Source organism: Alphaproteobacteria bacterium (genome assembly GCA_015231795.1).
GTDB lineage: Bacteria > Pseudomonadota > Alphaproteobacteria > Rhodospirillales > WMHbin7 > WMHbin7.
Genome location: JADGAX010000003.1, coordinates 112,223 through 222,675 on the forward strand (window position 1 = coordinate 112,223; position 110,453 = coordinate 222,675).

The 110,453-nt window shown below is 60.4% G+C and carries 113 protein-coding genes and 1 tRNA gene (2 of these 114 running past the window's edge); 71 read left to right on the forward strand and 43 right to left on the reverse strand.

The genetic code is table 11. The features are described 5' to 3' along the window. Nucleotides 1–1,458, reverse strand: the 5' portion of a protein-coding gene (locus HQL44_08175) for a PAS domain-containing protein (GenBank protein ID MBF0268554.1). It extends 552 nt beyond the left edge of the window; only the first 1,458 of its 2,010 coding nucleotides appear in the window; it begins with the start codon at nt 1,456–1,458; its stop codon lies off the left edge, out of view. A 65-nt stretch (nt 1,459–1,523) separates the two neighbouring features. Beyond that, the gene (locus HQL44_08180) at nt 1,524–1,889 is read right to left on the reverse strand and encodes a response regulator (GenBank protein ID MBF0268555.1); all 366 of its coding nucleotides are present in this window, start codon (nt 1,887–1,889) and stop codon (nt 1,524–1,526) included. An 89-nt stretch (nt 1,890–1,978) separates the two neighbouring features. Here HQL44_08180 and HQL44_08185 point away from each other — a divergent pair, with 89 nt between their 5' ends. Then, the gene (locus tag HQL44_08185) at nt 1,979–2,764 is read left to right on the forward strand and encodes a hypothetical protein (GenBank protein MBF0268556.1); all 786 of its coding nucleotides are present in this window, start codon (nt 1,979–1,981) and stop codon (nt 2,762–2,764) included. On the opposite strand, the gene HQL44_08190 is transcribed toward HQL44_08185, so the two are convergent. Together HQL44_08190 and HQL44_08195 are read right to left on the reverse strand one after the other, a co-directional pair. Continuing rightward, a complete protein-coding gene (locus HQL44_08190) occupies nt 2,715–2,975 on the reverse strand; it encodes a hypothetical protein (protein ID MBF0268557.1) in 261 nt (86 codons plus the stop codon). The two genes, HQL44_08185 and HQL44_08190, sit on opposite strands and share 50 nt — an antisense overlap. A gap of 2 nt (nt 2,976–2,977) precedes the next feature. Next, entirely contained in the window at nt 2,978–3,853 is an 876-nt protein-coding gene (locus HQL44_08195; protein ID MBF0268558.1) for a TauD/TfdA family dioxygenase, read from the reverse strand. Nucleotides 3,854–4,232: 379 nt separating this feature from the next. On the opposite strand from HQL44_08195, the gene dsrA reads away from it, so the two are divergent. From dsrA to HQL44_08265, 14 genes are all read left to right on the forward strand, one after another. Then, nucleotides 4,233–5,480 (forward strand): dissimilatory-type sulfite reductase subunit alpha, encoded by a 1,248-nt coding sequence (gene dsrA, locus HQL44_08200; protein ID MBF0268559.1) that lies wholly within the window; start codon nt 4,233–4,235, stop codon nt 5,478–5,480. 38 nt (nt 5,481–5,518) lie between these two features. Continuing rightward, nucleotides 5,519–6,589, forward strand: coding sequence for a dissimilatory-type sulfite reductase subunit beta (dsrB, locus tag HQL44_08205; GenBank protein MBF0268560.1), 1,071 nt, complete (start codon nt 5,519–5,521; stop codon nt 6,587–6,589). 12 nt (nt 6,590–6,601) lie between these two features. Next, a complete protein-coding gene (gene tusD, locus HQL44_08210) occupies nt 6,602–6,961 on the forward strand; it encodes a sulfurtransferase complex subunit TusD (GenBank protein ID MBF0268561.1) in 360 nt (119 codons plus the stop codon). Between the two features lie 11 nt (nt 6,962–6,972). Further along, nucleotides 6,973–7,356: a sulfurtransferase complex subunit TusC gene (gene tusC, locus HQL44_08215; protein MBF0268562.1), complete on the forward strand. Its 384-nt coding sequence runs from the start codon at nt 6,973–6,975 to the stop codon at nt 7,354–7,356. Nucleotides 7,357–7,373: 17 nt separating this feature from the next. After that, a complete protein-coding gene (dsrH, locus tag HQL44_08220) occupies nt 7,374–7,682 on the forward strand; it encodes a sulfurtransferase complex subunit TusB (GenBank protein ID MBF0268563.1) in 309 nt (102 codons plus the stop codon). A gap of 39 nt (nt 7,683–7,721) precedes the next feature. Then, complete coding sequence (locus tag HQL44_08225) at nt 7,722–8,054, forward strand: TusE/DsrC/DsvC family sulfur relay protein (GenBank protein ID MBF0268564.1); 333 nt, start codon at nt 7,722–7,724, stop codon at nt 8,052–8,054. Nucleotides 8,055–8,144: 90 nt separating this feature from the next. Next, entirely contained in the window at nt 8,145–8,873 is a 729-nt protein-coding gene (locus HQL44_08230; protein MBF0268565.1) for a respiratory nitrate reductase subunit gamma, read from the forward strand. 3 nt (nt 8,874–8,876) lie between these two features. Beyond that, complete coding sequence (locus HQL44_08235) at nt 8,877–10,373, forward strand: (Fe-S)-binding protein (protein MBF0268566.1); 1,497 nt, start codon at nt 8,877–8,879, stop codon at nt 10,371–10,373. Between the two features lie 15 nt (nt 10,374–10,388). Further along, the gene (locus tag HQL44_08240; GenBank protein ID MBF0268567.1) at nt 10,389–12,335 is read left to right on the forward strand and encodes an NAD(P)-binding protein; all 1,947 of its coding nucleotides are present in this window, start codon (nt 10,389–10,391) and stop codon (nt 12,333–12,335) included. A 1-nt stretch (nt 12,336) separates the two neighbouring features. Further along, nucleotides 12,337–12,780 (forward strand): Hdr-like menaquinol oxidoreductase cytochrome c subunit, encoded by a 444-nt coding sequence (locus HQL44_08245; GenBank protein MBF0268568.1) that lies wholly within the window; start codon nt 12,337–12,339, stop codon nt 12,778–12,780. Next, entirely contained in the window at nt 12,777–13,523 is a 747-nt protein-coding gene (locus HQL44_08250) for a 4Fe-4S dicluster domain-containing protein (GenBank protein ID MBF0268569.1), read from the forward strand. Before HQL44_08245 ends, HQL44_08250 begins: the two co-directional genes overlap by 4 nt. Before the next feature lie 23 nt (nt 13,524–13,546). Continuing rightward, on the forward strand, nt 13,547–14,788 hold the full coding sequence (gene nrfD, locus HQL44_08255) for a polysulfide reductase NrfD (protein ID MBF0268570.1): 1,242 nt from the start codon (nt 13,547–13,549) through the stop codon (nt 14,786–14,788). Nucleotides 14,789–14,793: 5 nt separating this feature from the next. After that, nucleotides 14,794–15,792 carry a glycosyl transferase family protein gene (locus HQL44_08260; GenBank protein ID MBF0268571.1) on the forward strand — a complete coding sequence of 333 codons (999 nt, stop codon included), beginning with the start codon at nt 14,794–14,796 and terminating at the stop codon, nt 15,790–15,792. 1 nt (nt 15,793) lies between these two features. Continuing rightward, nucleotides 15,794–17,170 carry a cobyrinate a,c-diamide synthase gene (locus tag HQL44_08265; protein MBF0268572.1) on the forward strand — a complete coding sequence of 459 codons (1,377 nt, stop codon included), beginning with the start codon at nt 15,794–15,796 and terminating at the stop codon, nt 17,168–17,170. Here the strand turns inward: HQL44_08265 and HQL44_08270 are convergent. Genes HQL44_08270 through HQL44_08280 form a run of 3 tightly spaced genes read right to left on the reverse strand, consistent with a single transcriptional unit; the run spans nt 17,132 to nt 19,826 of the window. Further along, nucleotides 17,132–18,115 carry a hypothetical protein gene (locus HQL44_08270; GenBank protein MBF0268573.1) on the reverse strand — a complete coding sequence of 328 codons (984 nt, stop codon included), beginning with the start codon at nt 18,113–18,115 and terminating at the stop codon, nt 17,132–17,134. The two genes, HQL44_08265 and HQL44_08270, sit on opposite strands and share 39 nt — an antisense overlap. Beyond that, nucleotides 18,115–18,783 (reverse strand): phosphoribosylglycinamide formyltransferase, encoded by a 669-nt coding sequence (locus HQL44_08275; GenBank protein MBF0268574.1) that lies wholly within the window; start codon nt 18,781–18,783, stop codon nt 18,115–18,117. Before HQL44_08275 ends, HQL44_08270 begins: the two co-directional genes overlap by 1 nt. Next, entirely contained in the window at nt 18,780–19,826 is a 1,047-nt protein-coding gene (locus tag HQL44_08280) for a phosphoribosylformylglycinamidine cyclo-ligase (GenBank protein ID MBF0268575.1), read from the reverse strand. Before HQL44_08280 ends, HQL44_08275 begins: the two co-directional genes overlap by 4 nt. A 126-nt stretch (nt 19,827–19,952) precedes the next feature. Between HQL44_08280 and HQL44_08285 the strand changes: the two genes are divergently transcribed. From HQL44_08285 to HQL44_08305, 5 genes are read left to right on the forward strand one after another with little or no spacing between them, the layout of a single operon-like run. After that, nucleotides 19,953–20,981 (forward strand): DUF2066 domain-containing protein, encoded by a 1,029-nt coding sequence (locus HQL44_08285; protein ID MBF0268576.1) that lies wholly within the window; start codon nt 19,953–19,955, stop codon nt 20,979–20,981. Further along, nucleotides 20,981–21,538, forward strand: coding sequence for a CDP-alcohol phosphatidyltransferase family protein (locus tag HQL44_08290; protein ID MBF0268577.1), 558 nt, complete (start codon nt 20,981–20,983; stop codon nt 21,536–21,538). Before HQL44_08285 ends, HQL44_08290 begins: the two co-directional genes overlap by 1 nt. After that, on the forward strand, nt 21,535–22,608 hold the full coding sequence (locus HQL44_08295) for an AI-2E family transporter (protein MBF0268578.1): 1,074 nt from the start codon (nt 21,535–21,537) through the stop codon (nt 22,606–22,608). Before HQL44_08290 ends, HQL44_08295 begins: the two co-directional genes overlap by 4 nt. Continuing rightward, a complete protein-coding gene (locus tag HQL44_08300) occupies nt 22,605–23,261 on the forward strand; it encodes a hypothetical protein (protein ID MBF0268579.1) in 657 nt (218 codons plus the stop codon). The genes HQL44_08295 and HQL44_08300 overlap by 4 nt, the downstream gene beginning before the upstream one ends. Further along, nucleotides 23,258–24,040, forward strand: coding sequence for an enoyl-CoA hydratase/isomerase family protein (locus tag HQL44_08305; GenBank protein ID MBF0268580.1), 783 nt, complete (start codon nt 23,258–23,260; stop codon nt 24,038–24,040). The genes HQL44_08300 and HQL44_08305 overlap by 4 nt, the downstream gene beginning before the upstream one ends. A gap of 11 nt (nt 24,041–24,051) precedes the next feature. Here HQL44_08305 and HQL44_08310 read toward each other — a convergent pair whose 3' ends face one another. Both HQL44_08310 and HQL44_08315 read right to left on the reverse strand, forming a co-directional pair. Next, complete coding sequence (locus HQL44_08310; protein ID MBF0268581.1) at nt 24,052–24,711, reverse strand: hypothetical protein; 660 nt, start codon at nt 24,709–24,711, stop codon at nt 24,052–24,054. Continuing rightward, entirely contained in the window at nt 24,708–26,054 is a 1,347-nt protein-coding gene (locus tag HQL44_08315) for a M48 family metallopeptidase (GenBank protein ID MBF0268582.1), read from the reverse strand. Before HQL44_08315 ends, HQL44_08310 begins: the two co-directional genes overlap by 4 nt. Here HQL44_08315 and HQL44_08320 point away from each other — a divergent pair. From HQL44_08320 to HQL44_08355, 8 genes are all read left to right on the forward strand, one after another. Next, on the forward strand, nt 26,050–27,399 hold the full coding sequence (locus HQL44_08320; protein MBF0268583.1) for a gamma-glutamyltransferase: 1,350 nt from the start codon (nt 26,050–26,052) through the stop codon (nt 27,397–27,399). The two genes, HQL44_08315 and HQL44_08320, sit on opposite strands and share 5 nt — an antisense overlap. After that, nucleotides 27,390–28,559: an aminotransferase class I/II-fold pyridoxal phosphate-dependent enzyme gene (locus HQL44_08325; GenBank protein MBF0268584.1), complete on the forward strand. Its 1,170-nt coding sequence runs from the start codon at nt 27,390–27,392 to the stop codon at nt 28,557–28,559. The genes HQL44_08320 and HQL44_08325 overlap by 10 nt, the downstream gene beginning before the upstream one ends. Nucleotides 28,560–28,562: 3 nt before the next feature. Continuing rightward, complete coding sequence (locus HQL44_08330) at nt 28,563–28,874, forward strand: accessory factor UbiK family protein (GenBank protein MBF0268585.1); 312 nt, start codon at nt 28,563–28,565, stop codon at nt 28,872–28,874. Between the two features lie 208 nt (nt 28,875–29,082). Beyond that, a complete protein-coding gene (locus HQL44_08335) occupies nt 29,083–29,586 on the forward strand; it encodes a YbjN domain-containing protein (GenBank protein ID MBF0268586.1) in 504 nt (167 codons plus the stop codon). Nucleotides 29,587–29,653: 67 nt separating this feature from the next. Further along, nucleotides 29,654–30,448, forward strand: a complete 795-nt coding sequence (locus tag HQL44_08340) for a pyrroline-5-carboxylate reductase (GenBank protein ID MBF0268587.1) — start codon at nt 29,654–29,656, stop codon at nt 30,446–30,448. 45 nt (nt 30,449–30,493) lie between these two features. Then, a complete protein-coding gene (locus tag HQL44_08345; protein MBF0268588.1) occupies nt 30,494–31,123 on the forward strand; it encodes a TetR/AcrR family transcriptional regulator in 630 nt (209 codons plus the stop codon). Nucleotides 31,124–31,271: 148 nt separating this feature from the next. Beyond that, a complete protein-coding gene (locus HQL44_08350) occupies nt 31,272–31,700 on the forward strand; it encodes a phasin family protein (GenBank protein MBF0268589.1) in 429 nt (142 codons plus the stop codon). 338 nt (nt 31,701–32,038) lie between these two features. Next, nucleotides 32,039–32,374, forward strand: coding sequence for an alkylphosphonate utilization protein (locus HQL44_08355; protein ID MBF0268590.1), 336 nt, complete (start codon nt 32,039–32,041; stop codon nt 32,372–32,374). Nucleotides 32,375–32,445: 71 nt separating this feature from the next. Here the strand turns inward: HQL44_08355 and HQL44_08360 are convergent, their stop codons facing one another. The 5 genes from HQL44_08360 to ftsE all read right to left on the reverse strand — a co-directional run bounded on the left by HQL44_08360 (nt 32,446) and on the right by ftsE (nt 38,014). Then, nucleotides 32,446–34,785, reverse strand: coding sequence for an adenosylcobalamin-dependent ribonucleoside-diphosphate reductase (locus HQL44_08360; GenBank protein ID MBF0268591.1), 2,340 nt, complete (start codon nt 34,783–34,785; stop codon nt 32,446–32,448). A gap of 246 nt (nt 34,786–35,031) precedes the next feature. Continuing rightward, the gene (locus HQL44_08365; protein MBF0268592.1) at nt 35,032–35,742 is read right to left on the reverse strand and encodes a 1-acyl-sn-glycerol-3-phosphate acyltransferase; all 711 of its coding nucleotides are present in this window, start codon (nt 35,740–35,742) and stop codon (nt 35,032–35,034) included. 2 nt (nt 35,743–35,744) lie between these two features. Next, entirely contained in the window at nt 35,745–36,338 is a 594-nt protein-coding gene (locus HQL44_08370; protein ID MBF0268593.1) for a YdcF family protein, read from the reverse strand. Beyond that, nucleotides 36,335–37,234 (reverse strand): cell division protein, encoded by a 900-nt coding sequence (locus HQL44_08375; GenBank protein MBF0268594.1) that lies wholly within the window; start codon nt 37,232–37,234, stop codon nt 36,335–36,337. Before HQL44_08375 ends, HQL44_08370 begins: the two co-directional genes overlap by 4 nt. A gap of 3 nt (nt 37,235–37,237) precedes the next feature. Then, a complete protein-coding gene (ftsE, locus tag HQL44_08380; protein ID MBF0268595.1) occupies nt 37,238–38,014 on the reverse strand; it encodes a cell division ATP-binding protein FtsE in 777 nt (258 codons plus the stop codon). A gap of 122 nt (nt 38,015–38,136) precedes the next feature. Here ftsE and HQL44_08385 point away from each other — a divergent pair, with 122 nt between their 5' ends. The 3 genes from HQL44_08385 (at nt 38,137) to HQL44_08395 (ending at nt 42,213) form a co-directional block, all read left to right on the forward strand. Next, nucleotides 38,137–39,081, forward strand: coding sequence for a DUF3426 domain-containing protein (locus tag HQL44_08385; GenBank protein MBF0268596.1), 945 nt, complete (start codon nt 38,137–38,139; stop codon nt 39,079–39,081). Nucleotides 39,082–39,143: 62 nt separating this feature from the next. Then, nucleotides 39,144–40,706, forward strand: a complete 1,563-nt coding sequence (locus HQL44_08390; GenBank protein ID MBF0268597.1) for an AMP-binding protein — start codon at nt 39,144–39,146, stop codon at nt 40,704–40,706. Then, nucleotides 40,696–42,213 carry a DUF853 family protein gene (locus tag HQL44_08395; GenBank protein ID MBF0268598.1) on the forward strand — a complete coding sequence of 506 codons (1,518 nt, stop codon included), beginning with the start codon at nt 40,696–40,698 and terminating at the stop codon, nt 42,211–42,213. Before HQL44_08390 ends, HQL44_08395 begins: the two co-directional genes overlap by 11 nt. 38 nt (nt 42,214–42,251) lie before the next feature. On the opposite strand, the gene HQL44_08400 is transcribed toward HQL44_08395, so the two are convergent. The 4 genes from HQL44_08400 to HQL44_08415 are packed head-to-tail and all read right to left on the reverse strand — an operon-like array spanning nt 42,252 to nt 46,947. After that, a complete protein-coding gene (locus HQL44_08400) occupies nt 42,252–43,043 on the reverse strand; it encodes an alpha/beta hydrolase (protein MBF0268599.1) in 792 nt (263 codons plus the stop codon). A gap of 9 nt (nt 43,044–43,052) precedes the next feature. Further along, nucleotides 43,053–45,569, reverse strand: coding sequence for an FtsX-like permease family protein (locus HQL44_08405; protein ID MBF0268600.1), 2,517 nt, complete (start codon nt 45,567–45,569; stop codon nt 43,053–43,055). Then, the gene (locus HQL44_08410) at nt 45,566–46,270 is read right to left on the reverse strand and encodes a class I SAM-dependent methyltransferase (GenBank protein MBF0268601.1); all 705 of its coding nucleotides are present in this window, start codon (nt 46,268–46,270) and stop codon (nt 45,566–45,568) included. Before HQL44_08410 ends, HQL44_08405 begins: the two co-directional genes overlap by 4 nt. Next, nucleotides 46,267–46,947, reverse strand: a complete 681-nt coding sequence (locus HQL44_08415) for an ABC transporter ATP-binding protein (GenBank protein ID MBF0268602.1) — start codon at nt 46,945–46,947, stop codon at nt 46,267–46,269. The genes HQL44_08410 and HQL44_08415 overlap by 4 nt, the downstream gene beginning before the upstream one ends. On the opposite strand from HQL44_08415, the gene HQL44_08420 reads away from it, so the two are divergent. Genes HQL44_08420 through thpR form a run of 3 tightly spaced genes read left to right on the forward strand, consistent with a single transcriptional unit; the run spans nt 46,916 to nt 49,273 of the window. Then, the gene (locus HQL44_08420; GenBank protein MBF0268603.1) at nt 46,916–47,593 is read left to right on the forward strand and encodes an arylesterase; all 678 of its coding nucleotides are present in this window, start codon (nt 46,916–46,918) and stop codon (nt 47,591–47,593) included. The two genes, HQL44_08415 and HQL44_08420, sit on opposite strands and share 32 nt — an antisense overlap. Continuing rightward, nucleotides 47,590–48,729: an FIST C-terminal domain-containing protein gene (locus HQL44_08425; protein ID MBF0268604.1), complete on the forward strand. Its 1,140-nt coding sequence runs from the start codon at nt 47,590–47,592 to the stop codon at nt 48,727–48,729. The genes HQL44_08420 and HQL44_08425 overlap by 4 nt, the downstream gene beginning before the upstream one ends. A gap of 7 nt (nt 48,730–48,736) precedes the next feature. Continuing rightward, nucleotides 48,737–49,273 carry an RNA 2',3'-cyclic phosphodiesterase gene (gene thpR / locus HQL44_08430; GenBank protein ID MBF0268605.1) on the forward strand — a complete coding sequence of 179 codons (537 nt, stop codon included), beginning with the start codon at nt 48,737–48,739 and terminating at the stop codon, nt 49,271–49,273. On the opposite strand, the gene HQL44_08435 is transcribed toward thpR, so the two are convergent. Beyond that, nucleotides 49,270–51,678, reverse strand: a complete 2,409-nt coding sequence (locus HQL44_08435) for a PAS domain-containing protein (GenBank protein ID MBF0268606.1) — start codon at nt 51,676–51,678, stop codon at nt 49,270–49,272. The two genes, thpR and HQL44_08435, sit on opposite strands and share 4 nt — an antisense overlap. Before the next feature lie 113 nt (nt 51,679–51,791). Between HQL44_08435 and HQL44_08440 the strand changes: the two genes are divergently transcribed. From HQL44_08440 to HQL44_08490, 11 genes are all read left to right on the forward strand, one after another. Next, nucleotides 51,792–52,475: a hypothetical protein gene (locus tag HQL44_08440; GenBank protein ID MBF0268607.1), complete on the forward strand. Its 684-nt coding sequence runs from the start codon at nt 51,792–51,794 to the stop codon at nt 52,473–52,475. A gap of 199 nt (nt 52,476–52,674) precedes the next feature. Next, nucleotides 52,675–53,229, forward strand: a complete 555-nt coding sequence (locus HQL44_08445; GenBank protein ID MBF0268608.1) for a phasin family protein — start codon at nt 52,675–52,677, stop codon at nt 53,227–53,229. 211 nt (nt 53,230–53,440) lie between these two features. Beyond that, nucleotides 53,441–54,139, forward strand: a complete 699-nt coding sequence (locus tag HQL44_08450) for an alanyl-tRNA editing protein (protein ID MBF0268609.1) — start codon at nt 53,441–53,443, stop codon at nt 54,137–54,139. 157 nt (nt 54,140–54,296) lie between these two features. Continuing rightward, a complete protein-coding gene (locus HQL44_08455; protein MBF0268610.1) occupies nt 54,297–55,268 on the forward strand; it encodes a phosphate ABC transporter substrate-binding protein in 972 nt (323 codons plus the stop codon). 101 nt (nt 55,269–55,369) lie between these two features. Then, entirely contained in the window at nt 55,370–57,994 is a 2,625-nt protein-coding gene (locus HQL44_08460) for an ABC transporter permease subunit (protein MBF0268611.1), read from the forward strand. A gap of 11 nt (nt 57,995–58,005) precedes the next feature. Continuing rightward, nucleotides 58,006–59,736 (forward strand): phosphate ABC transporter permease PstA, encoded by a 1,731-nt coding sequence (gene pstA / locus HQL44_08465; protein ID MBF0268612.1) that lies wholly within the window; start codon nt 58,006–58,008, stop codon nt 59,734–59,736. A gap of 20 nt (nt 59,737–59,756) precedes the next feature. After that, nucleotides 59,757–60,584, forward strand: coding sequence for a phosphate ABC transporter ATP-binding protein (gene pstB / locus HQL44_08470; protein MBF0268613.1), 828 nt, complete (start codon nt 59,757–59,759; stop codon nt 60,582–60,584). A gap of 13 nt (nt 60,585–60,597) precedes the next feature. Beyond that, the gene (gene phoU / locus HQL44_08475; protein ID MBF0268614.1) at nt 60,598–61,314 is read left to right on the forward strand and encodes a phosphate signaling complex protein PhoU; all 717 of its coding nucleotides are present in this window, start codon (nt 60,598–60,600) and stop codon (nt 61,312–61,314) included. After that, complete coding sequence (gene phoB, locus HQL44_08480; GenBank protein MBF0268615.1) at nt 61,311–62,003, forward strand: phosphate regulon transcriptional regulator PhoB; 693 nt, start codon at nt 61,311–61,313, stop codon at nt 62,001–62,003. Before phoU ends, phoB begins: the two co-directional genes overlap by 4 nt. Then, nucleotides 62,003–62,560: a phosphonate metabolism protein/1,5-bisphosphokinase (PRPP-forming) PhnN gene (gene phnN / locus HQL44_08485; GenBank protein MBF0268616.1), complete on the forward strand. Its 558-nt coding sequence runs from the start codon at nt 62,003–62,005 to the stop codon at nt 62,558–62,560. Before phoB ends, phnN begins: the two co-directional genes overlap by 1 nt. An 82-nt stretch (nt 62,561–62,642) precedes the next feature. Continuing rightward, nucleotides 62,643–62,828, forward strand: coding sequence for a hypothetical protein (locus HQL44_08490; protein ID MBF0268617.1), 186 nt, complete (start codon nt 62,643–62,645; stop codon nt 62,826–62,828). A 10-nt stretch (nt 62,829–62,838) separates the two neighbouring features. Here the strand turns inward: HQL44_08490 and HQL44_08495 are convergent, their stop codons facing one another. Continuing rightward, entirely contained in the window at nt 62,839–63,354 is a 516-nt protein-coding gene (locus HQL44_08495) for an adenine phosphoribosyltransferase (protein ID MBF0268618.1), read from the reverse strand. A 198-nt stretch (nt 63,355–63,552) separates the two neighbouring features. Here HQL44_08495 and HQL44_08500 point away from each other — a divergent pair, with 198 nt between their 5' ends. After that, nucleotides 63,553–64,557, forward strand: coding sequence for a TAXI family TRAP transporter solute-binding subunit (locus HQL44_08500; protein MBF0268619.1), 1,005 nt, complete (start codon nt 63,553–63,555; stop codon nt 64,555–64,557). A 67-nt stretch (nt 64,558–64,624) separates the two neighbouring features. Here HQL44_08500 and HQL44_08505 read toward each other — a convergent pair whose 3' ends face one another. Beyond that, on the reverse strand, nt 64,625–65,065 hold the full coding sequence (locus HQL44_08505; GenBank protein MBF0268620.1) for a cytochrome C: 441 nt from the start codon (nt 65,063–65,065) through the stop codon (nt 64,625–64,627). 305 nt (nt 65,066–65,370) lie between these two features. Here HQL44_08505 and glmU point away from each other — a divergent pair, with 305 nt between their 5' ends. Continuing rightward, complete coding sequence (gene glmU / locus HQL44_08510; protein ID MBF0268621.1) at nt 65,371–66,705, forward strand: bifunctional UDP-N-acetylglucosamine diphosphorylase/glucosamine-1-phosphate N-acetyltransferase GlmU; 1,335 nt, start codon at nt 65,371–65,373, stop codon at nt 66,703–66,705. 3 nt (nt 66,706–66,708) lie between these two features. Beyond that, entirely contained in the window at nt 66,709–68,532 is a 1,824-nt protein-coding gene (gene glmS, locus HQL44_08515; protein ID MBF0268622.1) for a glutamine--fructose-6-phosphate transaminase (isomerizing), read from the forward strand. Here the strand turns inward: glmS and mutY are convergent. After that, nucleotides 68,519–69,553: an A/G-specific adenine glycosylase gene (gene mutY / locus HQL44_08520; GenBank protein ID MBF0268623.1), complete on the reverse strand. Its 1,035-nt coding sequence runs from the start codon at nt 69,551–69,553 to the stop codon at nt 68,519–68,521. The genes glmS and mutY overlap by 14 nt on opposite strands. Nucleotides 69,554–69,575: 22 nt before the next feature. Between mutY and HQL44_08525 the strand changes: the two genes are divergently transcribed. Then, entirely contained in the window at nt 69,576–70,106 is a 531-nt protein-coding gene (locus HQL44_08525) for a DUF721 domain-containing protein (GenBank protein ID MBF0268624.1), read from the forward strand. On the opposite strand, the gene HQL44_08530 is transcribed toward HQL44_08525, so the two are convergent. Both HQL44_08530 and HQL44_08535 read right to left on the reverse strand, forming a co-directional pair. Then, nucleotides 70,103–70,435 carry a HigA family addiction module antidote protein gene (locus tag HQL44_08530; GenBank protein MBF0268625.1) on the reverse strand — a complete coding sequence of 111 codons (333 nt, stop codon included), beginning with the start codon at nt 70,433–70,435 and terminating at the stop codon, nt 70,103–70,105. The genes HQL44_08525 and HQL44_08530 overlap by 4 nt on opposite strands. A 5-nt stretch (nt 70,436–70,440) precedes the next feature. Then, nucleotides 70,441–72,252: a GAF domain-containing protein gene (locus HQL44_08535; protein ID MBF0268626.1), complete on the reverse strand. Its 1,812-nt coding sequence runs from the start codon at nt 72,250–72,252 to the stop codon at nt 70,441–70,443. Between the two features lie 121 nt (nt 72,253–72,373). Here HQL44_08535 and HQL44_08540 point away from each other — a divergent pair, with 121 nt between their 5' ends. Together HQL44_08540 and HQL44_08545 are read left to right on the forward strand one after the other, a co-directional pair. After that, complete coding sequence (locus HQL44_08540) at nt 72,374–73,891, forward strand: UbiD family decarboxylase (GenBank protein MBF0268627.1); 1,518 nt, start codon at nt 72,374–72,376, stop codon at nt 73,889–73,891. 70 nt (nt 73,892–73,961) lie between these two features. Continuing rightward, complete coding sequence (locus HQL44_08545; GenBank protein ID MBF0268628.1) at nt 73,962–74,654, forward strand: orotate phosphoribosyltransferase; 693 nt, start codon at nt 73,962–73,964, stop codon at nt 74,652–74,654. On the opposite strand, the gene HQL44_08550 is transcribed toward HQL44_08545, so the two are convergent. The 4 genes from HQL44_08550 to HQL44_08565 form a co-directional block, all read right to left on the reverse strand. After that, a complete protein-coding gene (locus HQL44_08550) occupies nt 74,651–75,214 on the reverse strand; it encodes a hypothetical protein (protein ID MBF0268629.1) in 564 nt (187 codons plus the stop codon). The genes HQL44_08545 and HQL44_08550 overlap by 4 nt on opposite strands. 165 nt (nt 75,215–75,379) lie before the next feature. Then, the gene (locus tag HQL44_08555) at nt 75,380–75,580 is read right to left on the reverse strand and encodes a hypothetical protein (protein ID MBF0268630.1); all 201 of its coding nucleotides are present in this window, start codon (nt 75,578–75,580) and stop codon (nt 75,380–75,382) included. A 13-nt stretch (nt 75,581–75,593) separates the two neighbouring features. After that, nucleotides 75,594–75,911, reverse strand: a complete 318-nt coding sequence (locus HQL44_08560) for a helix-turn-helix transcriptional regulator (protein MBF0268631.1) — start codon at nt 75,909–75,911, stop codon at nt 75,594–75,596. 2 nt (nt 75,912–75,913) lie between these two features. Further along, complete coding sequence (locus tag HQL44_08565) at nt 75,914–76,273, reverse strand: type II toxin-antitoxin system RelE/ParE family toxin (GenBank protein MBF0268632.1); 360 nt, start codon at nt 76,271–76,273, stop codon at nt 75,914–75,916. A gap of 305 nt (nt 76,274–76,578) precedes the next feature. Here HQL44_08565 and HQL44_08570 point away from each other — a divergent pair, with 305 nt between their 5' ends. Continuing rightward, nucleotides 76,579–77,403, forward strand: a complete 825-nt coding sequence (locus HQL44_08570; protein ID MBF0268633.1) for a hypothetical protein — start codon at nt 76,579–76,581, stop codon at nt 77,401–77,403. Between the two features lie 265 nt (nt 77,404–77,668). Here HQL44_08570 and HQL44_08575 read toward each other — a convergent pair whose 3' ends face one another. The 4 genes from HQL44_08575 to HQL44_08590 are packed head-to-tail and all read right to left on the reverse strand — an operon-like array spanning nt 77,669 to nt 81,809. Then, entirely contained in the window at nt 77,669–78,409 is a 741-nt protein-coding gene (locus HQL44_08575; GenBank protein ID MBF0268634.1) for an amino acid ABC transporter ATP-binding protein, read from the reverse strand. A 5-nt stretch (nt 78,410–78,414) separates the two neighbouring features. Continuing rightward, a complete protein-coding gene (locus HQL44_08580) occupies nt 78,415–79,563 on the reverse strand; it encodes an amino acid ABC transporter permease (GenBank protein ID MBF0268635.1) in 1,149 nt (382 codons plus the stop codon). Continuing rightward, nucleotides 79,560–80,729, reverse strand: a complete 1,170-nt coding sequence (locus tag HQL44_08585; GenBank protein ID MBF0268636.1) for an amino acid ABC transporter permease — start codon at nt 80,727–80,729, stop codon at nt 79,560–79,562. The genes HQL44_08580 and HQL44_08585 overlap by 4 nt, the downstream gene beginning before the upstream one ends. Before the next feature lie 54 nt (nt 80,730–80,783). Next, nucleotides 80,784–81,809 carry an amino acid ABC transporter substrate-binding protein gene (locus tag HQL44_08590; GenBank protein ID MBF0268637.1) on the reverse strand — a complete coding sequence of 342 codons (1,026 nt, stop codon included), beginning with the start codon at nt 81,807–81,809 and terminating at the stop codon, nt 80,784–80,786. A gap of 297 nt (nt 81,810–82,106) precedes the next feature. Here HQL44_08590 and HQL44_08595 point away from each other — a divergent pair, with 297 nt between their 5' ends. The 5 genes from HQL44_08595 to HQL44_08615 all read left to right on the forward strand — a co-directional run bounded on the left by HQL44_08595 (nt 82,107) and on the right by HQL44_08615 (nt 88,597). Continuing rightward, nucleotides 82,107–84,122 carry a HAMP domain-containing protein gene (locus HQL44_08595; GenBank protein ID MBF0268638.1) on the forward strand — a complete coding sequence of 672 codons (2,016 nt, stop codon included), beginning with the start codon at nt 82,107–82,109 and terminating at the stop codon, nt 84,120–84,122. A 30-nt stretch (nt 84,123–84,152) separates the two neighbouring features. Further along, nucleotides 84,153–84,452 (forward strand): STAS domain-containing protein, encoded by a 300-nt coding sequence (locus HQL44_08600; GenBank protein ID MBF0268639.1) that lies wholly within the window; start codon nt 84,153–84,155, stop codon nt 84,450–84,452. A gap of 9 nt (nt 84,453–84,461) precedes the next feature. Then, nucleotides 84,462–86,027 (forward strand): HAMP domain-containing protein, encoded by a 1,566-nt coding sequence (locus HQL44_08605; protein MBF0268640.1) that lies wholly within the window; start codon nt 84,462–84,464, stop codon nt 86,025–86,027. Nucleotides 86,028–86,099: 72 nt separating this feature from the next. After that, nucleotides 86,100–87,041 carry a response regulator gene (locus HQL44_08610; GenBank protein MBF0268641.1) on the forward strand — a complete coding sequence of 314 codons (942 nt, stop codon included), beginning with the start codon at nt 86,100–86,102 and terminating at the stop codon, nt 87,039–87,041. After that, nucleotides 87,038–88,597, forward strand: a complete 1,560-nt coding sequence (locus HQL44_08615; protein MBF0268642.1) for a SpoIIE family protein phosphatase — start codon at nt 87,038–87,040, stop codon at nt 88,595–88,597. Before HQL44_08610 ends, HQL44_08615 begins: the two co-directional genes overlap by 4 nt. Here HQL44_08615 and HQL44_08620 read toward each other — a convergent pair. Both HQL44_08620 and HQL44_08625 read right to left on the reverse strand, forming a co-directional pair. Then, the gene (locus tag HQL44_08620; GenBank protein ID MBF0268643.1) at nt 88,578–91,181 is read right to left on the reverse strand and encodes an HAD-IC family P-type ATPase; all 2,604 of its coding nucleotides are present in this window, start codon (nt 91,179–91,181) and stop codon (nt 88,578–88,580) included. The genes HQL44_08615 and HQL44_08620 overlap by 20 nt on opposite strands. Before the next feature lie 12 nt (nt 91,182–91,193). Then, entirely contained in the window at nt 91,194–91,598 is a 405-nt protein-coding gene (locus HQL44_08625; GenBank protein ID MBF0268644.1) for a DUF1465 family protein, read from the reverse strand. Between the two features lie 179 nt (nt 91,599–91,777). Between HQL44_08625 and HQL44_08630 the strand changes: the two genes are divergently transcribed. Then, nucleotides 91,778–92,275 carry an Hsp20 family protein gene (locus tag HQL44_08630; GenBank protein ID MBF0268645.1) on the forward strand — a complete coding sequence of 166 codons (498 nt, stop codon included), beginning with the start codon at nt 91,778–91,780 and terminating at the stop codon, nt 92,273–92,275. Nucleotides 92,276–92,329: 54 nt separating this feature from the next. Here the strand turns inward: HQL44_08630 and HQL44_08635 are convergent, their stop codons facing one another. Further along, entirely contained in the window at nt 92,330–92,746 is a 417-nt protein-coding gene (locus tag HQL44_08635) for a hypothetical protein (GenBank protein ID MBF0268646.1), read from the reverse strand. 138 nt (nt 92,747–92,884) lie between these two features. Between HQL44_08635 and HQL44_08640 the strand changes: the two genes are divergently transcribed. Next, nucleotides 92,885–93,820: an exopolyphosphatase gene (locus HQL44_08640; GenBank protein MBF0268647.1), complete on the forward strand. Its 936-nt coding sequence runs from the start codon at nt 92,885–92,887 to the stop codon at nt 93,818–93,820. 27 nt (nt 93,821–93,847) lie between these two features. After that, the gene (locus HQL44_08645; protein MBF0268648.1) at nt 93,848–94,966 is read left to right on the forward strand and encodes an AFG1 family ATPase; all 1,119 of its coding nucleotides are present in this window, start codon (nt 93,848–93,850) and stop codon (nt 94,964–94,966) included. 8 nt (nt 94,967–94,974) lie between these two features. Here HQL44_08645 and HQL44_08650 read toward each other — a convergent pair whose 3' ends face one another. Continuing rightward, nucleotides 94,975–95,763 carry a hypothetical protein gene (locus HQL44_08650; protein ID MBF0268649.1) on the reverse strand — a complete coding sequence of 263 codons (789 nt, stop codon included), beginning with the start codon at nt 95,761–95,763 and terminating at the stop codon, nt 94,975–94,977. A gap of 2 nt (nt 95,764–95,765) precedes the next feature. Then, nucleotides 95,766–96,977, reverse strand: coding sequence for a hypothetical protein (locus HQL44_08655; protein MBF0268650.1), 1,212 nt, complete (start codon nt 96,975–96,977; stop codon nt 95,766–95,768). A 263-nt stretch (nt 96,978–97,240) separates the two neighbouring features. Between HQL44_08655 and HQL44_08660 the strand changes: the two genes are divergently transcribed. After that, a complete protein-coding gene (locus HQL44_08660; GenBank protein ID MBF0268651.1) occupies nt 97,241–97,927 on the forward strand; it encodes a hypothetical protein in 687 nt (228 codons plus the stop codon). Nucleotides 97,928–97,938: 11 nt separating this feature from the next. Here the strand turns inward: HQL44_08660 and HQL44_08665 are convergent, their stop codons facing one another. Continuing rightward, nucleotides 97,939–98,484 carry a hypothetical protein gene (locus HQL44_08665; protein MBF0268652.1) on the reverse strand — a complete coding sequence of 182 codons (546 nt, stop codon included), beginning with the start codon at nt 98,482–98,484 and terminating at the stop codon, nt 97,939–97,941. A 93-nt stretch (nt 98,485–98,577) separates the two neighbouring features. Continuing rightward, nucleotides 98,578–99,804 carry a 5-aminolevulinate synthase gene (hemA, locus tag HQL44_08670; GenBank protein MBF0268653.1) on the reverse strand — a complete coding sequence of 409 codons (1,227 nt, stop codon included), beginning with the start codon at nt 99,802–99,804 and terminating at the stop codon, nt 98,578–98,580. A gap of 204 nt (nt 99,805–100,008) precedes the next feature. Between hemA and HQL44_08675 the strand changes: the two genes are divergently transcribed. Further along, nucleotides 100,009–102,096, forward strand: a complete 2,088-nt coding sequence (locus HQL44_08675) for an EAL domain-containing protein (protein MBF0268654.1) — start codon at nt 100,009–100,011, stop codon at nt 102,094–102,096. A gap of 31 nt (nt 102,097–102,127) precedes the next feature. On the opposite strand, the gene HQL44_08680 is transcribed toward HQL44_08675, so the two are convergent. Beyond that, on the reverse strand, nt 102,128–102,727 hold the full coding sequence (locus HQL44_08680; protein MBF0268655.1) for a TetR family transcriptional regulator: 600 nt from the start codon (nt 102,725–102,727) through the stop codon (nt 102,128–102,130). Between the two features lie 114 nt (nt 102,728–102,841). On the opposite strand from HQL44_08680, the gene HQL44_08685 reads away from it, so the two are divergent. The 7 genes from HQL44_08685 to HQL44_08715 all read left to right on the forward strand — a co-directional run bounded on the left by HQL44_08685 (nt 102,842) and on the right by HQL44_08715 (nt 106,249). Next, the gene (locus HQL44_08685; protein ID MBF0268656.1) at nt 102,842–103,069 is read left to right on the forward strand and encodes a hypothetical protein; all 228 of its coding nucleotides are present in this window, start codon (nt 102,842–102,844) and stop codon (nt 103,067–103,069) included. Further along, nucleotides 103,066–103,536: a MaoC family dehydratase gene (locus HQL44_08690; GenBank protein ID MBF0268657.1), complete on the forward strand. Its 471-nt coding sequence runs from the start codon at nt 103,066–103,068 to the stop codon at nt 103,534–103,536. The genes HQL44_08685 and HQL44_08690 overlap by 4 nt, the downstream gene beginning before the upstream one ends. Beyond that, nucleotides 103,533–103,916, forward strand: a complete 384-nt coding sequence (hisI, locus tag HQL44_08695; protein ID MBF0268658.1) for a phosphoribosyl-AMP cyclohydrolase — start codon at nt 103,533–103,535, stop codon at nt 103,914–103,916. Before HQL44_08690 ends, hisI begins: the two co-directional genes overlap by 4 nt. 45 nt (nt 103,917–103,961) lie before the next feature. After that, nucleotides 103,962–104,049: transfer RNA gene (locus HQL44_08700), tRNA-Leu, on the forward strand. Between the two features lie 199 nt (nt 104,050–104,248). Further along, nucleotides 104,249–104,464: an AlpA family phage regulatory protein gene (locus HQL44_08705; GenBank protein MBF0268659.1), complete on the forward strand. Its 216-nt coding sequence runs from the start codon at nt 104,249–104,251 to the stop codon at nt 104,462–104,464. Between the two features lie 105 nt (nt 104,465–104,569). Then, nucleotides 104,570–105,421, forward strand: coding sequence for a hypothetical protein (locus HQL44_08710; GenBank protein ID MBF0268660.1), 852 nt, complete (start codon nt 104,570–104,572; stop codon nt 105,419–105,421). Between the two features lie 66 nt (nt 105,422–105,487). Further along, nucleotides 105,488–106,249 carry a hypothetical protein gene (locus tag HQL44_08715; GenBank protein MBF0268661.1) on the forward strand — a complete coding sequence of 254 codons (762 nt, stop codon included), beginning with the start codon at nt 105,488–105,490 and terminating at the stop codon, nt 106,247–106,249. Between the two features lie 46 nt (nt 106,250–106,295). On the opposite strand, the gene HQL44_08720 is transcribed toward HQL44_08715, so the two are convergent. The 3 genes from HQL44_08720 to HQL44_08730 form a co-directional block, all read right to left on the reverse strand. Next, complete coding sequence (locus HQL44_08720) at nt 106,296–107,150, reverse strand: replication-relaxation family protein (protein MBF0268662.1); 855 nt, start codon at nt 107,148–107,150, stop codon at nt 106,296–106,298. Continuing rightward, a complete protein-coding gene (locus tag HQL44_08725) occupies nt 107,147–108,955 on the reverse strand; it encodes a DUF87 domain-containing protein (GenBank protein ID MBF0268663.1) in 1,809 nt (602 codons plus the stop codon). The genes HQL44_08720 and HQL44_08725 overlap by 4 nt, the downstream gene beginning before the upstream one ends. A 302-nt stretch (nt 108,956–109,257) precedes the next feature. Continuing rightward, the gene (locus tag HQL44_08730) at nt 109,258–109,776 is read right to left on the reverse strand and encodes a hypothetical protein (GenBank protein ID MBF0268664.1); all 519 of its coding nucleotides are present in this window, start codon (nt 109,774–109,776) and stop codon (nt 109,258–109,260) included. A 211-nt stretch (nt 109,777–109,987) separates the two neighbouring features. On the opposite strand from HQL44_08730, the gene HQL44_08735 reads away from it, so the two are divergent. Both HQL44_08735 and HQL44_08740 read left to right on the forward strand, forming a co-directional pair. Continuing rightward, complete coding sequence (locus HQL44_08735; GenBank protein MBF0268665.1) at nt 109,988–110,194, forward strand: hypothetical protein; 207 nt, start codon at nt 109,988–109,990, stop codon at nt 110,192–110,194. 1 nt (nt 110,195) lies between these two features. Further along, nucleotides 110,196–110,453: the 5' portion of a hypothetical protein gene (locus HQL44_08740; GenBank protein MBF0268666.1), read on the forward strand. The gene runs 153 nt beyond the window's last position; only the first 258 of its 411 coding nucleotides appear in the window; its start codon is at nt 110,196–110,198; its stop codon lies beyond the right edge, outside the window.

Sequence of the window (110,453 nt, forward strand, 5' to 3'; positions counted from 1 at the left end):
CAACCCGGTGGTTTCCGTATCGAACACCACGAATGTCAGGGATTTCAGGCTGCGTCCGGCCAGATCGCCGACATCGGCATGCTGGGCCAGCAGGCTGAAATCGTAGAATTCAGGTCTGGGCGGCGGTCGGTCGGCCTCTTGCTTCAGGACCGGAGCCGACAAGGGGGTCAACAGGGGCAGGCGCAAAAGCGCATGGCCGCTTCCGGCGGGCTGGCTCCAGATTTCCGCGCCGTGGCGCTCCAAGGCGTCATAGACCGTTTCCGGTCCCTCGGCGCCTTCCAAAGGTTCGAACAGCCATTGCTTGATGTCCTGGTCTGAGAGCGTTTCCCCTTTCCAGATCAGGTCAAGATAGACCCGTCGGTCGCCCAGCTTGGTTTCGGCGTCGATTTCATTGACGGCGAAGCGCTGCGCCAGCCTTCTGGCCAATTGCGACAGCAGCAACAGCAGCAGATGGTGATCGGCCTGCAGCCATAGCGGCATGCCGACCAAAGTGACGCGCGGCCCGCCGCTTGGCGACAAACGTCTGTCCAGGCATGAAATCAAGTCCGAGCCGTGCAATTCGCCCATCGGCCAACGACCCAAGGCATGGCCGCGATAGGCCTTGGCCAGTTCGTCCAGCCGGTCGCTCAGACGCCTGGATTCGTCCAGGATCACGCGGTCGAAGGATTGTCGGACATCCGGCCTCATGTCGGGATAGCCGTTCAATGTTTCGGACGCGGCGCGCAGATTGGCGACCGGTTGGCGCAAATCGCGGGTCAGCGCCTTGCGTACCATGCTGGCGCGTTCCAGATCGTCGATGCGCCCGCTCATGTCGGTGAAGGTCAGGACATAGGCGGTTGTCTTGCCCGCGGGATCGAGAATAAGTCCCATGCGGCCTTCCAGCAGGCGCTTGGCGTCGGCGGTGGCGCACAGAAAGGGAAGCGTGTCCTCGGCCCCCGGCAGACCCGAACGGCGCTTGTGTTCCAGAAGCTCCAGCGTATGCAGAATGGCGGCCCTGGAGACCAGGGCGAAAAGCGGGCGGCCCAGCCCCACCGCTTCCGGGGTTCCGAACAGGCGCGTGGCGGTCTGGTTGTAAAGCAATAACTGGTGATTGAGGTTGCAGACCAGCACACCTTCGGCCAGATCGACCAGGATCACTTCCAGCCAGCGCTTTTGCTCTTCCGACTGGCGGGTGGCCTTTTCAAGTTCGGCGTTGAAGGCGCTTTGGCTGGTCGTAATGGATTCGGCCAGCTTAATCTGCGAGGGAACCAACTCGCCCAGCCAATGCCGGTCGGGAAAGATGGGCGCCCTGGCGTTTCCCCTGGTCTGGGCCAGATAGGCCGCCTCGCGGGCCATCAGCGCGGCAGGCGCCAGGATCAAGCGGTCGACCAGCAGCCAAGCCAGCAAAAGGGTTGCTGCCAAGATGCCCGACGCCGCCAACAGGAGCTTGCCTGCGGGCAGAATGGCAAGAATCCCCATCCCGATAACCGCCAGCAGCGCGAAAGAGATGGCTGCTCGGTTGCGATGTGTCACGGGCGGGCCTTTCAGTCGAGATATTGGCGAACCCGATCGACCACTTCCCGGGTCGAAAAGGGCTTGGTGATGTAATCGTCGGCGCCCATGGCCAGGCCCTTCTCGCGTTCGACGTCCCGGCCCTTGGCGGTCAGCATGATGATGCGCACATCCTTCCACAAAGGGTTGGCGCGCACGGTCTGGCAAACGTCATAGCCGTCGCGTTTGGGCATCATGACGTCAAGCAAGATCAGGTCGGGGGGCTGTTTGGCTACTTCATCGAGCGCTTGTTCGCCATCCCTTGCCACGCGCACCTCGAACCCCGCCTGGCGCATCAGAAATTCAAGCGACAAAACGATATTCGACTCGTCGTCGACCACCAATACCGAGCGGCCCATCCGCTTTCCTCCACCACTTGTTTTCGGCGTTTTTCGCCTCTTTGACTGAAGAGTATCAGAGGGATACGAAGCGCGCTACACTGGATGCCATGAAAAAGACGGGAATCGGTCTTCTGTTGATCGGCCACGGCGCAAGCCGGGGAGGCGGCGGTCCCGTGTGCCGTCTGGCCGAGCGCTTGTCGGACATGGGACGTTTCGACGAAGTGGCAGCCTGTTTTTGGAAGGAACGGCCCTTCGTTTCCGAAGGGCTAGGCTTGATCTCGTCGCCCACCGTGTTGGCCGTGCCGGTTTTCGCCACCGAAGGGCGCATCGCCAAGGAGATGATCCCCCGCGAAATGGGCTTGTCCGGACGCTTGACCCATCTGCCCGGCGGCAGACTTGTCCATTATCTACATCCAATTGGCGTTCATCCTGGGTTGGCGGCGCTGGCCGACGCCAGGGCGGCCAGAGCGGCTGAATCCGCCGGGTTCAACCCCAGCAAAGCAGCCTTGCTGCTGATTGCGCATGGCAACAAGCAAGGCGGCGGCGCTCGCGAGAGCGCCGAGCAACTGGCCGGGAGGCTTCGTGCGGCGGGTCGCTGGTCTTGCGTCAGGGTTATGTTTTTGGAAGAAGAGCCTCGGGCTGCGGATTGGCTGGAGCTGACCGGCGAGGATGAGGTGGTGGTTCTGCCCTTGCTGCTGGCGGAAGGTCAACATGCGGCGCACGACGTCGCACCGCTGTTCGGGCTTGAGCAACTGGGCGGCGGCGATCTTGTGCAGACCCGTTTCGGCGGGCGGCGGATTGCGATCTTGCAGGGGCTGGCCGACGATCAGGCCATGGCCTGGCTCATCCTTCGGATGGCTGAGGAGGCACTGCTTGGGCCCAACCCGCCATAAGTCCCGCCAGCTTGGCGGCGGTTGTGGCATCCAGGTCCAGGGTGGTGAAGCGTTTTCCTTCCTTGATCGAAACGCGCAGCATCTCGAAGCCGGAATCGTAGGTCAGGCGGATCAGGCGCACTTCGCGGCCCCAGGGTGCGGGGAAACGGGCCATTTCTTCCTGGCGCAATTCGTTCGGCTGATTGCCAGGCGGCGTCATCTCTTCGCTCATGGTCATTGGCTTTCCTGAATTCTGTCGTAATAGCGGGCGCGCCACAGCAGGCGCGGGGCGGATGCATCGTCCTTGAAAGACTGGCGCGTGTGAAGCACGTTATTTGACAACAATCCCTGGCCCGCTTCCAGGCGATGTTCGAACAGGCCGAAGGGCGGGTCGCGCAAAATCTCCTCCAAGGCCTTCTTGGCGGCCTGGACATTCGGCGCGGGGTTCCATTCGATCGAGCGGGTCCTGGCCGTGTAGCGCATATGCAGCTTGCCGTCCGGCCAGACCGAGAAGACCGGCCCCGCGCGCATTTGCCGATTGGTCATGTCGGCATCTTCATTGGGCGGAATGGCGAAGGCGTCGGGGCGCATCAAGGCTTCGATGAATGCGGGGTCGCGGTCTCGAAGGGCGATATAGGCCAGCTCGTGGTCCAAAAGCGCATTGACCCCACCTTCCCTGGCGGGCTGCTGGCACCACAAGACCAAGCCGCGCACTTGGTTTTCCATGCTGTTGTAATAACCGTCCGTGTGCCAGGCGATGGGCTTGTCGGTATAGGGAATATAGCGCTGGCGGGTGCCTTCGGGCGCCACCGACAGCGGGCTGATGCCGTCGTCGTCGGCCAGTTGGTTGGCATCCAGACGGGTCAGGCCGAAGCAGGCGCAGAACCGGCGCATGGTTTCCTTGGAGCAACTGGCCGAAGAGGCAGCGAAAACCGCCATATTGGCCCGGCTCACGAGACCGAGCAGGGCTTGGCGCTCGGCTGGCGTTGGGTTCCTTGGGTCGTTGATTTCGACCACCAAGTCGCCAACCCGGTCGGGCAGGGCCTGCAATTTGGCGTCACGCCAAGCCAGATAGGCTGCGATTTCCGTCAGATCGAAGGGAGATTTCATTATATAGGCCTCCTGCGTTGCTGCATGCTGCGCAGAAAATGCCGGTTAGACAAGGGGTTGTCTTTGAGAACGCTTCTTAAAATTAATTACCAAAGAATCTTTGCCTTTGTAAGAAAATGTGCTGGATTCCTCTTTCAACGATATATTATGATGTTTTCATGTAAGCCCCACGCCGAGAGATCCGGAAGGCTTTTGGCGAGAGAAGAGGGTTTGCGCATATTCGCAAGGACTGATAAAAGCCTGTGAGTTAGCGCAATGTGGAGGAGCACCGGCGAGGGCGGGGACGCTGTATTTCCCTGCATCCGCTCGGAACGATGCCTATCAAGGCTCTCAAGGTGGCCGCCTTGGGAAGCGTGTCATGTCGATGGTGGAGGAAAAGATGGCCAAACAGATGCCCAAGACGCCCCTTCTTGACCAATTGGAAAGCGGCCCCTGGCCCAGCTTCGTGACTGGTCTGAAGAGACTGGCGAAGTCGGACACCCGCTATGCCGACATGATGAAGGATTTGCTGGGTCAGCTCGAACATTCCTACGAAACCCGCAAGGGCTATTGGAAGGGCGGCACGGTCGGCGTGTTCGGTTACGGCGCGGGCGTCATTCCCCGCTTCTCCGAAGTCGCCGAGAAATATCCCGAATCCAAGGAATTCCACACCATCCGCATCATGCCGCCCGCCGGCATGCACTACACCACCGACCTGTTGCGCAAGCTGTGCGACGTTTGGGAGCGTCATGGCTCGGGCCTGATCGCCTTCCACGGCCAGTCGGGCGACATCATGTTCCAGGGTTCGACCACCGAGAACATTCAGCCCGCCTTCGACGAGCTGAACGAAATGGGCTTCGATCTGGGCGGCGCTGGCGCCGGCGTGCGCACTTCGGTCTCTTGCGTGGGCGCTGCCCGCTGCGAGCAAAGCTGCTTTGACGAGGCCAAGGCGCTGCGCATGACCATCAATTCGATGGTCGACGACATGCATCGCCCCTCGCTGCCCTACAAGTTCAAGGTCAAGTTCGCTGGCTGCGCCAACGACTGCGCCAACGCCATTCACCGCGCCGACATGGCCGTGATCGGCACCTGGAAGGACGACATTCAGGTCGACCAGAAGGCCTTCCAGCAGATCGTGAAGGAGCGCGGCCGCAAGGAGATCATCGATCAGGTGGTCCGCATGTGCCCGACGCAGGCGCTGTCGCTGAACGACGACGACACTTTGGACGTCGACAACAAAAGCTGCGTCCGCTGCATGCACTGCATCAACGTCTGCACCAAGGCGCTGAAGCCCGGCAAGGAACGCGGCGCCGCCATTCTGGTGGGCGGAAAGCGCACCTTGAAGGTTGGCGATCTGATGGGCACGGTGATCGTTCCCTTCATGCCGCTGAACACCGAGGAAGACTTCGAGGGTTTTGTCGAGCTGGCTCGCAACGCGCTGGAATTCTTCGCCGAAAACGCTCTCGAACACGAGCGCACCGGCGAAATGATCGAGCGCATCGGCCTGTCCAACTATTTGGAAGGCTTGGGGTTGGACCTCGATCTGAACATGATCGCCGCTCCTCGCTCCAACTCCTACGTCCGCATGGACGGCTGGGACGAGGAAGTGAAGAAGTGGAACGCCCGACACAAGTCGGCCGCCGAGTAAGTTAGACAACGAGATAGATAGAGAGACCGGAGGAATCCATGGCTGAGCCCCGTCGTCCAATTGAAAGCGGCGTTCCCGACCCGATGCCGTTCATGCATCCCTTGATGCGCAAAAACTATGGCCACTGGTCGTGGCACGATCGTCCGCGTCCGGGCGTTCTGCATCACGTCGCCGAATCGGGCGACGAGATCTGGACCGTCAAGGCTGGCACCCAGCGCCAGATGGACGTGTTCACCGTGCGCACCCTGTGCGACATCGCCGACAAGTTCGCCGAAGGCCACGTCCGCTTCACCGTGCGCTCGAACATCGAGTTCATGGTTTCCAAGAAGGACATGGTCGATCCCCTGATCAAGGCGCTGAACGACGCGGGCTTCCCGGTCGGCGGCACCGGCAATTCGGTGTCGATGATTTCGCACACCCAGGGCTGGCTGCATTGCGACATTCCGGGCACCGACGCCTCGGGCGTCGTCAAGTCGCTGATGGACGAACTGTACGAAGAGTTCACCAACGAGCGCATGCCCAACCGCGTGAAGATCACGACCTCTTGCTGCCAGATCAATTGCGGCGGCCAGGGCGACATCGCGATCAACATCCAGCACACCAAGCCGCCCAAGATCAATCACGATCTGGTCAGCTTGCAGTGCGAGCGCCCCGCCGTGGTGGCGCGTTGCCCGGTGGCGGCCATTCGCCCCGCCATGGTCAACGGCAAGCCTTCGCTGGAAGTCGACGAGAAGAAGTGCGTTTGCTGCGGCGCCTGCTTCCCGCCTTGCCCGCCCATGCAGATCAACGATCCCGAACATTCGAAGATCGCCGTTTGGGTTGGCGGCAAGCATTCCTCCACCCGCTCGCGTCCCACCTTCCACAAGCTGGTGGCGGCGGGCCTTCCCAACAACGCGCCGCGTTGGCCGGAAGTCGCCGAGACGGTGAAGAACATCCTGCGCGCCTATCAAAAGGATGCAAGGGCTTGGGAGCGCGTTGGCGAGTGGATCGACCGCATCGGCTGGCCGCGCTTCTTCGAACTGACCGGCCTGCCCTTCACCAAGTACCATCTGGAAACCTGGCGTGGCGGGCGTGCAAGCCTGAACGCTTCGGCCCATTTGCACTTCTAGTCGGGGGCGGGAATGAAGTTCGCCATTCTTGTCAACGAAGGCCCGTTCAACCATCAGGCCTCGGACTCGGCCTACCAGTTCGCCAAGGCGGCGCTCGCCAAGGGACACCAGATTTTCCGGGTGTTCTTCTATTACGACGGCGTCTACAACGCGAGCAAGCTGTCCGAGCCGCCCACCGACGACCGCAATGTCGTCGCCAATTGGGGCAAACTGGCCGAAGAGCATAAGCTGGATCTCGTCGTCTGCGTTGCCGCGGCGCTTCGCCGCGGCATCAAGGACGAGAACCTGGCACCGGGATTTCGCATCTCGGGCCTGGGCCAGTTGATCGAGGCCGGCATCCAGGCCGACCGTTTGGTCACCTTCGGCGACTAAGGGAGGGCAAGATGGAAGAAGAAATGGAAGCCGGCGTCGTCAAGAAGTTCATGTATGTGAACCGCAAGCAGCCCTATGGCACGGTCTATGCGCTTGAAGTGCTGGAAATGGTGCTGATCTCGGCCGCCTTCGATCAAGACGTGCATCTGGTCTTCACCGACGACGGCGTGCTTCAGCTGAAGAAGGGCATGGATACCGCCGCCATCGGCATGAAGAACTTTTCGAAGACCTATCGCGCGCTTGAGGGTTACGACATCGAGAAGCTCTATGTCGATCAGGAATCCTTGGACGAGCGCGGCTTGTCCGAAGACGACCTGTTGGTCGATGTCCAGGTCGTCAGCCGCGCCGAAATGGCCAAGCTGATGGACGACATGGACGTCATCCTGACGGCTTAATGAGAAGGAATGAGAGCATGAGCCTTCTGCACACCGTATCCAAGTCGCCCTTCGAGCGGACGAATTTGCAAAGCTGCCTGCAGCTGGCCGCGCCCGGATCGGCCATTCTTTTGTATGAAGACGCCGTGATCGGCGCGATGCAGGGCACGGCGTTGGCCGACCTTGTCGCAGGCGCCGCCAAAAGCTGCAAGCTGCACGTGCTGGGACCCGATCTGGCCGCGCGCGGTCTGGACGCCGCCAAGGTGCTTCCCGGCATTGCGGTCGTTGATTACGCAGGTTTCGTCGATCTGGCCGAACAGGCCTCGGCGGTTCAGGCGTGGTGCTGATTTAGAACTAAGAACCAGGACTTAGAGGAGAAAGATAAGATGGCTTACACTGCGGACGGCAAGACGGTCGAAGCTGACGAAGAAGGCTACCTCGTCAACATCAACGAGTGGAGCGAGGGACTGGCGGGTGAAATCGCCAAGGCCGAGCAGATCAACATGACGCCCGAGCATTGGGAAGTCGTGAACTTCCTGCGCGAGTACTACAACGAATACCAGATCGCTCCGGCGATCCGCGTGCTGACCAAGGCGATCACCAAGAAGCTGGGCGCCGACAAGGCCAGCAACAAGTACCTGTACGAACTGTTCCCGTACGGTCCCGCCAAGCAGGCGTGCAAAATCGCCGGTCTGCCGAAGCCCACGGGCTGCGTCTGATCCTGGCTTTGGCGCAATGAAATGCCGGAGGGGGCGGGCGATGAATCCTCCCCCCCGGTTCTGGGATGGAATGGGTAAGGGAAGGCCGGCATGACGGGCTTGAGCGTATTCTATGCTGCTCTGTTGTACGTGTCCGCCGCCGTTTTGGTGGCGGGGCTGGCGTTCAAGATTCGCCAGTACTGGACGACGCCTGCGCCGTTGAAGATCGCGGTGACGCCGGCGCCGACGACACAAGCTGGCGCCTATGTGCGCGTGGCGCGCGAAGCCGCCCTGTTCGAAAGTCTGTTCTATTCCAATCGCTGGCTGTGGATTTTCGCCATGGCCTTCCATGCGGGGCTGGCCCTGGTCCTGGTCCGTCATCTGCGCTATTTCATCAATCCGGTGCCCGACCTGCTGGCCTTGATCCAGCCGCTTGGCGTCTATGGCGGCATGGCGATGGTTGGGGGATTGCTGGTGCTGCTGCTTCGCCGCTTCGTCATCGACCGCGTGCGCTACATCACGCGTCCTTCTGACGTCCTGATGCTGTTGCTGCTGATCGGCATCGGCGTTTCCGGCTTCGGCATGAAATTCCTGCATCACACCGATGTTGTGGCGGTCAAGGCCTTCATCATGGGGCTTTACGTGTTCGACATCCGCGAACTGCCCGCCGAGCCGCCGCTGCTGGCCCATCTGTTCATGGTTGCGCTTCTGATGATCGTGTTTCCCTTCTCGAAGCTGCTGCATGTGCCGGGCGTTTTCTTCAGCCCCACCCGCAATCAGGCCGATGACCCGCGCGAGAAGCGCCATCTGGCGGCCTGGGCCGCCAAGTTGGAGGGCTAGGTCATGGCGAAGGTTCCGTACACAGTTCCCGCCCTTGATGATCTGCCCACCGTTCCGCGCATCAAGCCGGGGGCGATGAGCGAGCTGAAGTCCTATGTCGCTGTGGCGGCGCATCAGGAGCCTTTGGGCTTCCCGGGCGAATTGGTCGAGAATTGGGAACAGGCCGCCGTCGCCAAGATGGGCGAGTTGCTGGGCAAGTATAAAAGCCTGCGCGTCTATCTGGACATGTGCGTCAAATGCGGCGCCTGCACCGACAAATGCCACTATTTCCTGGGTTCGGGCGACCCGAAAAACATGCCGGTGGCGCGCCAGGATCTGATGCGCGACATCTATCGCTATTATTTCACGCCCACGGGCAAGGTTTTGGGTTCGCTGGTCGGCGCCAAGCCTTGGACCAAGGAACGCCTGGACGACTGGTACAATTACTTCCACCAGTGTTCGCAGTGCCGCCGCTGTTCGCTGTTCTGCCCCTATGGCATCGACACCGCCGAAATCTCGATGGCGGCCCGCGAGATCATGGACTCGATCGGCCTTGGCCAGAAATACTGCAATGAGATCATCGGCAAGGTTCACAAGATCGGCAACAATCTGGGCCTGCCCGAACCGGCGCTGGTGAATACGCTGGAAGGCCTCGAGGAAGACGTGCTGGACGCCACGGGCCATGCCGTCAAGTTCCCGCTGGACGTCGAAGGCGCCGAGGTTTTGTTCGTGACGCCATCGGCCGATTTCTTCGCCGAGCCGCATGTCGACGGGTTGATCGGCTACGCCAAGGTCTTCCATCAGATGGGACTTAGCTGGACGATGTCCAGCTACGCCTCGGAAGCCGGCAATTTCGGCATGTTCATCGGCAATTACGAGCAGATGCGCAAAATCGCCATGCGCATCCGCGAGGCGGCCATCCAGCTCAAGGTCAAGCGCATCGTGTTCGGAGAATGCGGCCATGCTTGGCGCGTGGCTTACGCCTTCCTGAATTCGCTGGCCGGTCCGTTCGACTTCCTTGATCCGCGCTATCCCGTGCCGCAGCACATCATGGAATTGACGCGCGGCGCCATCTTGAGCGGCGCCATCAAGCTCGATTCCTCGGCCAACGCCGACAAGGTGGTTACCGTGCATGACTCGTGCAACATCGCGCGCGCCACCCGCATGGGACCTGAACCCGGCTCTCAGTTCGAATATCCGCGTTTCGTGCTGCAGGCGGCCTGCCCGAAATTCGTCGACATGCATCCCGACGCCACCCGCGAACGCACCTTCTGTTGCGGCGGCGGCGGCGGCCTGTTGACCGACGAGTTGATCGACATCCGCATCAAGGGTGCCAAGCCCCGCGTGGAAGCCCTGCGCGACGTCGTCGAACAGCATGGCGTGACGCATATGGCCTCGATGTGCGCCATCTGCAAAAGCCAGTTCACCAAGGTCCTGCCCTATTACGGTTACGAAATGGGCATGGTCCAAAGCGTACATCAGTTGGTAAGCAACGCCATCCTACTGGGCGGTAATTCTTAAGGTAAGGAAGCGACCATGAACCATGTGAATGTGGAAAAAGAGCAACTCACTTTCCGCCGCTTCAAGGAAGGCGAAGACCGTTGGTCCGATCTGCAGGAGGCCATTTTCCAGGCTGGCTGGTCGCACAAATGTCCGACCTATGTTCATCGCGCGCCGCCTTGCCAGGCGAGCTGCCCCTCGGGCCACGACATTCGCGGCTGGCTGGATATTGTGCGTGGCGTCGACAAGCCCCCGGCGGGCATGTCCATGCAGGAATACGCCTTCCACAAGATGACGATGTCCAACCCGTTCCCCGCCGTGATGGGTCGCGTTTGCCCGGCTCCTTGCGAAGACGGCTGCAATAGGAACGAGGTCGAGGATCACGTCGGCATCAATTCCGTCGAACATTACATCGGCAATTGGGCGCTCGAGAACAAGCTGGCCTTCCCGAAGCCCGAGAAGGAAACCGGTAAGAAGATCGCCGTCATCGGCGGCGGCCCGGCTGGCCTGTCGGCGGCCTATCAGCTGCGCAAGATGGGCCATACGGTCACCATCTATGACGATCGCGCCGAATTGGGCGGCATGATGCGCTATGGCATTCCCGGCTACCGCACGCCGCGCGATGTGCTGGATGGCGAGATCAAGCGCATTCTGGATCTGGGCGTGGCCACCAAGATGAATTGCCGCGTCGGCCGCGACGTGCAGTTGGCCGACCTGGAAAAGAACAACGACGCCATCTTCTGGGCCATCGGCACGCATGCCGGTCGCGGCCTGCCGGTTCCCGGCGCCGACGCTCCCAACTGCATTTCGGGCGTCGCCTTCCTGCGCGCCTTCAACGAAGGCCGCCTTAAGTTCGTGACTGGCCGCATCGTCGTGGTCGGCGGCGGCGACACGTCGATCGACGTCGCTTCGGTGGCGCGCCGCTTGGGCCACATCACCCAGGTTCACGACAAGGACCGCGTCGAGCACGTCGTGCTGGGCCAGACCGCGCATGACGTGGCGACGGCGGCGACCCGCGAGGGCGCCAACGTCACCCTGACGTCGCTGTTCCCGGTGGAAAAGATGTTCGCCGCCGAGCGCGAAGTGGAAGACGCCAAGCGCGAAGGCGTGGAAATCAAGGGCGGCATCATGCCGCTCGAGGTTCTGAAAGACGCCAACGGGCGCGCCCGCGCGCTCAAGATGTGCAAATGCACCATGGACGGCATGACGCCGGTTCCGCAAGGCGGCACCGAATTCGAGATCGAGTGCGATCTGATCGTGTCCGCCATCGGCCAGAAGGGCGACATGGAAGGCCTGGAAGCCATGGACAATGGCAAGGGCTTCATCAACGCCGACAAGCATTTCAAGGTGCCCGGCAAGGACAAGCATTTCGTGGGCGGCGACATCGTGCGCCCGCATCTCTTGACCACCGCCATCGGCCACGGCTGGATCGCTTCGGAAAGCATCAACACCTTCTTGAAGGGCGAAGAGTTCGGCAAGCGTCCCAAGGTCGACGTCCATCATTTCAACCTGATCGACGTGTTGCGCAACATGGGCCGCGAGCCTGAGAAATTCGTCACCAAGGAAGGCGAGCGCGGCACCAGCGAGGCCAATTTTGCCATTCACAACTACGAAGACCGCTCGACCAAGGAAGTGGTGCCTTCGGACGAGTTGTTCCTGGGCCATTTCCCCTACACGCAGCGCAACAAGCGTTCGGAAGTTCATATCTCGGCCGATCAGGTGATCGGCAATTTCGACGAGCGTCTGAAAACGCTGACCGATGCCGAAGTGGTGGCCGAGGCCAAGCGCTGCATGAGCTGCGGCCTGTGCTTCGAATGCGACAACTGCTTGGTCTTCTGTCCGCAGACGGCCGTGCAGCGTACGCCCAAGGCCGAGCGTGGCTTGGGCCGCTACGTCTACACCGAATATTCCAAGTGCATCGGCTGCCATATCTGCATGGATGTTTGCCCGACCGGCTACATCCAGATGGGTCTGGGAGAGTAAGATGCGGCTTCTGGCGGCGTTTCTTCTGGTTCTGACGCTGGGCGTGGCGGCTGCGCCTTCGCTGGCAGGGCCGCCCGAAGTGCCGAAGGCCAAGGGCGAGAAATGCTTGGCCGAGCCTGCCGACATGCGCCGCAACCACATGTCGATGCTGCTGCATCGGCGCGACGCCACCATGCATCAGGGAATTCGGGCCAGCAACAACGGCCTGAAGGCCTGTCTGGATTGCCATGCGGTCAGCAATGCCGAAGGCCAGCCGGTGGGCATCGACAACGACAAGCATTTCTGCCGCGTCTGCCACGATTACGCTGCCGTGCAGGTCGATTGCTTCGACTGTCACAATTCGCGCCCGGAAGCCAAAAAGGCGGCGGTCGAGCCGGTTGCCGACGTCATGCCGCCCGAAGCCGCGGAATCGCAGCCGGCGGCGCAGCCTGAGGGGGCGAAATGAGCGAGAACTGTCTGTCTCCAACAAGGCGCGGCCTTTTGAAGGCGGCGGCAGGTTCGGCGGCCCTTTTGGCGCCCGGCGTTTTCCTGCTGGCTGCTCCTTCGCCCAGCAAGGCGCGTCCCGACGACACGGCCACCGATTCCTCGGTGCGCTGGGGATTGCTGGTCGATACCAATCGCTGCGATCAGGAATGCACGGCCTGCGTCGACGCCTGCAAGGAAGAAATGGGATTGATCGGCAAGGGCCGTCCGGCCACCGACGCCCAGTATATCCGCAAGGTGGAACTGGCCGAGCCGAAGACCGGCTTTACCCGTTCGTTGCCCATGATGTGCCAGCACTGCTCAAACCCGCCTTGCGCCGATGTGTGCCCCACCGGCGCCTCGTTCAAGCGGGCCGACGGCATTGTCTTGGTCGACCGCCATATCTGCATCGGCTGCCGCTATTGCATGATGGCTTGTCCCTACAAGGCGCGCTCCTTTGCGCATGAGAAGCTGGAAGACCAAGCGGCCAACAATCCGCGCGGCAAGGGCTGCGTCGAGGCTTGCACCTTGTGCGCGCATCGCGTCGATGCGGGCATCGTTCCCGCCTGCGTCGAGGCCTGCCACGCCAAGGGGCGCGGCGCCATGCTGTTTGGCGATCTGCAAAATCCCGAACATGCCATCACCCAGGTGGTGGCCCAGTATCCCACCAGCCAGATCCGGGCCGATCTTAAGACCGACCCCGGCGTGCGCTATCACGGCATTTAGGGGAGCGCGCAAACATGGCTCATATGCCCGATCTCGTCTTCAAGGAGCTGAATGCCAAGGGTACGGCCTTCCGCGCCTTGTTCGTCATATTGGCAGGACTGTTCCTGATCGGCCTGGGGGCCGCCTACTATATGGAACATAGCGGCCATTGGGTGACCGGCATGACCAATCAGGTCGTGTGGGGCATGCCGCACGTTTTCGCCGTGTTCCTGATCGTCGCCGCTTCGGGGGCGCTTAACGTCGCTTCGATCTCGTCGGTCTTTGGAAAGTCGATCTACAAGCCGATAGCGCCGCTGTCGGCGCTGCTGGCCCTGGCCCTTCTGGCGGGCGGCTTGGCGGTTCTGGTTCTCGATCTGGGCCGTCCCGACCGCCTGATCGTGGCCATGTCGCACTTCAATTTCAAATCGATCTTCGCCGCCAACATCATTTTGTACACCGGCTTCTTCGGCATCGTTCTGGTGTATCTGTGGTTCATGATGGATCGCAGGCTGAAGTACAAAAGCAGCGGCCCCGGCACCTTCGCCTTCATCTGGCGCTTGGTGCTGACCACCGGTACCGGTTCGATCTTCGGCTTCCTGGCCGCCCGCGAGGCCTATTCGTCGGCAGTCATGGCGCCTTTGTTCATCGCCATGTCGCTGGCCTTCGGCACTGCCATTTTCATTCTGGTTCTGCTGACCGTCTGCGCCATCGACAAGCGTCCCTTGGGCACGGTGCTCACCGAGCGTTTGCGCGTTCTGCTGGCCGTGTTCGTCGCCGCCACCGCCTATCTGGCGCTGTTGCAGCATGTCACAGCCGCCTATTGGGCGGGACGCGTCGAGGTGGTGGCTTTCGTTCTGTTGAATGGCGGCATCTACACATTCCTGTTCTGGGGCGTGCAGATGGGACTGGGCACCGTTTTCCCCCTGGCCCTGACCCTGGTTCCGCGTCTGCGCTCGCATGCCACATTGGCCTTCGCCTCGGTTCTGGTGGTGTTGGGCGGCTTGGCGCAGACCTATGTCATCATCATCGGCGGTCAGGCCTGGCCGCTGACGCTGTTCCCCGGCTACGAGGTGGAAAGCAGCTTTTATGACGGCATCGTTCAGTCCTACGCCCCATCGCTTCCCGAAATTCTGCTGGGAATCGGCGGGTTTGCGCTGGCCCTCTTGATTGTCGCCTTCGGAATGGCCATCCTTCGCTTCCTGCCTGTCACCTTGGCCGATGCGCAAATCGATCCGCACGCCAAGAAAAGGCTGATGGAATCGGAGGAAGCGGTCGAAACCGCTTAAAGAGAATGGCCCAGGAACATCCTTTCGCGCCCTATGTCCGCATTCTGGGCAAAGGGCCGACGCTGTCGCGTCCCCTTAGTTTCGAGGAAACCAAAGCCGCCGCCGCCATGATTCTGGCGGGTCAGGTCGAACCCGTGCAATTGGGCGCCTTCCTTTGCTTGTTGCGCGTGAAGACCGAGACGCCGGACGAGGTGGCGGGTTTCGTCGCTGCGGCCCGCGAGGCCGTCGCCGCGACAGGCGTTCCTCCCAAGGCGGATCTCGATTGGTCGAGCTATGCGGGCAAATCGCGCCAATTGCCCTGGTTCTTGTTGTCCGCCCTGCTGCTGGCCAGCCATGGCGTGCGCGTCTTCATGCAGGGCCCCGAGGACCATACCGCCGGTCGCCTTTATTCCCGCGCCGCATTGGAGTCGCTGGGGATTAAGTCGGCGGCCAGTCTGGCCGAAGCGGGCCAACAGTTGGATCGTCGCTGTTTTGCCTTCATGGCGCTTGAGCATCTCAGCCCCGGCTTGAACGCCATGCTGGGGCTGAAGCCGCTTTTGGGCCTGCGTACGCCCTTGCACACGATTGGGCGCATGCTCAATCCGTTGCGCGCCCCGTCGGCCATGGTCAGCGTATTCCATCCCGCCTATCGCGGCGTTCATCAACAGGCGGCCAATATGCTGGGCGATCAGCGTCTAGCCGTCTTCAAGGGCGAGGGCGGAGAGGCCGAGCGCAGGCCGGAGAAGCCGTGTCTGGTTCAGATGTCGGTCGAAGGCGTTATGAGCGAAGAGGAATGGCCAGCCATCCTGGCCGAAAGCGCCCAACCGCACGAGACCGATATGAACCCGGCCCGCTTGAGCGCCTTGTGGAAGGGCGATCTTGACGATGTCTATGCCCAGGCGACGGTGACCGGCACGGCGGCGGTCGCGCTGCGCGTCATGGGGCGCGCTGCCAGCGTTGCCGCAGCCCAGAAACTGGCCGACGAGATGTGGGCCAAGCGCGATAAGGGCTGGTTGGGACATTAAGATGTCTCCGCGCCTCGTGATATCCGCGGCACATAAATCATCGGGCAAAACCACGATCACCCTGGGTTTGTTGGCGGCCCTATCCAAACGGGGCTTGCGCGTGCAGCCCTTCAAGAAGGGACCCGATTACATCGACCCGCTTTGGCACAAGGCGGCTTCGGGACGCGCTTCTTGGAATCTCGATTTCTATTCGATGTCGCATGGCGAAATGCTGGCGTTGGCGGCCAGACAATCGCAGGATGCCGATCTGTCGCTGGTCGAGGGCAATAAGGGCCTGTTCGACGGCATGGATACCGAAGGGGCCGACGACACGGCGGCGCTGGCCAAACTGCTGAAGGCGCCGGTGGTGCTGGTGATAGACGCCAGGGGAACCACGCGTGGCATCGCCCCGCTTCTGAAAGGGTATCTGGATTTCGAACCCGGCCTTGATATCGCGGGCGTGATCTTGAATCAGGTGGCGGGGCCGCGCCACGAAGGCAAACTGCGCGCCGCCATCAAGCGCTATCTGCCCGAACTGCCCGTCCTGGGCGCCATCCCGCGCGAAACAGAACTTGAAGTGGCCGAGCGTCATCTGGGTTTGGTGCCCGCCAATGAACAGGCGGGAGCCAGCGAACTGATCGCCATGTTGGCGTCCAGCATTGCGGCGCATGTCGATCTGGATCGTTTGCTTGACATCGCTAGGCGGGCCGAAGACCTGCCCATGCCAGCTACGCTGCCCGCTAGGCCAGAAAGCGATTTGCGCATCGCCATCGCCCAGGATTCCGCCTTCGGCTTCTATTATCCCGACGATCTGGAAGCCTTTGCGCAATGCGGCGCTCAGTTGGTTCCCTTCGATACGATGACCAACTACCACCTGCCGCCCGACATCGACGGCTTGTTCATCGGTGGCGGCTTTCCTGAAACCCATATGCGATCCCTGTCGGCCAGCCATGTGCTGCGTTCGGAAATCAACGCGGCGCTAAGGTCGGGGCTGCCCTGTCACGCCGAATGCGGTGGCCTGATGTATCTGGCCCAATCGATCCGCTGGGGCGCCAATCAGGCCGACATGGTGGGTTTCATCAAGGCGCGCGTGGTGATGCAGGAACGTCCGGTCGGACGCGGCTATGTGCGTTTGAAGGATAGCGGAAAGGGTTTGTGGCCGCCGATCGGACAAAAGGGAGTCAGCTTTGCCGCCCACGAATTCCACCATTCGCGCTTGGAAGATTTGGCGCCCGGCCAGACCTTCGCCTTCAAGGTCGAGCGCGGGGTCGGAATTCAAGACGGGCAGGACGGCTTGGTTGTCGGCAATATGATGGCCAGCTATGCGCATCTGCGTTCGGTCGAGGGGACGCCTTGGGTCTCACGTTTCGTCGATTTTGTCCGCAGCCGCCGCCGGTAGGGTGAAACGGAAAACCGTGCCCTGGCCGAAGACGGACTCGACCGTGATCCGCCCGCCCGATTGTTCGACGATCTTCTTGCAAATCGCCAATCCAACGCCGGTGCCGCTGTGCTGGGCCACCGTGTGCAGCCTTTGAAAAATGACGAAGATGCGTTCGAAATATTTTGGTTCGATGCCGATCCCGTTGTCGGCGAATGAAATCTCATGCAGCCCGCCGCCGACATCCTTGGATGAAATCGATATCTTCAAGGGGCGCAACGCGTCCTTGTACTCCAAGGCGTTGGACAGAAGATGCTCGAAAATCAGGATCATGCGCTTCTTGGTCGCCAGCACGATGGGAAGCGGGCCAAGTTCGATCTCGGCGCCGGCCGCCTTGATCTCGTCGGCCAGATAATTTTGGATGTCTTGGATGATTTCTTGAAGCGCCACTGGTTCCGGCTTCAAAGTGTGCTGCTCTATCATCGTGTAATCGAGCAGGTCCATCAGCCGCGCCTTCATGCTGGCGGCACCCGCCACCAGATAGCCGATGAATTCGTCGGCATCCGCGTCCAAACGGTTGCCGTAGCGCAGTTTCAAAAGCTGCGTATAGCTGATGATGGCGCGAAGCGGCTCTTGCAGGTCGTGCGCGATGATGCGCGCGAAGTTCTTAAGTTCGTCGTTCGAGCGCTCCAGGCTTTCGCGGGCGGCAATCAGCTCGGCTTCGCGCGACAATAATCGATGCTCCACCCCACGCTGACGGCGGATTTGCCATAAAAGCAAACCAGTGCCGCCCAGTGTCAACCCGCTGCCCACCAGACCCGAGGCGATCAGAAGCCTTGCCGCCATGCCGTCTTGCGGGGCGATGGCCGACAGGCCCATGTAAACGCCGCTCCAAATCAAGCCCAGCAGGATCAGGCCGAAAGCCAGAAACAGATAGACAAGATCGAAACGTTTCTCGCTGCTCATCAGGCAAGACTGGCGATTGGATTGATCAGGGCCTGCGTCTGCGCCGTCGTGCCTGAAAGGCGCACGGTTCCATGTTCGATGCGGGTTTTTCCCTCGCACACCAGGGCCAGGGCCAGGGGATAGATGACATGTTCTTGTTCCAGCACGCGCGCCGCCAGCAGATCGGGCGTGTCGTCTTGCATCACCGGCACCACGGCCTGGGCGATGATGGGGCCGCTATCCATTTCGGGCACCACGAAATGAACCGTGCAGCCAGCGAAGCGAACGCCTTCCTGGATGGCGCGCTCATGGGTATGCAGGCCCTTGAACAGGGGCAGAAGCGACGGATGGATGTTGAGCAGGCCGCCCGACCAATGCGAGACGAAATAGGCCGTCAGCACGCGCATGAAACCGGCCAGACAGACGATTTCGACGCCATCGGCTTCCAGTTGCGCATTGATGGCGCGCTCGAAACTTTCGCGATCCGAGAAATCCTTGTGCGAGATGACAGCGGTCGGTATGCCTGCCGCCTTTGCCCGCTCAAGACCGAACACATCCGGCACGTTGGAAATCACGCGCACGATTTGTGCCGGATAGCCGGGCTGGGCGTGAGCGTCGATCAGGGCCTGCAAGTTGCTGCCTCGGCCAGAAATCAGCACGCCTACCCGTTTGCGATCCGCCATGCTCATTTATCCCAGGCGGACAGGTTTTCCACCCGCGCATGGATGTCGTCGCCCGCCACCACGCGCCCGATGCGGACGACCGTTTCGCCATGTTGGGTCAGCAATTCGGCCAGCGCGTCGGCATCGTCCGATCGGCAAATCGCCATCATGCCGATGCCGCAATTGAAGGTGCGCGCCATTTCGCTAGCCGCGATGCCGCCAGCGCTTTTCAGCCAAGCGAAGACGGGAGGAAGCGCCCAGGCGCTGGCGTCGATTTCAGCCGCCAGACCCTTGGGCAGCACGCGAGGAACGTTTTCGTACAGCCCGCCGCCGGTGATGTGGGCCAACGCCTTCACATGTCCGGCGCGCACGCCCGCCAGACAGCTTTTGACGTAAATGCGGGTGGGAGCCAGCAAGGCGTCGCCAGCGGTCATTCCCGGTGCGAAAGGGGCCGGATCGGCAGGTTTTAGCCCAGCCTTGTCCAGAACGCGGCGCACCAGCGAGAACCCGTTGGAATGAACGCCGTTCGAGGCCAGTCCCAGAATGACGTTGCCCGCTTGGACTCCGGAACCGTCGATCAGCGTTCCGCGCTCGGCGGCACCCACGGCGAAACCAGCCAGATCATAATCGCCCTTGGCGTACATGCCGGGCATTTCCGCCGTTTCGCCGCCGATCAGCGCGCATCCGGCCTGTTTGCAGCCTTCGGCGATGCCCGCCACCAGAATGCGGCCCTGTTCGACCTGAAGCCGCCCTGTCGCGAAATAATCAAGGAAAAACAATGGCTCGGCACCCTGGACCACAAGGTCGTTGACGCTCATGGCCACTAGGTCGATGCCGACGTAATCGTGGCGGTTGGCGTCAATGGCCAGCTTCAGCTTGGTGCCCACGCCATCGGTGGCGGCCACCAGGATCGGGTCCTTGTAGCCAGCCGCCTTCAGGTCGAAAAGGGCGCCGAAGCCGCCCAATCCGGCCTCGGTGCCGGTGCGGCGCGTGGCACCCGCCAAAGGCTTGATGGCCTCGACCAGGGCCGTTCCGGCGTCGATATCGACCCCGGCATCCTTGTATGTCAGTGAGGAGGTGGACAAGCGAGGCTTCCTAGAATGTGAGAACGTGATAAAGTCTGACCGGTCGCCTTCGGGCTGCCGACAAGTCCCTGATTTTGACCCCTGCACGGCTGGTTTGCAATGTTTTCGCTCTTGCGCGCTCTCTTCCTTGCCGGACTAACCTTCACCCTGACGGCTCCGGCCTTTTCGGCGGACATTCTGCAAGCCAGCGTGACCGTCGACGCCACGGCTCAAAACACGTCGGCGGCCAGGGAAAAGGCGCTTGGGGAGGGCCAGCAGCAGGCCTTCCGCCGCTTGTTGGAAAGCATGACCGTCGAAGCCGACCGGGGCAGGCTTCCCCATCCCGCCAATTGGCAGGAATGGGTGATCGACTTTTCTGTCGATCAGGAAAAAACCACGCCGGTGCGCTATCTTGCCACCCTGTCCGTGCGGTTCAAGGCGCAGCCGGTGCGCAATCTGCTGCGCCAAGCGGGCATTTCCTTTGCGGAAACGGTCAGCAAGCCGGTGCTGGTGGTGCCGGTCCTGGCGCAATCCGGGCGCGGGCTGTTGTGGGACGAAGACAATGGTTGGTTGAAGGCATGGCAGGAGCGCCCCAAGCTGTCGAGCTTGGCGCCGGTCTTGGTGCCTATGGGCGACAGTTGGGACCGTCAGGCCTATGACGTCGGCATGGACCGAGAAAGGCTGGAAACGCTGGGCCGACGCTATGGCGCGGCGCAGACCCTGTTGGCCGAGGCCAGGGTCTCGCCCACCGGCATCGACATTCGCCTGATCCATCCCAATGGGCAGGCGGCTTTGCTGACGGTCGCCAACGCCAAGGATCAAGCCCAGCCCCCCTATCGTCGCGCCGCCGATGCCGTGGCCTTGCAGATCGAGGAATCTTGGAAGCGGGCCAATCTGGTTTCGCACGATTCCCTGGGCGCTCTGGTGGTGACTGTGACCTTCAACGGCATGGCCGAATGGCTGAAAATTCGCGAAAAGTTGGAACGCGTCTCGCTGATCCGCCGCCAGGACATGCTGGAACTGGCGCGCAATCGGGCCAGCCTTGCCTTGCATCATTCGGGCGATTTCGCCCAGTTGCGCACCGCCCTGTCGCAAGCCGATCTGAATCTGTCGGCGGATGGGCAAGGCGGGCATTCCTTGGCCCTGATGCCCGCCAGATGATGCGCCAACTGCCCAATCTGATCACCCTGCTGCGCTTGTTGGCCGTTCCCCTGACCGTCTGGTCGATCAATTCCGAAAACTATCATCTGGCCTTCTGGCTGTTCGCATCGGCGGCGGTCTCCGATGCGCTCGATGGCGCGTTGGCCCGCTGGCTGAAGGCCAGAACCACCATCGGCGCTTACCTCGATCCCCTGGCCGACAAGGCGTTGCTGATGGCGGTGTACATCACGCTGGGCTATCACGGCCAGATCCAGGACTGGTTGGTCATCATGATCGTGTCGCGTGACCTGCTGATCATCGGGGGAGCCTTGCTGGTCGATTTGGTGACCGGGCGTTTGCGCATGGAGCCTTTGTTCGTCAGCAAGGTGAACACACTGGCCCAGATCCTGCTGGCCGGGTTGGTTCTGGGGGGGCTTGGCCACGATCTTGAAGAAGGCTTGTTGGCCTTGCAGCCGGTGTTGACTATGATCGTCGCCCTAACGACCCTGGCTTCCGGGGCGGTCTATCTCCTGGTTTGGGGTCGGCGGGTTGTTTCCGAGGAAGGTACGAAAACATGATGACGCGCCTGCAGATTCGTTTCTGGCTGATCGGCTTGGCCGTTTTCATAGGCCTGGTGTATTTGCTGCGCCCTGTTTTGCTGCCCTTCGTGGCGGGCATGGCGGCAGCCTATTTCCTCGACCCCATCGTTGACCGGCTCGAGCGCTACAGGCTTGGCCGTTCCCTGGCCACGGGCTTGGTCACCATCGGCTTTTTCGTGATCTTCGGCGGGGTCATCGCCCTGATGGTTCCCATGGTGCAAACCCAGGTGATGGATTTCGCCCACAAGGTGCCGGAATATGCCGAGGGGTTGCGCGACCGGTTGCGCCCCCTGGCTGAAACCTTGCTGGCCAACTTGAATCCCGAGGATGTCGCCAAGCTGAAGGCGACGGCGGAAAGCTATGCGGGCACGATGGTGTCATGGATCATCACCGCCATCGGCAATGTGTTGACGGGCGGCATGGCCTTGCTGTCGATCCTGTCGCTGCTGCTGATTACGCCGGTGGTTACCTTCTATCTGCTGCGCGATTGGGACAAGATGACCGCCAGGGTCGATAGCTGGCTGCCGCGCGATCACGCCGAGACCATCCGCGGACAATTACACGAAATCGATTCCACCCTGGCCGGTTTCGTGCGCGGCCAGGCTTTGGTCTGCACCGTTCTGGCCCTGTTTTACGGCGTCGGCTTTTCGCTGGCCGGTCTCGATCTGGGGCTGGTGGTCGGCATCGCGACGGGCATCGCCACCGTTGTTCCCTATCTGGGCGGCATTCTGGGCATGGTGCTCAGCGTCGGGTTGGCGCTGGCCCAGTTCTCGGACTGGATGCCGGTCGTCATCGTGGCGGCGGTTTCGCTGACCGGCCAAGTGATCGAAGGCTATGTCCTGACGCCCAATCTGGTCGGCGACCGCATCCGTCTGCATCCGGTGTGGATTCCCTTCGCCCTGCTGGCGGGCGGGGCCTTGTTCGGATTCCTGGGCGTGCTGCTGGCCGTGCCGGTGGCGGCGGTGATAGGCGTTCTCGTCCGCTTCTCGCTGGAGCGCTATCTGGCCAGCCCGGTTTATCGCGGCAATTCCTCTACATCCGAAAAATGACCCAGCTTGCCTTCCACCTGCCGCCCCAGCCGCAGATGGGGCGGGAAGATTTTCTGGAAGCGCCCTGCAATGGCTTGGCGCTGTCTTGGATCGAGCGCTGGCCGGATTGGCCCGCCCAGGCGCTGGTTTTATGCGGCCCGGAAGGGTCGGGCAAGACGCATCTGGCCAATATCTTTGCCGCCAGGGCAGGGGCCGCGATCGTGCCCGCCGCCCGCTTCACGCAAAGCGATGTCCCGGCGCTGGAAGGCAAGTCGGTGGTGATCGAGGATTGCAAAGCCGATCTGCCCGAGCGTGCCCTGTTTCATCTGCTTAATCTGGCCAAGGAAAGCCAAGGCTTCGTGCTGCTGACGGCGCGCCAGCCGCAGGCGCGCTGGACGGTCGTCCTTCCCGATCTAAGATCGCGGCTGCTAGCGCTTCCCTTGGCGGAACTGAAAGCGCCCGACGACGCCTTGCTGACGGCGCTGCTGGCCAAGCTGTTCGCCGACCGCCAATTGCGCGTCGGGCCGGATGCGCTGGCGTATATTTTGGGGCGCATCGAGCGCAGTTTTGCCGCCGCCCACCGACTGGTCGGACAGATCGACGACAAGGCGCTGGCCGCCAAGCGTCCGGTGACCATTCCCCTGATTCGCGACATTCTGGAGTTGAACGCATGAGCGAGATCGTCACCCTGGACCGCCACGCCGACGGCTCTGTCACGGTCGCCATCGACCGACCGGAACGCATGAACGCGCTGAACCTGGACGTCTGGCAGCGTTTGGGCGATCTGTTCTTGGACCTGTCGGCGGATAGCGGCGTGCGCGCCGTGGTGCTGCGCGGGGCGGGCGACAAGGCCTTTGCGCCGGGGGCAGATATCGAGGAATTCGATACCGTGCGCGCCACCGCCGCCCAGGCCCGAATCTATGACGACGTGATGCGCCGCGCCTTCAACGCCGTGTACGAATGCGCTCATCCCACCGTCGCCATGATCCATGGCGCTTGCGTGGGCGGCGGACTTGAATTGGCCGCCTTGTGCGATCTGCGTCTGGCCGGGCGCTCGGCCCGCTTCGGCGTGCCGATCAACCGCATCTCGGTGGTCATGGGCTATCCCGAACTGATCGGCCTTAAGCGCCTGATCGGCCCGGCGCGCACGTTGGAAGTGCTGCTGGAAGCGCAAATCCTGGATGCCGAGAAAGCCCTGGCCTGGGGGTTGGTCAACCGCGTGGTCGAGGATGCGGCGCTGGAAGACGAGGTGAAGATTTGTCTGAAGCGCATTCTGGGCGGAGCGCCCCTGGCCAATCGCTGGCACAAGAAGTTCGTTCGCCGCCTTGATGATCCCAGCCCCATCAGCCAGGAAGAGATGGACGAATGTTACGAATTCCTGGCCACCAAGGATTATGCCGAAGGGGTGAACGCCTTTAAATCCCGGCGCAAACCGGAATTCAAGGGAGAATAGCGCGCCACCTACTACCTCATCAGAGCCAGTTTCTCGATCTCGCAGGCAGGCCCGTCAGACTGGGGCGTGTACAAGGCCACATAGGCGATGCGGCTGTTCAGCGTGTTGATGTCGGGCCAAGCCAGCCGATGCAACTCGGCTATGTCAAGCGTCGCTTCGCGCCAGTTGCCATCGCTGGCTCCGCCCTGGGCGATGAAGAAGGCAGCGTTTCCCTTGCGCTCTAGCCGCCCTGTTTGTCCGGCTTCGCCGCTCCAGGCCACGATCAATCGCCGCTCGGCGCTGCCTGTCTTGAATCCCACCGCCAGATGCAGGCGGGCATAGCCGCCAGCCGGTGGGCCGGACTCGACGCGCCAGCGCCAAGTCAGATAGGGCGACGACAGCAGCAGGCTGTCCACCTCGCGCCTGAGCGACGCCGCCTCGCTCAGGCTGGTGCGCAAAGCGCCGGAGGGCAGGATGGAAAAAGCCTTGGCGTTCTCGCTGATCCAGCCGTGCTCGGCGGCGGCCTGACTGTCTGAAAGAGCCAGCGCGGGATCGGCGTCCAAGATGGGCAGCCAGCCTTCCGGGCCGGGCGATGCGGGCACGGCGGTTTGGGCGCATCCTTGAATCAAAAGGGCTTGAATCAAAAGGGCCATCAGCAGGGCCATCGCCGCCACGGGCTTGCCCCGGCTCATTTCTTTTTCCTTTTTTTGGCTTGCTGGGTCTGGATGTCGCTTTTCAGGTCTTGAACGGCCAGCCAAGGTGGCGAGCCGCGCGCCAGCAGCTTGTCGGCTTGATCTGCATGATGGCTGGCCTCGGCCAGCTTGCCCGACAGAAAGGCGTATTCGGCCATGGCATAGGCGGTCATGCCCTGGTTGCCGCTGCGCCCATAGGCCACCGACATCAGGCGCCAAGCCAGGGCATTGTCCTTTTCCTTGGTCAGGGCCTGTTGAAGGTGGCGCGAGGCCTCGGGCAGAAGGGAGTCGTCGTTCATCTCGATCTGGGCCTGAGCTAGGCTGACCAGGATCAAGGGGGCTTCCGGCATCAGCCTTGCAGCATGGACCAAGGCGTCCTTGGCTTCGGCGATGCGCCCGTTCTCGAACAAGAACTGCCCCTTCAATTCATAAAAATAGGCGTCGTTGGGATATTCCTTGATCAGGCCGTCGATCAGGGGCAGGGCATTGGCCAGATCGGGCTTGCGGTAATAGGCGATGGCGCGGGCCATGCGGGCCTCGATAGAGGTGTCGTCGGCCTTGTAGCGCGACAGCGTGCGCACCGGCGCCTCGATGAAGGCGAACAGCTTGGCCTGCATGCGCCTGAACATCAGGGCATATTCGGGGCGCAGGGGCGTGTCGGTATATTGCGATTTCTCGACCTGCTCGCGCAGAAAGGACACGCGCTCCTGGGAAATCGGATGGGTGCGCACATAAGGGTCCTGGCGCTCGGTCATCCACAATTCCTGCTGGCCCAGGATTTCCATGAATTCGAGAAAGCCCTTGGCCGACTGCTGGGTGCGGTTCAGGTAGGTGATGCCCGCCTGATCGGCGGAAGATTCCTGGCCGCGAGAGAAGGTCAGCAAATTCTTGAGCGCTACGTCCTGACCGCCCATCACGACGGCTGTTCCAACGTCAGCGCGACCTGACAGAACGCCCGCGGCGACGCCCAGCACGGTGGCGATGATGGCTTCGTTCGAGGCGTCCTCGAAGGCTTGCTGCAGGCGGGCCAGATGGCCGCCTGCGATATGGCCGGTCTCGTGGGCCATGACGCCGATGACTTGGCTTGCGCTCTGGGCGCGCAGCAACAAGCCGGTATGCAGGAACATTTTCTGTCCGCCAGCTACAAAGGCGTTCAGGCTCTTTTCGTTAACGATATGAACTTCGAAGGCATTCGGGTCCAGGCCGGCCGCCTCCAACAGTGGCGTCTCGAAGGCGCGGATGGTATTTTCCACCTCGGTGTCGCGAATCAGGCTCGCGGCGCCGGCAGGGGACGCAGCCGCGGCCAGAAGACTCATGCAGATTAGGAAAAGGCGAAAGATGATGCGCAAGGCAGAAGTTCCAACCGTTCCCCAGGAAGGTAGTGCCCCCTGGCTGGTCCGTCAATGCAGGGCGGCCGGGCTGATGCTGGGCCTGACGGGAGCGTTGTCGGCCTGCGATCCCGGCGTCGCTCCGGGCACCATCGGCCATGTGCAGGGTTTTGCGGGCATCATCGCCTCGGACGAGCCGCAATCGGTGCTGGTGGCGCGCGACATTCTGTCTTCCGGCGGCACGGCGGCCGATGCGGCCATCGCCATGTATTTCGCCATGTCCGTCACCTTGCCCTCGCGGGTCGGCATGGCGGGCCAGGGCGCTTGTCTGGTTCACAACCCCAAGGACAAAAAGAAGGAATCGACGACGGAATCGCTGATTTTCATTCCTCAGTCGCCTGCCGCCGTGGCGGCGCCGCGCGCCATGTTCGCCCTGCACGCCAAGTATGGCCGCCTGCGTTGGGAGGCCTTGATCGGCCCGGCGGAAGGCATGGCCCGCCTGGGCGCACCGGTTTCCAGAGCCTTGGCCAGCGATCTGGCGCTTGAGGGCGAGCGGCTGCTGGCCGATCCCAATTTGCGCAAGATCTTCGCCAGACCCGACGGCAGGTTGGCGGGCGAGGGGGATGCGGTCAAGAATATCAACCTGTCCTCGTTCATGGCCCGTTTGAGAGCCAGGGGACCTGCCGATCTGTACACCGGGAATCTGGCTCGCGAACTGAGCGAGGCGGCAGGCGAAGCCGGTCTGGCCCTGACGCCCGAAGAAATGCGCAATGTGAAAGTGACGTTCGGGCCGACCCTGGGCGTCAAGTTCGGCAATCTGACCGCCCATTTCCCGCCCGAGCCGGCCAGCGGCGGCGCCGAAGAGGCCCGCTTGTGGCGGCAAGTCGTTCAAAAGCAGCCTTATGAACAGCCTTTTTCTCAGGAAAGCGCTTCGGGCGCCGGATTCATGGTGGCTGACCGTGACGGCCAAGCGGTGGTCTGCGCCACATCGATGGGCGGATTGTTCGGCAACCGCAAATCAATTCCCGGTCTGGGATTGATTCTGGCGTCCGGGCAGGTCGCCAAGACCAGCCTGGGACCGATGCTGGTGGTGGCGCACAATGTCACCGAGTTCCGCTATGCCATGACCTCGGCGGGCGGCCAGCCCGGCGTGATGGGGCTGATGAAGGCGGCGTCGATGGCAATTTTGGAAGAACGCCCCCTGGTCGATGCCGTCAAATCGGTGGCGGGGCGGCGATTGGTGGCGATCGGCTGTCCGCAGGGACTGCCGCCGCATCCCGATTCCTGCCAGTTGGCCGTCGATCCGGAAGGCTTCGGCTATGGGCTGGGCGTCGGCTCCAAGGAGAAGGAATGGTTCTGAAGGTTTCGAGGCGCGGCCAAGTCCCGCCCTTCATCGTCATGGACGTCATGCGCGAGGCCGCCCTTCGGGTGGCTTCGGGCAAGGATGTGGTTCATCTCGAAGTTGGGCAGCCGGGTGGGCGTCCGCCCAGGGCCGTGCTGGAAGCCGCCAAGCGGGCGCTTGAAGATGACAGCGAAACGCTGGGCTATACGCTGGCCTTGGGCCATCAGGGACTGCGCGAGCGCATCGCCCGCTTCTACAAGGAAAGCCACCGGATCAAGATCGACGCTGATCGTGTAGTGGTCACCACCGGCTCGTCGGGCGCTTTCCTGCTGGCCTTTCTGGCCGCCTTCGAGGCGGGCGACCGCGTGGCGCTGGCGGCCCCCGGCTACCCGGCCTATCGCAACATCCTGACCGCCTTGGGCTGCGAGGTGGTGACGATCCCCGTCGATGGCGCCACCCATTTCCATCCCACGCCCGCCCATCTGGAAGCGTTGGATCGTCCGGTCGATGGCTTGATCGTCGCCAGCCCCTCGAATCCCACCGGCAGCATGCTAAGCCCCCACGCCCTGAAGGCGCTGGCTGAATGGTGCCATGGGAAGGGCGTGCGGTTGGTTTCCGATGAAATCTATCACGGCATCGTTTACGGCGAACCCGCCGCCACGGCGCTTGGCTTTTCGGACAGCGCCATCGTGGTCAACAGTTTCTCGAAATATTATGCCCTGACCGGCTGGCGCCTGGGTTGGATGGTGGTTCCGCCGGAACTTGTGCGTTCGGTCGAATGCCTGGCCCAGAACTTGACCATAGCACCCCCCACGCTTTCGCAGATATCGGCCATGGCCGTTTTCGACGCCACTGGCGAACTGGACGCCCGCGTCGCTGGCTACGCCGCCAACCGCGCCCTGCTCTTGGATCGTTTGCCAGCCCTGGGTTTCGACAAGCTGGCGCCCGCCGATGGCGCGTTCTACCTGTATGCCGATATCGGCCATCTGACCAATGACAGCCCGCAATTTTGCAAGCGTATCTTAGCGGAATGCGGGGTTGCCTTGACGCCCGGAACCGATTTCGATCCCTTGCGCGGGCATTTGAGTGTACGCTTCTCGTTGGCCGGACCGATGTCCGACATGGAAGAGGCCGTCCGCCGACTGGCCCGCGTCCCTCTGCAATCGATAAGGAGTTGATCCATGGTGACCCGTCCCGACATTGCCAAGGAACTGACCAAGGCCGCGCATGACGCCTTGGGCGCGCTTTCGGGCCTGAAGACCGAAGCCGAGACCTTCGCCAAGGCCAAGCTGGAGCGTTTGCTGGCCGAGATGAAGCTGGTGACGCAAGACGAATTCGACGCCGTGCGCGCCATGGCTGCCAAAGCCAGGGCGGAACAAGAATCGCTGGCCGAACGCGTTGCGGTTTTGGAAGCAAAACTGGGCATCGAAGCCCCTGTCGCCAAGCCGAAACCGGCGCGCAAGAAACCCGCCAAACCCGACTCGGCGGCATGAAAAACGTTGCGACTCTCGAGAGACGCTGGCGCGACTCCTTGATGCGCGGATGCGATTTTCCGAGTCTTTTCAAGGCTTGCTGAATCAGGCGGAATCGCACGACTCCGCATTTACCTTTTGTTAGTTCTCTCTGGCTAGCGTTTGTGTTGACACTGGCTTGGCTTCACAACATGTTGGTGCCAGCCTGCTAGGCGGGGAGAACAGAGGCATGACGGCCTTAGCGCTTGCTGTAAATGAAGACTTGGCCAATCCGCTGGATTTGGTCGAGCAGATTGTTGCCGCCAACGATTGGGCGTTTGATCGGCGCACCGACGAGGAAATGGCGGTCGACGTGCCGGGTCGCTGGTGCGATTTCAGCCTGTATTTCTCGTGGCGCGAGGATGTGGGGGCGATGCATTTCACCTGCGCCTTCGACATGCGCATTCCCGACGCCAAGCGCGGCCAGATCAACGAGCTTCTGGTTCTGATCAACGAGAAGATGTGGCTGGGCCATTTCGGTCTGTGGACCGAAGAGGGCGTGCCCATGTTCCGCCATTCCATGCTGTTGCGCGGCCTGCATCAGGCCAGCATTGAGGAGTTGGAAGATCTGGTCGACATCGCTCTTTCGGAATGCGAGCGCTTCTATCCGGCTTTCCAATTCGTGGTCTGGGGCGGCAAGTCGCCCATCGAATCCATGCAGGCGGCTCTGTTGGAGCCGATGGGCGAAGCGTAATCAACTGCCCCTCAGGCGCCGGGCGTTCGCCCCGCGCCATGTGGCGTGAAGCACAGGGAGGGGTAACATGAAACATGGCATTCTGTTGGTTGGTTGCGGGCGCATGGGCAGCGCGCTGCTGGTTGGCTGGATCGAGCGGGGTTTCGATCCCAAGGCCATCGTGGTCGTCGAACCCAGCCAGGCCCCCCAGGGCGTGCAGGGCGTCTTCGACGAAAAGAACATTCCCGCCGATTTCAGGCCCGATGTCGTTCTGCTGGCGGTCAAGCCTCAGTTGATGGATACGGTGTTGCCGCCCTATGCCCGTTTCGCCGATCACGCTGTCTTTTTGTCAATCGCCGCCGGGCGCACTTTGGCCTCGTTCGAGCGCATTCTGGGCCCGACGGCCGCAGTGGTGCGCTCGATGCCCAATACGCCGGCCGCCGTGGGGCGCGGCATCACGGTGGCCTGCGCCAACCGCATGGCCACCAGCCTGCAAAAGGCCAGGACCGAAGAACTATTAAGCGCCGTGGGCGAGGTGGCCTGGGTCGCCGATGAAAGCCAGATCGACGCCGTGACCGCCGTTTCCGGATCGGGTCCGGCCTATGTCTTCTATTTGGCCGAGGCCCTGGCCAAGGCGGGCGAGAAGGCCGGTCTGGCCCCGGATCTGGCGGCCAAGCTGGCCAGCGCCACGGTAGCGGGGTCGGGGGAACTGCTCTACCGGGCAGGCAGCCCGCCCAAGCTGTTGCGCGAGAACGTCACCAGCCCCGGCGGCACCACGGCGGCGGCGCTTGCCGTGCTGATGGCGCAAAAGGGGGGGCTGCAGGATTTGATGGACCGCGCCGTCGAGGCGGCGGCCAATCGTTCCAGGGAACTTGCCAGTTAGGGGATACATCCCCACATAGGGCGGACCAGATTGAATGAGGTTCGCATGACCGCCAAAGCCAATCCCCGTTTGAAAGCCGCCGAAGCCCTGATGGCCCTGCTGGGCGAAAGAGGCTGGCACGCCGTTTCCCTGACCGACGTGGCCGACAAGGCCGCCATCAGCTTGGCCGATTTGCGCGAATTGGTTTCGTGCAAGGAGGGGTTGATGATCGCCCTGGGGGCGGAAATCGATCAGCAGGCGCTGCGCGATTTCGAAAAGCCCGATGCGGCGCTTCCCGTGCGCGACCGGTTGTTCGACGTTCTGATGCGTCGTCTCGAAGCGCTGACCCCTTACAAGCCCGCTTTCCAGCGCTTGGCCCACGACGGCGCCAAAGCCCCCTCGGCCCTGCTGGCGGCAGCCGTTTCCATCGACCGCGCCATGCCCTGGATGCTGGAAGCGGCGGGCGTGGGGTCGTCGGGCTTGGCCGGGCGGCTCAAAGCCAAGGCGCTGGCGGCTGTCTATCTATCGACCGTCAAGGCTTGGCTGGAGGACGATACGCCCGACCTTGGCCCCACCATGTGCGCCCTGGACAAGGGGCTGACCCGCTGTGAAAGGCTGCTTGGGCTGGTTCCGGGGCCGCTTCGGGCCTGTCTGTTGGGGCCAAAGGCCAGCAAGCCAGCCCCATCCGCAGCCTAGCCGATTGATTCAAATCGTTGTTATTGCACTGCAGCAAAGCCCGCTTGACGAGTCGAAATGGCCGCGCGTATTATTGTGCGGTGCAAAAACAACAGTCCGTAAAATCGCAACGCACCGACGCACCCAAGCCAGCAGGAGGATAGTGAACATGGTCAAGAAACCCGAGACGCCTGACGATTTCGACGTCACCAAAATTTTCGCTGATTTCAAGGTTCCCGGCGTCGATGTCGACGCCATGCTGGCTTCTCAGCGCAAGAATATCGAAGCTCTGGCCTCAGCCAACCGCCTAGCCTTCGAAGGCGTGCAGGCGGTGATGCGCCGTCAGATGGAAATCATGCGCCAGTCGATCGAAGAGGTCGTGGGCGCCACCAAGGCGATGACCGAAGCCGGATCGCCGCAAGAGAAGGCCGCCGCCCAGACCGAGCTGGTCAAGGACGCCTTCGAGCGCACCTTGTCCAATATGCGCGAACTGGTCGAGATGATGGGCAAGTCGAACAACGAAGCCTTCGATCTTTTGAACAAGCGCTTCGCCCAGACGATGGACGAAGTCAAGGACGTCATCAAAGGCAAGAAGTAAGACAGCCTTCAGACGTCAACTTTTAGAAATCAGCCGCTGGCGCAAGCTGGCGGCTGTTTTTGTTTCGTGATTCGAGCTTTGCGTCATGGTCGGGCTTGACCCGCGGCAGTCCGGACTTGAAAAAGCGCCTCACCCTGAGGAAGCCGCGAAGCGGCTGTCTCGAAGGGCGAGGCGCTGCATTTTCTTTGTTTTGCCTCATCCTTCGAGACGCTTCGCTCCTCAGGATGAGGCAAAAGTAGCAATACGCCATTTAAACCGACAGCCGTGGGCTTGACCCGGCCCTCCGCAGGACCTACACGGGGCATTAAATTTGCAACGATGACGGTAAGGACAGCGATATGAAATGCCCCAAATGCAGCTCTGAACATGCCTATCAGGATGGCAGCCTGTGGATTTGTCCGGAATGCGCCCATGAATGGAACCCGGATGCCGCTGGCGACGCCGGGGCCGACGAGTCCGTGATCAAGGACGCCAACGGCAATGTGCTGGCCGATGGCGACACCGTAACAGTGATCAAGGACTTGAAGGTCAAGGGATCAAGCCTGGTCGTCAAGGGCGGCACCAAGGTCAAGAATATCAAGCTGACCGATGGCGCCAATGGCCACAACATCGCCTGCAAGATCGACGGCATCGGCGCGATGGATTTGAAGTCGGAGTTCGTGAAGAAGGCCTGAACAGCCCTCAGTAGTCAGCTTTCAGCGATCACATTCGCTGAAGGCTGAAAGCCGATGGCTAACGGCTTACCTCACCCGCATTTCGAATAGCCGCAACTGGTGCAGGTGTCGCAGCCTTCCTGCTTGATCAGCGAGGGCTGATTGCATTTCGGGCAATAGCGCATGCTGTGGCCGGAAGCGTTGGCGGCGGGCGGGCGATGGTCGTCGCCCTTGGCGAGATTGACCACCTTGCGCTCGGTTTCCGTCAGGTACAAAAGCTCGTCGGCGGGGTTGGGCATGAAGCCGATCTCGATCAGATGGCGTTCGATCACCTCGCCGATGGCGGCCAGCAGCGAGGGCACATAGCGCCCGCCCACCCATTGGCCGCCCCTGGGGTCGAACACCGCCTTCAATTCCTCGACCACGAACGAAATGTCGCCGCCCCTGCGGAAGACCGCCGAGATCATGCGCGTCAGCGCCACCGTCCAGGCGAAATGCTCCATGTTCTTCGAATTGATGAAAACCTCGAAGGGGCGCTCGCGCCCATCTTGGATGACGTCGTTGATGGTGATGTACATGGCATGGTCGGAATCGGGCCAGCGCACCTTGTAGGTATGGCCCTTCAGCGTTTCCGGGCGGTCCAGGGGCTGGGTTAGGTGAACCACCGTGCTGCCGATGTCGGCGGGCTTGTGCAGTGGCTTGCCCAGCGGCAATTCGGCCTGCGCGTCCTTCTTGCCGTCCTTCTTCACCAGCACCGCGCCGGTGATGTCGTTGGGCCGATAGGTGGTGCAGCCCTTGCAGCCCAGGTCATAGGCTTGCATATAAACGTCCTTGAAGGAATCGAACGAGATGTCTTCCGGCAGATTGATGGTTTTCGAGATCGAACTGTCGATGTAGGTCTGAATGCAGGCCTGCATCGCCACATGGTCGGCGGGCGACAGGCTCTCGGCATCGACGAAATAATCGGGCAGCGGCATATTCTCGCCCACCATGCGACGGTACAGGCGATAGGCGTAATCGCTGACTTCTTCTTCACGTCTGGTGCCGTCTTGCATCAAGACGTTGCGCGAATAGGTGAAGGAGAAAACCGGTTCCAGGCCCGACGAGACATTGTCGGCGAACAGCGAAATGGTGCCGGTGGGGGCGATGCTGGTCAACAGCGCGTTGCGGATGCCGTGCTTGGCGATGGCTTCCTGCACATCCTGGTCCAGCGATTGGATGGTTTCGCCGGCTAGATATTTGTCGCGCTCGAACAAGGGAAAGCTGCCCTTTTCGGCGGCCAGTTCGGTGGAAGCCAGATAGGCGGCCCTGCGGATGGCGGCCATCCAGCGCGAGGTCAGTTCGATCGAACGTTTGGCGCCGTAGCGCGCCCGGCACAAGATCAGGGCGTCGGCCAGACCCGTCACCCCCAGCCCGATGCGCCGTTTGCTGTGCGCCTCGTGGGCGTGCTGGGGCAGGGGATAGTTCGAAACCTCGATCACATTGTCCATCATGCGCACGGCTGTGCGCACCAAGCCGTCCAGCTTCGCCATGTCGATGAAGGCGTCTTCGGTGAAGGGCTTCTCGACCAGCTTGGCCAGATTGACCGATCCCAGCAGGCAGACGCCGTAGGGCGGCAAGGGCTGCTCGCCGCAAGGATTGGTGGCGTGGATGGTCTCGCAATAATGCAGATTGTTGAGGCGGTTGATGCGGTCGATGAAGATCACGCCCGGTTCGGCATAGGCATAGGTGGCGTGCATGATCTTGTCCCACAGCTCGCGCGCGGGCAGGCTTTTATAAACAGTGCCCCCGAACTGCAACTGCCAATGGCCGTCTTCCTTCACGGCCTGCATGAAGGCGTCGCTGACCAGGACCGACAGGTTGAACATGCGCAAGCGACCCGGCTCGCGCTTGGCCTCGATGAAGGCCTCGATGTCGGGATGGTCGCAGCGCATGGTGGCCATCATGGCCCCACGGCGCGATCCGGCGCTCATAATGGTGCGGCACATGGCGTCCCAGACGTCCATGAAGCTGAGGGGGCCTGAAGCGTCGGCGCCCACGCCCTTGACGGGCGCTCCCTTGGGACGCAGGGTCGAGAAATCATAGCCGATGCCGCCGCCCTGCTGCATGGTGACGGCGGCTTCCTTCAACTGTTCGAAGATGCCCGCCATGTCGTCGGGGATGTCGCCCATGACGAAACAATTGAACAGCGTTACCTTGCGGTTGGCGCCAGCGCCCGAGACGATGCGCCCGGCAGGCAGAAACTTGAACCCCTCAAGCGCCTCGTAGAAGCGGTCTTCCCACAGGGTCGGGTCCTGCTCGGCGGCAGACAGGCTTTTCGCGATGCGCCGCCAGCTATCCTCGACCGTGCGGTCGATGGCTTGTCCGCCTTCGCCCTTCAGGCGGTATTTCATATCCCATATCTGTTGCGAAATGGGTGCCAGCTGCGTCATCGGTTGTCCCCAATGCGTTCAAAACAAGGTTCGTCCCCAGGAAGAGGGGGAAGACTAGGCCCTGCCCTTCTCAGCTTCAAGAACGGGGACGGGTTGATCACCGCGTTACACAGAAGCAGGTCTGACAAGAAGAACCACACCCAGCTTTCCCGTTATCCCGGCCTGTGGATAAGGGAGGGCGAAGATTAGCAGATTTTCCACAAATGTTCCACGGGCGTTTTTGATAAGTCTGTGGATGGACCGGATTTACCCTGCTTCGCCAAGGCGCTGGCAGGCGGTTTCGATCCGTTCCTTCAAGGTGGCAAGGAACTGGCGGCGGTCCATGCCCGGCTCTATAGGATCAAGCACTTCCAGAACGATCCGGCCAGGGCGCTTCATGAAACCCTTCCTGCGCCAATACAGGCCTGAATTCAGCGCCACCGGCACCACCGGCACTTTGAGATCGGCATACAGGGCGGCGATGCCGGGATGATAGGGCATCGAATCGCCGGGTGCTGTGCGCGTCCCCTCCGGGAAAACGATGGGGACCGAGCCGCGCGACAAAGCGTTCTGAGCCTCTTTCAGCATTTTCTTGAGGGCACTAGCGCCCGCGCTGCGATCAATCGCGATCATGCCGTGATGGGCCAGATACCAGCCGAACAGGGGGATGTTCAGCAGCTCCTTCTTCAGAACGAAGGCGGGATCGGGTAGAAGAATGTGGAAAATCAGGGTGTCCCAGGCCGACTGATGTTTGGCTGCGATCAGGAAGGGGCCGGGCGGCAGGCGCTCCAACCCTCTGAATTCGTGGGAAAGCCCGGCCACCCATTTCAAGAAGAACAGCATCAGGCGAATCCAGGCCCTGGCTCCGGCCACCATCGCCTTCCTGGGCAGAAGCAGGAAGGGCAGATAAAGCAGCGACAGAAGGGTGGTCAGGCCAAAGAACAGGACATTGAAGGCAAAGGAGCGCAGAGCGGTCACGGTCATCCCTCGAGTAAGATGCGCAGTCGGGCCAGGAGATACTTGGTATATTCCGAGGCGATCAAGACAAAAGTGCCCGGGTTGCGCCACCAGGCCCCGGCTTTCACATGTTCCGGAAAGACAGGGTTGGGTATGATCCGGGCCAGGGGCAGGGCGGCTTTCAGCTCGGCCAGGGCGCGCGGCATATGGTAATTGCCGGTCACCAGACGCAGCGAGCTGAACTGTTCCGAGCGCATCCAGGCCGCCGTTTCCTGGGCGTTGCCGATTGTATTGTCGGCGGAGTAGCCGAGCACGATGCAGCATTCCAGGGCGTCGGGGGCATGGCGCGACAATTTGACCAGTTCGCGCACGTCAACGCCGCGATAGACGCCGGAAACGAACAATTTCCCGCCTAACTGCCTCTCCAGCAGGTCGAGACCGGCGGCCAATCTTTCGCTGCCGCCGGTCAGCACCACGATGGCGTCGGTTTTGCTGTCCTGATCGTCGATGCCCAGCGGCACCGATTGGGCAAAGCCAACCAGACCGGCCAGCCAGATCAGGGCCAGGACGGCGGGAGGAAGGATGAAGGGCAGAAACCTTCGCAAAGGCTGGGTCATGTCATGCGAGCCAGGGCGCGGTGGACGGCAAGGCGGGCGGTCAGCGTGGCGATCCAGGCGGCGGCCAGGGGCAAGAGCGCCAAGGCGGCCCAATGGCCAAGCCCCAGCCAGACTTCCGGCAGGATGCCGCCTTCCAAGGAACGGGCCATGTAGCCCAGGCCCGCCAGGGCGCCAACCCCCAGGCCCAATCCGGCGATGCCGCCCTTCAGACCCATATAAAAGGTGCGCCTGGCGAATTGACGGGCGATGTAATCGTCCTGGGCGCCGATCAGATGCAGAACTTCGATGACCTGATGATGGATGGCCATGCCGGTGCGGGTGGCGAATACGACGGTGGCCGAGGTGGTGACGCCGACCAGCCCCAACACCAGCATGGCCAGCGCCTCGATCGAGCGCGACAGGCGCAACAAGCGTCCCAGCCAGACGCGATGATCTTCAACCGTGGTGCCGGGCTGCACGGCTTCCAGCTTGGCGGCCAACGTTTTCACGTCGATGGTCACGAAGGGGTCGCTGGTCACGTCGATCAGCCGCGGCAAGGGCAGTTCGCCGATCAGTTCGGCCGATCCCAGCCAGGGTTCAAGCAGGGCCACGATACGGTCGCGGGGCAAGGGTTGGGATTGCAGAATGCCCGGCGTTTCCGCCAGCACGTTCAAGATCGCCTCGACCTTGGCATGGCTGCGCGCCTCGGCTTCGGGGCCGCTGGCCACGATGGGAACCTGTACGGTCAGCGTGCCCCGGATGTCGCGCTCCCAGCGCGTCGTCAGCCCATGCAGGATCATCAGGCCCGAAAGTGCTAGCACGGCCAGGAACACCATGAGGGCGACCAGCAGGGGCACGAAACGCGACGAGGCGTCGCGCTGGGTGGGCAGGTCCGAGCGGCGGCTGATCAGGGCCATGCGTCAGGCTCCCTTCAGGGGCGGCGGATCGGCCAGCCGACCGCGTTCCAGATGCAGGCGGGAATGCGGGAAATTGCGCAGCAGCCCCTCGTTGTGGGTGGCGATGACCACGGTGGTGCCCAGCTTGTTCAATTCCTCGAACAGATAGATCAGGCGGGTGGCCAGCGTGTCGTCGACATTGCCCGTCGGTTCGTCGGCCAGCAGCAGGTCGGGTCTGGCGATCACCGCCCTGGCGATGGCGACCCGCTGCTTCTGTCCGCCCGACAGAACGGGCGGCTTGGCGTTCAGATGATCGGCCAACCCCACCCATGACAGCAACTCGGGCACATGTTTCTTGATTTCCGCCTCGGAAACGCCGGAAACGCGCAGGGGCAGAGCCACATTGTCCATAGCCGACATGTGGTCGAGCAGGTGAAAATCTTGAAAGACCACGCCGACCCGCCTGCGAAGCGCGGGCAACTTGTCGCGCGGCAGGGTCGCCACATCCTGGCCGAACAGGGTCACCAGCCCGCGGGTCGGCCTTTGTCCCAGATACATCAGGCGCAAGAGCGACGATTTTCCGGCGCCCGACGCTCCGGTCAGGAAGTGGAACGAGCCGGGCTTCAAGGAGAAGGTGATGTCCTCAAGCACTTCGGGTCGCTGGCCATATCGCAGACCAACGCTTTCAAAGCGGATGACATGCTCAGGTCCTGTGGATAATTTGCGGCTCACGCACCCTTCTCCCTTAACTTTGATAAGATGACACGGCCCATTGGGTCTCGTCCAGGGTCGGGCATACATGATATCGTGGGTCGGTGGGTTTTACGGGCTTGTCTCGGGACTTCACACGCCCTATAAGGAATGACAGGGAATCAAGAGCACGCATGATCATCACTTGTCCGGCCTGTTCCGCGCGTTTTAACGTGGCAGATCATCTGATCGGCACCACGGGTCGTTCCGTGCGTTGCGCCAAATGCGGGCACAAGTGGCATCAGATGCCCGAAGGCATGGAGGGCATGGCCCCGCCGCCCGCCTCCCCGCCAGTCCAGAAACGCCCTGCTCCAGCGGCGCAACCAGCGCCCCGCCCGGCGGCGATGAAGGGGCAAACGCCTTCCCCCTTGCCCAAGCTGGGCGATATCCCGCTTGAAATGCCCGCCAAGAGTGGCGGCGGTCTGGCCGCCATGATGAGCGACGCCGAGACCGATGATGTCGATCTGGCGGCGGCGCTTGACCGGGTGGCCGGCGTGGTCGCCGAGGCAGATTCGCATCACACCTTCGATTCGGTGGGGTCCAAGAAAGCCACGGGCGACGAGTCGTCCGGCCAGGACCTGCCCGACGATTTTGACTTCGGCGATGCCGAGCCGATCCCCGAGGTTTTTTCCAGGGGGGCAGCGCCTGCCAAGCAGCCGGGAAAAAGAGGCCTGTTTGGCGGGCTGATCATCCTGCTGGGCTTTATCTTGTTCCTGGGTGGCTTGGCCGCCGGGGCTTATTTCCTGCGCAGCCAGATTGTTGAGCTGTGGCCCGATGCCGCGATCTTCTACGAAGAAGTGGGTATCGAAGCCGAAGCCCTGGGTTCCGGCCTCAAATTCCGCAACGTTACCAGCGAGCGGGTGATGGAAAACAATGTCGAGATTCTGGTGGTGCGCGGCGTCGTCGCCAACGTCTCGGACAAAACCCGCGATTTGCCCCTGGTGAAACTGTCACTCTATGATAGCGCCAATCTGGTGGTGCAGGAAAAGATCATGCCGCCGCCCGAACGCACTTTGGCGGCCAATGAGAGCACGGGCTTTAAGGTCAATGTCGAAAGTCCGGCGGCAGCCGCCAGACGGTTCGAGGTCACGTTCGCGCCCCGCCCTGGGCAGGAGTGACGCCCCCTTCCGCTTAGACCGAACCGGCGCTATCCTTTCCCGGCACCAAGGGGGAGGACGCGATGCTGAATGTTCAGATCGGCAGGTTGCCAGCCAGGCACGCTAGGTATCGCCCTCGTCATACGGCCTTCGTCTTCAAGGACCACAGCTACAGTTGGAAAGAGTTCGACGCCGTCATCAACCGGCTGGCCAACGCATTTCTGCGGGCGGGACTTAAGAAGGGCGACAAGGTCGCCACCGTGCTGTCCAATTCCCTGGAACTGATGACCGCCTATTGGGCGGTGGCCAAGACCGGCTTGGTGATCGTGCCCTGTTCGACCCTGTTGCAGGCCGCTGGGCTGAAAACGCTGCTGGCCGATTCCGATGCGGTTTGCGTGATCGCCGACGCTTCGTTTGCGCCGATGCTGTCGGACATCAGATCCGAACTGCCCGCCATCGCCGATGAGCGTTGGATTCTGGCCGGATGCGGCGGCGCAGTACGGCAAGGTTTTTGCGCCTTCGAGGATTTCGTGGCGGGCGCCAGTGAAGCCGAACCGCCCGACGCCGGGCTGGACGGCGATGACGTTTACAACATCATGTATAGTTCAGGCACTACGGGTGCGCCCAAGGGCATCGTGCATAGCCATTACGTGCGGGCGCAATATTGCTCGTTGTTCGCTTCGTCCTGGCGCATGACGCCGGAATCGGTGGTGCTGCATGCGGGTGCCATCGTCTTCAACGGCGCCATGCTGGATCTTATGCCCTGGATGTTTTTGGGCTGTGCCTATGTGCTGCATCCCTCGTTCAATCCCGAAGCGGTGATCCGCGATATCGAGCGCCTCAAGGTCACCCATATGATCATGGTGCCTTCGCAGATCATCGCGCTGATGAACAGTCCTGACTTCAAGCCCGAACGTCTGGCCTCGCTGCAGATGCTGCAATCGCTGGGCGCGCCCTTGCTGCTCGAGCATAAGAAACGCCTGAACGCGGCGCTGCCGGGCCGCTTCTATGAACTATACGGTCTGACCGAAGGCTTCATGACCGTGCTGGACCGCGACGACGCCGTGCGCAAGGCGGGGTCGGTCGGCGTGCCGACGCCCTTCTTCGAAATGAAAATCGTCGATGAACAGGGCATTGAAGTGCCACCGCGAACAGTGGGCGAGATCTGTGGGCGCGGCCCCATCCTGATGAGCGAATATTACAAGCGCCCAGATCTGACGGCCAAGGCGCTGCAGAATGGCTGGCTGCATTCCGGCGATGCCGGTTACGTGGACGAGGAAGGCTATCTGTTCCTGGTCGATCGCATCAAGGACATGATCATCTCGGGCGGCGTCAACGTCTATCCCAAGGACATCGAGGAGGTGATGGCCGCCCATCCCGCCATCAACGAAGTGGCGGTGTTCGGTTCACCCGACGAGAAATGGGGCGAGGTGCCGGTGGCCGCCGTCATTCTGCGGCAAGGCTTCCTGGCGACGGCGGACGACATCAAGGAATGGACCAATGAACGCGTCGGCGCCAAATTCCAGCGCCTGCATGACGTGGTGTTTCTGGACACATTCCCGCGCAACGCCGCCGCCAAGACACTGAAGCGCGAGATCAAGGAGGCGTATGTGAAGGGAAAGGGAGAAAGCAAAAATGGCCGCTGAGGGAACGATATTTTTGGGAGCAGGCAGTCAGCCGGTCAGTCTCGATTTGCGCTTTGGAAATCGACATGGCTTGGTTGCGGGCGCCACCGGCACCGGCAAGACGGTAACGCTTCAGGTTATGGTCGAGGGTTTCTCGCGGGCGGGCGTTCCGGTGATGATCGCGGACGTCAAAGGTGATCTGTCCGGCCTGTGCATGCCGGGCAATGTTGGCGGCAAGATGGGCGAACGCGCCAAGCGTATCGGCCTTCAGGATTTCAGCGCCCAGGGCTTCCCCGTAGTTTTCTGGGATGTTTTCGGCAAAAACGGCCATCCGATGCGAACCACGATCTCAGATATGGGGCCTGTGCTTCTGGCGCGTCTGATGGGATTGAACGAAACCCAGGAAGGCGTGTTGCAGGCAGCCTTCGCCCTGGCCGACGACGAGGGGCTGTTGCTGCTTGATCTTGACGACCTGCGGGCGCTGCTGCGCTTCCTTGAAGAGAATAGGAACGAGCTTTCTCAGCGCTATGGCAATGTTACACAGGCCAGCGTGGGCGCCATCGTTCGCCAGATCATGGCGCTTGAGCGCGAAGGGGGCGCGCAGTTTTTCGGTGAACCGGCGCTTGAAGTGGCCGATCTCATCCAGGGCGACAGGTATGGCATGGGGCTGGTGCATGTCGTTGACGCGACAACCTTGATCCACAAGCCGAGGCTTTACGCCGCCGTCATGCTTTGGCTGCTGTCCGAACTGTTCGAAAACCTGCCGGAAGTGGGAGATCTTGAAAAGCCTGTCTTCGTGCTGTTCCTGGATGAAGCGCATCTTTTATTCGACGGTGCGCCCAAAGCCTTGCTGGACAAGGTTGAGCAGGTGGCAAGGCTGATCCGCTCGAAAGGCGTTGGCGTTTATTTCGTCACCCAGAACCCCTTGGACATTCCGCCAGACATCGCGGGCCAGCTTGGCAACCGGGTGCAGCATGCGCTGCGCGCTTTTACGGCGCGTGACCAGAAGGCGGTCGATGCGGCGGCGGAAACCTTCCGGTCAAACCCGGCCTTTGACGCCAAGACGGTGATCACCGAATTGGGCGTGGGCGAGGCGCTCGTCTCCGTGTTGCAGGAGGGGGGCGTGCCTTCGGTGGTAGAGCGGACCTTGCTGCGTCCCCCATCATCGAAACTGGGGCCTGCTGGTCCGGCGGAGCTTGCGAATGCGCAGAAATTCAGCCCCTATGCCGGGCGCTACGACGTTTCCGTGAACCGGGAATCAGCGCATGAAATTCTGGGGACGCGCGCCGAAAAGGCGGCGCAGTCGGCTAGCCAAGCCGAAGAAGAGGCCAAGCAGGCCAAGGAGGCCGCCCGCCAGGAGGCCTTGCAGGAAAAAGAGGAACGCAGGCTTCGCCGTTCTTCCGTCCCGTCATCGAGACGGGAAGGTGTAGGCGAGGCGCTGGCCAAAAGCGTGGTCCGCGCGGTTGGCAGCCGCATCGGTCGCGAAATCGTGCGCGGCGTTCTTGGCGGGTTGTTTCGGGGGAAGTGAAGAACGTCGCGCCCGTCGCTAAGCATGACGTTTGACTCTCATTCCCCAACTCCCAACTTCAGCGCCGTTTCGATGATCTGTTCGGAGCGGATGATGTTGTAGTGGTCGCGCCCTTCGATGGCTTTGTAGTCGACGGGCAGCCCCTGATCGGCGAGAGCCGCCACATAGCCTTCGGACAGCGAGGGCGTGGTGACGTTGTCGCCAGCCCCCACCAGCACGGCGATTTTCGTCTTGGGCGGAATGCGCGTCACGTAATCGCTGGGGGATTCGCTGGTCCACATTCCCCCGGACCGCCCGGCCCGCCACTGGCGGATGTCGCAGACGCAGCCGAACAACAAGGCGGCGTCGGCCAGGCCGGGATGGCGGCCTAGAATCACCCCCGCGACCGCCGAGCCGCCGGAATGGCCGATCAGCACAAGGCGTTGAGGATGATAGTGCCTCTTCAGATTGGCGATGGCGTCGGCGATGTCGTCGATGACGGCGCTTCGCCAATTATCGACGCGGTTGCGTTCGCCGGTGGAATAATTGCCTTCCTCGTCGTTGTAGCCGGGGCGCAGCAGGGCCACGGCCACCGTGCCTGGCGGGGCTTTGTCGACCAAGCCCTGGGCAACCTTGAACATGGAAGTAGCTGGCGAGCCGTCGGAATGATTGCCGTGCAACAGCACATACAAAAGCCGAGGAGAGGCCCCTTCCTTGCTTTCAAACGTTCTGGCGATCAGACATTCTTCCCTGGCGCTGACGCGAAGCGGGCTGACAGGTTTGTCGCAAGGAGCGGCCAAGACGGGATCGGCCAGAAGCACGAAGGCAAGAAGGGCAAGGAAGATTCGCAACGCCCGCTCCTATTCGTTGCGCAAGTAAGGCGCCGCCTTGGCGGCCAGGGCGCGGCTGGTGACCAGATGTCCGGCCAACAGGGTCACGACCAATCCGAACAGCAACAATCCCAGGCTGCTGGCGGGCAGGAAGCGCCAGGTCATGTTCATCATGCGGTCCAGAATGCCGAAGGCGGCCAAGGTGCCGATGGCGCCCGCCAGCAGCGAGGTGGCCAGGCCCAGAAACAGGAATTCCAGAAGATAGGCCCTAAACAGCATGGGCCGGTCGGCGCCCAGCACTTTCAGCACCACGGATTCATAGACGCGCCTGCGCAAGCTGGCGGCCACCGCGCCCGCCAGAACCAGACCGCCCGCAGGCAAGGTGGCGGCGGCCATCACGGCCAGCGCCATGCCAGCACCTTCCAGAACGCCCTTCACGCTTTCCAGCGCGTTGCGCACCCGGATGACCGAGACGTTGGGCAACGCGTCGGTGACGGCGCGTTCGATGTCGTCCTCGCGCGTCGCATCCGCCTTTGCGGTGGCCAGGAAAGTATAGGGCGCTCCCTCTAGCGTTCCTGGCGAGAAGAGAAAGGCGAAATTCATGCTGGCCGCACTCCAGTCGATGTCGCGCAGGCTGGCTACTTCGGCCTCGATGGCGCGGCCCAGAATGTCTACTCCGACGCGGTCGCCCACCTTCAGGCCAAGCCCCTTGGCCAGACGCGCATCCAGGGAAACCAAGGCGGGTCCTCGATAGGTTTCGTCCCACCAGCTTCCGGCCAGCAGTTGCGTGCCATCCGGCATGGCGGCGGCGCTTGAGAATCCCCGGTCGCCATCCAGCGCCCAGCGAGCGCTGGGATCGATCTTGACCTCCTCGGCGGGCGTTCCGTTCAACATCGTCACGCGTCCGCGAATCATCGGGGCCAGACGGATGTCGCGGGCCTGATGATCCTTGGCGGCGGTGATGAACCCTTCCTTCTGGTTGGGCTGGATGTCGATGAAGAAAAAGGCGGGCGCTTCTTCGGGCAGCCGGTCTTCGATCTGGTGGCGCAGATTGCTTTCGATCTGGGCCAGCGTGGTCAGCACGGCTAGGCCGATGCCCAGCGACACCACCACGCTGGGCGCTGGCGAACCGGGACGAAACAGTTGACCCAGGGCCAGACGCAGTCCGGCGGCCCGGGAATGGCGCGATACCAGACGTGCTGTGCTTGCCAACAGATAGGCCAGCAGGCGGAACAAGATCAGGCTGGCCAGCGACGCGATGACAAACCAAATGGCCAGCATGCGGTTGCTGGATGTTTGGACGACCAGCAAAGCCAGGGCCAGCGCAAAGGGCAGGGCGGGCAGCAGAGTCAAAAGGCGCTGTTTCATCGCCGGGCGGGCGACCAGGGCGCGCAAGGCGGCGGCGGGCGACGTGCCGCCAATGCCCGCCAGAGGGCCGATGCCGAAGGCCAGGGCAACCAGCAGTCCGGCCAAGGCAGCCTTGACCAGCGGTTCCGGATAGATGCCAGCGATCAGGCGCACGGGCAGGGCTTGGCTGGCCGCATCCAGCGCCGCCAGCGGGATCAGCAAGCCCAAGCCCAGACCCAACAGAATGCCCAGCACGGCCAGAGTCAGAACCTCGATGCCATAGATGGCGAAGATCTGGTTGTTGCCGGCGCCGATGCTTTTCAAGATGGCGATGCTGCGCGCTCTGGTGTCGAGATGGCTTTTTACCGCGTTGGCGACGCCGATGCCGCCAACCAGAAGACCGGCCAGCCCGGTCAGCGTTAAAAACAAGGACAGATTGTCGAGAAAGCGCTTCAAGCCGGGCGCCGCCTCGTCAAGACCGCGGATGCGCCAATGCGCCTTGGGAAATTTCTGTTCCAATTGGGCGCGCACCTTGGCCGCGTCGGACTGATTGGGCAGGGCCAAGCGGGTGACGTAGCGTTCGATGCTGCCCGGCATCATCAGACCGCTGGCTTGCAAACCCTCCCACGAGACCAGCAGGCGCGGCCCCAACTGGAAGGGCGAGGCTACCTTGTCGGGTTCATGATCGATCACTCCTGCAATGCGAAGACGAACCGATCCCAGAACGACGCTGTCTCCGACCTGAATGCCAAGACGCGCCAGCAGTCCCGGATCGGCCAAGGCGGAAAAACCGCCGCCATTACCTTCGAACAGGCTGGCGTTATTGGGGTTCAGACGCAACTGGCCCGCCAGCGGATAGGCTTGATCGACCGCCTTCAACTCGACCAGCGTGCGAGAGCCGGAATCGCTTCGGACCATGGCGCGCATTTCAAGATGCGTCGAAATGCGCCCCATGCTTTCCAGATACGTCTTTGCGTCATCGTCAAGCGGGCGGTACATCTGCGAAACCGCAAGATCGCCGCCCAGCAAGAGCCTGGCGTCGGCCCGCAGGCCCGCCTTGACGGCTTCGGTCAGTTCGCCAGCGGCGGCGATAGTGGCGACGCCCAGGGCCAAGCAGGCCAGGAAAATGCGAAAGCCGCGAAAGCCCTGTTTGACGTCGGCCCGCAACTCCCGAAGGGCCAGGGTGACGGTGGGACTCATTCCTTGATGGCCAGCCAGCCGCCGAACAGAAAAGCCTGATGGAAATGTTCGACCGTGGTAAAGCCCGCCTGATGCAGCAGCTTGAACAAGCGGGTTTCTGAAACGAAATGGATATCCCTGGCGACGTGCTTCAAGCCCTTCTCGACTTCGACGGGATCGATGCCATGCGACAATTGCCAGCGCGTCCAGGCGGCCAACAGTCGGGCGTAGCGCGGCGTATCGGAAGCGCCGTGCAAATCGGCCAACACCAGGGGCGCACCCGGCTTCAAGGCCTTTGAAATGCCCGCCAGCAGATTGGCTTTGGCGCCGTCATCGGGCAGGAAATGCATGACCAGCAGACAGGCGGCGGCGTCGAACCTCAGGCCGGGGTCCAGATCGCTCACCGTGCCCTGAACCAGTTGGGTGCGCTCTTGCAATTGCTTGGCCTTCAGGCGCGTCTCGGCCTGTTTCAACATGGCGGCGGAAGGATCGACGCCGGTGAAGCGCCAACCGGGATGATGGGCGGCAAGGCGCAGAATTTCCTCGCCTGTGCCGCAACCCGCGATCAGAAAATGAGCGTTCTGTCCCAGCATGTCTTCCAGCAGGAACTGGGCCATGGCGTGCAGCGTTTCATAGCCGGGGATGACCTTGCGCACCGTGTCGTCGTAGCGCGCCGCCCTTTGATCGTGGAAATGCTGCTGAGGATCGAAATTGTCGGTCATGAAGCCTCTCCTTCCAAACGCCCGTCCTTCAGGCGCGCCACGCGCGAGCAGCGCCCGGCCAGATTGGCGTCGTGGGTGATCAGAACCAAGGTGGCGCCGCTGTTGCGGTTCAGATCGAACAAAAGATCAATGACCCCTTCGCCGGTCGTTTGGTCCAGATTGCCCGTCGGTTCGTCGGCCAGCAGCAGTCCTGGCTTGGCGGCGAAGGCGCGGGCCAGCGCTACGCGCTGCTGCTCGCCGCCGGAAAGCTGCGACGGATAATGCGACAGGCGCGCTTGCAGGCCCACGCGCTCAAGCAGCGCTTTCGCTTGTTTCAAAGCGCCGCGCTTGCCCGCCAGTTCCAGCGGAATGGCCACATTCTCAAGCGCCGTCATGGTGGGGATCAGATGAAAAGATTGAAAGACGATGCCGACATGGCTGCGCCGAAACAGGGCCAGGGCGTCTTCGCTCATCTTGCCAAGGGTTTTGCCCAGGATGACGGCCGATCCTTGGCTTGGGCGTTCCAGCCCGGCCATGATCATCATCAGCGAGGACTTGCCGGAACCCGAAGGGCCGACCAGACCCAGGGTTTCACCGACTGCGACCTGCAAGTCAATGCCGTTCAGGATATTGACCTCGCCCGCTTCTGAGGCCAGCTTAAGGTGAATGCCGGATAGATGGATCGCCAGGTGGGTCATGAGCCGTTTGTTGCGTAATTTTCTTTGCCATGCTGGCCTTATCCTGGCGCTTTATCAAGCATTTCCGGCTTCGGCGGCTTCTTTGCGCCTGCTGGCCCTGGGTGACAGCCTGACGGCGGGCTATGGGCTGGGCAAGGATCAGGGTCTGACCGCAAAACTGGAAGCGGCGCTGAAATCCAGGGGCAGGGATGTGCGCGTCGTCAATGCGGGTGTTTCCGGCGACACCACCGCCGGGGGCTTGGCGCGTCTTGACTGGTCGCTGGCAGAAATGCCCGATGCGGCGTTGGTCGCCCTGGGGGCCAACGACATGCTTCGCGGCTTGCCTCCTCAGGAAGCCGAGCGCAATCTGGACGCCATCCTGGCCCGTCTACAGCAACGCAAACTGCCGGTTCTTTTGATCGGCATGAAGGCTTCGGCCAATCTGGGATTGGATTACGCCGGACAGTTCGACGCCATCTATCCTCGCTTGGCCAAGAAGTACGACGTCCCTCTTTATCCCTTCATCCTGGAAGGCGTCGCCTTGAAGCCAGGGCTTAATCAGGAAGACGGGCTGCATCCCAACGAAAAAGGCGTCGATGAGATTGTGCGTCGCCTATTGCCCGATGTTCTGCGGCTGTTGGACAAAGCGAAGGGTCAAAAGCGATGAAATCCCAAACCGACTTCCGCTCGGCCTATGCCGAAGGCGACGGATGGGCCAGCGTCGCCAAAAGCCTGATGACGCAGTTGAGCGGCCCGGCGCTGGCGCATCGGCTGGGCATTCTGTATGTGACACCTGAATTGTCGCGCGATCTGGGCAGCATTTTGGCGTTCTTGCGCGAAACGACCCGCGTGCCCCATTGGGTTGGCGGCGCCGGTTTCGGGGTATTGGGCCTGACAAATGATGGCGTGGCCAGAGAGGCGCGTGCCAAACCGGCAGCGGCGGTCCTAAGCATGGCCCTGCCCGCCAACACCTTTCGTCTGTTTTCCTTGCAAGGGCGCGAATTGGGCAAACTGCGCGCCACCTTGGCCAAATGGATCAAGCCCGATGGTTTGCCGCTGACCGGCCTGATCCACGCCGATCCTGCCAATCCCCAGGCGGCGTTGCTGGTGGCGGGATTCGCGGCGGCCTCGGAAGCCTATCTGGTGGGGGGGATCACCTATACGCCGGAAAAGCGCGAAGCGGAATTCAAGCCGCATCTGGCCGACAAGATGTCTGCGGGCGGCCTGTCGGGCCTGCTATTGTCGCCCGACGTGCCGCTGGCGGTTGGCGTGACCCAGGGAGTCGTCACCTTGGGCGACTGGCACAAGATCACCGACGGAGAAGGCGGGGAAATCCTGCGGTTGGACGGGCGACCGGCCCATGAGGTGCTGAAGGAAGAGGCTGGCGATTTGCATGCGTTGCTGGGATTCGTTCATCCCGCCGTGCCCGACGCCGGTCTGGATACCGGCGGCTTCGTGGTTCACAATCTGAGCGGCGTCGATCCCGTGCGGGGCAAGCTGTCGGTTAGTTTCAGCGCCGAGCCGGGGCAGATCGTGCGCTTCGTGCGCCGAGACACCAAGGCGGCGGAACTGGACCTGAAGCGCATGATCGCCGACGTGAAGAAGCGCCTGTCGGTTCCGCCCAGGGGCGCCGTGCTGATTTCCTGCATCGCCAGGGGGGCGGCCTTGTTCGGCGCGCCGCATCGCGAAATGGAAATCGCCGCTCAGATGCTGAACTGCCCGATGGCGGGCTTTCTGGCGGGTGGCGAGATCATGCGCAACCGCGTGCAGGCGCATAGCGCCGTGTTGCTCGCCTTCGGATAATTCCCCCATGCTGCGCTTGTTCGTTGGGCTTGATCTTCCCGATAATATGCGCGCCCACCTTTCCCTATTGGCGGCGGGCCTGCCGGGCGCTCGTTGGCTGGAACCGGATACCTATCACGTCACGCTGGCCTTCATCGGCGAAACGGATGAGGCGCAGGCCGAACTTTTGGATCAGGAATTGACCCAAGTCGCCGCCCGACCGTTCATGTTGGAGATCGCAGGCGTCGGCAGTTTCGAAAGCCGGGGAAAGTTGCGCGCCCTATGGGCTGGCGTGGTCCCTTCGGAACATCTTCTGTTGCTGCAAGGCCGGGTGGCCAAGGCCTGCGCCCGGGCCGGGCTTGATATCGACGACCGCAAGTTCAAGCCGCATGTTTCCCTGGCCCGCTTTCGCGAGCAGCCGTCAAAAAGCAAATTGGGCGACTGGCTTTCGGCGAATGGCCTGTTGCGCTTGGAACCGCTCAAGGTTGATTCGTTTGCGCTGTTTCAAAGCCATCTTGGGCGCGAAGGGGCGCATTACGAGATTCTGCGGCGCTATTCAATTTAACTTCTTAGGCGCGCAGCCGGGAAGGTGATCAGAATCTTGGTGCCAACCCAGGGCGTGCTGATGATTTCGAAGTCCGCCTGATGCAATTCAACCAGAGACTTGGTAAGCGGCAGGCCAAGGCCCGTTCCTTCCTGGCTGCGCGACAATTTGGAATCGACCTGTCCGAAAGGGGTCAGCGCCTTTTCGATATCCTTGGGCGCCATGCCGATGCCGGTGTCGGTGATGGCGATGCGCACACGTTTGTCGTCAAGCACGGTCATGGACAAGGATATCTGGCCGCCGGCGGGCGTAAATTTGATGGCGTTCGACAACAGATTGAGCAGAACCTGCAAGATGCGCCGCCGGTCGCCTTGAAGCATAAGCGGCTCGTCGGGCAGGTTGGACGACATTTGAAGACTGCCTTCCCGGGCCTTGTGCTCGGTCAGGCGCAGGGATTCGCGCCCGGCTTCCGCCAGATCGAACGGCTCTTCCTGAAGCCCTAGCTGTCCGGCTTCGATCTTCGAGACGTCCAGAATGTCGTTGATGATCTTCAAGAGATGCTGGCCGGAATTATGGATGTTGCCCAGATACTCTTCGTAGTTCTCGTGCCCCAGCGGGCCGAAGGCGCGCATCATCATCAGTTCCGAAAATCCGATGATGGCGTTCAGGGGGGTGCGCAATTCATGGCTGATGGTGGCCAGGAACTCGCTTTTGACTTGGCTGGATTCCTCGGCGCGTTCCTTGGCGTCCCTAAGGGCGGCGTCAAACTGCACGCGGATGATTTCGCCGCCGATCCACTGCGCCATCAGGCGGATGATTTCGCGGTCGGTGGGGCGGAACTCCTCTTGTCGTTCGTCATGCGAAGCGAAAGCCAGGACGCCATAGACCTGGCCGCCCGCCTCAACCCTGGCGCCCAAATAGCTTTTGAAGCCGAGTTGTTGGCGGCAGACGTGGCCAATCAGGCCGCTGGCAGCATCCGTTGCGGAATCCTCGCTTTCCAGTGCCTCTTGCATCAAGGGTTCGTCCAGCATGATGGCGTGGCCGGGGGCCAGTTCCGGCTCGGGGGATTGCGAGAACTGGATGCCCAGCTGGCGCCCTTCTATTCTGACCAGGGCGCCCGACGTCATTTCAAAATGGTGGGTGCCGAATTCGATCAGGTTCTTCACCTTGTCCGCGAAGCTGGCGTCTTGGCTTGAGGTGATGTTGTACATCGCCTTCAAAGCCGTTTGGCTGGCCAGAATGCGCGCCTCGGACAGTCGGCGCTCGGCAACTTCCTGGCTCAGTTCCTGCGTGCGCTCGATGACCTTGGCTTCCAACTCGCCATGCGTCCGTCTTAGCGTTTTCTCGGCCTCCTTCTGGCTGGTGACGTCTTGGACCAGGGAGAAGAAACCAAGCGCCGTCCCCTCGGGGCTAAGATGCGGCAGATAAGTGGCGTGGACTTCCCGGCGCTTTCCGTCATGCGTGAAGACGAATGATTCAAGGCAGACGTCCTGCGCCGTACCGGCATCCAGCCCGATATGCACGGCCAGACGCGCAAGATCGCTCATTTCCGGCAATTCATCCAGCCGCTTGCCGGAAAGCTCCCAGGGTGGGCGGCGGAACCAGTCTTGATAGGCGCGGTTGGCGAAGCGGAAGCGCAGGTCGCGATCGACATAGGCGATCAGAACCGGCAGCGCGTCTGTGATCATGCGCAGTCTGTGTTCGCTGTCCAAAAGCGCTTGCGCCATGCGCGCATGGTCGTTCATTTCCTCCTGGATCGTTTCGTGCTGGTTTTTCATGATCCTGTCGGCATGGCGGACCAGCAGGAACAGCGCCAGGTACAGAACGACCATGATGACGATGATGCCCAGGATGATCCGCGACTGGTGCTGTTCAGCGAAAGTGAATGAGTCGGCGGCGTCGATATAGAATTCGGCGACGGTCGCGATATTCCCCTCGTTGTTGCGCAAGGGGTTGTAGGTTTCGATGGCGTATTTCGAGCGCGCCGGTTCGCCAAAGCGCAGGAATTCCACGCTGCCGACAAAACTGGTGGCGGCATTTCCCGACAAGGCTTTCTGAAATTCCTTGTGGTTTTCAACCGGGCGGCCGATTTCAGACCGGTCGGTCGAATAGGCGACAATGCCGTCCAGGGTGAATATCCTGACCTTCAACAGCGGCAGTTTGCTGAGGTTGGATTTCAGCATGACGTCCAGCCCGTCCAGTTGTCCCTTCATTTGGGAAGGCGAAATCAGAATCTGGCGATCGATCCCCGGCATGTGATGTTCGATCAGGTGCAAGAGCAGGATGTTGTATTCCTGGGCGCGCCGCGCCGCCGCCTCTTGCACCAGGGACATGGCCATGTTGCGATAGAACAAGCCAAGGCCGACGCTGGCCAGAAGAACGCCGGCCAGTCCGAACAGGGCGAAATACCGCTTCAAAGGAAACATGAGGAGGCTTGGACCCATCTTGTTGTGGGGGCCATGATGGAGTGTGCTTGAGCCTTGGGCAAGCTGGCGTTTTGCCCCTTTGACGAAAGCTGGCTTCGCGATATGCTGTCAGCATGAATGCCAAGCCTTTGCTTTCCGGCCTGATTCTGCTTTTGTTGGCCGCCTGCGCCTATCGAGGCGGCGGCGACGAGCCGGGCGTGCGCAAGTTCACCCTCTTCTCCATGCTGAATGGCGACGATATCCGAGGCAAATGCGCCAGCGTGGCGGGCTATGAGCGCTATCGCGTGGTTTACAACGGCCTTTACGAAGAGCAGTTCAGGGTTTACGAGCTGAGCAAAGGTCCCAAGAACGGCCATGTTTTCAAGGCCAGCGTCACGTCTCCGGCCAATGTGGCCGAGATCGAGCTGAAGGATCTGCTGTCTCCCTGGCGGCCCGCAGTGGCTGAGCGTTTCATCAGCGACAGTGATTTCCAGGCACTGACCGGCGCTTTGCAACAGTCCGGCTATGCCAAGGGAGCGCCCAAGGGGCTTGATCTGCCGTCGGACAATTTTTGGTGGCTGGCGGTGGGCTGCAAGGACGGAGCGGTTTCGTTCCACGCCTGGAAACACCCCCATACCGATTTGACGGCGCTGCCTTTGGTGAAGGCCTTTCTGACGCTGGATCAGACGGGGGTACGTCTCAATCCGCCCCGCCATCCCATCTCGCACATGCCGCATATGAAGTCATCCGAGGATGACCGCCGCTTTGATATGAAGGTTGGCGACAATGGATTGATCGGTGTTAGTTCATTGTTTTAATTAACACAATTAGCATTCGCAGCATCTCTGCTGCACTGCACAATTTCGCTCTTGACATTCCGTTCACTCAATCACATATTCCATCCATGCTGCACCGCAGCAATAGGATTTACTGGCCGTCAGTTCCATGTGGAAACCGCGAGACGCGGGGGACGGCTTGGAAAGCGACCGCCAAACCGAATTGAAAAGGAATTTCTCCATGAGCAATGTCAAGACGAAGACCGCCGCCGCCAGCAGCGTCGAAACCCCCAAGTCGATCGAAAGCGCCGTGGCCGTTGGCCGCGAAACGCTCGAGCAAGTGGTCAAGGCCAGCGCCGACGCCGCCAACAAGGGCTATGAGAAGGCCGTCGCCATGACCAAGGAAAATGTGGATGCCGCCGTCAAGGCCGGCGCCAGCGTTTTCAAGAACTACGAAGAAGCGATGAGCTTCAACAAGGAAAACATCGAAGCCTTCGTCCGTTCGGGCAGCATCTTTGCCAAGGGCTGGCAGGAAGCCACCAAGTCGGTTTTCGCCCTGACCCAGGAAGCGTTTGAGGAATCGGTCGTCGCCAGCAAGGCGATCCTCGGCGCCAAGAGCATGAAGGAAGCCGTCGATCTGCAGGCCAGCTTCGCCAAGACCAGCTTCGACAAGGTCGTGGCCGAGGGCGGCAAGATCTCCGAGACCAGCTTCAAGCTGGCCGAAGAGGCTTTCGGGCCGATCAACGAGTGCATGAACAAGACCGTTTCCAAGCTGATGAAGCCGATCGCGGCCTAATTTCGCCTTCTCTCCTGCGCCGTCTTTTTATTGGCGGCGCAAGGGGACCATAAAAAAAGCACCAGGTCGGATGGCCCGGAAGAGAAATCTTCCGGGCCATTTCCATTTGGACTGGTTGCCGCACACCTGCAGGAGGGGTAGATTGGTCGGACTGATAAAGGAAGGGATTCGCATGGCCGCCACCATCCCCTTGTACAGCGAGTATCCCTACATGCGCGCCTGCGCGGCGCGCATTCTTCAGGTTGGCGACGATAGGGTCATTCTGGACCGGACCGTCTTCTACCCCCAGGGCGGCGGCCAGCCTGGGGATACGGGGGTTCTGCGCTTGCCGGATGGGACGATCCGTCTGGTGGTCGATACCCAAAAGGGAGAAGAGAACGCCCTGGAAGTTCATCATATCCTGTCGCCGGGGGCCGGATCATTCGAGGAAGGCATGCTGGTCGATGCCGTGATCGACTGGCGTCGTCGTTATAAATTCATGCGCCTGCATACGGCACTTCATTTGCTGTCGGCGGTTGTTCCCGGCAGGATTTCCGGCGCATCGATCGGCGAGGACAAGGGGCGCATCGATTTCGCCCTGGATGAAGGCGCCAAGCTCGACAAGGACGAACTGCAGTTTCATCTAAACCGCGCCGTCGCCGAGGACATGCCCCTGGGCATCGATTGGGTGGCCGACGAGGAACTGGACAAGCGCCCGGAACTGATTCGCACCTTTACGGTGCGCCCGCCGGTCGGCCAGGGCCAGGTGCGATTGGTGCGAATCGGGCAGATCGACATTCAACCCTGCGGTGGCACCCATGTCAGCGCCACCGGAGAGATCGGCCCGCTCACTATTTCCAGGATCGAGAACAAGGGCCGTCACAATCGGCGTGTCATTGTCGAGCTGTCGGATCCCCAGGTAACGGACTGAATAATAAGTATTTTTATCTAGCGCCCGGCCCGATTGTCATAAAACTTTCATCATTCTGCAATCAAACCGCCATTGCCTCTCCCTAGGATGTGGGGGCGCGGCGCTTGAACTGGATGGCGCCATCCCGACAGAATTAACCAAGGAGCCTTAGCTCATGATGAAGACGACCGCCCTTGCGGCAGCCCTGCTGATGGGGGCTTCCTTTGCCGCCCAGGCTCAAAGCCTTTCCGTCGATCCCGGCATCACCGATTATAAGAAGGTGAGCGGCGTTTCCGGCAGCTTGAAGTCGATCGGTTCCGACACGCTGAACAATCTGATGACGCTGTGGGCCGAGGGCTACAACGCCCTGTATCCCAACGTGAAGATCGAGATCGAAGGCAAGGGGTCGTCGACCGCGCCGCCCGCTCTGATCGCCGGCACCTCGCAATTCGGCCCGATGAGCCGCCCGATGAAGGCCAAGGAAATCGAGGATTTCGAAAAGAAGAACGGCTACAAGCCCTCGGCCATTCGTTCGGCCGTCGACGCCCTGGCCGTGTTCGTCCATAAGGACAATCCCATCCAGTGCCTTAGCCTGCAGCAGGTTGACGCCATCTTCTCGAAGACCCGCAAGGGCGGAAGCGCCAAGCAGGCCGCGACCTGGGGCGATGTGGGGCTGACCGGCGATTGGGCCAACAAGCCGATTTCGCTCTATGGCCGCAATTCGGCTTCGGGCACCTACGGTTACTTCAAGGAAGAAGCCCTGTTCAACGGCGACTACAGCGACAGCGTCAAGGAGCAGCCGGGTTCGTCGGCGGTGGTGCAGGGCATCGCTTCCGACAAGTTCGCCATCGGCTATTCAGGCGTCGGTTACAAGACAGCCGACGTGCGCACGGTGCCCATTTCCAAGAAGCCGGGCGAGAAGTGCTTTGACGCCAATGCCGAGAACGCCTATTCGGGCAACTACCCGATCGCGCGCTTCTTGTATGTCTATCTGAACAAGAATCCCAACCAGGCGATGGACCCGTTGCGCGGCGAATTCGTCCGCTACGTCTTCTCCAAGCAGGGTCAGATGGTGGTGCTGAAGGACGGTTTCTTCCCCGTCACCAAGGCGATCGCCGCCGAGGATCTGGCCAAGCTGGGCCTGAAGTAAGCAGTCAGTTGTGACGGCCAACGCCGCCCTTTGCCTCTGGCAAAGGGCGGTTTGTCGCCGGTAAGATATATGTAGTCGATGCAACAGCAAGAAGCCTAGTCATGACAGCGATTGTGCCGCCCCAGCCCAAGGCTGGCCCCATCCTTCCCTTGAAGCGCGACAAAAGCACCAAGGCTTCGGTGCTGTTGACCGACAAAATCGCCGACTGGACGATCACCATCGGCGGTTTGTTCGTCATTCTGGCCGTTGCCGGGATCATGGTTTTCCTGGTTCAGGTGGTGGTGCCCTTGTTCACCGGCGCCGAGTTGAAATCCAGAACCGAATTTACTCTTCCGCCCGCCTCCGCACCTTCGCTTGCCCATCAGATAGACGAATTCCATACTGTTCTGGCCGAGATCGGTTCCGACGGCGCCGTCAAGCTGTCGCATGTGGGAACCGGCAAAAGCCTGGGCGGACTTGATCCGCTGTTCGATCAACCGGCCACGGCTTATGGCGCGTCGTTCGATGGCGAAGACATGATCTTCGGCTTTGCCGACGGCACGGTTCGCTTCGCCAGGCTCAGGCTGTCATCCTTGATCTTGCCGGAATCCGACCTGCCCGATGGTCTGACGCAGCTGAACGAGCGCGATCTGACCGACGGCAAGATCGTCTATTCGAAGGTTCCCGGACACCAGATCCGCAAAACCAGCTTTTCCTTCTCCGCCGAAGAGCCGCAGGCCGTGGCCCCGCCCGGCATTGGCGTCGTCGATATCGATTATCGCGTCGGCGGCACCGACGAACGCCCGGTCAAAGCCTTCGTGGTCCGCGACACCCAGGGCGTGGTGCATCTCAATCTGGCCGAGACGCGCACCAACATGATGACCCAGAAGACGACCACCGACGTGACGGAAGTGTCGCTTCCCGGACTGCCCCAGGGTTTCGTCACCGCCAGCCTTCTGGTCAATGACCGCGGCGATCAGGTTTACGTGGCGGGCGAAGACGGCACGGTCTATCGCTATGACGCGCGCGACATCCGCAGCCCCGTGCTGGCCGAAACCTTCGACTTGGTTTCCGGCCAGGCCAAACTGACCGGATTGTCCTATCTGATCGGCGAGCAGTCGCTGGTCGTGACCGACGACCAAGGATCGGTCGACGTCTTCTTCCGCCTGCCCGCCATCGAAAGGGGCGGGAGCGACAATTTCACCTTGGTCAAGACGCACGAACTTGAGAAGCAAAAGTCTGCCATCGTCGCCCTGGTGCCCAGCCAGCGCAACAAGATGTTCTTGTCCGCCGACAAGGAAGGCCATTTGTGGCTGCGCCATTCGACCAGCGAACAAACCCTGCTGAAGCTGAGTCTGCCCGAAGGGTCGGCCCCGCTGGCCGGTCTGACCATGGCGCCCAGGGCCGACGGCGTGCTGGCGATCACCGAGGATCGCAAGGCCATTCTGTGGCGCTTCGACGCGCCGCATCCGGAAACCACCTTCGGCTCCTTGTTCGGCAAGGTCTGGTACGAAGGCTACGAGGAGCCGTCCTATACTTGGCAGTCGTCGTCAGGAACAGACAGTTTCGAGCCGAAGCTGTCGTTGGTTCCGCTGATCTTCGGCACCTTCAAGGCGACGGTCTATTCCTTGCTGTTCGCCGTTCCCATCGCGTTGCTGGGCGCCATCTACACGTCGGAATTCGTGCATTTCAAGGTGCGCGCCGTGGTCAAGCCGGGCATGGAGATGATGGCGTCCTTGCCATCTGTGGTGCTTGGCTTCATTGCCGCCCTGGTTCTGGCGCCCATCGTTGAAACCTGGCTGGCCGCCGTGTTCCTGGGATTCATCGTGGTGCCCTTGTCGCTGTTGGTCGCCGCCTATCTGTGGCAGTTGGTGCCGGGACCCGTGGTGCGTCGTCTGGGCGGCGTGGCCAAGTTCTTGTTCATCTTCGTCGTGCTGGGCATTGGCTTCGAATTGGCCTTCCTGCTTTCCGGCCCCTTCGAGGACCTGTTCTTCGCGGGCGACATGAAGTTGTGGGCCAATGGCACCATCGGTTCCGACGCGCCTTTCCTAACCTTGATCGTTTGGCCGCTTTCCTACTTTCTGCTCGAGGCCTTGCTGGCGCGTGTCGAGGAAGCCGGAATCCTGCGCTTGTCGCCGCATGGAAACGACCTGAAGGCGGGGCTGCAATCGATGGCCCGCTGGCTGGGCGTCGCGGCCGTTTCTGGCCTTCTGGCCTGGGCGCTGGCGTCCTTGTTGTCGGGCGTCGGCGTGGGCGCCAGGGGCGGCGTGATCGACACCTATGTTCAGCGCAATACCCTGATCGTGGGATTCGCCATGGGGTTCGCTGTTATTCCGCTGATCTACACCCTGGCCGAGGATGCGTTGAATTCGGTGCCCGAACATTTGCGGGCCGCCTCGTTGGCTTGCGGCGCCACGCCTTGGCAGACGGCGATTTCCGTCATCCTGCCCGCAGCCGTCAGCGGCGTCTTTGCCGCCGTCATGGTCGGCATGGGCCGCGCCGTGGGCGAAACCATGATCGTGGTGATGGCGGCGGGAAACACCGCCTTGATCGATTGGAACATTTTCAACGGCCTGCGGGCGCTGTCGGCCAACATCGCGGTCGAGTTGCCCGAAGCCGTGAAGGATGACACACTTTACCGGGTGCTGTTCCTGGCGGCGCTGACGCTGTTCGCCATGACCTTCATCGTGAATACGTTGGCCGAAGTGATCCGCCAGCGGTTCCGAAAGAAGTCGGTGGCGCTATGAACCCGGGCGATATGTTGGAGGCCGTTGCCGTGAAATCTGTAACCCGCGTCAACCAGACCAGACGTTCCTATGAATCCTCGCTGACCGCCAGGGGCGAACCCTTCCTGTGGGGATTTGGCGGCGCCTTGGCATTCGGCGTTTTGCTGGTGGTGGGGTTTCTGGTTCTGGTGACCTGGAACGGCGTCACCACTTTTTGGCCCAAGCCCATCCATGTCGTTACCTTGATCTCGGGCGATCTGGTGGCGGGCGAACCCACGCGCAGCGAACCCTTCAAGGTGGGCCCCGAGCGTTTGTCTGGCCTAAGCGATGCCGCCAAGGCAAGAATCGTCAAGGACGATGGCTTTGCCCATCGCGTTCTTCTGCGCACCGGAAATTTCGATCTGTACAACGACGATTTCCGTTGGGTCGAAGACTACAAGATCGAGAAGACGGAATCGCCCCCCGGCATGTTCTTCATTGAGCGTCAGGAATGGGGCGCTTTCGTGGGCGGCATCAAGGCGCTGAACAAGAATGGCGCCACGCTTGCAGGCGACGAGTTGACGCTTGATCTGCTGCACAAGGAACATGAGGCGGCGCGTCGGCGCTTCGAAGCCATTCGCGACATCGAGAAGGGCGCCATCGGCGACGTCAATTACGAGCTGAATCAGGAACGTCTGAAAATCCGCAAGGCGGTTCTGAAATATGGCGACAACGCGCCCGAGGTGAAGGCCGTCGAGGCCGAGGTCGAGAAGGAAGCCTCCGTCCTTAAGGGACGTTTCGAAGTCTTGGCCGCCAAGGCCCAGGAGATCAAGGACGAGGACGCCAAGGTCCAGGTCGTTCTGGCCGACATCAACGGAACGGAAAAGATCATGCCCTTGTCGCTGATCGTCCGTTTCTATCCGGCCAATGAATTGTCGGCGCTGGGCAAGGTTGGCGTCTATCTGTCGCGCTGGGCCGAATTCCTGACCGGCGATCCGCGCGAGGCCAATACCGAAGGCGGCGTGTTGCCCGCCATTTTCGGCACTTTCGTCATGACGCTGCTGATGGTGGTGGTGGTGGCTCCCTTTGGCGTGCTGACCGCGCTTTATCTGCGTGAATACGCCAAGCAGGGCAAGCTGGTGTCCATCGTGCGCATTTCCGTGAACAATCTTGCGGGCGTTCCCTCGATCGTCTACGGCGTGTTCGGCCTGGGCTTCTTCGCCTATATCCTGGGCGGCAGCATCGATGCGCTGTTCTATCCCGAACGTTTGCCCAATCCCACCTTCGGCACCGGCGGCCTTCTCTGGTCGTCGCTGACGCTGGCGCTGCTGACCGTTCCGGTGGTGATCGTGGCGACCGAGGAAGCCTTGGCCGCCGTGCCCAAATCGATGCGCGAGGGGTCGCTGGCTTGCGGCGCCTCCAAATGGCAGACCATCAAGAACATCGTTCTGCCCCGTGCCATGCCCGGCATCATGACCGGCCTGATCCTGGCCATGGCCAGAGGGGCGGGCGAGGTGGCCCCCTTGATGCTGGTCGGCGTGGTGAAGTTGGCGCCCGAACTGCCGATCGACGGCTTCTGGCCCTTCATCCATCTGGAGCGCAGCTTCATGCATCTGGGCTTCCACATCTTCGACGTGGGATTCCAGTCGCGCAATTCCGAAGCGGGCAAGCCCATGGTGTTCGTGACCACCCTGTTGCTGATCGCCCTGATTGCGGTGATGAATGCCAGCGCCGTGGTCATCCGCAATCGGCTGAAGCGTAAATTCATGGTTGGCCATTTCTAGGCCAGGGAGACAGGAAGATTATGAACGTCATCGCCAAAAGCAATGCCGAGTCCGAATTCGAAAGCACGGTCTATCACGTCACGCCAAGCCCCGATGGCCCGGTGATCGAGATCGACGATTTCAATCTGTGGTACGGCGCGTCGCAGGCCCTGTTCAACGTCGTCATGAACATCGAGAAGGGATTGGTGACGGCTTTGATCGGGCCTTCGGGTTGCGGCAAGTCGACGCTGTTGCGCTCGCTCAACCGCATGAACGACCTGATCGAGAATTTGACCGTTGCCGGCGGCATGAAGCTGGAAGGCCTGCCCATCTACGGACCCAAGGTCGATGTGATCGGTCTGCGCAAGCGCATGGGCATGGTGTTCCAAAAGCCCAACCCCTTTCCCAAGTCGATTTTCGAGAATGTGATCTATCCCCTGCGCGTCGATGGCGTGCGCGACGGCACGGTTCTGGCCGAAGCCTGCGAGCGCGCGCTGAAGGGATCGGCGCTGTGGGACGAGGTGAAGGATCGTCTGGACGACAACGCGCTTGGCCTGTCGGGCGGTCAGCAGCAGCGCCTGTGCATCGCCAGGGCCATCGCTTCCGACCCCGAAGTGCTGCTGATGGACGAACCCTGTTCGGCGCTCGATCCCATCGCCACCTCGAAGATCGAGGAGCTGATCGACGAGCTTAAGGGCCATTACACCATCGTCATCGTCACCCACAACATGCAGCAGGCGGCGCGTGTGTCGCAGAACACCGCCTTCATGTATCTGGGCCGCTTAATCGAATATGGCGACACCGAGGAAATCTTCACCTCGCCCAAACTGTCGCGCACCCAAGATTACGTTACCGGCCGCTTCGGCTGAAAAGGAAAAGACCATGGTTTCCGAGCACAGCATCAAGTCCTACGACGAAGAACTGGAGCATCTCTCCAAGGCCATCGCCCAGATGGGCGGTTTGGCGGAAGGCCAGCTTTCCAGCGCCATTCAGGCCGTCTCCAAACGAGACAGCGATCTGGCTTCGCGCGTGGTCAGCACCGACAGCAAGGTCGATGAACTGGAACAGGAAGTCGATGCGCTTTCGCTTCGCATGCTGGCCCTGCGCCAACCGGTGGCGGTCGATCTGCGGGCCATCGTATCTTCGATCAAGATCGCCAGCGACATCGAGCGCATTGCCGATTATTCCGCCAACGTCGCCAAGCGCGCCTTGGTCTTGAATTCCATGCCGCCGGTCAAGCCGGTGTCGGCGGTGCCGCGCATGGGCCGTCTGGTTCAGGAAATCTTCAAGGAAGTTCTCGATGCCCTGATCGAGCGCGACGCCGACAAGGCGCTGGAAGTTTGGAAGCGCGACGAAGAAGTCGACGACATGTACACCAGCATCTTTCGCGAACTGATCACCTATATGATGGAAGATCCGCGCACCATCACCGCCTGCACGCATCTTCTGTTCATCGCCAAGAACATCGAGCGCATCGGCGACCACGCCACCAACATTGCGGAGCTGATCTATTTCCTGGTGCATGGCAAGCCCTTGAAGGGCGCTCGTCCCAAGAAGGACACGACCACAACGCATGATTTCTCGAGCGAGGAGACATGAAGCCACAAATCCTGGTTGTCGAAGACGAGGCCTCGTTGGTGACGCTGCTGCGTTACAACTTGGAGAAGGAAGGCTATCAGGTTACCGAAGCGGGCGATGGCGACGAAGCCATTATGCTGATCAATGAACGCAAGCCCGATCTGGTTCTGCTGGATTGGATGTTGCCGGTGCTGTCGGGCATCGAGGTTTGCCGTCAGATCAGGCGCAAGCCTGAAACCCGCGACCTGCCCGTGATCATGCTGACCGCCAGGGGCGAGGAGGGCGACAAGGTGCGCGGCCTCAATACCGGCGCCGACGACTACATCACCAAGCCCTTCTCGGTGCCCGAATTGCTGGCCCGCATTCGCACGGCGCTCAGGCGCCAGCAACCGGCGCCTGCCAGGGGCCAGTTGACCTATGCAGATCTGACGATCGATCTGGCGGGGCACCGCGTCAGCCGCAATGGCCGCTTCATTCATCTTGGCCCCACAGAATTTCGACTGCTCCAGTTCCTGATGCAGCATCCGGCCAGCGTCTTCTCGCGCGAGGCGCTTTTGAACGCCGTCTGGGGCCACGACATCCATGTGGAACCCAGAACGGTCGACGTGCATATCCGCCGCCTGCGCAAGGCGATCAACGCGGAAGGCGAAGTGGATTTGATTCGCACGGTGCGCGCCGCCGGTTACGCGCTCGATACCGAGCCGGTCTGATGAATGGCTTTGCCGGAACTCTGGTTCTGGTTGTCGGCCCATCGGGAGCGGGCAAGGACAGCGTGATCGACGAGGCGCGCAAGCGGCTGATCGGCAATGGCCGGTATGTGTTCGCTGTGCGGTCGATTACGCGCGCCGCCGATGCCGGGGGCGAATTTCATGAATCCTTGACCGAGGACCAATTTGAAGCCCGCAGACAGGCGGGCGGCTTTTTGCTGTCCTGGCAGGCGCATGGCCTGTCTTACGGCATTCCCGCCGCCTATCTGCAAAAGTTGGAGCAGGGATGCATCGTGATCGCCAACGTCTCGCGCCTGTCGATCGAGGAGGCGCGGGCTAAATGCCCTGGCCGCGTGCGCGTCGTGGCCGTCACCGCCCCCAGGGATGTGCTGGCCGAGCGCTTGGCCCGACGTGGGCGCGAAACCCAGGATGAAATCCGCGAACGTCTGGCCCGTACGCCGCCCTTTATTGTGGATGGCCCTGGCGTTTGGGAATTGAAGAACGATGGCCCCTTGAAGGAAGCGGGCAACGCCTTCGCGGATTTCCTCGAGCAGCTTTGACCGCAAAATTTCCCGAACTCGTCACACTTCCGTTCTGAGAAGGCGATTATCTTGCGCCCAAAATCATCTAGGGGTGCATGTCATGAGAGAAAGTATGGCCTATCCGCTTTCCTGGCCGAAGGAAACCGTCGTCACCATCCGCTCGATTCTGTTGGATTTGGACAAGCCCATGCTGGCGGGTTGGCCGGTTTCCCTTTCGGCCCCCCTTGCCGGTTCGGATCAATCGCTGCCCGCCAGGGTCAAACTGAGCGGCCCGCCATTGTCTTGAACGCTTTTCGTCAGCTGTCGTACTGAACCAGCGAGACGAAGGGCACGTCCAACTTGTCGCGGCCGTTCAGGAAGGTCAGTTCGATGATGCAGGCGGCGCCCACGACATCGGCCCCCACTTTGCGCAACAGGCTGATGGTGGCGTTCAAGGTTCCGCCGGTGGCCAACAGATCGTCCAGCACCACGACGCGGCTGCCCTTGGGGATCATGCCTTCTTGAATTTCAATGACGTCGGTGCCGTATTCCAACGCATATTCGTGGCTGACGGTGGCGCCGGGCAATTTGCCCTTCTTGCGGGCCATCACGAAACCGCAACCCAGCTTCAGCGCCAAGGGGGCGGCGGCCAGGAAACCCCTGGATTCGATGCCGCACAGCACGTCGGGATGAAAGGCGCGCACCTTGTTGGCCAAACGGCCCATGGTCACCTGCCAGGCGTCGGCATGGGCCAGAAGTGTGGCGATGTCATAGAACAGAATGCCGGGCTTGGGAAAATCGGGGATGCTGCGGATGTGGGCTTTGATGTCCATGGGACCGGTATTCCTGAAAAAGTTGGGTCTTTCCAGGTTATAGCAAGTCTTGATCGCCATTGAAACAATCACAAGGCTGGAAAGGACAAAAAGTGGAGGCGGTCCAGGCACGGCTCGGCTATGATCCTGGCCGCAGGACCCGATGCCTCTGGGGGGGATGGTCGTGTGTGATGACGACACCTAAAGACGAGGACGGACATGCCGCCGCGTTTTGGACAGCTGGTCATATTCATCTTTGCGATCCTGGCCGCGCTGGCCTCGCCGCTTCGGGCGCAGAATGCTGCGCCGTCGTCGTCGGCGCCCTTGAAAAACTTGATCATGGGAACCGGCGGGGTGGTTGGCTTTTACTATCCCGTGGGCGGAGCCATCTGCCGGGTGGTCAACGCCTTGCGCACCCGCAGCGGTTATCGTTGTCTGGTCGAAAGCACAACGGGATCTCTTCACAATCTGAATGCGCTGCGTACCGGCGATCTTGACTTGGCGATGGTTCAGTCCGGCTGGGCCTATCAGGCGGTCAGGGGGGTGGGTGCCTTCGCGGTCGAGGGGGCGGGAAGCGACCTGCGCGCCCTGATGGCCTTGCACGGCGAACCTTTGACCTTGCTGGTCCGCAAGGATAGCGGCATTGCGTCGGTCTCGGACATGAAGCGGCGCAAGATCAATCTGGGCCGCAAGGGAACCGCCCAACGTCAATTGACCGAAGCGCTGTTCGACGCCATGGGCTGGACCCTGGCCGATTTTCCCCAGGCGGTCGAACTGGAAGCCGATGACCAGATCGCCGCCTTATGTTCGGGCAAGATCGAAGCCGCGGCCTATGTCATCGCCCATCCCATTGCCGTAGTCGAAGAGGCGATGACCCGCTGCAACGCGCGTCTGCTCGAGATTGACGCCAAAACCGTGCAGAAAGTGCATGCTGCCTATCCATTCCTGGCGCCGATGTCGATTCCTGGCGGGCTTTACGAAGGTCAGGCCAAGCCGGTTCAAACCTTTGGCATGCGCGCCCTGCTGATCACCTCGTCGCGCCTGCCGTCCAGCGCCGCCGAGGCCATCGTTTCCGGCGTGCTGGGAAATTTCGAGCGTTTCCAGCGCCTGCATCCGGCCCTGGAACTGCTGCGTCCCGACATGTTGCCCGACAGCGAACCGGTCATTCCTCTGCATGACGGCGCCAAGCGGGCCTATCGCGACAAGAAGTTGCTGGGACGCTAAATCAATAAAGAAAACCGCCGCCTTTGGGGGGCGGCGGCGTCCTGTTCAATTCCCGTTAGGGAAGCGATTACTTGCAGTCCGGATTGCTCTTGAGAGCGGTCAGGAAAGCGGCAACCTGCTTGGCCTTGCCGGCATCGGCCAGCTTGTAGTTCATGCCGTGCTTCATCTTGGAGCCATTGGCCTTTTCCAGGAAGACCGACGGGTCGCTGACATACTCGATCACCTTGGCTTCGTCCCAGGTGAACTTGCCCTTGGCGGCCTTCATGGCGTCGGAGTAACGGGGGAAATCTTCCAGCGTGCCAACGGGGCGGCCAATCACGGTGTGAAGGTTGGGACCCATGGCGCCAGACTTCTTGCCGGCTTCGAACGTGTGGCAAGCGGGGGCGCAAGCCTTAGCAACTTTCTGACCCTCGGCGGCGTCGCCGCTCAGGCTGCAGGCCGCCTGGGCAAGACCTGGTGCCACGGCCAGAACGGCGGCCATGGCCGTTCCCAGAACGATCTTCCTCATAGTTACTTCTCCCGCTGTTGAAATGGGTGGTTTAATCGGGAAGGGATTATCGATCAACATATTGACAGGCGCAAGGCCTATTAAGACTGGCCGAATGGCCCTTTCCGACGGTGATCAATAGACCATAACATCATGGCGGGCTTAAGGCGGGTTGAGGGTGAAATATGTCGGAATCGCCATGATTCCATTTGGCTTTTGCAAAAGACCGCAATCAAAATTGACTTTCGCTCGCCAAGGGGCTGTGTCACGGTGGCCCCGGTTCGCCACATCTTGTTCGCCACTTCTTATTGGAATAGCCAGCCCACATGAGCCTTGCCGCCATCGTCCTCGCCGCCGGTCTGGGGACGCGCATGAAATCCCAGCTTCCCAAGGTGCTGCACCCGTTGGCGGGGCGGCCCATGCTGGCCCATCTGTTGGACAATCTGGCCCGGCTTGCTCCCCAGCGGGTGGCGATGGTAATCGGACCCGGCCAGGAATCGGTGGCCAAGGTGGCGGCCCCCCATCCGTGCGTCATTCAGGCCGACCGGCTGGGCACCGCCCATGCCGCTCTTCAGGCCAGACCCCTGATCGATGGATTTCAAGGCGATGTGCTGATCCTGTTCGGCGATACGCCGTTGGTGACCAGCCGGACCATGGAAAAACTCGTCCTGCGCCGCCGCGAGAAAGACGATCCCGCAGTCGTCGTTCTGGGTTTCAGGCCTAGCGATCCGGCGGGTTATGGCCGTCTGGTGATGGGAGACGAGGGGCTGTTGCGCATCGTCGAGGTCAAGGACGCCTCGGCAAGCGAGCGCGCCATTCCCTGGTGCAATTCGGGCGTCATGGCGATCGATGGCAAGATCCTGTTCGACCTTCTGTCGAAGATCGACAACAAGAACGCCAAGGGCGAATATTACCTGACCGATCTGGTGAGTCTGGCCCGCGAAGCCGGGCGGATTTGCGCCATGGTGGAAGGCTCGCCGGAAGAATTGCTGGGCATCAATTCAAGGGCCGAACTGGCCCAGGCGGAAGCCATCGTCCAGAATCACATGCGCGCCAACGCCATGGAAAACGGGGCCACGCTGATCGGCCAGGAAACCATCTTCTTTTCTTGGGACACAAAACTGGGCCGCGACGTTGTCGTGGGGCCAAACGTGGTTTTTGGCCCAGGCGTCGCGGTCGGCGACGCGGTGGAAATCCGCCCCTTCAGTCATCTGGAAGGCTGCAAGATCGCCAGCGGGGCCACGGTGGGACCCTTCGCCCGCCTGCGTCCCGGCGCTGACATCGGACAAAACGCCCATATCGGCAATTTCGTCGAGATCAAGAAGGCGGTGGTCGAGGATGGGGCGAAGGTCAATCACCTGACCTATATCGGTGACGCCCGCGTGGGCGCCAAGGCCAATGTGGGGGCGGGAACCATTACCTGCAATTACGACGGCTTTGGCAAATATCATACCGACATCGGCCAAAACGCCTTCATCGGCTCGAATTCGGCCCTGGTGGCCCCGGTCAAAATCGGCGACGGCGCCATCGTGGGGGCCGGTTCGGTCGTCACTCAGGACGTTCCCGCCGGGGCGCTGGCGGTGGCCAGGGGCAGGCAAAGCGTCATTCCCGGCTGGGCGGAAAGTTTTCGCGCCGCCAAGACCCAGAAGAAGGACGCCTAAGACATGTGCGGCATCGTCGGCATCATCGGCAAGCAGGACGTGGCGGGACAACTGGTCGAGGGCCTGAAGCGGCTGGAATATCGCGGCTATGATTCGGCGGGCATCGCCACTCTGGTCGATGGAGCCATCGAACGTCGGCGCGCCCAGGGTAAGCTGGTCAATCTTGAAGCGCTGTTGAAGGACAAGCCGCTGGGCGGCGCGATCGGCATCGGGCACACGCGCTGGGCCACGCATGGCGTGCCCAACGAAATCAACGCGCATCCGCACGCCACTGCGCGCGTGGCCGTGGTCCATAACGGCATCATCGAAAATTATCAGGAATTGAAGGCAGAACTGGCCGCCAAGGGCCACAGTTTCGCCAGCCAGACCGACACCGAAGTCGTGGTGCATCTGATCGACGCCTATTTGCAGGAAGGCAAATCGCCCGAAGACGCCACCCAGCAAGCCTTGCGGCGTCTGGACGGCGCATTTGCGCTGGGCATCATTTTCGCCAACCGGCCCGATATCCTGATTGCGGCCAGGCGCGGCAGTCCGCTGGCCATCGGCCATGGCGATGGCGAGATGTATCTGGGGTCGGACGCTTTGGCCCTGGCGCCTCTCACGCGCAGGCTGACCTATCTGGAAGAGGGCGACTGGGCGGTGCTGACCCGTCAGGGTGCTGCCATACGCGATGCCGACGGCAATCTCGTGGAACGGCCGACCAAGATCACGCAATTGTCGGGCGCTCTGATCGGCAAGGGCGAGCATCGCCATTACATGATGAAGGAAATCTGCGAACAGCCGCAGGTGATCAGCGACACGATCCAGTCCTATTACAATCCCGAAGACCGAACGGTGACGCTGCCCGTTTTTCCCTTCGATTTGCAATCGGTCGAGCGCATCACCATCGTGGCTTGCGGCACCTCGTATTATGCTGGGTTGGTGGGGAGATATTGGTTCGAGCAATTGGCCCGCCTGTCGGTCGATGTCGATATCGCCAGCGAATTCCGCTATCGCCATCCGGTGATGAAGAAGGGACAGTTGGCCATCTTCATATCGCAGTCGGGCGAGACCGCCGACACGCTGGCCGCCCTTCGTCTGTGCAAGCAAGAAGGCGTGCATACGCTGGCCGTGGTCAATGTGGGCGAAAGCACAATGGCCAGAGAGGCCGACGCCATGGTGATGACCTTGGCCGGACCCGAGATCGGCGTCGCTTCGACCAAGGCCTTCACGGCCCAATTATCGGTGCTGGCCTGTCTGGCGCTGGGCATGGGGCGCGCCTTGGGTCGTTTGTCCTTGGAGGCTGAAGCCAAGCATGTGGCCGCTCTGGTCAGCGTGCCGTCCAGGGTGGCCGACGTGCTGGCCAGCGACGCGCATATCAAGGAGATCGCTTCAAAGGTGGCCGAGGCCAAGGACGCCATCTATATCGGGCGCGGCACCGGCTTTCCCATCGCGCTCGAGGGGGCGCTGAAGCTGAAGGAGATCAGCTACATTCATGCCGAGGGCTATGCGGCGGGCGAGTTGAAACATGGGCCGATAGCGCTTTTGGACGAGGATATGCCGGTGATCGCCATCGCGCCCAGCGACGATCTGTTCGACAAGACGGCCAGCAATATCGAAGAAGTGATCGCTAGGGGCGCCAAGGTGCTGCTGTTTACCGACGGCTTGGGCGCCAAGCGGTTGGCCGCCAAGGCCTGGGCGACCATCGAACTGCCCCAGGTCGATTCCTTCGTGGCCCCGCTTCTCTATGCCGTTCCCGTGCAATTGCTGGCCTATCATGTGGCGGTGGCCAAGGGCACAGACGTCGATCAGCCCAGGAACTTGGCGAAAAGCGTCACTGTCGAGTGAACCGCAACGCCTTCTTCATCAAAGTGGGCAGGGCCAATCCCTCCAACTGATCGGGTTTTACCCAGAAGCAGCCGGGCGTCAGCCGGGTGGCGAAGCCGGTCATCACCACCAGTTCCAAGGCGAAATGGGTGAAGACATGCTTGACCCGGCCAGCCTTGTGCCAGCCGCTGCCAGCCGGCGCATACGCCATCGCCTCGTTTTCCGTCCAGGCCAAGGCGCGCCAATCCGTGCCCGGCAATTCCAGCATGCCGCCCAGCAGTCCCTTCTCGGGGCGTTTTCGCAAAAGAATGGCGCCGTCTGATTTGCGCTCGGCATAAAAGACCACGCCGTGGCGGCTGGGCCTCGCCGCACGCTTTTCGCGCAAGGGCAGGTTTTGCGAAATCCCCTTGCGAAGGCCAAGGCAGTCTTGGCTGATCGGGCAAGCCTGGCAGGCGGGCTTTTGGGGCGTGCAAACGGTTGCCCCCAGATCCATCAGGGCCTGCGCCAGATCGCCGGGTCTTTTTGCCACCGCCAGCGATTGCGCCAGTTCCCCCAGTTGCGGCTTGGCCTGGGGCAGGGGCGTTTCGATGGCGAACAGGCGGGCGGTCACGCGCTCGATATTGCCGTCCAGCGGCACGGCGTTGACGTCAAAGGCGATGGCTGCGATGGCCCGCGCCGTATAGGGTCCGATGCCGGGAAGCTGTTGCAGCGCTTCAATGGTTTCGGGAAAACGCCCGCCTCTCGCGCCAGCAACGACTTTCGCGCATTCATGCAGTTTCCTGGCCCGGGCGTAATAGCCAAGCCCCGCCCATTGGGCCAGCACGTCATCCAAAGGGGCTGCGGCCAGATCGCCAATAGTCGGCCAGCGGGCCAGGAACCGGTCGAAATAGCCCAGAACCGTGGGCACCGTGGTCTGCTGCAGCATGACCTCGCTTAACCATATCCGGTAAGGATCGGTATTGGCCCGCCAGGGCAGGTCGCGCCTGTTGGCGTCGTACCAGGCCAGAAGCGGGCGCATGTCGGGATGGTGGCGGCGGGGCATGGACACCGTTATCCTGTGCGGCATGAGCGATGACAAGCCCGATATTGAAACGCCCAAGCCGCGCGGCCCCACCACGACCTATGAATTGAAGTCGGTGGCGGGGATCGCCCTGAAGGCCGCCCGCCCGGCGCTGGGCCGCCAGGGCTTCGCCGAGGCCGAGCTGCTGGCCCGCTGGGACGCCATCGCCGGGCCGCAATTGGCCGAACATACATTGCCCATCAAGGTGATCCCGGCCAAACGGGGTGATGGAAAAAACGAAACCGGCGGCGTTTTGCACTTGAAGGTCGATTCCGGTCCGGCGGCCATGATGCTGACCTATATGGAGCCGCAGGTTCTAGAGCGCGTGAATTCCTATTTTGGATGGCGGGCCGTGGACCGGCTGAAACTGATCCAGGGACCATTGCCGGGCAAGCCCGCCCGCAAACTGCCCGTCCACCGCCCGCTCTCGAAAGAGGAAGAGGCCAAGCTGGCCGTGATGCTCGATAAAGTCTCCGATCCTGATCTCAGGGCGGCGCTTTTGAATCTGGGTCGGGCGGTGGTGGGGGAGAGTTAGGCTGCCCTTGGCGTCACTTCACGCTCGATATTCGGCTTCAAGGTCGTTTTGGCAACCTCCAGATCGTAATGGCTTTGCAGATTGATCCAGAATTCCGCGTTGGTGCCGAAATAGCGGGCCAGGCGCAGCGCGGTGTCGGTGGTGATGGCGCGCCTTCCCAAGACGATGTCGTTCAGGCGGGAGCGTGGCACTCTAAGGTCGTTGGCCAACGCATAGACGCTCAATCCCATCGGTTCCAGAAAATCGGCGGCTAGAATTTCTCCCGGCGGCGCGGGGGCAAAGCGGCGGCCTGTGGCGACGCTGGCCGGCTTGCGCTTCGTCGCAAGCATGGCAACTACTCTGCTGCTGTTGCAGGCGTCGGCGCAGGTGGTGCTGGAGGCGGCGGCGGCTTGAACAGGAACTTGTTGATGTCGACCTCGTCGATCTGTTCGGGGCGCAGGAATCTTTCGGCGTAGGTTTTCCAGACTCCCGACGTCAGGAACAGGTTGAACAGGTCGGGATCGACATGTTTGTCCTTGCACATAAAGCCCATGATTTTCAGGCTTTCCGACAGCGTCTTGGGCGGTTTGTAGGGCCGGTCGGCCGCTGTCAGGGCTTCGAAGATGTCGGCAATCGCCATGATGCGCTCGGGCACCGTCATGCCTTCGCGCAGCAGGCTGCGCGGATAGCCGGTTCCATCCATCTTTTCGTGGTGATTGCCCGCCAGATCGGGCACCCGCTTCAGGTTCTTGGGGAAGGGCAGGGCGCGCAGCATCAAGATGGTCTGCACGATATGGTCGTTGATGTGGTAGCGGTCCTCGTTGGTCAGCGTGCCCCGGGCGATGGACAGATTGTAGATTTCGCCCAGATTGAGGTGCAGGTCGGGGCGCTTGAGTGTGAATTCCTCCATGCCGACGGCCAGATGGTTCACGATCTCGTGCGGGATCTTGTGTTCATCGCGGTCGGCCAGCAGATATTCGGTCACCGGCGGCTTGGGCCGGTTGGGCGGCAGGCGTCGCAATTCGGCGATCGATTGCCCCAATTCGTCGTCGAGCGAGCGCACCCAGGTGCGGGCGCCGATCTTCTTTAGGCGCTCGACCTTCTCGGGGGCCATGAATTCGCCGCCGACATTGCATTCGGCCACGAAGGCGTAATCGTCGTCCAACTGCGCCAGTTCGGTATCAAGGTCTTCGCGCAGTTCGGCGTCGCTTTTCTCTCCCTTGATGCGCGCTTCCAGGTAATGGATCACGGCGTCGCGCTTCAAAACCTCGAAGCGGGTGCGAACTTCGTGGATGCGGTTGTAGATGGTTTCCAGCTTGGTCGCCTTGTCGACGATGTATTCAGGCGTCGTCACCTTGCCGCAATCATGCAGGCCGGCGGCAACTTCAAGCTCGTACCATTCGTCGGCGTTCAGGTTGAAATCGGCGTACTGGCCCTCGGTTTCGTCGCAGGCCGCCTTGGCCAGCATTTTCGTCAATTCCGGCACGCGCAAGCAGTGGCCGCCGGTATAGGGCGATTTGGCGTCGATCGCGGTGGCGATCACTTTGATGAAGCTGTTGAACAGTTTGACCTGGGCGTCGATCAGCGAGCGGTTGTCCAAGGCGACGGCGGCCTGGCTGGCCAGCGCCTCGATCAAGGGCACGATGTCGGGCGAAAAATCGACCACTTCGCCGCTGTCGGCCCTGGCATTGATCAATTGCAGGACGCCGATTACTTCGTTGTTGCGGTTTTTCAGCGGCACCGTCAGGAAGGATTTGGAACGATAGTTGTTGCCCGCGTCGAATTTGCGCGTGCCCGAAAAATCGAAATCCTTGCTTTCATAGGCGTCGGGGATGTTGATGGTCTGCCCGGTCAGCGCCACCAGCGAGGAGACGTTGTTCTGATTGGGAGAGCCGTCATCCAGATACAGCTTGACCGGCGGGAAGGGGATGGGCTTGCCGGTGGTGCCGCCCATGGCCACGCCCAGCGTGTCGTTGCGCATGATGGCGAAGGACAGGCTTTTGCCGTCTTCCAGCATCAGATACAGCGTGCCGCCGTCGGCGTTGCAGAAATTCTTGGCCTCGACCAGGATATTTTCCAGCAAGCGGTTGTAGTCGCGCTCGGCCGAGAGCGCGATGCCAATGTCGATCAGCCGCTTGAAGCGGGATTCGCGGTCGTCTCCAGGCATGGGTATTGTGTTGTTGTTCATCGGACCCCCATGGCTTTAGAGTACCTGTCTTCTGGTTGAAAGAAAAGTCAAAGCTGGTCAAAAAGCTCTATAATTCAACATGTAGTAATCCTTGGGGGCCTTGCCAATGTTCGAAAGCCTGCGCGATTTCATGGCCCATCTCGAGGCCAGGGGGCAAATGGTCCGGGTAACGGCCCCGGTCTCGCCCCATCTTGAGATGACCGAAATCCAAACCCGTCTTTTGGCCCAGGGCGGTCCGGCCGTTCTGTTCGAACATGTGGTGGGACCAGAGGGCAAGCGCTACCCCTATCCAGTCTTGGTCAATCTATTCGGCACCAAGGAGCGGGTTGCCCTGGGCATGGGCCGCAAGGTCGAAGAATTGCGGGCCGTTGGCGAAACCCTGGCCTATTTGAAACAGCCCGAGCCGCCGGGCGGCCTGAAGGACGCCTGGGAAAAATTGCCGCTGCTCAAGACCGTGCTGGCCATGAAGCCCGCCACCGTGTCGAAGGCTCCTTGCCAGGAAGTTGTGCTGACCGGCGATCAGATCGACCTGGGGGCGCTGCCCATCCAAACCTGCTGGCCGGGCGAACCGGCGCCGCTGATCACCTGGCCTTTGGTCATCACCCAGGGGCCGGGCGACGACAAGCGCGACGCCGCCAATGTCGGCATCTACCGCATGCAGGTGGCGGGGAAGAATCAGACTATCATGCGTTGGTTGCCACATCGTGGGGGGGCGCAACATTTCGCGCGCTGGAAGGCGGCGGGACGAACCGATCCCTTCCCGGTGGCGGTGGCCATCGGCGCCGATCCCGGCACCATCCTGGCCGCCGTGACGCCGGTGCCCGATACGCTGTCGGAATATCAGTTCGCTGGCCTGTTGCGCGGCAAGAAGGTGGAACTGGTCAAGGCCAAGACGGTGCCCCTGATGGTGCCTGCCTGTGCCGAGATCATCCTGGAAGGCCATATCGACTTGTCGGCCACCTTGCCCGAAGGGCCGTATGGCGACCACACCGGCTATTACAACAATGTCGAATCCTTTCCGGTCTTCACGCTGTCGGCCATCACCATGCGCAAAGACCCGATTTACCTGTCCACCTTCACCGGTCGTCCACCCGACGAACCCAGCGTTCTGGGCGAGGCCTTGAACGAAGTGTTCATCCCGCTGTTGCAGCAGCAGTTCCCCGAGATCGTCGATTTCTGGCTGCCGCCCGAAGCCTGCTCGTACCGCATGGCCGTGGTCTCGATCAAGAAGGCCTATCCCGGCCACGCCAAGCGGGTGATGATGGGCGTGTGGTCGTTCCTGCGCCAGTTCGTCTACACGAAATTCGTGGTGGTGGTCGATGACGACATCGATTGCCGAAGCTGGGACGATGTGATCTGGGCGATCAGCACCCGCATGGATCCGGTGCGCGACCTGACATTGATCGAACATACCCCTATCGATTATCTCGATTTCGCCAGCCCCGATTCCGGCCTGGGCGGCAAGATGGGGCTGGACGCCACCAGCAAAATCCCCCCCGAAACTAAACGTGAATGGGGACGTGTGATCCGCATGGAGCAAGACGTAATCGACCGGGTAAGCAAGCGTTGGGACGAATTGGGCCTGCCGGGGCTTGGGAAAGCGATTTGGAAGCCCTAAGCCGCCTTGCATCCCGTCCCCGAATCGCTTTAAGACAGGGCAGCCCCACCCTTGATCGAGAGCTTTTCCCATGGCCGTTGTCGCCCGCACCCCCGAACAGAAACAGGCTGGCCTGACCGTTGCCCGTATCCTGCTGGAGATCAAGGCGATCAATTTCCGCCCCGAGGACCCCTATAAGCTGACCAGCGGCTGGGCCAGCCCGGTCTATATCGACTGCCGCAAGGTGATTTCCTATCCCTTGGCCCGGCGCAAGATCACCGAACTGGCCGCCGCCGCCGTCGAGCGCGAAGTGGGTTTTGCTGGCCTTGAAGCGGTGGCGGGCGGCGAGACGGCGGGCATTCCTTATGCCGCATGGCTGGCCGACAAATTGAACCTGCCCATGCTGTATGTGCGCAAGAAGCCCAAAGGGTTCGGGCGCAACGCCCAGATCGAAGGCACGTTCGAGGAAGGTGACCGGGTGCTGCTGGTGGAAGATCTGGCTTCCGACGGCGCCAGCAAGGTCACTTTCTGCAAGGCCATCCGCGAGGCGGGCGGCAAGATCGACCATTCGCTAGTCGTGTTCTTCTATGGCGTCTTTCCCGGAGCGCTCAAGAATCTCGAGGAGATGGGTCTTAACCTGCACTATCTCGCCAATTGGTGGGATGTGCTGGAAGTGGCCGAACACGCCCAGAGCTTCGACAAGAAGACGCTGGATCAGGTGCGCGCCTTCCTCTACGACCCGGTGGGCTGGTCAACCGCCCATGGCGGCAAGGGAAGCGATTAATTTTCCTTCTTTGGCGTCCAGCTAAGCGCGTTGGCATCGCCCTGATTGCACATTTCGGCCAGGATGGCGGCCGACACGCGTTCCGGCATCACGCCGTTGATGGTGACAAGGCCTGAACGCGCCAAGCGCCAGCCTGCCGAGACGCAGGCCTTGTTGGGAATGCCCGCCACCGTCACCGAAGGCGGGCTGCCATGGTCGGAAAAAATCATGCCGCCAAAGACATTTGTCGCCGGGGCCGCCGAAATGGCCGTGTCCTCAATCTGCTGGACCAGGGCTTCGGGGGTCGGCTTGGCGGGGCCGCTGGAGCGCATTGCAAAGAAGACGCCGCCAATGCCCAGAATGGTCGCTGCCAGCAAAGTATAAACAAGCCAATGGCTTTTTTTCTTCACGGCCGGGGGATGGGGGTGCGCCTTGTGGGGCGGCTCGGCATGCGGATGCGCGGGTGGATGATGGGCCGCGGGATGTCCGGTGGGGTGCTGAGCGGTCGCGGGCCTGGGGGCGGGCTTTTGATGCCCCCTGGGGTCGGACTGCATATGGTGCAAGCTGGTCGTAACGGCCATGACACTCCCTCCTGGAGATCGTTAGCCTTTATATTCATTATATGATTGAAATTTACTTAATTCAACCTTTCAAAAATAAATACTACACACAATTTTATGCAAATTAGATACAAATGCCGTTTCTTATTCTTTGCGTTAACATATATCAAGTAATTCGAAGAATGATTACGTCACGTCGTCGTCATTCTTATTGTGGGTATTGGCGTCATTCAGTCGGCGTCGAACGCTTTCCGGCGCGTTCTTCTCGGGGCTGGCAAAGCGGAAGCGGCCATGCATGATGCAGCCTTTCATGCCCGGCGAACATTCCTTGCCTTTTACTTTGTCGCACATGCCCTTGGTTTCGTGCGGGCAACCCCAGCCGGACATCTGATTTTGCTCCTCAAGCCAGATCGCCGATATTTGCGATGTGGACCGGATCGTGATCGGGAAAGCGGGCGACGATATCCAGCTCGCCGCCCATGCCTTCGATGACGCGACGCAATGTCGAAACCAGCATATCGGCCCGCCGCTCGATGCGCGAGATTTCGTCCTGCCCGACGCCAAGTTCCTTGGCCAGTTCGTCTTGTGTCAGCGACAAAGCCTTGCGGATTTCACGAAGCGAATATTCTTCCTCGATCAATCGGGCGGTTTCGCGCTTGATGGCTGCCTTGCGCTTGGGCGGCAAGGTGACCAAGACTTCGTTCAATGTCCGTCCCATGGTTATTTGTCCTTTTTCAAACAGGCCAGATGGCGGTCGAAACGCATATCCGCCTTGGCGATCAGGTCGGCGTAAAATCGGCGTTCGTCGGCCCCTGCCTTGTCGCCCGCTACAAGCAGGATGGCTTCGCGCACAGGGTCGAAAGCGAAGGCGACTCGCCATACCCCGCCATCGGCGTCGAAGCGCAACTCCTTCATGTTGGCGTGGCGCGAGGCCTTCAACGTATCGACCCGAGGTCGTCCAAGCGAAGGCCCAAACTCTGCCAGAAGACCGAACACCGCCATGGCCTTGTCCTGCACGCCATCCGGCAGGGCCATCCATTCGGTTTCAAATTCGTCGGCAAAGCGAACCGTCCAGGGCATGATGGATTATGGCATTAAAGTCATATGGTGTCGAGGGCATTATTATTGTGAGGCGACATGTTGTGGATAAAATCTATCGTGCGCTATATTGCGTTTATCTCTCGCTTGATTTGCATTCGGACCCTATTATAACGGAGAAATATTTCAGCTTGAATTTTCCTGCTTAAACAATGAGAGATCATACAATGGTATGCTCAATTCATTCGCTGAAAAGGCGATGCCAGATAGTTTGCGAGAACAAACCTCAGCTATCGACAAAAGATCAGCTGCGCGGTCTCTTGTTGATGCAAACAAGGCTAATCGACTTGGCTTTGCATAAAATCACTTCTGTTGAAGGAGGTGGCTCTAAAGAGCTAACTAGCACAGTTCGCGTCGCGTCCATGTTGCTGCAAGCCATCGGCGTATCCGTCCATAGCCTAGTGAAGTTAACCGCCACTCTTGACATGGGTATTCGCGACTGTTTTGGCATTGCGCGCTCAATCTCGGAGGGCTGTTTGAACATTGCATACATCCTTGCAGAAGGAGAAGACGCCGCTAACAAGGCAATAAGACATGCTTTTCAGAAAAACTACCGTGACCTGAAACGAGAGGGTGAATTCGGTGGGTTCCGTTTCTTGGTTGGAGTTGCGGGTGAGATTCCAAGTCCTGCATCAGTTCCAGGCCTTGAGGATTCACTAAAAGAATTCAGTGACAAAAAAGGGAGGGGTAAAGGATGGACCGAGAAAAGTGTGGAGGATCGCCTAAGTTCTGTTCGCAACCGATTTGGGCGTAAGGGTATCGGTTTATTTGGTGCAGTTCTGTCGATCTACCGTCACTCTTCTGAGATCCTCCATGGGTCTTTCTCAGGAGTAAGCTATTTTTGGACCGGTGGGGACTCGCTGCCAAAGAATAGGGAGGAGGTTGATGCCTTATTTCTCAGTCACTTCATCTCTGTGTTTGGCGCCGCATTTTCTGCCATCAGCGATGTGCTTGATGTCATAGCTGCCGAGTATAACTTGCCTGAACTGAAGCGAGCGAATGCTGAGCAGCTTAACCTCTTAGAAAATATCATCACAAGTGACGAATTAGACGCAGCCTTGTCTCGGAAAGGAAAGGCCTTACATCCTATAGCCAAGTTGGCATACAGCTAACATCTACACAAGTTTCTCTGCAAGTAGCTTTTCGGAACTCATATATCTTGTATCAATATTAGAGCTTCCAGCCAGTACAGAAAGCATATGGTTAACCTATGGGGGCCAAATGAGAAATGTTGTTTTCAGTTTATGGCAGTCTGATCTTGATGCCGTAGAGCGCTGGAAGCTTCAGTCGCGACATCCACGCCTATCAGTAGAGTCAGGTCCTGAATTGTGAATTGAACAATATTTTGTCACTATCCAACGCTGTTCAGAAATATCTTTAATGCCCCAAAATCTGCCCCAGGAACTGGCGGGCGCGTTCGGTTTTGGGGGCGGCGAAAAACTCGGCAGGCGGGGCTGATTCCACGATCTGGCCCTCGGCCATGAAGATCATCTGATCGGCCACCGTGCGGGCGAATCCCATTTCATGGGTGACGCAGACCATGGTCATGCCCTCATGCGCCAGTTCCACCATCACATCCAGCACTTCCTTGATCATCTCGGGGTCCAGGGCGCTGGTGGGTTCGTCGAACAGCATCACCTTGGGCTTCATGCAAAGCGCCCTGGCGATGGCCACGCGCTGCTGCTGGCCGCCCGAAAGCTGGCCGGGATATTTCGCGGCCTGTTCGGGAATGCGCACGCGTTCCAGGTAATACATCGCCGTTTCCGTTGCTTCCTTCATCGGCGTGTTCTTGACCCAGTTGGGCGCCAGGGTCAGGTTTTCCAGTACCGTCAGATGCGGGAACAGATTGAAACTTTGAAAGACCATGCCGACGTCCTTGCGGATACGTTCTATCTGGCGCACGTCGCCGGTCAGCTCGGTCCCGTCAACCAGGATGCGGCCCTTCTGATGTTCCTCCAGCCGGTTGATGCAGCGGATGACGGTCGATTTGCCGGAACCAGAAGGCCCGCACACCACCACCTTCTCGCCTTTGCCCACGCGCATAGACACGTCCTTCAGCACATGGAAGGCGCCGAACCATTTGTTGACGTGATCGAGTTCGATAACGGGATCGCTCATGCGTCTTATCTCCGGGTGCCTGCGTTCAGCCGCCGTTCCAGATACTGGCTGTAGCGCGACATGAAATAGCAGAACAGAAAATAGATGAAGGCGGCGAAGACGTAGCTTTCGATGTAGAAGGGCCGCCACAAAGGATCGGCCAGCGCCGTCTTGGCGGTGGTCAACAGGTCGTACAGCCCGATGATGATGACCAGCGACGTGTCCTTAAAGCAACTGATGAACTGATTGACGATGGGCGGAATCACCAGCCTTAGGGCTTGGGGCAGAATGATCAGGCGCGTCTTTTGCCAATAGCCCAGGCCCAAGGCGTCGGCGGCTTCGTACTGGCCCTTGGGCAGGGCTTGCAGCCCGCCGCGCACCGCTTCGGCCAGATAGGCCGCCGTGAACAGCATGATGCCCAACTGCGCGCGCAGCAGCTTGTCGATGGTCAGCCCTTCGGGCAGGAACAGAGGAAACATGATCGAGGCCATGAACAGCACCGACACCAGGGGCACGCCGCGCACGGTTTCGATATAGCCGATGCAGATGGCGCGGATGGCGGGCATGTCCGAACGCCGCCCCAGCGCCAGCAGCACGGCCAACGGAAAGGCCAGCACGATGCCCAGTGTCGCCAAAATCAGGGTCAGCGGCAGGCCGCCCCATTTGTCGTTGGGCACGAAGGTCAGGCCCAGCCAGCCGCCCCACATCAGCACGCCGCAAACCGGCAGGACGAGGCCCCATACGTAAAGGATTTTCACGTTCCACAGCCTGGGATCGCAAGAAGCGGCCAGGGCGGCAATGAACAATCCCATGGCCAGCAAGGGGCGCCAATGTTCATCGTAGGGATAAAGGCCAAACAGGATGAAGCGGTGCTTGACCTCGATGAAGGACCAGCAAGCGCCGCCCGCGTCGCGGCAAGCCTGGGGATCGGCCCCCAGGAAAGTGGCTTTCAATAGCAGCCAATCAAGCAGCGGCGGCACGGTCCAGACCAAAACGGTTACCGAAAGAACGGTCAGAATCGTGTTGGGAATGTTGCTGAACAGATTGTCGCGCGCCCAGCCCAGGGCCGAAAAGGCGTTGCGCCGGTGGATGTGCAACTCGGCCTGCGACGGCTCCTCGACATGCGAGGCGATTTCCGTGGCGGTTTTCGGATCATGGCTGGCAAGGTCGCTCATCTGCCCACCAGCGCGGTTTTCTTGTCGTACCAGCTCATGAAGGCCGAGATGGCCAGCGACACCGCCAGATAGACGGCCATCAGAAGGGCGACCCCCTCGATCGCTTGGCCGGTCTGGTTGATGGTGGTGTTGGAAACGCTGACCAGATCGGGATAGCCGATGGCGACCGCCAGCGAGGAATTCTTGGTCAGGTTCAGATATTGGCTGGTCAGCGGCGGGATGATGACCCGCAAGGCCTGCGGCATCACGACAAGGCGCAGCACTTGGCCGCGCTTCAATCCCAGGGCCAGCGCGGCCTCGGTCTGGCCCGGCGCCACCGCCAGAATGCCCGAACGCACGATCTCGGCGATGAACGAGGCCGTGTACAGGGTCAGCCCGGTCAAAAGGGCCACGAATTCCGGGCTGACCGAATGGCCGCCCTCGAAATTGAAGCCCTGCAATTCGGGCGCGTTCATCTGCGTGGGCGCGCCCAGGGCTATCCAGGCCAGCAGAGGCAGGCCAAGGATCAAACCGATGCCCGCCCGGATGGTGGGAAAGATTTTACCGGTCAGGGCTTGGCGGCGCTTGGCCCAGCGGACCAGCAAAAAGGTACCAGCCATGCCCAGGAACAGGGCGGCCAGCACCAGCCATTCCACGCCGCCCCAGTCGGGGGTGGGGAACTTCAAGCCGCGATTGGACAGGTAGACGTCGGGCAATGGATTAAGGGCTTGGTTCGGCCCCGGCAATCCTTCGGTGATCAGCGCGTACCAGAACAACAATTGCAGCAGCACGGGAATGTTGCGCAGCGTTTCGACATAGAAGCTGGCCAAGCGGGCCACCAGCCAGTTGCCGGAAAGTCTGGCGACGCCGATCACCGTGCCGATCATGGTGGAGAGAATCACGCCCAGCACGGCCACGATCACGGTATTGAGCAGGCCGACCAGAATGGCCTTGGCGTAGCTGTCGGCAGGGTCGAAAGGAATGGGGCTTTCGCCGATGGCGAAACCCGACTCGCGGGTCAGGAAGCCGAAGCCGGTGGCGATGTTGCGCGCCGCCAGATTGTCCAGGGTGTTGGAGATCAGATACCAAGCGGCCAGCACCACGGCGCCCACGACCAGAATCTGGTACAGGATGGCGCGAATGGCCCGGTCGTTCCACCAGGGCGTTTTAGGGGCGTCTTGGCTCATGACCAATCTTCGAAGAAAAACCGCCGCCCGGTTGGCCGGGCGGCGGGGACGTTCTTAGCGGATGGGCAGGGCGTAGATCAAGCCGCCCTTGTTCCATTGCGCGTTGAGGCCGCGGGGCAGTTTCAGTTTTGAATTCGCCCCCACGTTGCGCTCATAGCTTTCGCCATAATTGCCAACCTGCTTGACGACCTGATAGGCCCAGTCCTCATTGACGCCCAGGGCCTTGCCCAGGCCGGGCGTTTCGCCCAGCAGACGCTTGATGGTGGGATCGGTCTTGCCCTTGAAACTGTCAATATTGGCGCTGGTGATGCCTTTTTCTTCAGCTTCGAAGGTGGCGTAGACCACCCATTTGACCAGATCGAACCATTGGTCGTCGCCATGGCGCACCGCCGTGGCGAAGGGTTCTTTCGAGATCAGTTCGGGCAGAATGACATAGTCGTCGGGGTTCGACGCCTGGGCCGAACGGATCGAGGCCAACTGCGAGGCGTCCGAGGTGATGGCGTCGCAACGGCCAGCGAAGAAGGCCGCCGCCAGTTCATCTTGCTTTTCGATTACCACCGGCTTGAAGCTCATCTTGTTGGCGCGGAAGTAATCGGTCAGGTTCAACTCGGTCGTGGTGCCCGGCAACACGCAGACAGTGGCGCCGTTCAACTGCTTGGCGTTGTTCACTTTCAGCTTCTTGGGGACCAGGAAGCCCTGGCCGTCGTAGAAGTTGGTCGGGCCGAAATTCATGCCCAGTTCGGTGTCGCGCTGGCTGGTGATGGTGGTGTTGCGCGACAGCATGTCGATTTCGCCCGATTGCAGCGCGGTAAAACGCTGCTGGGTGGTCAGCGGCACATATTTGACCTTGGTGGAGTCGCCGAACATGGCGGCGGCCACCGAACGGCAGACATCGACGTCAAGCCCGGCCCAGTTGCCCTTGTCGTCGGGGGCGCCGAAGCCAGCCAAGCCGGTATGAACGCCGCAATTCAAGCTGCCGCGCGCCTTGACGGCGTCGAAGGTTGTCCCGGCAAAGGCCGGAGCTGCCAAGGTCGCGCTGGTGACGGTGGCAAGGATGGCCCATAGCGATAAACGTTTCATTTGATATCTCCCGGTTTCCTATGATGTCGAGGACAAGCTCAGCGGGGGCCTTGAGCGAAGCAAGGCCCCGGTAAGTTATCGGGTGTTGTTCTAGAATTTAGGCGATGACAGTCTTTCCGCCAAGCCCCTAACTCCATTATGAATATTACGTAAAACTTATAAACGCGATGGGATCATTATTTTAGTGCGGGGGAACAATTTTTCTGCACAATTCAAAACCAAGGATGAACAGTTTCCTGAAATGTGGCCGCCAAAGAGCCGCCGGGGGCAATCACGCTTGTTGGGAGATCTTCAGCTATGACCATCAAACAGACCTTTTCTTTGGTCTTTGGGCTTTTGTTTGCCTTGATGGCAGGCACAGGCATTCTGACTGCCAGCCTGTTCGTGACGCAGACCGAACACATCCACGAGATGGTGCACTCTGCCAACGAAGTGACGGGCAAGGACTTGCCTTTGGTCAAGGCCATCAAGGATATCAAGATGGATGCCGCCCAGGTGTCGCTCTGGCTGACGGATATTTCGGCCACTCGGGGACAGGATGGGCTGGACGACGGCTATAAGGAAGCCGAAGCCGCCGCCCAGAGCTTCGAAAAGAACGTCGCCGCAGCCAAGGTCCTGGCCCAAGAATTGGGGCTGACGGGCGTTGTGTCCTCGCTCGATCAGGTGAGGGCGGATTTCCTGCCTTTTTATGACTTCGGCAAGAAGATGGCTGCCGCCTACGTCGAAAAGGGGCCACCCGGCGGCAACAAGATGATGGAGGATTTCGACGCCGTGGCGGAGAAACTGAGCGGCAGCCTGGACAAGCTGATCGAGGAAGTCGACGCCAATACGGAAAAAGCCTCCAAGGATTTGCAGGAAGCCGGCGAGACGCTGGCCAGTTCCGCCAACACCATGGCGATCAGCATAGGGCTGGCGGGCGGCGTGGTCGTTTGCGTGCTGGTGCTGGCCCTCGTTCTGCTGAACAAGCGCCTGCTGGGACCGATGCTCGATTTGACGGAAGTGATGGGCAAGATGGCCGACGGCAATCTTGAACTGACCGTACCTTGCGTTGGGCGAAGCGACGAAACAGGGAAGATGGCCAGCGCGGTTGAAATCTTCAGGGTTAGCGGACAGAAACTGCGCCAGGTGCAGGCGGCGTCCGAGGCGGAATCAAGGCGCAACCAGCGCAAGCTGCAAAGCCAGTTGCTGGCCTTGAACCATGCCTTGGAAGAGGAAGTGAGCAAAACGGTCGAGGTGGTGCTGACGGCGGCGCAATCCATGCGCGGTTCCGCCGACAATATGAGCAGCGCCATCGACGCGGTGCAGCGCCAGTCGGAAACGGCGGCGGCGGCGTCGGAACAGGCCACCGGCAGCGTGAACGCCGTGGCGGCGGCGGCGGAAGAACTGTCCAGTTCGGTCCAAGAAATCAGCCGACAGGTCAGCCAATCGACCAGCATCGCCCATTCAGCCGAGGATGAAGCCTCGCGCGCCACCGGCATGGTGCAAAGCCTGGCCAAGTCGGCGGAAAGCGTCGGCGAGGTGGTGCATCTGATCAACGACATCGCCAGCCAAACGAATCTGCTGGCCTTGAACGCCACGATTGAGGCGGCCAGGGCGGGCGATGCGGGTAAAGGCTTCGCGGTGGTGGCCAACGAGGTCAAAAGCCTCGCCAACCAGACCGCCAAGGCCACCGACGAGATTTCCGGGCAGATCACGGCCATCCAGCAGGCGACCCAGGACGCCGTGTCGGCCATCGAAGGCATCGCCAAGACGATCAGCCAGATGAACGCCATCGCGGCGGGCATCGCGTCGGCGGTGGAGGAGCAAAGTGCCGCCACCCAGGAAATCGCCCGTTCGGCATCGCAAGCGGCTGGGGGAACGCAGGAAGCCTCGTCGAACATTTCCGAAGTCTCCCGCTCCAGCGTCGAAACAAGCTCCATCGCGGGCGAGTTGAAATCCTCGGCGGTTCAGGTCAATGACCGCATCGTCGGCATGCAACAATCGATGGCCGACATCATGCGTTCCAGCTCTGAAGACAACAAGCGCTTGAATGAACGCCACACGATCAACCTGCCCGCCACGGCCGTCTGCGATGGCCGCGAGATCAGTTGCCTGCTGCACGATCTCTCGCTCTCCGGGGCCGGGGTGCTGGACCGGGCGCTGGAAGGGGTTAAGCGTGGCGCCGTCCTGTCGGTCAAGCTGGCCGGGCTTGGCGAGTTCTCGGGGCAGGTCATGGCCTTGACGCCGACGTCGACCCATATCAGTCTGGAGATTGAGGAAGCCAGCCTTTCCAAGGTCGAGCAATTCATTCAAAGCCGCAAAAAGGCCGCTTAACAGGCCGCCGCTCAAGCAGGAGGATTTATCGTGAAATACGAAATCAAGGAAGACGGCGGGCGAAGCGCCTTGGTGTTGCGCGAGCAGATGACCTATGCCGACCGGCAAGCCTTCGACGGTCTGGTGCCGGGCTTGGTCAAACAAGGAAAGGCCATTGTCATCGACATGGCCGGGCTTGAATATATGGACTCGGCAGGTCTTGGCATGTTGCTGACCCTGCGCGATCAGGCCGACAAGGCCCGCGTGAAGGTCAGCATCCGCTCGGCCCAGGGCGATGTGAAGGAGTTGTTGCGCTTGTCTTGCTTCGACACGCTCTTCGCCTTCGAATAGGTCCGGCGCATGGGGGGGAAATTGCCAGGGCTGATCAAGGTCTTTTCCAGGGGGATCGGCCTTAAGATTCTGCTGTCCTTTCTGCCGCCGGTGGCGGTGGCCTGGGCGTTTTTCTTGCTCTACCTCTACATGGTCGAGCAGTACAGCCCCCACCTGTTCCTGCCTGCCATGGCCCTTGGCCTGGCAGGCATCGTTATCGGCAGCGTCATCGTTCTGGCCCTGGTCGTCACCACCGTACCCGCCATCCGCCGCCTGATCGACATCACCAACGACTTGGCGGAAGGCAGCTTGTCCGCCGACATTCCCTTCCAGGCGCGCAAGGACGAAATCGGCGAACTGGCCCGTTCGTTGAACGTCTTCAAGGACAATGCGCGCCGTTTGCGCCTGCTGCAGGTCAAGGAAGAGGCCGAGGGGCGGCGCAATCAGCGCAAGCTGCAAAGCCAATGGCTGGCCCTCAATCACGCCTTGGAGGCGGAAATATCCGCCTCGGTGAAGGGCGTGCTTGAAACGGCGCAGGAGATGATCGGCAGCACCCAGGCGGTCAGCCAGTCGGTGACCACCGTCGAGGCCTGCGCCCAGGAGGCGAAGGATGCTTGCGAGCAGGCGCGCCGCAATGTGGAAGGGCTGTCCGGCGCGGTTGGAGAACTGAGCGGCTCGGTGCAAGAAATCCGCGAACAGGCGGGCCATTCGACGGCCATCGCCCGCAAGGCCGAGGAGGAAGCCGGGCGGGCCGGACATTTGGTCGAGAATTTGGCCGGAGCGGCCCAAAGCGTCGGCGAGGTGGTGGATCTGATCAGCAGCATCGCCGCGCAAACCAATCTGTTGGCGCTGAACGCCACTATCGAGGCCGCGCGGGCGGGCGAGGCGGGCAAGGGGTTTGCCGTGGTGGCGGGAGAAGTGAAATCGCTGGCCAATCAGACGGCCACGGCGACCGAGGACATCTCGCTTCAGGTTGGACGGATTCAGCAAGCCACCCAGGAAGCCGTGGCGGCGATTGGCGGCATCGGCCAGATCATCGGCGAGGTCAATGCCATCGCCGGCAACATTGCCGCCGCCGTCGGTCGCCAGGAAGCGGCCAGCCGCGAGATTGCCGACAGTTCGAGGCAAACCGCCGAAGGCACGCATGCCGTGTTCGACAATATCGTAAGGGCCGCGGATTTCTCGCAAGATGCGGGAACGCTTGCCGCCAGCGTCAGCCAAGCCCTGGGCGACGTCAATTCGCGTCTTGTGTCGATGAATGGCAGCTTTCAGGAAATCATGCGGGCCGGATCGGGCGAAAACCGCCGCATGAACGAGCGCCATACGGTGAATGTTGCCGCCCTGATCAGCAATGGCGATGGGCGCAAGCCTTGCCTGCTTCACGAAATATCGCTTTCGGGCGCCGCCGTTCTTGATCGGGCGATAGAAAATGCGTGTCCTTCGATGGCAATCGGTTTAGAATTGCCAAGCCTTCCGCCATTGCAAGGCATTGTGGTGGCCGTTACGGGGCAGGGTGTGCATGTCGGTCTGGAAATCGGCGATGACGAACTGCCGCTTCTGGAGCGTTTCGTCCAGAAATTCAAACCGGCCGCATAAGCAAACGGGCCGGACAAACAGGGGGTACGCATTGCTGATCGACAATCGGAGCGTTTCAGGCGGGCCAGAACGATGAATGGCCACACGCCTAGCGGCCAGACCCGTTTGCTGGTCGTTGACGACGAAGGATTCAACCGCGAAATCCTGTCGGTGCTTCTGGAAAGCGCTGGCTATGCCGTCGATCAGGCGCAGAGCGGCCAGGAAGCGTTGGATCGCATGACGGCCAATCCCGAAGCCTATGACGCCGTGCTGCTGGATCGCATGATGCCGGGCCTTTCCGGCATGGACGTTCTTCTGCTCATGAAGAAGGACCGCAGGCTGCGCCATGTGCCGGTGATCATGCAAACCGCCATCGATGGCCAGGAAGAGATCGTCGACGGCATCCGCAACGGCGTTTTCTACTATCTGGTCAAGCCGATCCAGCGCGAGCTGTTGCTGTCGATCACCCAGGCCGCCGTCTATGACCATTCGCAGTATCGCCGTCTGATGAGCGAGGTGAAGAAGCACACCGACGCCCTGACGCTGATGAACGACGCCCGGTTTCGCTATCGCACGCCCGAGGAAGCCAACTTGCTGGCCGTCATGCTGGCCAGCGCCGTGCCCGAAGTGCCTTCTTTGGTATTCGGCCTTTCGGAATTGATGATGAATGCCGTCGAGCACGGCAATCTGGGCATCAGCTATCAGGAAAAATCCGAACTGATCGAAAGAAGCGCCTGGGCTGGCGAGATCGAGCGCCGCTTGGCCCTGCCCGAGAACCAGTCGAAATCGGTGGAAGTGGTCTATACCCGCATGCCGCACATGGTGGCCATCACCATCATCGATCAAGGACAAGGCTTCGATTGGCGCCGTTATATGGAAATGGACCCGTCGCGCGTTTTCGAGACGCATGGGCGCGGCATCGCGCTGGCCCGCAAAACCGGCTTTTCCGCCATTGAATATCAGGATCGCGGCAATGTCGTGATGGGGCTGGTCGATTTGAACCGCACCTCCCCGTCTGAGCCGGGCGTGCCATGAACGCCCGTTCGCTGGATCTGATCTTTCTGTCTGCCGGATCGTCGGCGCCTTCCCCCCCTGCTTTTTTGGGCGAGGTGACCTCGGTCGATGGCTTGGCGGCGTGCTTGGAGCTGGCCGCCCGGTCGCAGCCTGATGCGATTCTGATCGGTCTGTCCCTATCCGACGCCTTGCCCATTCATGCCGTGCGGCGATTGGCCGAAACCGTGCCCGACAGCGCCTTGGTGATATGGGCCAGTCATGAACAGGAAGAGCAGGCGCTGACTTTGGTTCAGGCGGGCGCTACCGATTCCGTGCTTTACGATCTGATGGGCGAGGACAACATCGCGTCCAGGATCGACTATGCCATTCAGCGCCACACGGCGCGCGGGCTGTTCTTGCAATCGCTTCAGGTCAAGGGCGTCAAACGCGCCCGTCCCTGGGATTGGGCTTTTGAATTGGGGCCGGATCTGAAGTTCTGCTGGTTGTCCAAGGAATTTCAGGAACGCCAGCACCTGCCCCCGGACATTCTGCTGGGGCGCACGCCTTGGGACATCGACGAGATCGAGCACGATCCCGAGCGTTGGCGCCAGTACATCATGGATTTTGAGGCCCGCAAGCCGTTCCAGTCGCTGGCTTGCCGGACCAGGGACAGCGATGGCGCAAGGCGCGCCTTGCGCATGTGGGGCGATCCCGCCTTTTCCCCGGACGGCGAATTCCTGGGCTATGCCGGAACCGGCGTCGATATTACGAGCGACGTGGAAAGCACGACCCGCCTTTCCGACGCCTACGAACTGTTGAAAGACATGTTCGACGATTTGCAAAATTATCGCGAACGGTTGGAAGAAGATTTGGAGGCGGCGCGCAACAGCCAACGCGAATTGTTGCCCAAGCAAGAAATGCTGGCCGAAATCGAGGCGGATGCGAAAGTGCGTCTCAATTATTATTTCGAGCCGACCTCGGAACTGGGAGGCGACATCTGGGGCGCGGTGCCGCTGGGCGGCGGGCGTTTTGCCCTGTATTTGGCGGATTTCTCCGGCCATGGGGTGGCTGCGGCCTTGAACACCTTTCGCCTGACGACCCTGATTCAGGAGCATGACGAGCGCAGGGACGAGCCAGCGGCCTATCTGGAAATCCTGAACGCCAGGCTGAAGGAAAACCTGCCCACCGGTCAATACGCCACCATGCTTTACGGCATCGTCGATCCCAAGGCTGGGCTGTTTCGCTATGCCGCCGCCGCGTCGCCCCGACCGCTGGTTGCCGATTTGAAAACAGCGACCGTGGAACCGGGCGAAGGGCGCGGCTTGCCTTTGGGCGCCGTCGGCGGCGCTAAATTCCAAGTGAGGGAACTGGCGATCAAGCCTGGATCGTTGATCATGCTGGCCAGCGATGCGCTGGCGGAAAGCCCGGATGTCGACGGCAAGATGCTGGGCAAGGACGGCGTCGCCGAGTTGCTGCGATCCGTGGCCCAGGACAAGCGCAGCGAGACCAACGCCTGGAGCCTGCTGGACCCCTTCTTCAAGAAGGTCGAGCGTCCGCTCAAGGACGATCTGACCGTCATCACCTGTCAGATACTTTAGCGCGCAAGCCATTGCGCGCCGCCTTCTCGATTTCGATGACGATGAACAAAACCAGCGCCGACAGGCAGATGGGACCCCAAGCCGACAGGGGCAGGGATTGCGTGTGGAAAAAAGCCTGCATGAAGGGAAGGTAAGTGAAGGCCGCCTGGAACAAGAGCATGACGGCGACCGAAATCAGAACCGGTCGGCTTCCCAACAGGGCGCGCAGGCGCCATGCCGGGGCATCCAGATATCGCATGTTGAACAGATAGGCGATTTCGCAGGCGACCAGCGTGTTCACCGCCACGGTTCTGGCCTCGTTCAAGGATGCTCCGCCTTGGATGGCGTGCAGATACAGCCCGAAACTGGCCGCGACGACAAAGGCGGTCACAAGGAAAAGCCGCCAGAGTTGAAACGGCGTGATCAGCGATTCGTCGGGCGAGCGGGGCGCTCGCAGCATGACGCCCGGCTCGGCCGGTTCAAAGGCCAGCGCCATCGCCAGCGTGATGGCGGTGACCATGTTCACCCACAAGATTTGCACCGGCGTGATGGGCAATTGCGTGCCCGCCACCACGGCGGCCAGAATGACGAAGGCTTGCGCCATGTTGGTGGGCAAAATATAGGCGATGGATTTCTTCAGATTGTCGTAAACGCCACGCCCTTCCAGAACGGCGTCGGCGATGGTGGCGAAATTGTCGTCGGCCAGAACCATCATGGCGGCTTCCTTGGCCGCCTCGGTGCCGCTGATTCCCATCGCCACGCCGATATCCGCCTTTTTCAGCGCCGGGGCGTCGTTGACGCCGTCGCCGGTCATGGCCACGATTTCGCCCCTGGCCTGAAAGGCAGAGACCAGACGCAGCTTATGTTCTGGCGTTGCGCGCGCCACGATGCGCGTGCTGGCCAGGGCTTGCGCCAATTCCTTGTCGTCCAAGCCGTCGATGGCCTTGCCGGTCAGGACCGGGCTGCTGGCGTCCAGCCCCATCTGACGGCCAATGGCCCTGGCGGTTTCGGCGTGATCTCCGGTGATCATGCAGACGGAAATGCCCGCTCCCTTGCAGGCCGCCACGGCGGCGGTGGCTTCCTCTCTGGGCGGATCGATCAGCGCCATCAAGCCCAGGAACTCCATGTCGTGCATGGCAAGGCCAATGTCCGAAGCTGGGGTTGTGACGTCGATATCTCCGCGGGCCAGGGCCAGAACGCGCCGCCCGTTGGCCGCCTGCTCGTGGGCCAGAAGTTCCCACTCATGCCGTCTGGCCGGATCGCACAACAACAGCACGCTTTCCGGCGCTCCTTTGACGTAAAGGCGCGCCGCAGCCTCGCTAAAGCCATGCAGCGTCGCCATCCGCTTGACTTTTGAATCGAAGGGGATTTCCCCCAGGCGCGGCTGGCTGGCGCGAAGCGCATCTGGATTAAGCCCGCTTTCGACGGCGGCTCGCATCAAGGCGGTTTCGGTAGGCGCGCCCTCGATATGCAGAACGCCGTCCACATGGCGGACGGCTGAATCGTTGCAAAGCAGGGCGGCTTCCAGAAGGGCGCGCTCGCCCAATGGCGACGGCAGCGTGGCGGCCACGGTCATCTTGTTTTGCGTCAGCGTGCCGGTTTTATCCGAACAGATGACGGTGACCGACCCCAAGGTTTCCACGGCGGGAAGTCGGCGGATCAACGCCTTGCGTTTGGCCATGCGCCGAACGCCCACCGCCAGGGCGATGGTCAGCACGGCGGGCAAACCTTCGGGGATGGCGGCCACGGCCAGTCCGACGGCGGCCATGAAGGAATCGTCCAAGCTGAATCCCCGGCCCAGCCAGGCCAGAAGGAAAGCGGCGCCGGACAGGGCCAGAATGGCGAAGGCCAGCCAGCGGGCAAAGGCTTCGATGCGGCGCAAAAGGGGCGTGGTCAGGCTTTCGACCGAAGCCAGCAGGGCGCCGATGCGGCCCATTTCGGTGGCTTGGCCGGTCGCCACGGCAACGCCGCTTCCCTGTCCTTGCGTGACCAGCGTTCCGCCATAGGCCATCGAGAAACGTTCAGCGAGTGCGGCGTCTTGGGCAACCGAAGAATCGGTCTTGTCGACAGGAACGGACTCGCCCGTCAACGCCGCTTCCTCGATCTGCAAGGCGTTGGTCTTCAACAAGCGCAAATCTGCCGGAACGCGGTCGCCAGCCTTCAGATACAAGATGTCTCCGGGCACGATTTCGGCGGCGTCTATTCTGACGATATGGCCGCCTCGCTGAACCAGGGCGGTTTGCGACATCATCTTGGCGATGCTGTCCAAGGCCTGTTCCGCTTTGCCTTCTTGCAGATAGCCGATCAGCGCATTGATCAGCACGACGCCGACAATGACCCCGGTGTCGATCCAGTTTTCCAGCGCCGCCGTGCCGACCGACGCCGCCAGCAGGACATAGATCAGAACATTGTCGAATTGCTTCAAGAAGCGCTTGAAGGCACTTTCGCGCGTCGTCCTGGCCAGGAGATTGGCGCCAAAGCGAGTTAGCCTGTCTTTGGCATCCTGGCCGCTAAGGCCATTTGTATCCGCCTGCAGAAGTAAAAGCGCCTCGTCGGGCGCAAGTGCGTGCCAAGCATGAGACGGCGGAAGCTGGATTTCGGTCATCAAACCTGCTGATCAGTGGAGGGTGTCGAGAATCCGATTTTCCAGCCTTGAGACCCGGATGTAAAGGTTCAGGCTGCGGTCCATCAGGCTTTTCAGGGATTTAGGCAAATCTTCCGAATAATTAACAAGATCGCGCAGGCAAATTTCCTGCGCGCCCAGGCGGTTGTCGGGCTTGAAGGCCTCGTCCAAGGTGACCTCGCCAACCGCAACGGCGCGTTGCATCAGCAGCCAAGCCATTACCTGAGTGAGGCGCGACGTGACGCGCATCGATTCGCATGAAACGCCCAATCGACCGGCTAGTCCAAGGCGCAGGCGGTCCCTGGGTTCGACATAGGCCACATAGTTGCGGGCCTCTTCCACCAGGGACAGGGCCTCGTCATAGGTGCGGCTGAAGAAGACTGGCTGGATGCTGGCCATCCCGGCTCTCCTTGTCCCCGTAAACAGGATAGGTAATTTGCATGTAAGAATTTGTTGTCGAAAAAAAAGAGGGGACTTGACGGGAAATCGAAGCGCACTACATCCCACTTCGGACGGTCGCCCAATCGGGGGCCGCCCGGACAATCAACCCCATGTTGCTTCATCAGGAGGATATGGCTATGCAACCCTTTGATCTTTCACCCTTGTTCCGTTCCGGCATCGGTTTTGACCATCTTGAGCGGCTGCTTGACAGCGCGCGCCGTCTGGATGACCAGACCTTCGCCTATCCCCCCTACAACATCGAAAAGACCAGCGAGGAAGGCTATCGCATCAGCATGGCCGTGGCCGGTTTTTCAAGCGAAGATCTCGACATCACGGCCAAGGAAAATCTGCTGGTGATCTCGGGCAAGGCACGCAAGGAAGCGGAGCCCGCCCAATATCTGCATCGCGGCATTGCCGGTCGCTCTTTCGAGCGGCGCTTCGAACTGGCCGATCACATCAAGGTGGTCGGAGCCAGATTGGCAGACGGCCTGCTGCATGTCGATTTGGTGCGCGAAGTCCCTGAAAGCCTGAAGCCCCGCACGATCTCCATCCAAACGGGCTCCATCCAAACGGGCGTCGACGGGCAGCCCAAGGTGATCGAGGGCAAGAAGGCGATCGAAAGCAAGGCGGCTTAAGTCGCCTTGATCGGGGGGAGGGCGTTGCCTTCCCCCCCTTTCCTATTTATTTGTTTATTTGCCGATTCCCAATGTGCCGAAGATGTCGGTATTGGTGTCCGGACGTTCGATGTCGGGCAGGCCAGAGGCTTGGCTGGGCAGGTATTGACTTTTGTTGCCCAGGGCTTGGTTGGGGTCCAGGCAGACGAAACTGGCCAGATGTGGCACCGTCAGCCGGCATTGCCAGCGCTGATATCCCAGGTAATGCGCCGTCTTCTGACCCTTGGCGCATTCCTCTCCCGCCATTTTCTTCAATGTTTCCAGGCTGTCGCCCTTGCTAAAGCAGATCGTCACCTGCTCGTACAAGGCCTTCGAGCGCCCCGTCTTGCCCAGATCGGGGATTTCGACAAAGGGTTCGGGCCTGGAGCAGGCGGCCAGAGCCAAAGCCAGAAAAAGGGCCGGAACACAGAGGCGCAAGCCTTGAAAGGTCATGGAGGGAGCCACCAAGTCATTATCCAGTCCTTATGTAACCAACGTTGATAATGTAGAAAAGAGTTAATTCTGCCTGTTGCCAGAAGGGGCGGGGCTGTTTACCATCCTGAAAAGCCTGAATCACGAGGGAGTTGCGGCATGACCGAACCAAAAAAGCGCTTTCGTCTGGTAACCCGCAGCGATTTTGACGGCTTGGTTTGCGCCGTCCTCCTGAAGGAACTGGATTTGATCGACGACATCAAATTCGTTCATCCCAAGGACATGCAAGACGGAAAGGTCGAGATCAGCGAAGGCGACATCACGACCAACCTGCCCTATGTCGATGGCGTACATCTGGCCTTCGATCACCATCTTTCGGAAACGATCCGGGTGGGGCGCAAGGAAAACCACATCATCTCGCCCGATGCGCCCTCGGCGGCGCGCGTGGTCTATGATTATTACGGCGGCAAGGCCCGCTTTCCCCATATCGCCGACGACATGATGGAAGCGGTGGATCAAGGCGACGCCGCCCAATTCTCGGTCGATGAAATCCTGCATCCCAAGGGCTGGCCGCTTCTGAACTATCTGATGGACGCCCGCACGGGTTTGGGACGCTTCAAGGAATTCAGGGTTTCCAATTATCAGTTGATGATGGATCTGATCGCCTATTGCCGCAATCACAGCATCGACGAAATCATCAATCTTCCCGACGTCAAAGAGCGGGTCGAGCTGTATTTCGAGCATGAACCCAAGTTCAAGGATCAGATCAAGCGCTGCTCGACCGTGCACGGCAATCTGGTGGTGCTGGATCTGCGCAATGAAGACATCATTTATTGCGGCAACCGCTTCATGATCTACGCGCTGTTCCCCCAGTGCAATATCTCGATCCATGTGCTGTGGGGCTTCAAACAGCAGAACACCGTGTTCGCCATCGGCCATTCGATCGTCAATCGCACGTCGAAAACCAATGTCGGCCCCCTGTGCCTGGAATATGGCGGCGGCGGCCATGAAAAGGCCGGGACCTGCCAGGTGGCGAACGAGGATGCCGAGACGAAGCTGGCTGAGATCGTGAAGAAAATTACCGCAGACGGATAAGTGTTCTTCAACAAGAACACGTCCGGCCTGACTCCTCTTGCGGTTTTCCGCGATCTCAAGGATCGCGGCGAACTGAAGCCCGATCCTGCCCAGTCCTTGGTTGCCGAGAAGCTGGAAAGCCTGTTTCACGCCTTGAAGGATTATCACCCCAGCCAGGGCGAGACCGGCTGGCGCGAGCGTTTCGGCCTGACAAGGCGCAAGGAGACCGAAGCGCCCCCCATGGGCTTGTACATTTACGGCGAAGTCGGGCGCGGCAAATCGATGCTGATGGATCTGTTTTTCCAAACGGTCACCATCGCGGGCAAGCGCAGGGTTCACTTTCATGAATTCATGCGCGACATCCACCAGGAAATTCACAAATGGCGACAGATGCCGGGGCGCGAGAAGTTGGATCCGCTTCCCAGGCTGGCCCGGCAGATAGCGGAAGACGTTTGGCTTTTGTGCCTGGACGAATTGCAGATTTTGGACATTGCCGACGCCATGATCGTGGGGCGTCTGTTCCAGTCGCTGCTGGATAATGGCGTGGTGATCGTCGCCACCTCGAACCGCCCGCCGCACGATCTGTATAAGGACGGGTTGCAGCGCGAGCGATTCTTGCCCTTCATCGATCTGATCAATCAGCGCTTCGACGTGGTGGAACTGGCCTCGGGCCAGGATTACCGGCTCAACCGCCTGAAGGGGCATCCCGTCTATCATGCGCCCTTGGGGGCCGAGGCCGAGGCGGCCCTGGAATACGCCTTCACCTTGCTTTCCGCAGGCGCGCCGGAAGAGGAAATCGCCATCCAGGTTCTGGGCCACGAGTTGAAAGTGCCGAGAGCCAGGGACAAGGTGGCGCGCTTCACCTTTGCGGATTTATGCGATTCACCCCTGGGAGCCGTCGATTACCTGGCCCTGGCCTCGCGCTTCGTGGCCCTGATCGTGTCGGAAGTGCCCTTGCTTAGCCCGGACCGGCGCGATGCCGCCAAACGTTTCGTCACGCTGATCGACGCGCTTTACGATCACCGCTGCATTCTGGTCTGTTCGGCCGCAGCGCCGCCCGAAGACCTGTATCCCAAGGGCGACGGCGCTTTCGAATTCCAGCGCACGGTCTCGCGCCTAACCGAAATGCAAAGTCGCGATTATCTGGCCAGCAGCCATTTGGCCTGAAAAAGCCGCTACTGCTGGATGAACACGTCCTTGGCTTTGGCGTGGCCGAAATAGCGCCGCCAGAACTGTTCCAGGTTCTTGCGCGTTTCCAGGGGCAGGGGCTTGCGCATTTTCGTGGCGTTGTCGTAGTCGAAATCGCTAAAGCCGAAGCCGTAGATCTGGACGTGGGCGTCCTCGAAATTGCCAAAACCGCTGCTGCTGCGAATTTTCAGCAGCGCCTCATCGACCTCGAAATTGCCCATCGGCTTTTCGGGCGGCAGCATCAGAATGTCCTTTTCCAGCAAATCGCTGACCAGAATCAGGCTGCGAACGCTTTTTTTAGGCAGGTTCATGCTGGCGGCGCCGATGGTGCCGATGATCACGGATTTCTTGATGGCGTTGTTCTTGGACCAGCCGTACTTCGCCATTTTCCAACCGTTGTTCATGGCGTCATTCAGCATCGGCGCGAATGATTCGTTGTCGTGCTCCAGCCGTGACGAATTAAGCGGCCGGTCGAAGACGCCTTGTTTTCTGCCCGGCTTGCATTCTTCGAACAAGCGGTCGCGCTTCAAGGAATCATCGACGATCGTTTCGATGACCACCTTCTGCCCCGGTTCGACGTTCGCAACCAGCCAGGTCGCCGCTTGCTCAAGCGACCTTTGAAACACGCCTTCCGGGCGACTGGTCAAGTCGATCAGCACCAGCACGATCTCGTCGCCAGACTTGTAGGCAGAGCAATACTCGCCTTTGGCCATGGCCGGTCTTGCCAGCGCCAGTGCCGCCCAGACAAGAGTCAGAAGTTTTGCAAGGCGAAGCATGATCACATCCTTTCATAGCGGTCGCGCAGCCGGTCGACTTCCAGGCTGATTCTGGCGTCGCCGAAATATGCGGGCAGGCCCATCTTGCGCGCGCGCTGATTGGCGTTTTGATAGGCGGCCAGCTTGCGGCCAAGGACGAACAGGACGCGGTTGACGATGCGGTCCCGGCGCCTCGTCAGGTTGTCGATGTCGTTTTGGGCGATCTTCACCTCGGCCTCGTAGCGGCTGGTTTCGTTGGCGAGATTGCGCAGCAGCACATCATTCGTCTCTAGGAAGCGGCGGCGCTTGTCCTGGAAATCGCGCTCATGCTTCTCGAAAAGCGAAGCCGCCTTGTTGCGTTCGATGTCCAGGCGGTGATAGTCGGGATCGGGGTCGTGGCGCAGCCAGGAAAGCAGCAGGCCGGTCACGAAGATGGAAATGTTGATGATCAGGAAGAAGATTCCGCTTTCCACCGTGACGTCGCTGACGCCGTTGGTGGCCGACAGATAGGAAAGCCGCAAGTCGTAAACCAGCCAGATGATGCCGCCGGAAAGCAGCAGCAAGAGAACCGTCTTGCCCCAGAACAGCCAGCGCCCCAGCCGACCGACGTCTTTAAGTAATTCGTCTTGCTGGCGCAGGAGCTTGGCGACCATATGGGCGAAGAAGATGAGCAGGACGCCCAGGGTTACGGCCAGGAAAAAGGCGACGAAAAGCGATTCCTTGAAGACCTGCTGCATGGCGGGCAGGTTGATGGGAATTTCCGAAAGCGCCAGACCCGCGAACAGAAAGAAATAGATCCAGAAGCGCACATAGACTTGAAGCGGGCGGCGCAACTCTTCGCGCTTGCCTTTCAGTTGATCGTCGAGGTCCAAAAAAGTACTGCGCTTTTGTTCGTAGACGGCAGAGAGATCGCCCTCGCTTTCGCGCATTCTCGTCAGCTTGGCCTCGCGTTCCTTCAACAGGTTCTCGCGGCGCGAGGGAAAGCTCTCGACATATTGCCGCTTGCTGTCCCTTTCATCTTCCAGCCTGGCTCGCTGGTCCTGAATTTCCTGCATGAAGTCGCCCAGGTCGGTTTCGGCCCATTTGACCAATTCGACCTCGTAGGGAGACAGGTTGTCGGTCCCCGGCAGGGGGAAATCCTTCTTTCCGTCCTCCTCGCCGCGTTCCCGGTCGCGGGTCAGGTCACGGTCGGTGAATGTGTCGTAATAGGTCAGTCGGCTGCCTTGTGCGCTCATGGGTCCCCCGCAGGCACTCTCTAAAGTCGTTACATGCGACTATAATGCCCCAAAAAAAACAGTGTCAACGACAAAGCGTCGTGATAGATGTTGTGTATTGGATACAAAACAAGCAATACGAGATATCGGTGCTGCCACCTGAAATTGACCCTCCGGCTGGTTCCGAACAGCGATGGCAAAGGCTTGAAGCCGAGATCGAGGCACGTTTGGTCCGGTTGACCCAGGCCGCCTCGCAGCGGCGGCTCTTTCAATCCAAGACATGGATGGCGTGGATTGAAAACCAGATCCGTTCGGCAACCGCCTACGGCGCCCTGGCTCGGCAGAAGGGTTCGCACATCCAGTCGCCTGCCGAACTGGAAGCCGAGATGTTGATCTGGCTGGCGGCGGTTGATCGGCAGTTGGACGAAAATCGCAGGCGCTGGGAGTATCTTTCGTATGGGATCGAGGTGGGGCTGGCCGCTTTCCTGGCCGCCTTGTTGGCTTTCGGTCAAGCCGGGACGTTGCTTGCCTTCGTGAAGAGGGCTTTGGGCGACACGGCTTTCGCCGAGGCCATGGCCGGAATGGCGCTGGGTTTCATGGCCTATGTTCTGATCAATGCAGCCATCGGACTGGTCGAGAGAAATCACGGGCGGCATCGTCCCGCCGTTCTACTTCTGGCCGAATCGCTACGGGTCGTACTGCTGTCGCCGGTGGCGTTGGGCATCATCGGCGGCCTGGCCCTGCAATCGGCGGCAATGGCCGATTGCAACAGTGGCAGGGCGCTGTGTTTTCCTGTCTCGCCCTGGCTGCTGGGAGGGGTGGCTGGATATCTGCTGGCGGTGCTGCATTACAACCGCTTGTTCACAGCGTCGAACGAAGACCGAAAGAAGTTGATGAACACAGCCCTGGCAGGTTGGATTGGACGTCTGTTCCAACGCCAGAAAGCGTCCGAGGGCGAGGGCGGGAGCTGAGACGAGGTCGGTTAGGCCAGCTTTTGGGAGAGGTCCTCAAGCCACGTGATTCTGGCTTCGGCCTGCTTGATTTCCATGTCCAGCCAGGAAATCAGATGTTCCGATGTGCCGCTTTCCGATTCCTGGCGCTTCAGGTCGATCAGGCGGGCGCGTTCCGTTTCCACGGCATCGGTCAGGATGGCGGCTTGCTCGGCTTGCTCGTCGGCAGGCAACAGATGCAAGAAGCGCAGCTTGAGGGCGACGACCAGTTTGGTCAGATCGCTGCCTGACCGCAAACGAGCGGTCAGCAATGAGATCAGTTCCTTGCGGCCCGCCTCGGTAATGGCCAGCAGGGCATCGTCTTCCATCCCCTTGCCGTCGATGGCTTCGACCAGCCCCTCATAGCGCAGCAATTCAAGATTGCTGGACATCATCTCCAGCGAAGGGCCGACCAGACGCGTCACGAACTGACGGGTGCGGCCAGCCAGGTCGCTATAGCGGCGCGACTGCTCGGCCGCCAAGCCCAGGGCGCAGAGCCGCACACTTTCCTTCGGCGTCAGGGTAAAGTCAGGAAACATGCCCGCTATCTAACCAGTGCGATTTATTCGCATCCAATATAGGCAGATTTCGCCCTTTCGTCCAGGGCCGACGCTAAATAAGGCGATTAACGCCTATTCGGCGGCGACGGCTTCCTTGCTCAAGCCCAAACGCTGCCAAACGTCGGCGAAGGCATCGACCAGCTTGTCCATCATCTTGTCGTCATGCAGCGGCGTCGGCGTGATGCGCAAACGCTCGGTTCCCTTGGGAACGGTCGGATAGTTGATGGGCTGCACATAGATGTTGTGGCGGAACAAAAGCTCGTCGCTGGCCTGTTTGCACAAGGCGGCGTTGCCCACCATCACCGGCACGATATGGCTGACCGAGGGCAGGACCGGCAACCCTAGTTTCTTGAGGCGCTTCTTCAAAGTGGCGGCGCGTTCCTGATGGCGTTCGCGCATTTCGTTGTGTTGGCGCAGATAACGGATGCTGGCCAAGGCCGCTGCGGCCACGCCGGGCGGCGGCGAGGTCGAGAAGATGAAACCCTGGCCGAAGCTGCGCACGAAATCGACCATGGCGGCGGAACCCGCGATATAACCGCCGACCACGCCGATGGCCTTGGCCATCGTGCCCTGGATGATGGTGATGCGGTCCAGGACGCCGTCGCGCTCGGCGACGCCCGATCCTTGCAGGCCATACATGCCGCAGGCATGCACTTCGTCGCAATAGGTCATGGCACCGTGCTTTTCGGCGACGTCGCAGACGTCGGCCATGGGGGCGATGTCGCCATCCATCGAATAGACGGACTCGAAGGCCACCATCTTGGGCTGATCCTTGGGATATTCGGACAGCATCCGGTCGAGGTCCTTGACGTCGTTGTGCTTCCAGACATGCTTGTCGGAACGGCCGTGGCGGATGCCCTCGATCATCGAATTATGGTTGAGTTCGTCGGAAAAGATGACCATGCCCGGAATATGCGCGCCCAGGGTGGACAGCGTGGTCTGGTTGGCGACGTAACCCGAGGTGAACAGCAGCGCCGCTTCCTTCTGGTTCCAGTCGGCCAATTCCTTCTCCAGCAGCACATGGTAATGGTTGGTGCCCGCGATGTTGCGCGTGCCGCCTGCCCCCGCGCCGCAAATTTTGACCGCCTCGACCATGGCGTCGATCACCACGGGGCTAAGCCCCATGCCAAGATAATCGTTTGAACACCAGACGGCGACATCCGCCACCTGCCCATCGATCCGATAGTTCTTGGCATAGGGGAAGGACCCCGCCTGTCGTTCAAGATCAATGAAAACGCGGTAACGGCCCTCGGTCTTCAACTCGGCCAGACGGTCTTGGAAAAATTTCTCGTACTTCATGCGCATCCGCTCCGGAAGTCGGCGAATCGTTCCGCCAACGGGAAGGTCGCATCTTAATAGCCACAAAGGAGGGGAGCAACCCTTTGCTTGACAATGCGGCTTGGCGCTTACCCACAGGCGCTTGGACTTTCCATCGTCGGTGAAAGCGGCTATGCTGGTTTTCGGTTATCGCGTTGGAATTAAGGGGAAACTGGAAAAGGGTGCATGGAGGCGATTGAAGACGCATCCGCGCCGGCGGGTTTCGCCGCGCTGGCTGGAGGGCTGGGAGAGGCCGTATCCCTGATCGCGTTTCGCCGCGAGCGCAAGCCAGCGGGCGAGGTGGCTTATTCATGGTTTTCCCCTGCGGCGCAAAGATTGTTCGCTGGCGCCTTCGACAATCAGGCCCTGCCCGGCGTTCCTGCTGCCGTTCATTGGGCCGACCGCGATCAACTGGCCCAGGCCATTAGCCATTCCGCCGAGACGCTGGAAGTCAGTCGGGAATCCTTCAGGGCGATCACCCCATCCGGTGAGGTGATTTGGCTGGAAGGGGCCGCCAAGCCACAGCGGCAAGCAGACGGCACGGTCGTCTGGATGGGCGTGTGGACGGACGTCTCGCCTGGAAAACGCGCCGAGCTGCGGCTTGATCTCATTCTTGGCCATGCATCCGACGGCATCATTCTGATCGACGAGACAGGGCGGATCCAACTTGTCAACGCGGCCGCCTGCGACTTGTTTGGCTATGGGCAAGCGGAGCTTCTGGGCCAGCCGGTCGGCCACCTGATGAACGACCGGGATGCGCAGGAACACAACAACAGCATTCAGCGCTATCTGACCAGCGGACAAGCCAGCAAGGTGGGCAAGGGGCCGGCCGAGCTGACGGCGAAGCGCAAGGATGGCAGCCTGTTTCCGCTCGACCTGTCGATCAGCGAGGTGCGCTCGGAGGGCAAACTCTATTTCATCGGCATCGGACGCGATGTTTCGTCGCGCAAGGCCACCGACGAACGGCTGGAATTTCTGGCCTATCACGACCCGCTGACCGGGCTGGCCAATCTTGCCCGCTTCCGGTCGGACCTGGACGATCTTTTGGCCCAGCACAAGGCAAGCGGATCGCCGATCAATCTTTTGTCTCTGGGCATCGACGGTTTTTCCTTCATCAACACCACCCTTGGCCATCAGGTCGGCGATGCCGTGTTGAAGGCCATCGCGCACCGGCTTGTCGCCTTGGCAGGACCTCAGGCGCTGGTCGCCCGTGTCGGCGGCGACCGTTTCTTCGCCGTTCTGCCCGATGTGGCGCCCGGCAGGCAGATCTCCGAGCGGGTGGAGCGCATTGCGCGCGGCATGAAGGACCCTTTGAATGCCGAGGGCCAAGAGTTCGAATTGTCGGCAGCGGTCGGCGTTTCCGTTTGGCCCAAGGATGGCGAAGATGCCGCCAGCCTGATTCGCTATGCCGAGGCGGCACACGACCAAGCCAAGTCGATCGGCCCCGGCAGCGTGCAGATATTCACGCAGGAATTGGGCGAGAAGGGGGCCAAGTCGCTGCGTCTGCAAAGCCGCATCCGCAGGGCCATCGAGAACCAGGAATTCACCGCCTATTATCAGCCGCAAGTGGACCTGAAAAGCGGGGCCATCGTGGGCATGGAGGCGCTGGTGCGCTGGTTCACGCCCGAAGGCCCCATTTCACCCGTCGATTTCATTCCGGTGGCCGAGGAATTCGGCCTGATCGATCCGATCAGCGAAGTGATGGTCATGGCGGTTTGCCGCCAGCTTCGCGAATGGCGGGGCAAGGGGATCGCCTGCGTGCCGGTGGCGGTCAATATTTCCTGGCGCCAGTTCAGGAATCCCAGGCGGCTGCTGGCTTCGCTGGATGAAGCCCTGACCGCCACCGGCGTCGATCCGGCGCTGATCGAAATAGAGCTGACCGAAAGTTCGGCCATGCAGGACATCGCCCAGGCCATCGCCACCATCCATATGCTGAACGAGCGCGGCCTGAACTGCGCCATCGACGATTTCGGCACCGGCTATTCCAGCTTAGGCGCGCTCAAGCGTTTTCCCATTCACAAGCTGAAGGTGGATCGCTCGTTCGTGATCGATCTTGACACCGATCCCAACGACGCCGCCATTGTTAGCGCCATCATCGCCATGGCGCATGCGCTGAAATTGAAGGTGGTGGCGGAAGGCGTCGAGACCGAAAGCCACCTCAAATATCTGCGCGAATTGGGGTGCGACACCCTGCAAGGTTATCTGTTCAGCCCGCCCGTGGCGCCGGAACGGGTCGAGGGTTTCCTGCGCGAAGGCAAGAAGCTGGAAAGTTAAGCCATCACATCTTCGCCATGGATGCGAAGGATCAGTCTTCGACCAACCCCTGCATGGCCAGCGTCGCATAGGTTTCGGCGATTTCCTCCAAGCTGGCGCCCTTGCCTGGACGGTACCAACGGCTCATCCAGTTCAGCATTCCCAGCAGCCCGAAGGCCACCATCTTGGGGCTAAGGCCAGGCTTGAAACTGCCGCTTTCCTGGCCCTGGCGCACCAGTTCCGACCACAGGTCGGTGTAGTTTTTCCACATGCCGCGCAATTCTTCGAGTTTCTCGTCTTCGCTGAGATTCGACAATTCGCGCATGGTCAGCGTCAGTTCCAGATAGCCGGGGGCCAGCGATTGGACATGGCTGAGAATGGCGGTTTTCAGCTTTTCTGGAAATCCCATCGGGGCGTCCAGAATTTGCTGGATCGACAACAAAAGCGCAGTGCTTTGCGGAAGCACGATCTCGGCCAGGATCTCGTTGCGGCCCTTGAAATAATAATAGATGGCCTCGCGCTTAACGCCGACGGCTTGCGCGATATCCTCGATCGAAGTCTGGCCGACACCCTTGGCCTCGAAAATCTCGGCGGCGCAGCGCAGGATTTCATCCCGGCGCGACGGTGAGGTTTCGTTTTTTCTGTACGGCAATCGGGATCCCATGATACCCCCAACCTCGTTCTGGTGCGTTTTGTTTTAGGAAAACCTAATGTTTAATTACGCATACCATAGCAGATTTAAGAAAAAGCCACTATATTCAGAGTCATGCTGAATCGACACGGCATCCACCTGCCCCGCAGCCGCAAGAAACGCCTGATTCTGGGCTGGGCCTTGGTGCTGGGCGGCATATTGGGCTTCCTGCCGGTCGTGGGCTTCTGGATGTTGCCCGTCGGCGTTGCCGTGCTGTCGGTCGATTTGCCGCGCATCCGCCGCTTCAGGCGCAGATGCGTGGTTTTGTGGGGCAGGCGCAATGGAAAGGAAAAGCGCACATGAGCATTGGCATTGAAGGGGCCGAGCGCTGGTTCGAAGACTACCGCCAGGGTGCCGTGCATCGTTTCGGATCGATCATGGTCGAGGAACGAGAGCTGTTGGATTTCGCCAAGCGCTTCGATCCGCAGAGCATTCATACCGATCCCGACAAGGCGGCCGCAGGACTGTTCAAGGGGCTGATCGCCAGCGGTTGGCACACCGGCGGGTTGATGATGAATCTGTACGCCCGCTATTATCTTTCGGAATGTTCCAGCATCGCTTCGCCCGGCATCGATGAATTGCGCTGGCCAGCACCCGTGCGGCCGGGCGATCAGTTAAGCGTGCGGGTGACCATCGAGGAAGCCAGGCCTTCGGCCTCGAAACCCGACCGCGGGCTGGTCCGGACCCTGATCGAAGTGCTTAATCAGAAGGACGAGATCGTCATGAGCATGCGGGCCATGAACATGATATTGCGAAAGCCAAATCCATGAAACGCATCTTCAGCCAAATTACCTTTGATTCCCAAGGCCTGATCCCAGCCATCGCCCAGGATCACCAGACCGGTCAGGTGCTGATGATGGCCTGGATGAATCGCGAGGCGTTGGAAGAGACCCTCAGCACCGGCCATGTCTGTTATTGGTCGCGCTCAAGATCCAAGCTGTGGCGCAAGGGCGAAAGTTCCGGCCAGCAGCAGCGCTTGGTCGAACTGCGCATCGATTGCGACGGCGACACCATTTTGATGAAGGTCGAGCAGAAGGGGGTGGCCTGCCATACCGGGCGCAGAAGCTGCTTTTATCGCCTAGCCAAGGATGGCGCTTGGGCCGAAACCGATCCGGTGCTGATCGATCCCAAGGATTTGTACGGCCAATAGAGGTGACAGCCGGTTCTGGCCGTGTTAGCCAGAGACATCCCCGACGCCCGCTTGGTGGAATGGTAGACACAACAGACTTAAAATCTGTCGGAGGGCAACCTCCGTGCCGGTTCAAGTCCGGCAGCGGGCACCAAATATCAAGGACTTAGCAGAATTTACGAATTAGATTTCCTTATGCGTCATCTGAAAATTAAGAATTTGTCCCCCATCTGTCCCCCATTTTTATGCGACGCCCTGGACACTTATGTTGCGCGGGAATACGCTTCTCGTTGCCTACCGGTGCGGCTTTTTCACCTGGGGCATCGCGATGTCTCCCACAAGGGAGTTTTCCGATGGTCCAGTATGACAAGCAGCTCGTAACGAAGAAGGAGCTAAGGACAGTCTGTGGCATCCCATATTCGCCTCAGCACATTGCGCGTCTTGAAGCGGCAGGCCAATTCCCCAAGCGGGTACAGCTTGGCCCTTGCAGGGTCGCGTGGCTGTTGATTGAGGTGGAGGCATGGGTAAGCGAGCGAATCGCAATTCGTGATGCGTCCGTGACACACTGATGCTTCCTTCCAAGGGGCGGGAAATGGCCGGGGTGCACACTCGGCCATTTCTTTATAATATTGTCTGTTGCCAAAACCGGACCGAAGACCACGAAAGGATTTTGCATGTCGCAAAGTAGCAACGGGCATAGCGAACACATTCTTTTCGAGATGATGAAGCGGATTGAACCAAGACTGCAAGAACTCTTGGCTCAGAACGGAGTTGAAAGTCCGAATCAACTTTCAAAAGATCGGGCAAGAGATATTTTTTTACAAGCCACAATTGAGGTGGCGTCCAAATTCCATGGCGCGAACATTGAATGCCTTCGACATGGCTTAATGTCGTTTCATCATGATGAGTTCCTTCCTTCATTTAAGCGAGCAAGGGTCATGGTAGAAAAGGAAACAAGCGCCTTTGGTTTATCAGCGGGAATTGATGCTGCAATCGTACTCAGTGGATTTGGCTTGCCCGTAGTTCCTCTTGATAAGAGAACGACTATGCCACTTGGGAACGCGTCTAACGACATAGATGAAGTCAGAAAAATCTTTTTAAAATACAAGACTGCTTACGTCGGCTACTCGACATGCAAAGCACCATTCTATTTTCTTGCTACTGACTGCATCAAAACGCTGCAAGAACGAATCAAAACTCATCCCGCCTTGAAACAAGTTCACGAATTATTCCAAAGGAGCGGGGCTCGATTTCCAGCGTTCAACGGCGAAAATTTCAGGCACGGGGGAATGTTGTTCGCACGAGAGCAGGCGGACAAAATTTCTTCAGTCCTCCTCGAAGACCACAGCCCACACAATGGCTCAATAGCGCTTTACGCTGGATGGGAAGAAAACGGACGTCCTGAAGGGTCTTCAAAAAGCGGATACATTCCTGTGCCAAGTCGCTTCCTTTTAAGCGCAATAACTGATCCTGAATTTGCAACATGGGTTTGGCGTCCAGTTGGCGCAAGGGCCTGCATTCATTGAAAGCGAGATGGCAGGGGTGCACACTCGGCCATCCCTTTTTATAACGCGGCATTCCTTGGGGGAGAAATGAAGCGGTATTACATTCTAGGTTCCATTCTGTATGCCTTCTGCTTTTCGGCTGTAATTTCAAGCATTCTCTACGATGAAACGAAAAGGCAGCTTGCGGCACTTGAAATCAAAGGGCAGGCGATAGCATCTCGTGTGGAGCCGTTTGATAAATGGCTGCGCAATAACCGCGATGTGTATTACCAAGGATCATGCCAAGCCCCGTCCCGACCAAGCAATATGTGCACGACTGAAAATGATGCGCGGGCGCGAGCGGTTGTAAAATGCGGGTTCGAGTGGCAGGGCTGTTCAGGCGTAAAGGCGTTGCTGAACGGCAAGGGCGACTCACCAATTATGGGGTACATCGCAAACGTGGGCTGCAATTCCATCACGGCAGACATGAAAGGTGAGAGCTATTCCGAAGCAAACTTAGCACTCGATACGATTGAGGCCATAGCTGAAAGCTACTGTACGCATGATGACAGCTTCTTCAGCAAGCTCGCATGCTTTATAACGTCCGTCTCAAAAATTGAAAAGAAACTAACTCTGATCGCTTGCATCAAACGCGAGACAAACGAATGCTACAATGCCTACGTGAGTTGGAAATCGGCAGCCGAAAAATACAACATATGTGTCGATTGCGTTGCGAGATTAAAGTCTGCGAGAGCCGAAATGCTGGATGTGGACAACCAAGTTGCAAAGCTGAAGCGAGGATTCGTCTATCAACAGATCGGGGGGCTGGAACGAAAGTTTGGACCATATTTCAGGCCAAAGAAACGATAAGCAGAACGCCGAAGTTTTTTTAATCTGGTAGGTGGGAGACATCTTCCTAAAAAAGACGAATCGGCTTTTGATCCCCTATCTTCCGCCATCCTTCCCGAAAATCCGCCATCAATTCCGGCAGGGTTTTGAAAAAGAAGAACGGGCGGAAATGTGCGCCGAAGTCGGCGCGTTGCGAGAGGTTGCGCAGGGTCAGTTCAAGCGCCTTGTCGTCCTCAAACACTGCTAGAATACGCGGGCTGTGCGGATAATCAAACTGCCGCTCTATGGCCTGTTCGCCGATGGCATAGCGGTATTCGGCCAGCTTGTCGCTCATGCGCTTGGTGCGGTGTTGGTTGTACATTTCCAGCACGAACAGGCGTGGCGTTCCGTTGCCGTCGGTCAATTGCATAACGCTATCGGGAATGATGCCCGTTCCGTTCACAAGGTCAATCTTGGTCAAGGCACGGCGGCGCGGCTTGGTCTTGCTGCGGTTGGCCCCGGCAACGTCGAAATAGGAAACCATGAAATCGACGTTGTGCTTGTGTTCGGCGGCCCACAGACGCACGGCAATTTCGCAATCAATCGTGTGCAAGCGGTGCATGAAGCCGTGGCGGACCAGCACTACGCCACGCGGAAAGGGCACGTCCGAAACTTCCATGCCCAAAGCACCGGCCAAAACTTTGGCCCCTTGCTCGGTCAGGTAATGCGCGGTGGGGATGCGCCCAACGCCCGGCATGGCCCCGTGATCGATCCGCCCCAGCCAAGGGCGCTTGCCGCTCGCCAGATCGCGCAGCACGGTATAAAGATGCGTGGAATGGGCCGCCACTTTCAGGCGCAGCATTTGTTCCGCCGTGAGGTAGCGATACAGCCTCAAGGCATCAAGAATGCGGAACTCGGTTTCGGTTAGCGTGGTGATGCTCATACAAAATCGATCTTATGGGGTTTCGGCGGGCCTGAGCGGTGCGATTGGGCATTGGGTGGCGTCTCGGTGCCAGAGTGGCTTGAAGGGGCCGTAGCGCCCTCGGCTGTCGGTTCAACGCTGGGCCGGTAATAGGCGGCAAGCTGTTCGGACTTCACGGCCTTCCAGGCTTCGGCGTCGATATGATCGCGCACACGGGGCACGGTCAGTTTGAAGGCCGGGGTGTTGCCCGATACCTTGACGTAATACTGCCCAACGGAAAGTGCCTGCAAGGCGTCCAGACCAACGCTCATGCGTTCGTCCATCGGCTTTAGGGTTCGCACGTCATTCATGCCGCAAAACTTGACGGCGGTATTGCCCACCACAGCGGCAGCCAAGTCGCGGTCCATGTCTTGCGCGAAAGTTTGTTGGGCAAGGGTGAGGTGCAATCCGTATTTGCGGCTTTCGGTCAAAATGGTTTGAACGCTGGGGGATAAAAAATTCTGGCACTCGTCCACAAACACATGCACGGGAACGCGCTGGGATTCCGGGACACTTTCGCGCCTGATCGCCAAGCCTTGCAGCATGGCAAGAACGAAGCTGCCAAAGGTAGGGCTGGTTTCCGCCCCGATGCCGCCCTTGGGCAAAGCGAAGATCACGATCTTGCCCGCATTGACCGCCTCTTCCAGATTGACGGTTGAGCGCCCCACCAACAGGCGATACAGCACCGGGGAATTCAGCAGGCTTTGAATGCGGGTATAGAGGGCGGATTTCGTGCTATCGAATTGCTTTTCATAGAAACGTTCATGGAAAAAATCGCGGTGCGCTGGCACGCTCGAACGGCAACCGATTTCCCATAGTTCCCTGTTGCGCTTGTCGTCCATGAAACTTTGCAAATCGCGGATGCTGGCCCCTTCGCATTTCAGCAGGGTTGAGATGCAGGGAATGAGCAATGCGCCCATATTGCCAGACAAGCCGCTGTGCCCGGCCCTGCGCATCAGTTCATCGAAGACGCTGGCAATCTGTTCGGCCATGACATGCACGGCGCTTTCGGATTGGTCGGCCAATTCAAACGGGTTGATGGTGGGCGTTTTGTCACGGGCCAAGCTGGGGTGCAAATAGACCAGCCGCCCGGAATTGGCAACGCCAGGGAATCTGGCAACTTGTTCGGCCAAATCGCCGTGCGGATCGATCAGCACCAAACTTACCGGAGCTTGGCTTTTCAAATAGGCGCTAAACAGCACCTTCAACAATTCGCTCTTGCCGCTTCCCGATTGGCCCGTGATGTAGCTATGCCTCTTGCGTGCGTCTTCGGGAATCAGCACGGGGAGGCGGCGATAAAAAAAACCGTAGAGGGATGAAGCCGCCTTCTCAAGATACGCCATATAGCCCGGCCAATCAGGCGAATGGCTGTCAGGATCATAAATTCGGGATAGCTGTTCCTCAAGCGGCGAGGGGGAGAGGTGTTCGGCATAGAAGTTGGGGTTATTGCGATTTTGCTGGTCAAATTCCTGGCGGCGCTTGGTGTTGTCGATGCGTTGCAGGCGTTCGCGGATTGAGATAACGCGCTTTAGCGCGGTTAGATATTCGCCGTAGTTCAGGAAGTTCAGATCGTCGAGCCGGGCCTTTTGCCCTTCCGTGAACTTGATCGGCACCCGGCTGGCAAGGCGCACCTTGGTCAGGCGTTGCGAGACGATGGCCCGGCAGGCATCGGGGCTATCGGCCAATTCTGTTTCGCCGACGGCGTGAAGGCCTTCAAGATTTCCGTCCGCCGGATGCGCCAAGCCCAGAACATTCAGGGCCTTGCGTTCGTAATCTTCCGCGCCCATTGCAGCCCCCAAGGCATACAGTCTTGCACATGTATACCTTACAATCTATATTCTACATGTCAAACAATGAACTGAGCGTGAATTCTAATTACAAAACGCTCCATTCCATTCCGCTTTGAACTTTAAGCTTCCTCATTCGCTTATCGCTCATTCGTCAGCTTAAACCTCAAACCGTCATGGCCTGTCGCGTTGCCGCCCACACCCCGGCACCCGCCCCTTCGTGCTTCGCACGGCCAATGGGAAAAGCCCTCATTGAGGGCTTTTAGGGGAATGCCAGGATAGGGGAGGGAAGCGGGCGGCTGTCAGTTGGCGAACAAAGATTGCCACCAAGGCGAGGCGGCTTTCTTCTCGCGGCGCGGTTTTGGCTTTCTGGGTTCGGGCTGCGGCGCGACTGACGAAACGACGATGGCCGGTTCCTTGGGCGCACCGGCCAGGGCACGGGCGGTTGGGGTGTCTTGCGCTGCCAACAGATTGGCCTGGGATTCCCGAAGGGCCACCCGCCAATTCTCGCGTTCGTGCTCACGGTCCTTGCGCTCATGGTCCAGGGTGGCTTGCAGGCTGGATATGATTTCACCCTTGGCAGTCAGCTTGGCCCGCAACTCGGCGGCTTCATGGAAGCTTCCATGAACTTCATCCAGGCTTTCATGCTTGCGGGGTGAAGCGTTCGCCAAAGGCTTCAGCTTGCCGAAGACGCTTTCCAGGACGGCAACCGATACCAGCTTAATCCGTCCATCCATCTTGATGGCTTTGGCCGGTATCTGCCCGGATGCCAGCTTGTTTTGCAAAGTGCGCCGGGTAACGCCTGCCAACAAGGCGGCCATCTCAAGATTAATGAAGGGTGGAAGCTTACCGGCTGGGCCGTGAAGGGGTGCATTCATGGAAGGGGGGGTGAAGTTTCACGGAAATTATGCCCCCGCTTCGTGAAACTGGCAAATCGCGCCATATTCCCATTCGGCCAAAAGCTGTGTAGCCTTAGGGGGCGGAAGGCACAGGGGAGGGAAGCCGCCAATGTTTGATATGTTCAATCCAGTTTTGCGCGAGGCCAAAAAGCGGGCCAAAGAGGAATACAGGCAACGGCTGATTCAGGGCAAAGCCGATGCCATGATGCGCCATGCCAGAGAATCGGCGGACGAAGAACTTGCCAGCAAGGAACAATTCCGCCGGAGCTTTCCAAAGAATTTTAAGATGTTCCTGGCGATGGCTGCGGGCCTGCTTATCGCCATAGCGCTTTCGAAGTGACATGCTGAACCGCCTGCGCCGTTTTCTAACCCGTAGCCAGGAAGGCCCGCCTGCCGATGAGGCGGGCGATGTTTCCGCCTCCCGTGAACTTGCACGGCTTGAACAGCGTCTTAGGGAAGAGAAGGTGAAAACCGAACAGCTTGCCAAGATCAGCTATGCGAAATGGAAACTGCGCAAGGAGCAGGAAAAGGAATATGCCCTCAAGTTCGGCGTGACTCTGCCATTGACCACAATGCAGCAAGAGCAGGACGATTTTTTC

What these genes read in the sequence shown, in the direction of transcription:
- HQL44_08415 (MBF0268602.1), bottom strand. Translation starts at nt 46,947, where the DNA reads ATGACCCACCTGGCGATCCATCTATCCGGCATTCACCTTAAGCTGGCC.
- HQL44_08715 (MBF0268661.1), top strand. Translation starts at nt 105,488, where the DNA reads ATGAAGCGGTATTACATTCTAGGTTCCATTCTGTATGCCTTCTGCTTT.
- HQL44_08195 (MBF0268558.1), bottom strand. Translation starts at nt 3,853, where the DNA reads ATGAAATCTCCCTTCGATCTGACGGAAATCGCAGCCTATCTGGCTTGG.
- HQL44_08345 (MBF0268588.1), top strand. Translation starts at nt 30,494, where the DNA reads ATGACCGCCAAAGCCAATCCCCGTTTGAAAGCCGCCGAAGCCCTGATG.
- HQL44_08630 (MBF0268645.1), top strand. Translation starts at nt 91,778, where the DNA reads ATGCAACCCTTTGATCTTTCACCCTTGTTCCGTTCCGGCATCGGTTTT.
- HQL44_08610 (MBF0268641.1), top strand. Translation starts at nt 86,100, where the DNA reads ATGAATGGCCACACGCCTAGCGGCCAGACCCGTTTGCTGGTCGTTGAC.
- glmS (MBF0268622.1), top strand. Translation starts at nt 66,709, where the DNA reads ATGTGCGGCATCGTCGGCATCATCGGCAAGCAGGACGTGGCGGGACAA.
- HQL44_08635 (MBF0268646.1), bottom strand. Translation starts at nt 92,746, where the DNA reads ATGACCTTTCAAGGCTTGCGCCTCTGTGTTCCGGCCCTTTTTCTGGCT.
- HQL44_08500 (MBF0268619.1), top strand. Translation starts at nt 63,553, where the DNA reads ATGCCGCCGCGTTTTGGACAGCTGGTCATATTCATCTTTGCGATCCTG.
- HQL44_08225 (MBF0268564.1), top strand. Translation starts at nt 7,722, where the DNA reads ATGGCTTACACTGCGGACGGCAAGACGGTCGAAGCTGACGAAGAAGGC.
- HQL44_08260 (MBF0268571.1), top strand. Translation starts at nt 14,794, where the DNA reads ATGGCCCAGGAACATCCTTTCGCGCCCTATGTCCGCATTCTGGGCAAA.
- HQL44_08665 (MBF0268652.1), bottom strand. Translation starts at nt 98,484, where the DNA reads ATGTTTCCTGACTTTACCCTGACGCCGAAGGAAAGTGTGCGGCTCTGC.
- HQL44_08530 (MBF0268625.1), bottom strand. Translation starts at nt 70,435, where the DNA reads ATGCTTGCGACGAAGCGCAAGCCGGCCAGCGTCGCCACAGGCCGCCGC.
- HQL44_08335 (MBF0268586.1), top strand. Translation starts at nt 29,083, where the DNA reads ATGACGGCCTTAGCGCTTGCTGTAAATGAAGACTTGGCCAATCCGCTG.
- nrfD (MBF0268570.1), top strand. Translation starts at nt 13,547, where the DNA reads ATGCCCGATCTCGTCTTCAAGGAGCTGAATGCCAAGGGTACGGCCTTC.
- HQL44_08395 (MBF0268598.1), top strand. Translation starts at nt 40,696, where the DNA reads ATGGCCGCTGAGGGAACGATATTTTTGGGAGCAGGCAGTCAGCCGGTC.
- HQL44_08595 (MBF0268638.1), top strand. Translation starts at nt 82,107, where the DNA reads ATGACCATCAAACAGACCTTTTCTTTGGTCTTTGGGCTTTTGTTTGCC.
- HQL44_08460 (MBF0268611.1), top strand. Translation starts at nt 55,370, where the DNA reads ATGACAGCGATTGTGCCGCCCCAGCCCAAGGCTGGCCCCATCCTTCCC.
- HQL44_08230 (MBF0268565.1), top strand. Translation starts at nt 8,145, where the DNA reads ATGACGGGCTTGAGCGTATTCTATGCTGCTCTGTTGTACGTGTCCGCC.
- pstB (MBF0268613.1), top strand. Translation starts at nt 59,757, where the DNA reads ATGAACGTCATCGCCAAAAGCAATGCCGAGTCCGAATTCGAAAGCACG.
- HQL44_08620 (MBF0268643.1), bottom strand. Translation starts at nt 91,181, where the DNA reads ATGACCGAAATCCAGCTTCCGCCGTCTCATGCTTGGCACGCACTTGCG.
- HQL44_08275 (MBF0268574.1), bottom strand. Translation starts at nt 18,783, where the DNA reads ATGAGCATGGCGGATCGCAAACGGGTAGGCGTGCTGATTTCTGGCCGA.
- mutY (MBF0268623.1), bottom strand. Translation starts at nt 69,553, where the DNA reads ATGCCCCGCCGCCACCATCCCGACATGCGCCCGCTTCTGGCCTGGTAC.
- HQL44_08375 (MBF0268594.1), bottom strand. Translation starts at nt 37,234, where the DNA reads ATGGCCCTGATCAGCCGCCGCTCGGACCTGCCCACCCAGCGCGACGCC.
- HQL44_08190 (MBF0268557.1), bottom strand. Translation starts at nt 2,975, where the DNA reads ATGAGCGAAGAGATGACGCCGCCTGGCAATCAGCCGAACGAATTGCGC.
- HQL44_08435 (MBF0268606.1), bottom strand. Translation starts at nt 51,678, where the DNA reads ATGTTTCCTTTGAAGCGGTATTTCGCCCTGTTCGGACTGGCCGGCGTT.
- HQL44_08440 (MBF0268607.1), top strand. Translation starts at nt 51,792, where the DNA reads ATGAATGCCAAGCCTTTGCTTTCCGGCCTGATTCTGCTTTTGTTGGCC.
- HQL44_08305 (MBF0268580.1), top strand. Translation starts at nt 23,258, where the DNA reads ATGAGCGAGATCGTCACCCTGGACCGCCACGCCGACGGCTCTGTCACG.
- HQL44_08585 (MBF0268636.1), bottom strand. Translation starts at nt 80,729, where the DNA reads ATGAGCCAAGACGCCCCTAAAACGCCCTGGTGGAACGACCGGGCCATT.
- thpR (MBF0268605.1), top strand. Translation starts at nt 48,737, where the DNA reads ATGCTGCGCTTGTTCGTTGGGCTTGATCTTCCCGATAATATGCGCGCC.
- HQL44_08405 (MBF0268600.1), bottom strand. Translation starts at nt 45,569, where the DNA reads ATGAGTCCCACCGTCACCCTGGCCCTTCGGGAGTTGCGGGCCGACGTC.
- HQL44_08640 (MBF0268647.1), top strand. Translation starts at nt 92,885, where the DNA reads ATGACCGAACCAAAAAAGCGCTTTCGTCTGGTAACCCGCAGCGATTTT.
- dsrH (MBF0268563.1), top strand. Translation starts at nt 7,374, where the DNA reads ATGAGCCTTCTGCACACCGTATCCAAGTCGCCCTTCGAGCGGACGAAT.
- HQL44_08340 (MBF0268587.1), top strand. Translation starts at nt 29,654, where the DNA reads ATGAAACATGGCATTCTGTTGGTTGGTTGCGGGCGCATGGGCAGCGCG.
- HQL44_08445 (MBF0268608.1), top strand. Translation starts at nt 52,675, where the DNA reads ATGAGCAATGTCAAGACGAAGACCGCCGCCGCCAGCAGCGTCGAAACC.
- HQL44_08290 (MBF0268577.1), top strand. Translation starts at nt 20,981, where the DNA reads ATGCGCCAACTGCCCAATCTGATCACCCTGCTGCGCTTGTTGGCCGTT.
- HQL44_08625 (MBF0268644.1), bottom strand. Translation starts at nt 91,598, where the DNA reads ATGGCCAGCATCCAGCCAGTCTTCTTCAGCCGCACCTATGACGAGGCC.
- HQL44_08235 (MBF0268566.1), top strand. Translation starts at nt 8,877, where the DNA reads ATGGCGAAGGTTCCGTACACAGTTCCCGCCCTTGATGATCTGCCCACC.
- HQL44_08295 (MBF0268578.1), top strand. Translation starts at nt 21,535, where the DNA reads ATGATGACGCGCCTGCAGATTCGTTTCTGGCTGATCGGCTTGGCCGTT.
- HQL44_08450 (MBF0268609.1), top strand. Translation starts at nt 53,441, where the DNA reads ATGCGCGCCTGCGCGGCGCGCATTCTTCAGGTTGGCGACGATAGGGTC.
- HQL44_08725 (MBF0268663.1), bottom strand. Translation starts at nt 108,955, where the DNA reads ATGGGCGCGGAAGATTACGAACGCAAGGCCCTGAATGTTCTGGGCTTG.
- hemA (MBF0268653.1), bottom strand. Translation starts at nt 99,804, where the DNA reads ATGAAGTACGAGAAATTTTTCCAAGACCGTCTGGCCGAGTTGAAGACC.
- HQL44_08690 (MBF0268657.1), top strand. Translation starts at nt 103,066, where the DNA reads ATGAGCATTGGCATTGAAGGGGCCGAGCGCTGGTTCGAAGACTACCGC.
- HQL44_08425 (MBF0268604.1), top strand. Translation starts at nt 47,590, where the DNA reads ATGAAATCCCAAACCGACTTCCGCTCGGCCTATGCCGAAGGCGACGGA.
- ftsE (MBF0268595.1), bottom strand. Translation starts at nt 38,014, where the DNA reads ATGTATGCCCGACCCTGGACGAGACCCAATGGGCCGTGTCATCTTATC.
- HQL44_08370 (MBF0268593.1), bottom strand. Translation starts at nt 36,338, where the DNA reads ATGACCCAGCCTTTGCGAAGGTTTCTGCCCTTCATCCTTCCTCCCGCC.
- HQL44_08300 (MBF0268579.1), top strand. Translation starts at nt 22,605, where the DNA reads ATGACCCAGCTTGCCTTCCACCTGCCGCCCCAGCCGCAGATGGGGCGG.
- HQL44_08505 (MBF0268620.1), bottom strand. Translation starts at nt 65,065, where the DNA reads ATGAGGAAGATCGTTCTGGGAACGGCCATGGCCGCCGTTCTGGCCGTG.
- HQL44_08565 (MBF0268632.1), bottom strand. Translation starts at nt 76,273, where the DNA reads ATGCCCTGGACGGTTCGCTTTGCCGACGAATTTGAAACCGAATGGATG.
- HQL44_08355 (MBF0268590.1), top strand. Translation starts at nt 32,039, where the DNA reads ATGAAATGCCCCAAATGCAGCTCTGAACATGCCTATCAGGATGGCAGC.
- HQL44_08720 (MBF0268662.1), bottom strand. Translation starts at nt 107,150, where the DNA reads ATGAGCATCACCACGCTAACCGAAACCGAGTTCCGCATTCTTGATGCC.
- pstA (MBF0268612.1), top strand. Translation starts at nt 58,006, where the DNA reads ATGTTGGAGGCCGTTGCCGTGAAATCTGTAACCCGCGTCAACCAGACC.
- hisI (MBF0268658.1), top strand. Translation starts at nt 103,533, where the DNA reads ATGAAACGCATCTTCAGCCAAATTACCTTTGATTCCCAAGGCCTGATC.
- HQL44_08310 (MBF0268581.1), bottom strand. Translation starts at nt 24,711, where the DNA reads ATGAGCCGGGGCAAGCCCGTGGCGGCGATGGCCCTGCTGATGGCCCTT.
- HQL44_08605 (MBF0268640.1), top strand. Translation starts at nt 84,462, where the DNA reads ATGGGGGGGAAATTGCCAGGGCTGATCAAGGTCTTTTCCAGGGGGATC.
- phoU (MBF0268614.1), top strand. Translation starts at nt 60,598, where the DNA reads ATGGTTTCCGAGCACAGCATCAAGTCCTACGACGAAGAACTGGAGCAT.
- HQL44_08330 (MBF0268585.1), top strand. Translation starts at nt 28,563, where the DNA reads ATGGTGACCCGTCCCGACATTGCCAAGGAACTGACCAAGGCCGCGCAT.
- HQL44_08655 (MBF0268650.1), bottom strand. Translation starts at nt 96,977, where the DNA reads ATGAGCGCACAAGGCAGCCGACTGACCTATTACGACACATTCACCGAC.
- tusC (MBF0268562.1), top strand. Translation starts at nt 6,973, where the DNA reads ATGGAAGAAGAAATGGAAGCCGGCGTCGTCAAGAAGTTCATGTATGTG.
- HQL44_08250 (MBF0268569.1), top strand. Translation starts at nt 12,777, where the DNA reads ATGAGCGAGAACTGTCTGTCTCCAACAAGGCGCGGCCTTTTGAAGGCG.
- phoB (MBF0268615.1), top strand. Translation starts at nt 61,311, where the DNA reads ATGAAGCCACAAATCCTGGTTGTCGAAGACGAGGCCTCGTTGGTGACG.
- HQL44_08420 (MBF0268603.1), top strand. Translation starts at nt 46,916, where the DNA reads ATGCCGGATAGATGGATCGCCAGGTGGGTCATGAGCCGTTTGTTGCGT.
- HQL44_08590 (MBF0268637.1), bottom strand. Translation starts at nt 81,809, where the DNA reads ATGAAACGTTTATCGCTATGGGCCATCCTTGCCACCGTCACCAGCGCG.
- HQL44_08240 (MBF0268567.1), top strand. Translation starts at nt 10,389, where the DNA reads ATGAACCATGTGAATGTGGAAAAAGAGCAACTCACTTTCCGCCGCTTC.
- HQL44_08615 (MBF0268642.1), top strand. Translation starts at nt 87,038, where the DNA reads ATGAACGCCCGTTCGCTGGATCTGATCTTTCTGTCTGCCGGATCGTCG.
- HQL44_08455 (MBF0268610.1), top strand. Translation starts at nt 54,297, where the DNA reads ATGAAGACGACCGCCCTTGCGGCAGCCCTGCTGATGGGGGCTTCCTTT.
- HQL44_08580 (MBF0268635.1), bottom strand. Translation starts at nt 79,563, where the DNA reads ATGAGCGACCTTGCCAGCCATGATCCGAAAACCGCCACGGAAATCGCC.
- HQL44_08490 (MBF0268617.1), top strand. Translation starts at nt 62,643, where the DNA reads ATGAGAGAAAGTATGGCCTATCCGCTTTCCTGGCCGAAGGAAACCGTC.
- HQL44_08560 (MBF0268631.1), bottom strand. Translation starts at nt 75,911, where the DNA reads ATGGGACGGACATTGAACGAAGTCTTGGTCACCTTGCCGCCCAAGCGC.
- glmU (MBF0268621.1), top strand. Translation starts at nt 65,371, where the DNA reads ATGAGCCTTGCCGCCATCGTCCTCGCCGCCGGTCTGGGGACGCGCATG.
- HQL44_08675 (MBF0268654.1), top strand. Translation starts at nt 100,009, where the DNA reads ATGGAGGCGATTGAAGACGCATCCGCGCCGGCGGGTTTCGCCGCGCTG.
- HQL44_08575 (MBF0268634.1), bottom strand. Translation starts at nt 78,409, where the DNA reads ATGAGCGATCCCGTTATCGAACTCGATCACGTCAACAAATGGTTCGGC.
- tusD (MBF0268561.1), top strand. Translation starts at nt 6,602, where the DNA reads ATGAAGTTCGCCATTCTTGTCAACGAAGGCCCGTTCAACCATCAGGCC.
- HQL44_08320 (MBF0268583.1), top strand. Translation starts at nt 26,050, where the DNA reads ATGATGCGCAAGGCAGAAGTTCCAACCGTTCCCCAGGAAGGTAGTGCC.
- HQL44_08525 (MBF0268624.1), top strand. Translation starts at nt 69,576, where the DNA reads ATGAGCGATGACAAGCCCGATATTGAAACGCCCAAGCCGCGCGGCCCC.
- HQL44_08535 (MBF0268626.1), bottom strand. Translation starts at nt 72,252, where the DNA reads ATGCCTGGAGACGACCGCGAATCCCGCTTCAAGCGGCTGATCGACATT.
- HQL44_08685 (MBF0268656.1), top strand. Translation starts at nt 102,842, where the DNA reads ATGCTGAATCGACACGGCATCCACCTGCCCCGCAGCCGCAAGAAACGC.
- HQL44_08730 (MBF0268664.1), bottom strand. Translation starts at nt 109,776, where the DNA reads ATGGCCGCCTTGTTGGCAGGCGTTACCCGGCGCACTTTGCAAAACAAG.
- HQL44_08555 (MBF0268630.1), bottom strand. Translation starts at nt 75,580, where the DNA reads ATGTCCGGCTGGGGTTGCCCGCACGAAACCAAGGGCATGTGCGACAAA.
- dsrA (MBF0268559.1), top strand. Translation starts at nt 4,233, where the DNA reads ATGGCCAAACAGATGCCCAAGACGCCCCTTCTTGACCAATTGGAAAGC.
- HQL44_08325 (MBF0268584.1), top strand. Translation starts at nt 27,390, where the DNA reads ATGGTTCTGAAGGTTTCGAGGCGCGGCCAAGTCCCGCCCTTCATCGTC.
- HQL44_08350 (MBF0268589.1), top strand. Translation starts at nt 31,272, where the DNA reads ATGGTCAAGAAACCCGAGACGCCTGACGATTTCGACGTCACCAAAATT.
- HQL44_08705 (MBF0268659.1), top strand. Translation starts at nt 104,249, where the DNA reads ATGGTCCAGTATGACAAGCAGCTCGTAACGAAGAAGGAGCTAAGGACA.
- HQL44_08660 (MBF0268651.1), top strand. Translation starts at nt 97,241, where the DNA reads ATGGCGTGGATTGAAAACCAGATCCGTTCGGCAACCGCCTACGGCGCC.
- phnN (MBF0268616.1), top strand. Translation starts at nt 62,003, where the DNA reads ATGAATGGCTTTGCCGGAACTCTGGTTCTGGTTGTCGGCCCATCGGGA.
- HQL44_08265 (MBF0268572.1), top strand. Translation starts at nt 15,794, where the DNA reads ATGTCTCCGCGCCTCGTGATATCCGCGGCACATAAATCATCGGGCAAA.
- HQL44_08245 (MBF0268568.1), top strand. Translation starts at nt 12,337, where the DNA reads ATGCGGCTTCTGGCGGCGTTTCTTCTGGTTCTGACGCTGGGCGTGGCG.
- HQL44_08650 (MBF0268649.1), bottom strand. Translation starts at nt 95,763, where the DNA reads ATGCTTCGCCTTGCAAAACTTCTGACTCTTGTCTGGGCGGCACTGGCG.
- dsrB (MBF0268560.1), top strand. Translation starts at nt 5,519, where the DNA reads ATGGCTGAGCCCCGTCGTCCAATTGAAAGCGGCGTTCCCGACCCGATG.
- HQL44_08270 (MBF0268573.1), bottom strand. Translation starts at nt 18,115, where the DNA reads ATGAGCAGCGAGAAACGTTTCGATCTTGTCTATCTGTTTCTGGCTTTC.
- HQL44_08390 (MBF0268597.1), top strand. Translation starts at nt 39,144, where the DNA reads ATGCTGAATGTTCAGATCGGCAGGTTGCCAGCCAGGCACGCTAGGTAT.
- HQL44_08710 (MBF0268660.1), top strand. Translation starts at nt 104,570, where the DNA reads ATGTCGCAAAGTAGCAACGGGCATAGCGAACACATTCTTTTCGAGATG.
- HQL44_08185 (MBF0268556.1), top strand. Translation starts at nt 1,979, where the DNA reads ATGAAAAAGACGGGAATCGGTCTTCTGTTGATCGGCCACGGCGCAAGC.
- HQL44_08550 (MBF0268629.1), bottom strand. Translation starts at nt 75,214, where the DNA reads ATGGCCGTTACGACCAGCTTGCACCATATGCAGTCCGACCCCAGGGGG.
- HQL44_08545 (MBF0268628.1), top strand. Translation starts at nt 73,962, where the DNA reads ATGGCCGTTGTCGCCCGCACCCCCGAACAGAAACAGGCTGGCCTGACC.
- HQL44_08180 (MBF0268555.1), bottom strand. Translation starts at nt 1,889, where the DNA reads ATGGGCCGCTCGGTATTGGTGGTCGACGACGAGTCGAATATCGTTTTG.
- HQL44_08360 (MBF0268591.1), bottom strand. Translation starts at nt 34,785, where the DNA reads ATGACGCAGCTGGCACCCATTTCGCAACAGATATGGGATATGAAATAC.
- HQL44_08410 (MBF0268601.1), bottom strand. Translation starts at nt 46,270, where the DNA reads ATGACCGACAATTTCGATCCTCAGCAGCATTTCCACGATCAAAGGGCG.
- HQL44_08495 (MBF0268618.1), bottom strand. Translation starts at nt 63,354, where the DNA reads ATGGACATCAAAGCCCACATCCGCAGCATCCCCGATTTTCCCAAGCCC.